Source organism: Cellulomonas sp. URHE0023, assembly GCF_000688475.1.
GTDB lineage: Bacteria > Actinomycetota > Actinomycetes > Actinomycetales > Cellulomonadaceae > Cellulomonas.
In genome coordinates, this window is sequence record NZ_JIAN01000005.1 from 683640 (window position 1) to 796874 (window position 113235).

Below are 113235 nucleotides of genomic sequence, written 5' to 3' on the forward strand. Positions count from 1 at the left end.
GCGCCGACGAAGAGCCCGACGTGCCCGGACGGGTCCGCGACGAGCACCTCGACGGGGTGCTGCTGGTCGGTCAGGCCCTGGTCGGTGGGGCGCTCCGGCGGGACACGCCAGTAGCCGGACTCGGTCTGCCACACGGGGCCGTCCGACACCTCGGCCTCCGGGTCGACCAGCGCAGCCGGGTCCGACGGCACCTCGACGAGGCGGATGGTCGACGTGTACGAGAGGTACGGGCCGCCGTCGTGATCGAAGACGATGTCCTGGGTGAAGGCGGCCTCGTCGATCCCCGGGTAGTCCACCACTCCCTCGCCGCGCCACGCGCCGACCAGCCAGGCCAGCGGGTACACCTCAGGGGCCATGCCCTCGGGGTCGGGCAGCACGAACGGCATCAGAGCCTCCTGGTCACGGTCCGACGCAGGACCGCGTCAGCTCTGGCCCTTGTAGAGCCGGTACACGACGAGCGTGGCGATCGAGCCGATCGCGAGCGTCGCCAGCACCAGCAGGCCGATGAAGACTCCCTCGAGCGCAGTCATGCACCGATCCTAACGAGCCCGCCCCCCTAACCTGTTCCGGTGAGCACCCCGACGCGCCCCCTCGTGATCAAGACCACGTCCGGCACCGAACGCCCCGAGGCCACCAACCAGGCCTTCACCGTCGCCGCGGCGGCCGTGGCTGCCGGCGCGACGGTCAGCCTCTGGCTCACGGGCGAGTCCGCGTGGCTCGCCCTGCCCGGCCGGGCCGACGACCTCGTGCTCGAGCACGCGACCCCCCTGGCCGAGCTGCTGGACCTCGTGCTCGCCGAGGGCACCGTGACGGTCTGCACGCAGTGCGCGGCCCGTCGCTCGATCGGCCTCGCCGACGTCCTGCCCGGCGTCCGGATCGCCGGCGCGGCGGTGTTCGTCGAGGAGTCGCTGGCACCGGACGCCCAGGCGCTCGTCTACTAGCCCGAGCCCGATCGGCGTCCAGGACGCCGCGACCCGGACGTCAGGCCGCTGCGCGGCCCGCGCGCAGCCGAAGTCCCAGCAGGTACATCTCGCAGCCGAGGCACAGGCCGAAGACCGCGTTGAGGAACGCGGCGACCAGGGCGAGCGCGGCGGCGACCGGGACGGCCGCACTGACCCCGACGAGGCCGAGGACCAGTCCGACGCCGGTGATGACCAGTCCGACGAGCTGCGCGAACGTGGGCGGGCGCGGGTCCTCGAGCTCGGTCGGCGGTGCAAGGCGGGGGCTCACGAAGCGGCGGAAGACCCAGCCCTGCCAGGTGTGGCCGACTCCGCGGAACGCGCCGACGGCGAAGCTGGCGACGACAACCGCGAGCAGCGCGGTGGCGGCGGCCGGCCAGGCACCGAGCAGCAGCACGGCGGCGAGCAGCACGAGGGTGATCGCCGCGCCGAACCGCGGGCCGCGGGGATCGATCCCGTCGGGACGAGAGCCGGACGGACCGGCAACGGGGGCCGACGCAGCGGTCGGTCCGGGGGCGGGCGAAGCGGGGGCGTGCTCGGACATCAGGACTCCAGCGGGACGCAGCGACGGGGGCCGGGGCCGGGGCCGTCTCCGCCTGCCGGCTGCCCTCGCGGGCTCGTCGTCAGGACGCAGCGACCCCGCCGGGACACGCCTCGAGGGCACTGAGCGCGTGCCGCCGGTCCGTCGCTCCGGACAGACGACCGACCACGACGCCACGGGCGTCGAGCAGGAGCGTCGTCGGGGTGCGCATGATCGAGAAGCGTCGCACGAGGTCGAGGTGCGCCACCACATCCATCTCGACGTGCGAGAGGTCGTCGTGCTCGGAGACGAGCTGGTGGAGCACCGCGGCGGTCCGCCTGCACGGCGTGCACACCTCGCTCGAGAACTGGACGAACGTGGCACGGGCGCCCAGCGGGCTCCCGAGCTCCGCGGCGGACAGCCGCGTGTCGTCGGCCTGCGTCGACGGGGCCCCCGCCACCAGCAACGGGTCCACCGCGGTGTACCGGCCGTTGCGAGCGCGCCACCACAGCCCGATGACGGTGGCGAGCAGCAGCACCGCGACCAGGACCAGCACGTCTCGCACGGTCAGCCCACCAGGACCCGGCCGACGACGTAGACCAGCGTTCCCGTGACCGTCACCGGAAGGGTGACGGCCGCGACGGACGGCCAGCGCCGTCGCAGGGACGGCAGCTCGTCGAAGAGAGCGTGCAGCGTGGTGACGAGCACTCCGACCGCCAGGCCGAGGACGAGCCCGGCCGCGATGTCGATGTCCGGCAGGATCGCCCCACCGAGCGCACCGGCGCCGGCAGCCGCCGCGCTCGTCACGAACGCGCCCACCCACGCCGCGAGGTGCAGTGCGACGACGGCGGAGCCGACCGCCAGCGCGAGCGCCCCGACGACGACCAGCGGCTTCCCGCCGGGCGTGTGCCCCGTCGCCACCCATCCGGCCGACGCGACCGCGACGAGCGTCCCCGTCACGGTGCCTGACACGGACTCGACGAGCCGTTCACGACCGTCGCGACGCACGAGCTCGTTGACGAACGAGAGCAGGATCGCGCCCGCGAACGCGAGCGGGAGGAACCTCAGGTACGGCTCCACCGTCGTGAGATGGACGACGGCCACCGCGCCGATCCCACCGACCGCGACCACGACCGTCGACCCCGCACGGAACGGCAGCCCGACCAGGGCGGGCCAGCCGAGTGCGAACGCCAGGGCGAGGAGTGCGGCCGCGACCGTCAGGGGGATCCCGCCGAGGTACCCGGCGACGGCTACGACGGCGGCGAGGACTGCGGTGACGACCGCGCGAGTTGCGAGCTGCACGCCTACCGACCTGCGTCCGGGGTCACCACGGGTGTTCGGGCGACGTCGACACGGTCGGATGGCTGGAGCACGCCGCCGATTGTCGCATCTCGCGCCCGTTTCCCCGGAGTTACCGACGCCGCACTCCCCCGCACACGCGGCCAGCCCGCGACCAACGGACGCAACGTGGCCGGAACACGCGATACCGTGTGCCCCACTCGCACGCAGGGAGGTAGGACGTGGCGGATCTGCTGCTGCTCACTCCAGCGTCCGGAGGTTCCGCCCAGGTCCTCCCGGCTCTCGGACTGCTGTCCCACCGTGTCCGCGTGCTGCCGGTCGAACCCTCGGCGCTCGTGGACGCGCCCGATGCCGACATCGTCGTGCTCGACGCGCGTCGCGACCTGGTCACCGCGCGCACCACGTGCCGGCTGCTGCGGGCCACCGGCCTGACGGTCCCGCTGATCCTCGTCCTGACGGAGGGCGGCCTCACGGTCGTGACCGCCGAGTGGGGCGCTGACGACATCATCCTGGAGACCGCCAACCCGGCCGAGGTGGAGACCCGTTTCCGTCTGGTCATGGAGCGGGCGGCGACCGCCGGGTACGACGACGCACCGCAGGAGATCTCCTCCGGTGAGCTCACGATCGACGCCGGCGGGTACACGGCCCGGCTGCGCGGCCGGCCGCTCGACCTCACCTACAAGGAGTTCGAGCTCCTCAAGTACCTGGTGCAGCACCCGGGACGCGTCTTCACGCGGGCTCAGCTGCTGCAGGAGGTCTGGGGCTACGACTACTACGGAGGCACGCGGACCGTCGACGTCCACGTCCGGCGCCTCCGGGCCAAGCTCGGCCCCGAGCACGAGCAGCTCATCGGCACGGTGCGTAACGTGGGCTACCGGTTCGACCCGCCGAAGGACCGCCGCGGCGCGGTCGACGGACGTACGGAGATTCCCGAGCCCGCCGACGCCTGACGGCGCACCTTCCAGAGGAGCACAGTGGCCAGCCGGTTGTTCTCGTCCCTGTCCCCCGGCTCCGAGACCAACCTCCGGGACACCCTGCGCTCGGAGCGCGTCGGGGGCGCGCTGCTCCTCCTGGGGACCGTCGTCGCCCTGGTCTGGGCCAACGTCTTCCCGGAGAGCTACACCGCGGTCTCCGAGGCCGTCGTCGGCCCCGCGGCGCTGCACCTGGACCTGTCGCTGGCCACGTGGGCGACCGACGGGCTGCTGGCGATCTTCTTCTTCGTCGTCGGCCTGGAGCTCAAGCGGGAGATCGTCGCCGGCGAGCTGCGTCACCTCCAGACCGCGATCGTGCCGGTCGTCGCGGCGGTCGGCGGCATGCTGGTCCCCGCCGGGGTCTACCTCCTCGTCAACCTGACCGCCGACGGCGGCGCACCCAAGGGCTGGGCAGTGCCGACGGCGACCGACATCGCCTTCGCGGTCTCCGTCCTCGCGATCGTCGGCCGCAGCCTGCCGAACGCCCTGCGCGCATTCCTCCTCACGCTCGCGGTGGTCGACGACCTCCTGGCGATCACCATCATCGGGGTGGTCTACACCGAGGACGTGTCGTTCCTGTGGCTGGGCGCCGGCGTGGCGGTCGTGGTGCTGTTCGCGGTCCTCATCCGGGTCGGGTGGGTCAGCGGGTTCCTGCTCGTCCCGCTCGGGCTGGTCGCCTGGGCGTGCGTGCACGCGTCCGGGGTCCACGCCACGATCGCCGGCGTCGCGCTCGGTCTCGTCGTGCCTGGGACCACCGCCTCGACGCAACGCGCACTGAAGCTTCCCGACGAACCCCAGCGGTCCCTGGCCGAGCGCTGGGAGCACGCGTGGCGACCACTGTCCGCCGGCGTGGCGGTGCCGGTCTTCGCCGTGTTCGCCGCCGGCGTCACGCTGACGCTCGGCTCGTTGACGAGCGCGTTCACCGACCCCGTCGCAATCGGGGTCGCGCTCGGTCTCGTGGTCGGAAAACCGGTCGGCATCCTGGGGGCGACCCTCCTGGTCGCACGCTTCACCCACGCGCGGCTCGCCCCCGGCCTGGGCTGGGGCGACGTCGCCGCTGTCGGCGTGCTCGGCGGCATCGGGTTCACGGTGTCGCTCCTGGTCGCGGAGCTCGCGTTCGGCGCGGGCACCGAGCACGAGGAGCACGCCATCGTCGCGATCATCGTGGCGTCCGCGGTCGCGGCTGTGCTCGGCGGAGTCGCGCTCGCCTACCGGGACAGGTACTACTCGCGCACCGCTCCGACGCCGACGAACGGGTAGGTTCGCACCGATGAGCACCGTCGACTCCGCCACGCTCCTCATCGACGGCCCTTGGCAGCACCGCTTCGTGGCCGCGAACGGAGCCCGGTTCCACGTAGCCCTCGCAGGTCCGGAGGACCGGGACGCGCCGCTGGTCGTGCTCCTTCACGCCGTGCCCGAGTTCTGGTGGGCGTGGCGGCACCAGCTGCCCGTCCTTGCCGACGCCGGGTACCGGGTCGCTGCGATGGACGTCCGGGGCACGGGCGGCTCGGACAAGCCGCCCGTGGGCTACGACGTCCCGACGCTCGCCTCCGACGTCGCCGGCGTCATCCAGTCCCTCGGCGCCTCGAACGCCGTCGTCGTCGGGAACGGGACCGGCGGTGAGATCGCGTGGGCCACGGCCGCCCTTCACCCGCGCCACACGCGCGCGGTGGCCGCTCTGGGAGCACCGCACCCCCTCGACACCCACGGCAGCCTGCGTGCCGCGATCCGCCCGGCCGCTGCGAAACAGCTCGCGTTCGTCCAGCTGCCCTCGTTCCCCGAGCGCGCACTCACCCAGGGAGACCTCGTCTCGCGCCTGCTGCACGAGTGGGGCGGGAGCCCCGGGTGGATCAGCGCCGAGGACGAGGCCGTGTACCGCGCGGCCGCGCAGGTGCCCTTCGCGGCGCACAGCCAGATGGAGCAGCTGCGCTGGATCGTGCGGTCCATGCCGCGCCTGGACGGTCGGCGCTACCACGCGGCGCTCCAGGCCATGCGCCCGCTGCCGGTGCTGCAGATCCACGGGGGCCGTGACGGCATCCGGCCCGCTTCTCACGCCGCTCTCTCGAGCCAGACGTCAGCGCTCGTCGGACCGGGGTACCGGTTCGAGCTGCTCTCCCAGGCGGGCCACTTCCTGCCTGAAGAGGCACCGGACCTGGTCACGGAGCTCCTCCTCGGCTGGCTGCGCGAGGTCGCGCCGGTCGGCTAGCGCCTGGGCACGGGCGCCGCCTTTGGCGGGGCTGCGCTGTGCCGCCCGGCGGGTCACCCCTTGAGCATCGCCGTCGCCTTGACCGGGTCGACCTCTCCCATCCCTGCCGACGGGCACGACGACGCGATCGGGCACGCGCCGCACGCGGGCCTCCGGGCGAAGCACGTACGGCGGCCGTGGAAGATCAGCCGGTGCGACGCCATGGTCCAGTCGGCCCGCGGCAGGAGGCGGTCGAGCACCTTCTCCACCACCAGCGGGTCGTCGCTCGTCGTGTAGCCGAGCCGCTGCGACAGCCGCATGACGTGCGTGTCCGTGGTGATCCCCGGGATCCCGAACGCGTTGCCGAGCACCACGTTCGCGGTCTTGCGACCCACACCCGGCAAGGTCACCAGGTCCTCGAGGCGCGCGGGCACGTCGCCACCGAACCGCTCGACGAGCGCTGCGGAGAGCCCCATGACCGACTTCGTCTTCGCCCGGAAGAAGCCGGTGGGCCGCAGGATCTCCTCGACCTCCTCGGGGTTCGCCGCCGCCAGAGCTGCCGCGTCCGGGAAGCGGGCGAACAGGACCGGCGTCGTCAGGTTCACGCGCACGTCGGTCGTCTGCGCCGAGAGCACGGTGGCGACGAGGAGCTCGAAGGGAGACGAGAAGTCCAGCTCGCAGTGCGCATCCGGGTAGCGCACCGCGAGCGCTCGGTCGATGCGCCGGGCGCGGCGGGTCCGCGCGAGCTCCGTCTCAGGTTCGATAGCACGTTCTGTCGAGGCCACCGACGCAGCGTACGACGCGGCACCCACACCGGCCGCCCGCCAGCCAGCGAGCGCCGATTCACCCGTGTGACCTGCAGCGTTGCTCCCTTGGAGTGATCTGTGGACGCGCTCCCGCCGTGGGGCTCAAGGTGCCGGGCGATCAGGCCGAAACCCGACATGAACCCCAAGGAGGACCACCTTAATGATCTCTGCCGGCGAGTACCGGGTGCGCGACCTGCGTCTCGACCGTCGCGTGCTGCGGGCGGAGCACGCCCGGGTCATGTGGTGGCGCCGGCTCGTGCGCGCCAGGCTCGATCTCGCTGTCGCGCAGGTGGCCCGACCCGACCCGCTCGGCGAGGAGATCGCGTTCCAGCTGCCTCCCCAGGTCGGCGTCGACGTTCCCCGTCCGGCCGCGCTCGCGGCGATGCTCGGGCCCGGCGCGGGCGCAGGCTCCCTCCGCATCGACGAGCTCCGGACGCTGGACGCCCAGCTCGCTCGCTACGGCGAAGGCGTCGAGGCGGCACTCGCCGAGGCGACCGAACGGCTGATCTCGCGACTCGCGCAGGAGCCCGGCGCGACACTGTCAGGCTTCGTGGAGCTCCCGAACCCCAGTTGAGCGCCGCGATGGGGCACACTGAGCGTGGATCAGGCCGCCCCCCGCGGCCACCTTCGTCTGCGTGTGGTCACGCACGACACAGCAAAAGAGGTGAGGTGTGACCGTGGAGGACGACATCGTGCTGGCGGCCCCGTTGTTCGCCGGTCTGGAACCGGAGGCGTCGGAGGCACTCGTCGCGACGATGAAGGCGATCGACATCGTCCGTGGGGATATCCTCTTCCACGAGGGCGAGCCCGGTGACCGGCTCTACGTGGTCCGCGAGGGCAAGATCAAGCTGGGTCGACGCTCCAACGACGGACGCGAGAACCTGCTGGCGGTGCTCGGTCCCGGCGAGATGTTCGGCGAGCTGTCGCTGTTCGACCCGGGCCCCCGCACTGCGACGGCGACCGTCGTCGCCGACGCCGTGGTCCTCGAGCTCGGGCACGGCGACCTCATCAGGTGGCTGCACGACAAGCCGACCGTCGCGCAGCACCTCCTGCAGGCGCTCGCCCGCCGGCTCCGCCGCACCAACGAGGCGCTCGCCGACCTGGTGTTCTCGGACGTCCCCGGCCGCGTCGCCAAGGCGCTCCTCGACCTGTCCACGCGCTTCGGTGAGAAGGTCGATGAGGGTATCCGCGTGGCGCACGACCTCACGCAGGAAGAGCTGGCACAGCTGGTCGGCGCCTCACGGGAGACGGTGAACAAGGCCCTGGCCGACTTCGCCGCACGTGGTTGGGTCCGTCGAGAGGGCCGCGCCGTGGTGCTGCTCGACGTGGACCGCCTGGAGCGCCGCGCCCGCTGAGCCACTGGCTCAGGCGGGCTCCAGCTCCACGACGATCTCGATCTCGACGGGCGAGTCCAGCGGGAGGACGGCCACACCCACGGCAGAGCGTGCATGGACGCCGGCCTCGCCGAGCACGTCGTGGAGCAGCCGGCTCGCCCCGTTGACCACGGCGGGCTGCCCGGTGAAGGACGGGTCGCTGGCGACGAAGCCGACCACCTTGACCACGCGGACGATCCGGTCGAGGGCGTCGACGCCGCCGCCCAGCACATCCGCGACCGCGGCGAGCGCGTTCAGCGCCGCCGTCTGCGCGTACCCGAACGCCTCGTCCGGACTGACCCCGGCGCCGACCTTCCCGGTCGCGGGCAGGGCGCCGGCGACGAACGGCAGCTGCCCCGCGGTGTACACGTAGTCACCGGAGCGGACGGCCGGCACGTACACGGCGACCGGCGCGGCGACCACCGGCAGCTCGAGGCCGAGCGCGGCGAGCTTCTCGGCGGCGCCCATCAGGACTGCACGGGCCGCTTCAGGTAGGCCACCAGGCCAGCGTCGGGTCCCTGGATCACCTGGACGAGCTCCCAGCCGTCAGCGCCCCACTGGTCGAGGATCGCCTTGGTGGCATGAATGATGAGCGGAATGGTTGCGTACTCCCACGTCGTGGCCATGCGCTCAACCCTAGTCGCGCGCAGACGCCACCAGACCAGGCTCAGCTCAGCAGGACGGGTTCGTTACCGACCAGCTCGACACGCCACGACCGCACCTCCGGCCGACGCCGCAGGAGCGCCCGGCGCTCGCGCTCCGTCATCCCGCCCCAGACGCCGAAGTCCATGCGGTTGTCCAGCGCGTCCGCGAGGCACGCCAGCCTGACCGGGCACCCGGTGCACACCGATCGCGCCTCACGTTGGGCGGCACCCTCGACGAAGAGCGCATCGGGAGCCAGCTTGCCCTTCGCGCACTCGGCGTGCGCGGTCCAGTGCCCGTCCTGCACAAGCGTGGTCACTCGACCTCCCCTGGCTGCGGGGCCACCTCGCGGCAACCGTGCCCCTGTCCTTGCCGGGAAACTAGCGGTTCGTGGACCGTTCTGGCGAGCCGCCACAAGGGTGTTTCGGCTGGTGGACGCCCGAACGCGCGTAGGAATGCGGCTCGCGCACCCGACGTGTCACCCGATCGTGTGACGCACAAACGGTGACATTTGACCCGGCGGCCCGGTCCCCCGCTGCTCGACAGGGCCCTGTCTGTCTACGGACGCCTGGTTTGTGTGTGGGTCCGGTGGAGGTCGCGTCGACTCCCGCGCATCAGGACGGGTCCGACAGGGCCGCCTACTACCCTGACGGCATGCCGAACCCTGCGCGCTCGCGCGGCCGTCAGGTCAACGCCCTGCAGGCGTTGGCCCTGTTGCTGTCCTTCGTACTCGTCGCAGGCGTCGGCGGCATCCTCGCCGCTGGGCTCGCGCTGCCCGGCGTCGCGCTCGCCAACGGTGCGACGGACGTGACGGCGCAAGCCTTCGACGGTCTGCCCACCGAGCTCGACCAGCCGGGCCTTCCCGAGAAGTCGACCATCCTGGCGGCCGACGGCACCCTGCTCGCCACGTTCTACGACCAGAACCGTGTCGTGGTTCCCCTCGCCGATATCTCGCCGATGCTCCAGCACGCCGTGATCGCGACCGAGGACAAGCGCTTCTACGAGCACGCAGGCGTCGACCCGGCCGGCATGCTGCGCGCATTCGTCCGGAACCAGACCTCGACCTCCGGTCAGCAGGGCGCGTCGACGCTGACGCAGCAGTACGTCAAGAACGTGCTGATCGAGGCCGCCCTGGCCAAGCCGGAGGGCCCCGAGCGGCAGGCGGCGCTCGAGGAGGCCAAGGGCGCCGAGGGGAGCGAAGGCATCGCACGCAAGCTGCGTGAGGCGAAGCTCGCCATCACCCTCGAGAAGAAGATGACCAAGGACGAGATCCTTGAGAAGTACCTGAACATCGCGCAGTTCGGGATCAAGGTCTACGGCGTCGAGTCGGCCGCCCAGTACTACTTCAGCAAGCCCGCGAAGGACCTCACCTACCTCGAGGCCGCGACCATCGCCGGTGTGACGCAGAGCCCGACCAAGTGGGACCCGGTGAAGAACCCGGAAGCGGCACAGACGCGTCGCAACACCGTCCTGCGTCTCATGCACGACCAGAAGTACATCAGCGACGCCGACTACACCACCGGGCTCGCGACGCCGCTCGCGGACACGATGCACCCGAAGGAGCTCGTGCAGGGCTGCGCCGTGGCCAGCACAGTGATCGCGGGATCGGGCTACTTCTGCGACTACGTCACCAAGGTGATCGTCAACGACCCCACCTTCGGTGCGACGAAGGAAGACCGGGCGCGCCTGCTCTACCGCGGCGGCCTGACGATCACGACGACGCTCGACCCCCGTCTCCAGACGTCTGCCGACAACGAGGTCAAGGCCGGTATCCCGGTCCAGGACCCGTCCGGGGTCGCCAGCTCCATCGTGACCGTGCAGCCGGGCACCGGGCAGATCGTCGCCATGGCCCAGAACCGGGACTACTCCGCCGTAGGAGACCCCGCACTGCGGACGGAGTCGGTCAACTTCAACACCGACTTCGCCTACGGGGCGTCGGGAGGCTTCGCGCCGGGCTCGACCTTCAAGCCGTTCACGCTGCTCGAGTGGCTCAAGCAGGGGCACAGCCTCTACGAGACCGTCAACGGGTCGGTGCGTCCCCTCAACGAGAACATGTTCACCACGTGCGGCGCCAAGGGCCCGAACGTCCCCTGGAAGCCCGGTAACGCCGAAGGCGGCGCAGGCGTGATGAAGGTGCTCGACGCGACCAAGAACTCGGTCAACCTCGCGTACCTCACGATGGGCATGCAGCTCGACGTCTGCAACATCATGCAGGGCGCCACGGACCTCGGCATGCACCTGGCCAAGCCGCGGGCGGACGGGACCATCACCCCGCAGGCGAACCCGTCGAACATCATCGGCACCGACTCGGTCGCTCCGCTGTCCATGGCTGCCGCATTCGCCGCGTTCGCGTCCGGCGGCGTGTACTGCACCCCGATCGCGATCCTGAGCGTGGTGAACGCGGACGGCCAGCCGCTCCCGGTTCCCAGCGCCGGCTGCCAGCAGCGGATCGAGCCGAGGTACGCGAACACCATCAACTTCGCGCTCAGCAACGTGTGGACCGGTACCGCCAAGACGGTCGGCGCGCCGTCGTTCCCCTCCGCCGGCAAGACGGGCACGACGAGCCACAACGAGGAGACCTGGTTCGTCGGGTACACGCCCCTGCTCGCGACGGCCGTGTGGGTCGGCTTCTCCGAGGCCATGACGCCGGTCCAGAACATGGTGATCAACGGCAAGTACGTCAAGAACGCGTACGGCTCGTCGATCGCCGCCCCCACGTGGAAGCGGTTCATGACCACCGCACTTGACGGCGCCGCGAACCCGGGCTTCGCGGAGCCCGACCAGAAGCTCGTCTTCGGGGAGAAGATCCCTGTGCCGTCGGTGGTCGGCCGGTCCGAGGCCGACGCGAAGAAGATCCTCGAGGACGCGGGCTTCAACACCACCACCGCACCCGACCAGGTGCCCTCGACGGTCCCCGGCGGCTCCGTCGCCGAGCAGAACCCGTCCGGCACGGCCACACGCGGCTCGGTCATCACCCTCACGCTGTCGAACGGGCAGCAGCCCCCGCCGCCGGACCCGAACGCGCCGCCGAACCCGGGGAACGGCAACGGGAACGGGAACGGGAACGGAAATGGCGGCGGCTTCGGCGGCGGACGCGGGGGCAACGGCTGATGCGGTCCGACGCCGGTCGGACAGCCGCACGTGCGGCCGGCGGTCTGGCAGCTGCAGGTGCAGCCGCGCTCGCCTACGCGGCGCTCGTCGAGGTGCGCTGGTACGCGCTGCGCGAGGTCACGGTGCCCGTGCTTCCGGCCGGGCAGGCTCCGCTGCGCATCCTGCACCTGTCGGACCTGCACCTGGTTCCCGGTCAACGGCGCAAGGTGGACTGGGTTCGTGACCTGGCCACGCTGCAGCCGCACCTCGTGGTCGACACCGGGGACAACTGGGCGCACCTGGACGCGATGCCGGACCTCCTGCACGCCCTGGAGCCGCACCTGGCCGTGCCGGGTGCGTTCGTGTTCGGTTCCAACGACTACGTCGCACCCTCGCCCAAGAACCCCGCGAGGTACCTCCTCCCCGACGCGCGCTCGAAGCCCAAGAACACCTCGTCGCTGCCCTGGCGCGAGCTCGCGTCGCGCTTCCGGTCTGCGGGCTGGGTCGACCTGACCAACCGGCGTGACGTGATCAAGGCCGACGGTCGCGTCCTGTCGCTCGTCGGGACCGACGACGCGCACCTGGACCGCGACCGGTACCCCGAAGCGGGAGACGCCGACGACGCGCGCACCGGCTCGACGCCCGTCGACCTGCACCTCGGCGTCACGCACGCGCCCTACCGTCGCGTGCTCGACGCGATGCACGCCGACGACGTCGACCTCGCGATCGCCGGGCACACGCACGGCGGCCAGCTGGCGCTTCCGCTGTGGGGCGCGCTGGTCACCAACTGCGATCTCGACACCGGACGGGCCAAGGGCCTGCACGGGTGGCCCGGCCCACGTCCGGACCGACCGGGCGGCGCGGGCTCCACGTGGATGCACGTCTCCGCCGGTCTGGGCACCTCGCCCTACGCGCCCGTGCGGTTCGCCTGCCGGCCCGAGGCGACGCTCCTCACCCTCGTCGCCGCCTGAGTCCCAACAGGTCGGGTGGCCCGCTCGCGCACCGTTCCACGCGCCGCGACCGACCCTCAGCGTGCGTCTCGCGTGCCGCGCCATGACGCCCGCCCAGGCGTTCGCTGCCGCCGCGGCTCTCGGTTTCGTCGTACCGGCACTCGTCGGCTATCCTTGCCAGGCTCCACGGGGTGTGGCGCAGCTTGGTAGCGCGCTTCGTTCGGGACGAAGAGGTCGTGGGTTCGAATCCCGCCACCCCGACACTGTGGAAAAAGGCCCCTGGCAGCGGAGACGCTGACAGGGGCCTTCTGCATGCGGGGCCGAACGCCTCGCACGCCTTCCGGGATCACCCCGGATCACACCGTGGGCCGGCCGGGTCCGCTCCAGGCGACACCCGGCCGGGCAGGATCAGCTCTGCGGCCCCAGGTAGGACGCATCTCCGTCGACGGTGCGGATGCGGATGCTGACGGGCGCGTTCGGGTCGGTCGGTGCGTCGATGGTCTGCCGACCGTCGTTCGTGCTGATCGTCAGTGCGACGGGCTGCCCGTTGCCGTAGACCGTCACGTCACCATCGGCCGCGCGGGCGTCGACGTCTCCCTGGACCGACGCGATCGTCGTGCGGCCGTCGCGGGTGTCCGTCGTGACGTCGCCCGTGGCGTCCGAGACCTCGATCCAGCCGTCCGAGGTGCGGGCGGTGACGTCACCGCGGACGTCGGTGATCGTGGCCCTGCCGTCGGCCGACCGCAGCGAGACGTCGCCGTCCACGTCAGAGATCGTCGTCGAGCCGTCGCTGGTGTGGACGGTGACCGGGCCGGTCAGGGACTTCGCCTCGACCGAGCCGTCCGACGCGCGGACGATCACCGCGGTGCCGTCGGGCACGGTGACGTTCAGGCCTGCCGCGCAGAACCCGGGACGCCACCAGTCGCACTCGTGCTTCACCACGAGACGGTCGCCGATCACGGAGGCCGTGTACCTGGCGTGCTTCGACGCGCTGCGCGACGTGCGCTCCACATCGATCCCGGCGCCACCTGTGGTCACCGTGATGTCGCCGTCGGCCACGAGCTCGACCACGGGGGCCGCGTCGTACGAGGCCGTGGCGATCACCGTCGCCGAGTCTGCGTACGTGAAGGCCAGGAGATCGACGAGGCTGTGCGCGCCCGCCGCGATCGAGAGCGCTCCGATGATCCCGCCGGCCCATAGCAGGGCGCGAGCACCGCCCGAGCGCTGCGGAGGAGCGGGCGGACGGTCGAGGGTCGTGGTCATGGTTGGTCTCCCGGTTCGTGCTCGAGCCAGCGCAGGACGGCCAGGACGCGACGGTGGTCGTCGGAGTCCTGGGCCAGGCCCAGCTTGGTGAGGATGGAGGTGACGTGCTTCTCGACGGCGGGCAGCCCGACCACGAGCCGCTCGGCGATGGCCCCGTTGGACCGGCCCTCCGCCATGAGGCCCAGCACGTCGCGCTCGCGGGGCGTGAGGGTCTCGAGGCCCGACCTGCGGGTGCGGGCCAGGATCTGGGCGACGACGTCCGGGTCGATGACGGTGCCGCCGGACGCGACGCGGCCGAGCGCGTCGAGGAACTCGTCGACATCGGCAACGCGGTCCTTCAGCACGTACCCGAGGCCGCGCACGTCCCCGGCGAAGAGCTCCTGGGCGTAGCGCTGCTCGACGTACTGCGAGAGCACCAGGATCGGCAGGCGCTTGTGCAGGCTACGCAGGTGGACCGCTGCACGCAGACCTTCGTCGGTGTGCGTCGGTGGCATGCGCACGTCCGTCACCAGGACGTCGGGCACCGGGTCGGCCGGACCGAGCGCAGCCACGAGCTGGTCGGCGGTGGTGTAGCCGGTGACCTCGTGGCCTTCCGCGACGAGCAACCGGGTCAGGCCGTCGAGCAGGAGGACGGAGTCCTCGGCGATCACGATGCGCACGGCACCTCCACGGTGAGTCGGGTGCCGGCGCCGGCCGGGCTGTCCAGGTCGAAGGTGCCGTCGAGCGCGGCGACGCGGCTGCGCAGCCCGTCCAGTCCGCTCCCCGGCGTGGGGGTGGCCCCGCCGCGTCCGTCGTCGGCGATGAGCAGACGCAGGTTCTGGGACGGCGTGATGGTCGCGCTGACCGAGACGGAGGTCGCGTGCGCGTACTTGGCGACGTTGGTCAGGGCCTCGGCGACCACGAAGTAGGCGGCCGCCTGCGCCGACGTGCTGGCGCGGTTCAGAGGACCCGGCACGTCGACCGTGACCGGGACCGGGCTGCGGGCGGCCAGCGCGGACAGTGCGGCGTCGAGACCGCGGTCGGTCAGGACCGCTGGGTGGATCCCCCGCACCAGGTCGCGCAGCTCGGCGAGAGTCTCCTTGACCTCGCGGTGCGCGTACTCCAGCGCCGCTGCGGCGTCGGGATCGCTGGACGCCCGGCGCTTGGCCGCCCCGAGCTCCACGCCGAGAGCCACGAGGCGCTGCTGCGCGCCGTCGTGCAGGTCGCGCTCGATGCGCCGGCGCTCCTCGTCGGCGGCGCCGACCGCGGCAGTGCGCGTCTGCGTCAGATGCACCGCCCGGCCCTCGGCCTCGTCGGCCCGGGCCCGCGCCTGGCGGGCTGCCTCGACGGCCTCCGCCTGCGGCGACGAGCCCAGCATCGACCGCGCCGAGCGGACCAGCGCCAGGGACGACGCCTGCACCCCGAGCGCGCCCAGCCAGGCAGCCACGATGGCGCCGGCGAGCAGGAGCGGCACGGGGACCGGCATGTTCACCGACCTGCCGTAGGCGATCCCGAAGGCCAGCAGGGCGAGCGCGCCCGAGAGGCCGACCGAGACGATCACGCTCGCGGTCGCCAGGATGATGCTGCCGACCAGCGAGTACGCCACGTGCGCCCACGAGCGGCTGTCGCCCAGAACCGCCATCCAGGCGGCCCACCAGCCTGGCTTCCGCGGCCGCTTGTACGTGGGGGCGTCGATGCTGACCCGCAGCTGCGCGTGCAGGCGGGCTCGCTCGAGGCGGGCGAACGGTCGGGCGGCCAGGAGCATCAGGACGAGGATCGGGATGCCGACGACGACGATCACGAGGGTGACGCCGAGAGACAGGAGGACGACGGCGACGGTCGCGGCGATCCCGACGACGAACGCGCCGACGACCGTCTGCGACACCCCGGCCCACGTGGCCCCTGCCACCGGAGCAGCGAGCAAGGGCTTCCATCCGGTGAAGGCCGGCGCCACGAGGCGCAGGTCGTCGGCGACCGGGACGCAGCTGCCCGCGCGGGCGTCCGTGGACTGATCTGAGGTCATGGCACAGACGCTAGGGCCCCGGCTCCGCTTCCAGACAGCCAGCCCACCCACCGACGTGTGGTGGGGACAGCCCTACCGCTTGGGCGGCACGGTCGCTCCCCTCACCTGCCGGTCGTAGACGGCGGCCGCCACCACGGCGCCCACGACGGCCACCGCCGCGGCGAGGAACAGCTGTTCGTCGTCGACGATCGGGATGAAGACCATGAGTGCCACGAGCGGCCCCACGACCAGCGGGAGCGTGAGCGTTCCCCACCACCCACCGTGCCGCAGGTAGATGATCCCGACGAGGAGACCAGCGGTGGACGACAGCACGAACGCCGCGGTGCAGGCGACGAGGAACGACGCCGTCGAGGCACCGTCGGACCCGACGGCCCAGGTCCAGCCGAACACATCGTAGACCGTGCGTTCCACGAGCATCACGAGCGCGAACGCCACCCCGTACCCCAGCGCGGTGCCGACCGCCGCGACCGTGGCCCCGCGCGACAGCGACCGACGCGTCAACCCGGACGCCACATGCGCCGGCAGGTAGCCGAGCGCCTGCCCGATGAAGACCGACAAGGGCAGCCAGCACAGGGCTTGCATGCCGTACTGCGCCACGCTCGCGTCGACCGTCTCCGCTGCGGCACCGTAGACCGCGACGCCGATCGCCACCAGGACGACGCCCACACCCCACACCCACCGCGCCAGGCGGAGCTGGGCTGTCAGGAACCAGCGCGCGGTCAGGACGACCGGTCCCCGTCGAACCGGTCCTGCGATCACCGTCGTACTCATCGCGCAGCCTCCGTCGCGGGGTCGGTCAGGTGGACGAACAGGTCCTGCAGAGGGACCGGGCCGAGCTCGAGCCCGGACTCTCGGGCGAGCCGTTCGTCGTCGGGGCGCGCACCGACGACCGTCGCCTGGGCGGTGCTCCCCAGCCGCTGGCGAGCGACGACGTCCCGGTCGGCGACGAACGCCTCGACGTCGGCCGACGCCCCCGTGACCGTCATGCCGCTCGCGCGCAGGGAGTCGGCGTCCGACTGCACCAGGACACTGCCGCGGTCCAGCACGAGCACGCGTTCCAGCAGCCGCTCGATCTCGTTGATCAGGTGGCTGGAGAGCACGATCGTGCGCGGGTGATCGAGCCAGTCCTGCAGCAGAACGTCGTAGAACGCGTACCGGGACGGTGCATCCATGCCGAGGTGCACCTCGTCGAGAAGCGTCAGCGGCGTGCGGCTCGCGATGCCGACGACCACGCCGAACGCCGACTTCTTGCCGCGCGACAGCTTGTAGGGCCGGGTCGTCGGGTCTAGCTCGAACATGTCGAGCAGCTTCTCCGCGAGGGTCGGGTCGTACGCGGGGCGCCGGTCGGCCACCATGCGAAGCGTCTCCGAGATCCGGCGCTCCGCGATGACGTCCCCGCTCTCGCGCACGAGGCCCGTGCCGCTCATCACCCGGGGGTTCTCCCAGGGCTCTTCGCCGTCGACCAGCACGGTGCCGCTCGTCTTGCGCAGGAACGCGGCCAGCACGGACAGCGCCGTCGTCTTCCCGGACCCGTTGCGCCCGAGCAGACCCGTGATGGCGCCGGGCTGGATGTCGAACGAGACGGCATCGAGCGCCGTCGTCGACCCGTAGCGGACCGTCAGGTCCCTGACCTGCACACCAAAGCCGCTCATCGCGGTCCCCCGTTCCTCAGGTGGTCGACGACGTCCTCGACCGGGATGCCGAGCACCTTCGCCTGGGCCACGACCGGGTCCACGACCTCCGCGAAGAACGCGGCCCGTGCCCGGGTGAGCAGCCGCTCGCGTGCGCCCGGTGCGACGAACATGCCGATGCCGCGGCGCTTGTAGAGCACGTCCTCGTCGACGAGCTCCGTGAAGGCCTTGGCCGCCGTCGCCGGGTTGATCCGGAACGTCGTGGCGTACTGCGTCGTGGACATGACCTGCTCCTCCGCCTCGAGAGCGCCCGACAGGACGTCCGCACGGATCTGGTCGGCGATCTGGACGTACAGCGGTGCCCGTCCGTCGAACACGTCGCATCGCCTCCTCGGTGGTTCATTGCCTAACCAACTAACCACAGAACCGCGACGTTGCCAAGCCCCCGAGACAGCAGAACGCCCGCGCTCATCCGAGCGCGGGCGTTCTGTCGCAGCTGCTAGACGGAGGTCAGTCGCTGGGCCGCCACGAGCTCGGCGATCTGGACCGCGTTGAGCGCAGCACCCTTGCGCAGGTTGTCGTTGCTGACGAACAGCGCCAGACCCCGCCCGTCCGGCACGCCCTGGTCCTGGCGGACCCGCCCGACGAACGACGGGTCCTTGCCGGCGGCGTGCAGAGGGGTCGGGACGTCGGTCACGACGACGCCGGGAGCGTCGGCGAGCAGCTCCAGTGCACGCTCAGGGCTCAGCGCACGCGCGAACTCCGCGTTGATCGACAGCGAGTGCCCGGTGAAGACCGGCACCCGGACGCACGTGCCCGACACCAGCAGCGACGGGATGTCGAGGATCTTGCGGGACTCGTGCCGCAGCTTCTGCTCCTCGTCGGTCTCGAACGACCCGTCGTCGACCAGCGACCCGGCCAGCGGGATGACGTCGAAGGCGATGGGCGCGACGTACTTCACCGGCTCGGGGAGCGTGACCGCAGACCCGTCGTGGACGAGCGCGAGCGTGTCCTGCGAGACCGCAGCACGGATCTGGCCGTCGAGCTCGTCGGCGCCCGCAAGGCCAGAACCGGAGACGGCCTGGTACGTCGAGACGACCAGCCGCGTCAGCCCGGCCTCGTCGTGCAGGACCTTGAGCACCGGCATCGCGGCCATGGTGGTGCAGTTCGGGTTGGCGATGATGCCCTTGACGGCGTCGGCGATCGCCCCAGGGTTCACCTCGGAGACGACGAGCGGGACCTCAGGGTCACGACGCCACGCCGACGAGTTGTCGATGACCAGCGCACCGGCCGCCGCGAACCGCGGCGCGTGCTCCTTGGACGCCCCGCCACCGGCCGAGAACAGGGCGACGTCGATCCCCGACAGGTCCTCGATGTTGATGTCCTCGACGACGACGTCCGTGCCGTTCCAGGGCAGCGTCGTGCCTGCGGACCGCGGCGAGGCGAAGTAGCGGATGGAGTCGACCGGGAAGTCGCGCTCCTCGAGCAGGCGACGCATGACGCCACCGACCTGGCCGGTAGCCCCGACCACAGCGATGTTCAGTCCCATGATGTCTAACGTCCCGTCCCGCCGTACACGACGGCCTCGTCCGACGCGGAGTCCAGATCGAACGCCGTGTGCACCGCTCGAACAGCCTCGTCCAGCGAGTCCGCCCGGGTGACCACGGAGATCCGGATCTCCGACGTCGAGATCATCTCGATGTTGATGCCCGCCTCCGAGAGCGCGGCGAAGAACCGTGCCGAGACCCCGGGGTGCGACTTCATGCCCGCGCCGACCAGCGAGAGCTTGCCAATCGTGTCGTCGTACTGCAGCGAGGCAAAGCCGATATCCGGCTGGTGCTCCGTCAGCGCAGCCGTCCCGGCGGCACCGTCGCTCGCCGGGAGCGTGAACGAGATGTCCGTCAGGCCGGTCGACGCGGCCGACACGTTCTGCACGATCATGTCGATGTTGACGCCCGCCCCGGCGACGACCTCGAAGATGCGGGCGGCCTTGCCCGGCACGTCCGGGACACCGACCACGGTGATCTTGGCCTCGCTGCGGTCGTGCGCGACGCCCGCGATGATCGGCTGCTCCACGGTCTCTCCTTCAGGGGCGGGCTCGTCCGTGACGAGCGTGCCGGTATGAGTACTGAACGACGAACGGACGTGGATCGGTACCCCGTACCGGCGCGCGTACTCGACACAGCGCAGCACGAGCACCTTGGCGCCGCTGGCAGCGAGGTCCAGCATCTCGTCGTAGGTGACCCGCTCGAGCTTGCGGGCGTTCGGGACGATCCGCGGGTCGGCGGTGAACACACCGTCGACGTCCGTGTAGATCTCGCAGACGTCTGCCTTCAGTGCCGCCGCGAGCGCGACGGCCGTCGTGTCCGAGCCACCGCGGCCGAGCGTGGTCACGTCGTTGGTCGAGGGGTTCACGCCCTGGAACCCCGCGACGATGGCCACGGAGCCCTGAGCGATCGTCTGCCGGATGCGGCTGGGCGTGACGTCGATGATGCGCGCCTTGCCGTAGGCCTCGTCGGTCAGCACACCCGCCTGCTGCCCGGTGAACGACTTGGCGTCGATGCCGAGGTTGTGGATCGCCATGGCCAGCAGCGACATCGAGATCCGCTCGCCCGCCGTCAGCAGGATGTCCATCTCACGCTGCGGCGGCATCGGCGTCACCTGCGTCGCGAGGTCGATGAGCTCGTCGGTCGTGTCCCCCATCGCGCTGACCACCACGACGACGTCGTGCCCGGCCCGCTTCGCCTCGGCGACCCTCTTGGCGACGCGCTTGATGCTCGCGGCGTCGGCGACGGACGAACCGCCGTACTTCTGCACGATCAGGGCCACAGGGAGCTCTTTCGCGGGCTCGGAACAGGACCGGGCGAGTGTACGGCGGTGCCCGTGCAGGACGGGGCGCGGTTTCAGATGCCGAGCGGACACGACCTCAGGTCGCGCGTCGACCCGCACGGAGTCCTGCGTGGGGCGTTCATGGCGGCGTCACGGCTGGAGGGCGTCGTACTCCGCCTCGGCGGCGACGTCGTCCTCCACGTCGAGGCGCAGGTGGGCGAGGATCGCCTGCAAGGTGCGCAGCACGCTCGAACCGCGCTCGCCCCAGTCCGACAGGTAGCTGAACTGCCACCACCACAGGGCCTCGAGCACGTGGTCGCTCTCGAAGTGGCGCAGCCCCTGGGCCAGGGCTCCCGCGATCGCCACCAGGTCCCCCGACACGCTCGAACGCCCGACGTCGACGCCCAGCAGCGGGTCGACGACCTCCACGTACTCGTCGATCCCGTCGAAGACGTTGGCCAGGTTGGCGCGCAGCGGCTCCACGTCGGGGTCGGGGCCTACGTCCGGTTCGAACCGTTCGAACGGCACCACGTCGGTGGTCGCACCCAGCCGGGCGCCGGAAGCCAGGACGTCCGACACCGCGAGCAGCAGGAGCGGGAGCGCGGCGTCCGGCGCGGCGCCCGACGCGACCTCCGTCACGGTGGTCAGGTAACGACGGGACTCCTCCGCCATCGCGACAGCGATGTCCCTCAGGTCGGCGTCCACGTTCGGGTGCGGTGCCATCGAGCCGTCCTCCTTACGCGCTGATCCGACGACGACCCTCGAACGCCCGACCGAGCGTCACCTCGTCGGCGTACTCGAGGTCACCACCCACCGGTAGACCGGACGCCAGACGGCTCACTGTGAGGCCCATGGGTACCAGCATGCGCGCCAGGTACGTCGCTGTCGCCTCGCCCTCGACATTGGGGTCGGTCGCGAGGATGACCTCGGTGACCGTCCCGTCCGCGAGCCGCGTCAGCAACGACTGGATCCGCAGGTCGTCCGGACCCACACCTGCGATCGGGTTGATGGCGCCGCCGAGCACGTGGTACCGGCCACGGAACTCACGCGTGCGCTCGATCGCGACGACGTCCTTCGGTTCCTCGACCACGCAGATGGTGGCCAGCGACCGGCGCGGGTCGCGGCAGACCCGGCACTGCGTCTCCTGCGCGACGTTGCCGCAGATCTCGCAGAACTGGACCCGGAGCTTGACCTCGGTGAGCGCGTCGGCGAGCCGTCGCACGTCCGCAGGGTCGGCCGCCAGGAGGTGGAACGCGATGCGCTGGGCGCTCTTGGGACCGACACCGGGCAACCGCCCGAGCTCGTCGATCAGATCCTGGACCGCACCCTCGTACACGCCCGTCAGCCTACGTGGTCGGGGCCGACGGACCGTCGGGCGCGCTGGCCTGGCGGGCGACGAGCTCGACCTCGAACCCGCTGTCGTCCTCCAGATACGCCGCGTAGTGCGCGGAGCCACCCGCGTAGGGATGCCGGTCCTCGAACAGCAGCGTCCAGCCGTGCTGCAGGGCCTCCGCGACGAGGGCATCGACGTCCCGCGGTGAGCCCGCGTGGAGCGCGAGGTGGTTCAGGCCCGGCCGCAGGCGGTCGTGACGGGTCGCGACGACATCCGGGCCCTGCTCGAGGACGATGTACGGGCCGTTCGCCCGCGACCAGCTCACTCCACCTGTCCAGCGGACCCGCTCCCGATATCCGAGCGCGGTGAGCAACCATCCCCACGACCGCTCCGCGACGGCAAGGTCGCCGACCCAGATCTCGAGGTGGTGCAGGTCCCCGACGCTCATGCGCGGGACGCGCCCTCGGGGACTCGGACGAGGTCCACTCCCGGAGCGGACGCGCCCTCGTCGGCCGTCACGACGTGCCGTCGTCCAGCTGCTCGTCGATGACCGTGCCGCCGAGCATCTGAGCGACCAGCGGTGCACCGATCAACGACGAGCCACTGATCTCGGGGTCGTCGGGCGACGGCTCGTCGGGTACACCCGGCACCGCGCGGGCGGCGGACTCGCGGGCTGCGGCCATGCCACGCTCCCTGGCCGAGCCTTGCGGTGCGACCGCAGCGAGGTCCGCCGGCGGCTCCGGCGCAGGAGCCGGCTCGCCGGGCTCGTCGTCCGGGGGCTCGGGGGCCGGCGGCTCGTCGTCCCACGAGGCGGCGGCCTCGGCCGGGGTGACTGCGCGCGGGTTCTCGCGGTCGTTGACCGGACGGGTCGGGGCTTCCTTGGCGACGGGGGCGGCTGCCGAAGCCTGCTCGGCCAGGATGCCCTCGACGCGCACGTCGAAGCCGAGCGTCTCGCGCACGGCGCGGGCGACGACGTCCGCGTGGGCGCCGTTGCGGAAGGTGGTGGCAAGCGCGGGGTTGTCGAACGCTATCCGCAGCGTCGTCGCGTCGAGGTCCGCGACCTGCGCGTTCCGGGGGTCGATGAGCGCCCACGTGACGCGTCGCAGGCCCTTGACGGTCTCCAGCACCTCGGGCCAGCGGCGACGGATCACCTCGGTCTCCGGGCCGACGCCCGTGGGCGCCGCAGCAGCGGGCTGAGGCGCCACGACCGGCTGGGGTCGAGCGGAAACGACCGGCTCGGGCCGGACGGGCTCCGGCGCGACGGGCTCGGTGACCGGCTCTGTCTCGCCGGCGGGTTCGGCCGGTCCGGCGGGTCGCGCCCCGGGGGTCGGATCAGCGACCGGTGCCGGCTCCGCAGCGGCGATACGCGGCTCGTCGACGGACATAGCGGCGGGTCCGGACGTCACGGGAGAGGCGGCGGGAGTCGACTCTGCGGGACGCACAGACGCCACGGGCGCAAGCGACGCAGCCTGGGCGGGGTGGGGAGTCGTCGCGTGGATGGGCGGAGCAACGGGCGGCGCTGCATCGACGGGCCGCGGGTCGCGCTCGGGAGCGGTCCGGGCCGCGGGCGTCGTCGCCACCGGCACGCGGACGCCGTCGGCGGGCAGCCCGCGCTCGAGCCGGTCCAGCCGGGCTCCGATCGACGAGCGGGTGTCCTCCGCGGCGGGCAGGAGCAGTCGCGCCATCAGCAGCTCGAGGTGCAGCCGCGGGGAGGTCGCACCGGTCATCTCCGTCAGCGCGGCGTTGGCCAGGTCCGCCGACCGGGAGAGCTCCGAGGCGCCGAGGTGGCCGGCCTGCAGGCGCATCCGGGTCAGCTGGTCGGACGGGACGTCACGCAGAGCGGCCTCGGCGGCGTCACCGGAGGCGGCGATCACGATGAGGTCGCGGAAGCGTTCGAGCACGTCCTCGACGAACCGGCGCGGCTCGTGACCGGTGGAGATGACCCGGTCGACGACGCGGAACGCGGACGCGCCGTCGCGGGCCGCGACGGCCTCCACCACGTCGTCCAGCAGCGAGGCCTGCGTGTACCCGAGCAGATCGGCGGCGCCCTCGTAGGCGAGCTCCGCGCCGCCGGAGCCGGCGATGAGCTGGTCGAGGACGGACAGGGTGTCGCGGACGGATCCCCCGCCCGCACGGACCACGAGCGGGAGCACGCCGGGCGCCACCTGGACGCCCTCGGAGTCGCACAGCTGCTGCAGGTACGGGACGAGCACGTCCGGCGGGACCAGGCGGAAGGGGTAGTGGTGCGTCCGGGAGCGGATGGTGCCGATGACCTTGTCCGGCTCGGTCGTCGCGAAGATGAACTTGATGTGCGGCGGGGGCTCCTCGACGATCTTGAGCAGCGCGTTGAAGCCCTGGTTCGAGACCATGTGGGCCTCGTCGAGGATGAACACCTTGTACCGGTCCCGCGCCGGAGCGAACGTGGCGCGCTCGCGCAGCTCACGGGCGTCGTCGACACCGCCGTGGCTCGCCGCGTCGATCTCGACGACGTCCAGGCTGCCCGGGCCGCCACGCGCGAGCTCGACGCACGACTCGCACACGTCGCACGGGGTGTCGGTCGGGTTCGCCTCGGTGTTCTGCGCGCAGTTGAGGATGCGAGCGAGGATGCGCGCCGACGTCGTCTTGCCACAGCCGCGCGGGCCGGAGAACAGGTACGCGTGGTTGACCTGACCGCTGCGCAGCGCCTGCCGCAGGGGCGCGGTGACGTGGTCCTGCCCGATGACCTCAGCGAAGTTCTCGGGCCGGTACCGCCGGTAAAGGGCTGTGCTCACGCCACGAACCCTAGACGCCCGCGCCGACACCGACGATCCGTTCGCGACCATCGCCCGATCGTGGTCGGTCCGCCTGCGCCGCGCTTCCCGTGCCGCCGGCCGGGCCGGAGGTCATCCGGGTCTCCCACCCGCCTCGGACACCGTGAGCAGGTCGCCCGGCTGGCAGTCGAGCGCCTCGCAGATGGCGGTGAGCGTGCTGTACCGGACCGCGCGCGCGTGGCCGTTCTTCAGGACGCTGAGGTTCGCCACGGTGACACCCGTCGCCTCCGCGAGCTGCACGAGCGTCATGTCGCGAGCGTCAAGGAGTGCACTCAGATGGCACTCGACGCGGTGTGGACGCCCGGGCTCGGCGCCGTCGCCCCGCCGGCTCACACCAGTCCTTCGGCCTCGGCACCGAGGGAGGCACCACGGCGGACCGAGAGCCCCAGGACGACAAGGAGCACGGCGATCAGGAGCGGCCACCAGGGCAGGGACCACCGGGGCTCGAACCACTCCGACCGCAGGCCATGAACCGGGTCGGCGATCATCCGCGCCGCGGCCAGCGCCGGGAGCCCGGCTGCAGCGACCCAGCCGATCGCGACGACCACGCCGACCCCGACCACCCGCCAGGCGTGCCCGACAGTCAGCCGCGCACCCGACACCAGCGCCCGGACGACGGGGACCAGGAGGAGCGCTGCGAGGCCAAGGACGATCCGCGCCACCCAGGGGGCGGCACCGGCGAACGCCGCCGTCGCCCGGTCCGCCTGCTCGACCAAGGCGACGATCCCGTGGTCGGTGCTCCATAGCGGGACGCCGCTGCCGGTCGTACCCCAGTCCCACGCGTCCTGCGGCAGCAGCGGCGTCACCTGCACGGGCACCTCGACGATCCACGTCCCGGTCCGGCTCGCGATGTCGTGCGCGGTCATGGCCGCCCACAGCAACGCGAGCAGGCCGCCGACGACGACCACCGCGACCGCGACCGCCGCCCACCGGCCCCGTCCGCGCGTCCTCGCTGGCTCGTAGGTCGTCGTCACCCGTGACCCATCTCGATAGTCGATACGTCCTCTCGACCGTATCGACTATCGAGATCGGGGCCGAGCCCGGTCGCCCGAATGGCTCAGTCCGCACGCACCACGGTGTCGGCGAGCACCGAGCGCAGCAGCGGGCGGGAGGTCTCGGTCGCGGCGAACACCAGAGCGCAGCCAGCCGCGAGGAACGCAGCCAGGAGCAGCAGACTGCTCGCGTCCCTGATCGCGATCGTCCCGAGCAGCGGCAGGAACATGATCAGCGCGGTCACGGCCGAACCCACGCCGACGAGGAGCAGGGGCACCAGGACCGAGCGCCGACGTACCGAGTCGAGCAGCTCGACAGGAGTGCCGGCCAGGTTCTGGAGCGCGATCTCCCGACGGTGGTCGAGCACCGACGACGCCTGGGCGATCCCCGCGGACGCAGCAGCGAGCAGGAACGCGACGACGAGCGTGACCAGCGCGCCCGTCACGAGGTCGTCCTGCAGGATCGCGCCCTGCGGGTCCTGCGATGCGTCCACATCCACGATCGACGGGATCACCACGAGCGCCCCGGCCACGAAACCGGCCAGGCCGAGCCCGCCGACCACACGCCACACGGCCCGGGGGTCGTCCAGGAGCCTGCGTGCCGCGAGCAGCCGGGCCGGGGTCTTCGCCCGGCGCAGCTGGACCTTGCCGACCACCCCCAGGACCCACGGGCCGACCACGTTGAGCATCGCGAACCCGACCGCGAGGCTCCCGATCAGAGCCGCGATAGCCGCCGCACCGAACACACCTCCGATGGCGCTCACGACCATGAACATCCCGATCCCGACGAGCGCGACGAGCAGCCGGACGAAGCCCATGCCCTTCGGGGAGGTCCTGCGGGCCACGCCGAGCGGTGAGATGGCGACCCGCCGCAACGAGAACGCCCCGGACAGCCCCGCGAGCGCCGGAACGGCGATCAGCGCGATCACGAGGCCCTGCCACCCGACCCACAGCTCGGACACGCTGAACGTGGTCCCCTGGAACGGCAGCAGCCCGACGAACGGCAGCAACGCCCCGTAGAGCACGATGCCGAGCACGGCACCCACGAACCCCTGCCAGGCGGTCTCGACGAGGGTCAGAGCCACCACCTCGCGGGTCGTCACGCCGAGAAGCCGAAGCGTGGCGAGCCGTGCGTCGCGGCGGGCCACCCCCAGGCGGGCGGCGCTGCCGCCAAGGGTCACCAGGGGCACGACGAGCAGGATCACCGCGAACCAGGCGAGGATCTCGTACAGGGACCGGATGTCGTCCTCGCCGGGCGCCAGCGGCGCGTCGGCCCGAGCCATGAACCCGAGAAGCCCGCCGACGACGCAGAGCGTCAGGCCCGTCGTGACGGCGAAGGCCGTGATGGCGAGGGACGTCGTGACGCGCGAGTCGCGGCCGCCGGCGCGCTGGAACCGGGGCGCAAGAGCGACGACGGGGTTCATCGGGACCTCACCGCCGTGCCGACGACCAGCCCGTCGCGGACCTCGATCCGCCGGTCGCACCAGTCGGCGACCTGCGCGTCGTGCGTCACGACGACGAGCGACGTCCCTGCAGCCTTCGTCGTCTCCACCAGGATCCGCATCACGTCGTGGCCCGTCGACTGGTCGAGCGCGCCCGTGGGCTCGTCGGCGAAGACCACGTCGGGGCCGGTGATCAGGGCCCGCGCGACGGCGACGCGCTGCGCCTGCCCGCCGGACAGCTCGCCCGGGCGCCGGCCCTCCATCCCGGCGAGCCCGAGCGAGCCGAGCCACTGTGCCGCGAGGGCCGTGGCGTCCTTGCGGGGTGTGCCCAGCAGCATGGCCGGCAACGCGACGTTCTCCACCGCGGGCAGCTCCGAGAGCAGCTGGCCGAACTGGAACACGAAGCCGTAGCTCGTGCGTCGCAGCAGCGACCGCTCGCGGTCCCCGAGCGAACCGACGTCCCGCCCGCGAAGCCTCACGGAGCCCCCGTCCGGCACGAGGATGCCTGCGAGGCAGTGCAGCAAGGTCGACTTGCCGGAGCCGGACGGACCCATGACGGCCAACGACTCGCCGTCCGCCAGGTCCACGTCGACGCCCGCGAGCGCGGTCGTGCTGCCGAAGGTCTTCACCAGTGCGCGGCCGGACAGCCGGGGTTCGAGGCTCATGTGTCCAGCGTCGTGGTCGGCAACCCGCTGGTCGTCGGTCCGGGGGCTCGTCCTCGGCCGTCGGGCGTGCGCCCACGGGTGGACGCGGGTCACCCTCAGGTTCCACACGCGGGCCGGGCCGCTGGCCGCTGGCGCTCTGTCCGGGCATGCAAGGACCCCCCGCACACCCGCCAGAGCTCACCTGCCCTTGCTGCCTTCCGGCCCTGGGGGAGTTCAGCGAGATGACGCCGCACGAGGGGTCGTCGAGAATTCTAGCCCAGCTCTAACCCAACCAGGACGCGTCCTCGATCACGTGCCGGAGGTAGCGCCGGGGGTCGTCCAGGAACCCGCGGTAGCGCTGCACGAGCTCGAGGTCGTCCCAGTCGCTGCGGCGCAGACCCCATTCGCCGACCTCGTAGATCGTCGCGCCGGGGATCGCGGCCAGCACCGGCGAGTGGGTCGACAGCAGCACCTGCGACGGCGTCGTGCGGACCAGCGTGGTCAGGTGCGACACGAGTGCGAGGCATCCCGTGAAGGACAGTGCGGACTCGGGCTCGTCGAGCAGGAACAGTCCCGGGTACGCCGGCCTCATGCGCTCCGTGACGAGCGAGAGGAACGACTCGCCGTGGGACATCTCGTGGAACACAGGCTCCGGGCGACTCCCCGGGTTGGCCTCCAGGTAGGAGTAGAAGGAGTGCATCGTCTCGGCGCGCAGGAAGAAGCCCCCGCGTGGGGCACCGATCTCGCGCTCCAGGCGTAGGTAACGCCACAGCTCGGACTCGGTCCGACGGGTCGAGTGCATGGAGCCTGTGGAGCCGCCCTCGGCCCCCATGCCGAACATCTGCGCGACGGCCTCGACCAGCGTGGACTTGCCGGCACCGTTGTCCCCGACGAGCACCGTGACCTGGTCGAGCGGCCAACCCTCGCGCAGCACCTGGGCCACCGCGGGCACCTGCGTGAACCAGACGTCACCGGGGACCGGGTCCTGATCTTGCACGCGGACCGCGCGAACGGGGAGGGGTCCGGGCGTCACGGCACCACCTCATCACGTCGTCGGCCCGTCGCGCGGCCGTCAGCGCACGACGACGTCCGCAAGGAGGGCGTCGATGGTCGCCAGATCGAACCGGGCCGCGCCGGGGAGCATGGCATTCGCGCACCCGACCGCGCTCACGAGCCGCAGCGCGTCGGCGAGCGGGCAACCCTCGTCGAGCGCGTGCACCAAGGCCCCGAGCGCGGAGTCGCCGCTACCGACGGGGAACTGTCCGATCACCCCCGGCAGCACCGCGTCGAGCGTCACGGTCCCGTCGGTTGCCCGCATGCCGGCGGTCCCGTCGGTGACCATGACGAGCCGGCCGGTCAGGGCGTGCAGGGCGCCGACGACGTCCGGTAGGGGTGTGCCGACCGGCCGACCGAGGGCCTCGCACGCCTCGGCACGGTTCACCTTGAGGAGGTCCAGGGGGCTGCTGCGACCCAGCAGGGCTCGCAGGACCGGCCCGTGGCTGTCGACCGCGACGCGGGCACCCGCACGGGCCGCGACGTCGACGACCTCGCGCAGCGCACCGGGGCCGAGGGACTCCGGGAACCCGCCGCTGACCAGGCACCAGCCGGGCCGGGTGGCCAACGACTCGGCCAGAACCGCCAGGAGCTCGTCGAACGCCGTGCGGGAGACCGGCGTGGCCTGCTCGTAGATCTCCGTCAGGCCACCTGTCGAGCGCGAGTGGATGCTGACGCAGGTCCGCGTGAGCTCCACGCCGTCGATCACCCGCAGGTCCACGCCGTCCGCGCGAGCAGCCTGCGCGACGACCGCGCCGGTTCCCCCACCGAGCACGGCGACCGCCGCGACGGAGGACCCGAGCAGCGCCGAGGCGCGCGCGGCGTTGAGCGCCTTGCCGCCGGCCACGCGGTGCACCGACAGCGGACGCTGGATCCCTGCGAGCTCGTCGACCTGGTAGGTCACGTCCAGGGCCGGGCTGACAGCGACTGCCGTGATCACCGCACGCCCATGTCCTCGAGGGTCGCCTGCCGGCCGCTGCCACCCGAGCCGAGGGTCGACAGCGAACCCGCGACCGCGGCCCACCGCAGACGTTCCCGCTCGTCGTCGATGCCGTGCGCCAGCGCCGCCAGGTAGCCGGCGTCGAAGCTGTCACCCGCGCCGGTGGTGTCCACGACCTCGACGGTGAGCCCCCGCGCGTGAACGGCAGGTCCGTCGGGGCCCACCGACCACCCGCCGTCGGCCCCGGCCTTCACGACGATCCGCGGACCCGACTGCGCCAGCGTGCGCGCGACGTCCCGGTCCGGCCCGGACACACCCGCGACCGCACCGAGTGCGCGGAGCTCTGAGAGGTTCGGAAGCAGGTAGTCGACGAACGGCAGCAGATCGAGCACCCCTTCCCACTTCTCGGCCGGGTCCCAGTTGGTGTCGAGGCTGACCGTGACTCCGGCCGCACGGACGTCGGCGAGCAGCGCCGGCAGCTCGGCGGCCAGCGCCGGCTGCAGGAAGTACGACGCGACGTGCAGGTGCCCCGCCCTGGTGGTGGCGAGTGCCGCCCGGACGGTGGCCGCGCGCAGGGTCGGGATCGTGCCGGGTACCGTGAGGATCGCGCGGTCGTCGACGGTCGAGAGGATGACCGACAGGCCCGTGGGGGTGGCGGCATCGACCTCCACCTGGTCGGTCCCGACGCCGGCCGCCAGCAGCGCGTCGAGCTGGAACCGCCCGAAGGCGTCGTCCCCGACCCGCGCCACCAGTGACGTCGGCACACCCAGACGTGCCAGCCCGCACGCCGCGATCGACGCACTTCCGCCGAGCACGAGCTCCCCCGAGTCGGCCAGCTGCTCGGCCTGCCCGAACCGCGGCACCACGTCTCCACGGAGCACCAGGTCGACGTTGGCGTCGCCCGCGACCAGGACCGTGCGCGCGCTCATCCCTTGAGCCCGGAGAAGGTCATCGTCGCGATGAACTGCCGCTGGGCGATGACGAAGAAGAGGATCAGGGGCAGCGTGGCGACGACGTTCCCCGCCATGAGGAGCGACCAGTCCGTACGGCGGTCACCCTGGAAGTTGGTGATGCCGAGCTGCAGCGTGAAGCTCGCGGGGTCGTTGATCGCGATCAGTGGCCACACCAGGTCGTTCCATGAGCCGAGCAGCGTGAAGATGGCCAGCGTGGCGAGCGCAGGCTTGGCCAGGGGCAGCACGATGCGCCCGAACACCTGCAACCGCGAGCACCCGTCGAGCACCGCCGCTTCCTCGAGCTCCGCCGGCAGCGACAGGAAGAACTGGCGCATGAGGAAGATCCCGAACGCCGACGCCAACCACGGCACGATCGCCGCGCCCAGGGTGTCGATGAGGCCGACCCGCGCGAACATCACGTACGTCGGGACCATGAGCAGCTGGGTCGGGATCATGATCGTCGCGACGACGGCGAAGAACCCGAACGTGCGCCCGGGGAACCTCAACCGCGCGAACCCGTAACCCGCCAGGGAGCACAGGACGAGGTGCGCGGTGACGCCCACCGCCGACACGATCGCGGTGTTGAGCAACCAGCGCAGGATGTCGGACTCGGCGAACAGCTTCTCGAAGCCGTCGAGCGTCAAGGTCGTCGGGAAGAGCCGCGGCGGGAACTTGTTGATCTCGGACGCCGGGGTGAGCGCCGTGAGGAACATCTGGATGAACGGCAGGGCGAACAGCAGCGCGATGGGCGCGAGCAGGACGTGCCACCACCAGTGCCGGCGACCACCGCGACGGGTGAGCCGGATGTCGTCCGGAGCGTCCGGGACCGGCGAGCGCGAGAGCATCTGGACGGCCATCAGAACGCCTCCACCTTCGCGCGACGGGAGTACAGGACGACCCCGCCGGTGATGACCAGGGTCACCGCGAACAGGCCGTAGGCGACGGCGGAGGCGTACCCGAACTCGAGGCTCTTGAACGCCGTCTGCCACAGGTAGTAGACGATCGTCTGCGTCGCGTCGAGCGGTCCGCCGCGGGTCGTCGTGTAGACGAGGTCGAAGAGCTGGATGGCCCCGATGACCTGCCAGACCGTGACGAACACGGTGACCGGCGCGAGCTGGGGGAACGTCACGTGCCAGAACGACTGCCACCGGTTGGCGCCGTCGATCCGGGCCGCCTCGAGGAGCTCGACGGGGATGTCCTGCAGGGCCGCGAGGTAGATGACCGTGGTGAACGCTGCCTGCCCCCACAACGACATCAGCGTGATCACGACCATCGCCTGCGACGGGTCCTCGAGCCAGCCCTGCTGCGGCAGGTGCAGTGCACGCAGGACCGTGTTGGCCAGCCCGAACTGCGGGTTGAACAGGTAGGTCGTGAGGATGCCGGTCGCGGCGGCGGACGCCACGAACGGCACGAATATCGCCGTGCGGTAGACGCCGATGAGGGGCAGGGTGCGGTTCAGCAGCAGGGCGAGCGCCATGCCCAGCAGCACGGAGGCCGGCACGAAGAGCACCGTGTAGAGGATCGTGTGGCCGACGGCGTCGCGCAGCGCGGCGTCCGTGACCATCGCCTGGTAGTTGCCGAGGCCCACCCACGTCGGCGTCGAGAAGCCGTCCCAGCTCTGCAACGACAGCCAGAACGCCCAGACCGCGGGGAAGATCGACAGACCGAGCACGATGAGCAGCGCGGGAGCGACGAACCCCCAGCCCTGGATACCGGCCCGGCGGCGCTCCTTGCGGCTGCCCGGGCGCGTCGCCGCGCGCGGTGCGTGCGCCTGCGGCAGCAGCGCGCTACGGCGCCGCACGCCGGCCGTCGTGCTCGCCATCATCACCCTCCGAGCGCGTCGGTCGCGGTCGCCGCCGCCTGCGTCAGCGCGTCGGCCGGTTCGCCCTGCCCCTGCAGGACCTCGGAGATCGCCGACCCGACCGCCTCCGAGAGCTGGACGTAGCCCTTGACGGTCGGCCGAGCGTGCTTGGAGTTGACCATGTTCGCTGCCATGACGTCGAGACCGGGCAGAGCCTCGACCTGCGCGAGGAACTCCGGCGACTGAACCTCCGACGTGCGCAGCGGCAGGTTGCCGTACGCGACGTTCCACCTGATGTCCTGCTCGGCCGACGTCAGCCACTTGGTCAGCTCGTACGACCAGTGCTCGCGGTTCGCGTCCTTGTGGTCGAACAGCACCCACAGGTCCGGGCCGGAGACGCTCTCGTGGTTGCCGTCCGTGCCGGGCAGGGGCACGACGCCGTACGACGTCTTGGCGGTCTGCAGGTCGTAGAGCGTCCACGGGCCCGAGGTGATCATCCCGATCCGGTCGCTGGCGAACAGCTGGGCGGCCTTGGTGTCGGTCTGGTCCAGGTAGATCGACTTGTCGTCGACCGCCATGTCACGCAGGAGCGTCAGCCCCTTGACGCCGGCGTCCGAGTCGAAGGTCGCCGTCTTCTGGTCCTCGGACAGGATCTCGCCACCGTTCTGCCACAGGTGCGGCCAGAACTGCCACGTCGTCTCCTCCGACCCGGACACCGAGTAGCCGTAGCCGTAGGTGTTCGTGCTCGGGTCGGTCAGCTTCTTCGCCGCCTCCCGGAAGTCGTCCCACGTCCAGTCGGCGGTCGGGTAGTCCACACCGGCCGCGTCGAAGACGGTCGTGTTGTAGATGAGCGTGAGGTTGTCGACGACGGCCGGGAACCCGATCGTCGAGCCGCCGCCGGGCTGGGCGGTCTGGCGAGCCGCCGCGGGGAACTCGTCCCACTTCACGTCGGGCTCGGCGACCTGGTCGGTGATGTCGAGGGTCCGCTTCGAGCCCTGCAGCTCGCTGGCCCAGGAGCCGTACGCGTAGGAGACGTCGGGGTAGGTACCTCCTGCGAAGCCCGCCGACAGCTTCTGCAGGAGCTCGTCGGTGGAGGGCGCACCCGAGGAGATGTCCACCTTCACGTTCGGGTGCAGCTTCTCGAAGTCCGCGGCCAGGCCCTCGAGGATCGTCTCGGCCTGGTCCGCCTGGCCGGTCCACCAGGTGATCGTCGTCTGTGCCTCCGGGTCGAACGTCGCCGCCCCCTGTGGACTACCACCGGAGCACGCTGCCACGGTCAGGGAGATGGCGGCGGTGGCCGCGGCGAGGGCGGCGAGTCGCATACGGGGCGAGCGCTGGGGGGACAACTCGATCTCCTCTGTTCGGTGGGCGCGGCGGTCAGGACAGGACGACGGAACGGGTCAGGTGGCGAGGAGTGTCCGGGCTGAGCCCTCGGCTCTCCGCGAGCTCGACGGCGAACCGCTGGGCCTGCACCAGCTGGACGAGGGGGTCGTCGTCGCTGGTCAGCACCCGTGCGCCTGTCGCCTCGATGTCGGCGACGAGTGACGGGTCTGCGGTGCCGAAGATCGTCACGAGCGTTCCCGGGTGGGCGACTGCGATCGGTCCGTGACGGTAGTCGAGAACCGGGTAGGACTCCGACCACGCCTGCGCGGCCTCGCGGACCTTGAGCGCCGCCTCCTGGGCGAGCCCGTGCGTCCAGCCGGTGCCGAGGTACACCACGTGGTCGATGCCGTCGACGGGCACGGGCAACGGGGCGTCGACAACCCGCGACCCGTCCGCGACCAGCCCCGGCAGGTCCTCTCCGAAGGTCGTCCTGGCGATCACCAGGACGGTCGTGGGGAACCGCGTCTGGACCACCGAGTCCTCGTCCGCGTAGTCGAGCAGCAGGAACTCGTCGACGCGCTGCGCCACGGGGCTGTCCGAGACACCCACGATCGCGGCCGTGCGGGTGCCCGGCTCGACGAGCTCGAGCGACGCGAGGACCTCGCTGGTGGTGCCCGACCGGCTGATCACGAGCACGCGGTCGTACCGTCGGCCGGGGCGCCACTCCGACGCGTACGCGGCGTCCGTGAGACCGAGGCCGGCCTGCTCACGCAGGACGGCGACCGACTCCGCGACGAACGCGCTGGTGCCGCAGCCGAGGACCAGGACGCTCTCGCCGGGCCGGCCGAAGATCTCTCCGGCGGTCGACGCGTCCCGGAGGGCGTGCGCCCACACGGATGGCTGGCTGGCGATCTCTCGCGCTGTGATGCTGCTGGTCACCGTGGTGCCTCTCGTCTCCGGCGCCGCACTTGACCGCGGCGCCGTGTGCGCAATACTGCGTACCGGAGTGATCGGTCCGCAATGAAACTGCGGCAAACGCTCACTCTGACTGAGCGCCGAAAGGATGACAACATGACCGACTGGACGGCTGCCGCCCACCTTTCCCTGGCGGACTGGCACCCCCGCAGCAGGCTCGCCGCACACCGCACCGACGTCGGCCGCAGTGCTGTCCCCTGCGTCGACGTCCACAACCACCTCGGTCGCTGGCTCACGCCCCCGGGCTGGACGGCACCCGACGTGCACGAGCTGCTCGAGCTCATGGACCGGCGCAACGTCGCGACGGTGGTCAACCTCGACGGGATGCACGGCGACGAGCTCGAGGCCAACCTCGACCGGTACGACCGCGCCCACCCCGACCGGTTCGTCACGTTCTGCCAGCTCGAGTGGTCACTGCTCGCCCAGCCTGACGGTGAGGCGCTGGTCGCTGAGCAGCTGCGGGACTGCGCCCGTCGGGGTGCACGCGGCGTGAAGGTCTGGAAGACCGTCGGGCTGACCGTCCGGGACGCCTCGGGCGAGCTCGTGCTCCCCGACGACGAGCGCGTCGTGCGCACGCTCGCGCTCGCCGGCACGCTCGGCCTGCCGGTGCTCATCCACGTGGCCGACCCGATCGCCTTCTTCGACCCGGTCGACGCGCACAACGAGCGGATCGACGAGCTGCAGGCCAACCCCGACTGGTGGTTCGGCGACCCGGACGTGCACCCGACGTTCGACCGCCTCCTGACCGCCCTCGAGACGCTGGTGCTCGCCACTCCTGGCACCACCTACATCGGCGCGCACGCGGGCTGCGTCGCGGAGGACCTGGACCGCGTGGAACGCCTCCTGCGGGCGGCACCGAACTGGCACATCGACATCGCCGGGCGCATGGCCGAGCTGGGTCGGCAACCGCGACGGACCCGCCGGCTGGTCGAGCAGTTCCCGGATCGCGTGCTGTTCGGCACCGACGCCTTTCCCCTGGACGACGACGCGCTGACCACGCACTTCCGCTTCCTCGAGACCGCCGACGAGGCGTTCGAGTACGCACCGGGCGAGGCCGTGCCTCCTCAGGGCCGCTGGACGGTCTCGGGCCTCCACCTGTCGGCGGCCACGCTCGAGGCCGTCTACGCCGGCAACGCCAAGCGCCTGCTCGGCCTCTGACGTCAGGCCGCGGCGACCGTCGCGCAGCTCGCGGCGACGACGTCTGCGACGGCCTCGCGCGCGGGCGCGAGGTAGCGTCGCGGGTCGGTCAGCCGGGCGTCGGCGGCGAGCGTGAGCCTGACCTGCGCGGTCAGTGCGGCGTTGAGCGCGGTGCCCACGTTGATCTTGCGGATGCCGGCCCGGACGGCGTCCTGGAGCACCGCCGGCGGTACGCCCGAGGAGCCGTGCAGCACGAGCGGGACGGGTACGACCGCGGCGAGCCGCCGGATGAGGTCGAGGTCCAGCCGGGCCGTCGCGCTGGTCATCGCGTGCGACGAGCCCACGGCGACCGCCAGCCCGTCGACCCCGGTCGCCGCGACGAACTCGACGGCCTGCGCGGGATCGGTGCGGACCCCGGGCGCGTGCGCCCCGTCCTTGCCGCCCACCTCACCGAGCTCGGCCTCCACCCACAGCAGAGCCGCGTGCGCCGAACGAGCCACCGCTGCCGTCGTCGCGATGTTGTCCTCGTAGCCCAGGTGAGCGGCGTCGACCATGAGCGACGTGACGCCGTACTGGGCTGCGGACGCGACTCCGTCGGACAGCAGTCCGGCGTCCTGGAGGTGGTCGAGGTGCAGCCCGACGGGGACCGCCGCCGCCTCCGCGAGCTCGTGGCACGCGGCGAGCAGCGGTCCCGCGCGGCCCTCGCGGTACCGGACGGCGTTCTCGCTGACCTGCAGCAGGCCGGCCGACCCGGCACGTTCGAGACCTGCGACGATGCCCTCCGCGTGCTCGAGCGTGATGACGTTGAAGCACAGGACGGCAGTGCCCCTGCGGACGGCGTCGTCGACCAGGTCCCGCGTGCGTGCGGAGGTCACAACCCCACCACTCGGGCGCGGAGCGGCTCCGGCAGCAGGTCACCGTGGGCGGCCACCAGCTCGTCGCACAGCTCCCAGATCTGGGCGGGTGTGAGCGTCGAGCTCGCGTTGCCGTCGACGAGCACCGCCTGGCGCACCAGGCGCGAGTCGCCGGTGCGCGCGGCCTCGACCGTGAGCTCGGCGACGGACAGGTACGTACGGTTGAGGGCGGCGCACTGCACAGGCAGGGCGCCCATGGGGATCGGCGTCACACCGGACGCGTCGACCAGGGCCGGGACCTCGACGGCCGCGCCGTGCGGGAGGTTGTCGATCAGGCCGTGGTTCGGGACGTTCACGTGGATCTCGCGCGGCGTACCGGTCAGCACCGAGTGGATGACCTGCGGTGCGTACTCCGAGGCACCGCCGTCCAGCGGCAGCGGCTCCCCCGCGTCGAGCAGCTTCTTGGCCTGCTCGAACTCCGCGACGTTCTCGCGGCTGATCCCGATGTACTGCAAGGGCTCGATGCGGAACCGCTCGACCTGCTCGTCCGAGCGCAGGAACCAGGACAGGTACTCCGAGGAGTGCTCGCTCGTCTCGGTCGGGTAGAACCCGATGCGCCGGAAGATCTCGACGCGCACACGGCGCTCGAGCTCGGGTTCGGCGGCGATGCGCGCGCGGAGGCGGGGGTAGAGGTCCTGTCCGTCGAGCGTCCACTCGCGCAGCCACGCCTGGTGGTTCACGCCGGCCGCGCGGTACCTGGTCTGCTCCACGTCCAGGCCCACCAGCGCGGCAAGGTCGTGCGCGGTCCAGTACACCGAGTGGCACAGCCCGAACGTCCGGATGTCCGGGGCGACCACCGAGGCCCACCAGACGTTCATGGCCATCGGGTTGGTGTAGTTGAGCAGCGGCGCGTCCGGGCACACCGCGCGCATGTCGTCGAGGATCGCCGTCAGCACCGGGAACGTGCGCAGCGCGCGGAACACGCCGCCGACGCCCGTGGTGTCGCCGATCGTCTGCCGCAACCCGTACCTGGCCGGGATCGACAGGTCCGTGATGGTCGCGTCGATGCCGCCGACCTGGATCATGTTGATGACGAACGCTGCGCCGTCGAGGGCCGAGCGCCGGTCGAGCGTCGCCGTGATCGTCGCCGGGTGGCCGAGCTGCTCGACCAACCGGCGCGCGGTGCCCTCGGCGACGGCGAGACGGTCCTGCGAGATGTCGTGGAGCGCGAGCTCGAGCTCGAGGTCTCCGTAGCGCAGCAGGTCGGCGACGAGCTGGCGGGTGAAGACGACGCTCCCGGCGCCCACGAACGCGATCTTGGCCATGACTGGATGATCGTCGGCGATGAGCGATCCGTGCAAGAATTCATGCGCCGACCACTCAAAGTGATCATTCCGGCTGAGCGAACTCGGAGGACGACCCGGATGCCCGACCCCCTGGACGTACCCCGCGCGACGTCGCGGAAACGGTCCGACCGCATGCTCGCCGTCCTCGCGATGCTCGACGGAGGCGAACCGGTCACTCTCGCCGACCTCACAGGCTCGCTGGGCGTCTCGCCGGCGACGATCCGCCGCGACCTCGCCGACCTCGAGGAGCAGAGCCTGCTGGTGCGGACGCACGGCGGCGCCCGCGCGTTCGCGAGCACCACGCGCGCCGAGGTGCCCGTCCGGCTGCGCGACTCGCAGTTCCGCGAGGCCAAACGGCGCATCGCGCGACGCGCGGCCGAGCTGATCCCGCACGGCCCTTACAGCGTGGCGATCAGCGGGGGCACGACGACCGCGGAGGTCGCCAAGGTCCTCGCCAGCCGCCCCGACCTCGCGATCGTGACGAATGCGCTGACCACCGCGATGGAGATCGCGTCGCGCCCGAACCTCAAGGTCATCATGACCGGTGGGGTCGTGCGCTCGAACTCGTTCGAGGCCGTCGGCGTGATCGCCGAGAACACGTTCAACGCCATCAACGTCAGCACGGCGATCCTGGGGACCGACGGCATCAGCGCCGCAGGCGGTGCGACGACCCACGACGAGACCGAGGCCCGGACCAACAACGCCATGGTGTGCCACGCGCAACGGGTGGTCGTGGTCGCCGACGGCTCGAAGGTCGGGCGCGTCACGCTGGCCAAGATGGCGGACCTGTCCCAGGTGCACGTCCTCGTCACCGACGCGTCGGCCGACCCGGATGAGCTCGCGCGCATCGTCGCGGCGGGTGTCGAGGTGCTCATCGTCGACGCCTGAGGGGTCGTGCCGGTGACGCGCGCGTGATTCGCTGGACTCCCGCGCGGACCGGAAGGTGGGCAGGCTGCCATGACCGTCTCAGACGTACCGGACGAGCCCCTGGACGACGCAGGGCCCTACGACTACGACCTCGTGGTCCTCGGCTCAGGACCCGGCGGCCAGAAGGCCGCGATCGCCGCCGCGAAGCTCGGGCGCAAGGTCGCGATCATCGAGCGCCGGCACATGATGGGTGGCGTCTCGGTCAACACCGGCACCATCCCCAGCAAGACCCTGCGCGAAGCCGTCATGTACCTGACCGGGATGGCGCAGCGCGAGGTCTACGGTGCGAGCTACCGCGTGAAGTCCGACATCACGATGGACGACCTGTTCGCCCGCACGCACCACGTGATCGGACGCGAGATCGAGGTCATCCGCGCACAGCTCCTGCGCAACCACGTCGACGTCCTCAACGGCACCGGCTCGTTCGTGGACGCGCACACCCTCGCGGTCACCGAGGGCGGCTCGGCGCACCCGAGGACGATCACAGGCCGGTTCGTCGTCATCGCGACCGGCAGCACGCCGCACCGGCCGGACACCGTGCAGTTCGACGAGCGCCGCGTCCTCGACTCGGACGGGGTCCTGGCTCTCGAGAACGTGCCCACCTCGATCGTCGTGGTCGGCGCCGGCATCATCGGCATCGAGTACGCCTCGATGTTCGCGGCGCTGGGCTCACGCGTCACCGTCGTGGACAAGCGACCCGCGATGCTCGAGATGTGCGACCCCGAGGTCGCGGAGTCGCTCAAGTTCCACCTGCGGGACCTGTCGGTGTCGTTCCGGTTCGGGGAGGAGGTGGCCGGCGTCGACAGCAACACGCACGGAACCGTGACCCGGCTCGTCTCGGGCAAACGGATCGCGGCCGACGCCGTCATGTACTCCGCCGGCAGGCAGGGGCAGACGGACGCGCTGGACCTGGAGAAGGCGGGGCTGACGGCCGACTCGCGCGGGCGCATCACGGTCGACGCGCAGTACCGCACGGCCGTCGCCCACATCTTTGCCGTGGGCGACGTCATCGGGTTCCCGGCGCTCGCAGCGACCTCCATGGACCAGGGGCGCCTGGCCGCGTACCACGCGTTCGGGGAGCCGGCCCGCGAGCTGCAGTCCGTACAGCCGATCGGCATCTACACGATCCCCGAGATCTCCTACTGCGGCCGCACCGAGGAGGAGCTCACGACATCGGCCGTCCCGTACGAGGTGGGGATCGCGCGCTACCGAGAGCTCGCGCGTGGGCAGATCGTCGGCGACTCGTACGGGATGCTCAAGCTGCTCGTGCACACCGAGACCCGCGAGCTGCTGGGCGTGCACATCTTCGGGACGCTTGCCACGGACCTCGTGCACATCGGCCAGGCGATCATGGCGTGCGGCGGGACCGTGGACTACCTCGTCGACACGGTCCTCAACTACCCGACCTTGTCGGAGGCGTACAAGGTGGCCGCCCTGGACGCCACGAACAAGATCCGCCAGGTGGCCCGCTTCAGCGAGTGACGGCCGACCCCCGATCCGCCGCGAAAGCACGTCATCCGACTTCAGAGCCGGTGCCCAGGTGCCGATGTCCACTTCACGATGACTACGACTCCTCAGGGCTGGTACCGCGACCCGGCGGATCAGGCTCGCGTGCGATGGTTCGACGGCCAGGCATGGACGGCGAACAGCCAGCCCGCGCCCTCACCCGGTTCCGCACCGCTGCCGCCGCCGACCGCCGACGGGGGTGCCGTCGCCCCGACGCGTGCCGCCGTCGCCGCGCAGAGCGCCCGCACGGAGTCGGCGCCCACCGCCCCTGAGGCGCCGGCCGCGATGGTCATCCCCGAGCTCGTGCCGGACGACCCGGACGAGGACGAGGACGACTACGGCTACGGCTACGAGGAGCCGGCGGCCGCACCGGTCCCCGAGCCCGTCGCGCAGCCGGTGGCCGCGCACCAGCCCGCAGCAGCCGCGCAGCAGTACGACGCATCAGCTCAGCAGCAGCCGTACGGGCAGCCCGGGGCCGCGCCGCAGTACGGCCAGGCGTACGCCGCCGCGCCGGCCGCGCCCGGAGTGCCGCACCAGTTCAGCCCCGCTCCGTCGCCGCAGCCCGTCCCTGCGCAGGCGACGGCCCCCGAGCCGCAGCAGTACGGCTCCCAGTACGCGCCCGCCCCAGTGGCGCAGCAGGAGCTTCCGCCGTACGCAGCGCAACCGCATCCGGCTGCGCCCTACTCCCCGGGCTCACCCCCGCTCGTCGGGGCCTTCGGCATCCCGCCGACACAGTTCGCGCAGCAACCGGCGCAGCTCGCGCAGCAGGCACCGGTCGGTGCCGGTTGGCCCGGCGCGGCACAGCCGTGGGAGCAGCCGGCCAAGAAGAAGAGCCCGGCCGTCATCATCCTGATCGTGCTGGCCTCCGTCGTCGCGGGACTCGTCATTCTGGGGATCCTCGCTGCCATCGCGATTCCGGTGTTCCTGAACCAGCGCGGGAAGGCGCAGGTCGCGGAGCTCGGTCTGGACGCCGTGACGTGTGGGCAGGTTGCCGACGACGCCGTGCGGTTCTCGTCGACTCCGGAGGCTCAGAGCCTGGTACCGCTCGTCGCCATGACCGGGGCGAGCCTGTCCGAGGACAACCGCAAGGCCGTGCGGGTGCCTAGCGCAGGTACGGACCCAGCATTCGTCATGAGCTGCGTGGGAACAGGCACGACGACCGACGGCACCACGGGACCCGTCACGGCCGTCCTCTTCGTCAACTCCAGCAGCCAGGTGCTCGTCTCCTACGTCTGGGACGAGTGACCGGACTACCGATGAACGACGCTGAAGCCGGCTGGTACCCCGACCCGAAGGACCCCTCCGGGGTGCGGTGGTTCGACGGCCGGTTCTGGACGGAGCACCACGGCCCGACGCCGACGTGGCAGACCCCGCCGAGCACACCTGAGCCGGCGAGCAGCCGGCCTCGCGTCCTGGTCGCCGCCGGGATCACCGCAGGCGTCTTGGTGCTCGGCCTGCTGGTCGCCGCCGCCGTCCCCGTGTACCGCGAGGAGCACCAGCGCGCGCGGCTCTCGGCGCTGGCCGCGACGACGTGCGACGACGTTGCCGACGAGGCTGTCTCGCTGGCGCTCACCGAGAAGCAGCTCGAGCCGCTCGAGGCCGTCACCAGCGCGGCGGTCGCGCGGGACGGTCGCGACGACGTCCAGATCCCCGACCCGGGTGCCGAGGCGTTCGTGATGAGCTGCTCCGGCATCGGCACGCGGCTCGACGGCTCCTCCGCGCCGTTGACGATCGACCTCTACATCGACCACGAGCACACGCACCTGCTCTGGTACACCTGGGACGTCTGAGCCCAGACGGACGAGCCGGTCTCGAGCGCCGCAGCGGACTCGTCCCGCTGGCGCCGGGTGCGGTCACCCGGGTTGTGTCGTGCTCTCGTACAGGCCGATCTGGTTGCCCTCCGAGTCCTCGAACGACGCCCACCAGCTGGTCGGGGAGATCTCTGCCTTCTCCTGGATCGTCCGGCCACCGAGCTCCTGTGCCCGCGCGAGCGTGTCGTCGATCGAGTCCACCTCGACGTAGCTGCGAGGCACCAGCAGGTTGCCCTCGCGGGGCCCGATCCCACCACCGCTGATGCCGTTCGGGGCCCTCCACATCGGATACCCCTCGAAGCCGGGCGACTCCGCGATGTCCCATCCGAACAGCTGCGAGTAGAACGCCGTAGCCCTCGCGATGTCGTCTGCCGGGATGTCGATGTGCGTGATGTCGCCGTGCGCCATGGCCTCGCTCCTCGCTCTCCTGGCGGGCCCTTCCGGGGTTGGCGGGCCCGGGAACCCGACAAGGCTAGGTCCGGGACGGCGGTCGATGACAGATCTCCTGACCCCGTCGATGGCCTTCCGCAAGCGCGATTCGGCGCACTCGCCGACCTCCGGTATCCTCAGTCGGCCGGGAGGATTCGCCTAGTGGCCTATGGCGCACGCTTGGAAAGCGTGTTGGGTGAAAGCCCTCGGGGGTTCGAATCCCCCATCCTCCGCCGGTTGAAGGGCCCGTCACCTGCTGGTGGCGGGCCCTTCGTCTTCCGCACGGCCGTTGCCCGTGTCGTAGCAGCGGAGGTCCGGAAAAGCTCCGTGATGGTCGAACGCTTTGCCGAGCAGATGCCGCGGCGCCTCCCAGACGGCGTTCTGATGACGTCCTCCCGTGCGGACTTTCACCCTTACGGGTGACCCCAATTCGGGCATAGTGGACATGAGAGCTCGAGCGGGGGGCCGTGACGGCGCGCTCTCTCGAGCGGGTCGGCACCGTCGGCTCGGGCAGCAGATGCTGCGTCGTGTCTGGGCAGGTCCGGGGGGATCTCCAGGTCGTGGCGCACATCGCCGACCCCTCATCCGAACCGCTTTGGAGGTCTCCGTGCGCGTCCCGGCCATCATTTCCTGTCTTGCGCTCGCGAGCGCAGCCGTCCTCGTCGCAGCTCCTGCGACCGCGGCACCGGTCCAGCCCACGTGCGGCTCGACGCTCACCGAGGACACGGCGCTCCAGGCCGACCTCACCTGCGCGGGCCCCGGCTTGATCCTCGGTATCGGGGTCGACCTCGACCTGAACGGCCACACGCTGCGCGGCACGGCCGGCGGCGTGGGCCTAGCCGTCCTGGGCCAGGGCACGGAGTCGATCACGAACGGCACCGTCACCGGGTGGGACACCGCGGTCCGCACGGTGGTCGTCTTCGAGGGCCCGGGGGTGGGTCCGCTCCTGGTGGACCGCGTGCGGTTCCGCAACAACGGCACGGGGATCGACGGGACAGGCGACGGAGGCGTCGGCGCCAAGGACATGACGATCTCGAACTCGACGTTCACCAACCACAGTCGGGTCGCGGTGAGCGCGGAGCTCATCAGGGTCGACGTCGACCACACGAACTTCTCCGACAACACCGTCGGCTACTGGGGCGACACCGGTTCGCTGGCAACCGTCACCGACTCCCGGTTCGTGCGCGACGCCCGGGCCGTCATCGTCACCGAGGCGAGTGCGACGATCGAGCGGTCCTCGTTCGTGGACAACCCGAAGGCTGTGGTCGGCGGCGGCGTGGTCAGCAGCATCGTGATCACGGACAGCCGGCTCGTCGGTTCTGACGTGGCGGTGAACGGGACCGGCGCGGTGTCGACCATCACGGGGTCGACTTTCGTGTCCAACTCGACCGCGGTGCAGGTCGGCCAGTTCGGGGGCACGATCAGCTCGAACACCTTCCGCGCGAACCAGACCACGGTCGCCCTCGCCGAGGAGCTGGGGACCGGTGTGGCCGTGCAGGACAACACGTTCCGCCTCAACGGTGATGGCCTCCACCTGGAGACCGCAGGTGCGCTCCTGAGCGTCGGCGGCAACAACGCCCGGAACAACACGGGCTGGGGCATCAACGTCCCGGGCGCCACCGACCTGGGCGGCAACACCGCGAAGCACAACGGGAACCAGCCGCAGTGTGTCGGGGTGGTCTGCTCCTGACACACCCACGGTGAGACCACCGGGCCCTCCGAAGGATCTCCGGCGATCGGGATCCTTCGGGGGGCTCGACCGTGAATTACGTACGGGCATCGTCTGGGTCGTCATCGGCTGCGGAGGACGCATGACCCTTCCAGGTCGACGTACGCTCGTTGACCGTGGCCACCTTCTCTTCCGTGACAAGACACAACGTCCTCCAGGCGATCGCCGAGTACGACGAGCGCGGCGGTGAGGAGTTCCTCGACCTGTACGGATTCGCGCCGTCGCGTGGCTACACGCTCGTGCACGAGGGCCGCAGCTACGACTCGAAGGCCGTCCTGGGTGTGGCTCACCGGTACGCCACAGGCAGGCTCGCGACGCCCGACGAGTTCCACGGCGGGATGCAGGGTGCCGTCTCGATCCTGCGCAAGCGGGGCTTCGAGGTGACGGAGCCCGCGGGCGCGACCCGCCCCACGCCCGTGCGGGCCACCCGGACGCGTACACCCGTCGCGCGCGCCACCCCGGTGCGAGAGGCCGAGCCGGCGACCTGCCCGACGTGCTTCATGACGTTGCCTGCAACCGGCATCTGCGACCAGTGCGGCTGACCTTTACGTCCCGAGCCACCGCATCGCGCCCCGCGCGGCCAGCACGCCCGTGCTGAACGACGCCTGCAGCAGGTAGCCGCCGGTGGGCGCCTCCCAGTCGAGCATCTCGCCCGCGACGAAGGTGCCCGGCAGCCGCCGCAGCATCAGCGAGTCATCGACCTCCGACCAGGCGATCCCACCCGCCGTCGAGATCGCCCGAGCGATCGGCATCGACCCGGTCACCCGCACCGGCACCGCCTTGACCAGCGCGGCCATGGCGGCAGGGTCGCTCGGCAGCGCGCCGCTCTCCCGCACCAGGGAGATCCCGACCGGGTCGAGTGCGATCGAGCGGCGCAGCCAGTTCGAGCCGGAGTCCTTGGGCCGGCGACGCTCCAATCGCTCGGTCAGCTGCGCACCCGACAGTGACGGTCGCAGGTCGACCTCGAGGTCGCAGTGGCCCTCGTCGTCGAGCGCCTCGCGGATCGCGGCGCCGAGCGCGTAGACCGGGCCGCCCTCCAGACCGGTCCGGGTCACCATCGCGTCACCGGTCACGCGATGTCCACGGACCGTCAGGCGCACGTGCTTGAGCGGCGAGCCCTCGAAGCGGTCCGCGAACGTCGCCGTCCACCCGACGCGCACCCCGACGTTCGCCGCTCTCAGAGGTGCCACCGCGACACCGCGGGCGGCGAACGGCTCGACCCACCCGCCGTCCGCACCGAGTCGCGGCCACGACGCCCCACCGAGCGCGAACACGGTGGCGTCGCTCTCCACCTCGACGCTCCGGCCGTCGGCCGCCGCGAACAGCAGCCCGCGGTCCGTCCACCCCGCCCAACGCTGCCGACGCTGGACGACGACCCCCAGCTCGCTCAGCCGAGCCAACCACGCGCGGACCAACGGGGTCGCCCTGAAGGACTGCGGGAACACGCGTCCGCTGGACCCGACGAACGTCGGCTCGCCCAGCCCGGCGCACCACTGGCGCAGGTCGTCCGGTCCGAACACGTCGAGCATCGGCGCGAGCCGGTCAGCCGATGTGCCGTACCGGGCCAGGAACGGCTCGCGGCCTTCGGAGTGCGTGATGTTCAGCCCGCCGTGCCCGGCCAGCAGGAACTTGCGGGCGGGGGACGGCATCCGGTCGTACAGCGTCACGGCCACGTCCGCGCGGGCGAGCACTTCCGCCGCCATCAGCCCGGCCGGCCCGCCACCGACCACGACCGCCGTGCTCATCGACCCGGCCGGCCGGCCTCGACGCTACGCATCGGCCGAACGTACCCGACGCCTGATGCACCCGGGCGCGACGTCAGCCGTGCGGACGGTGGCCTATCGCGATCACGTGCCGACGCTCGAACGGCACCGCGTCACCGGCGCGCAGGCCGTGCAGCTCGGCCGGGTCGCTGTTGAGCGTCCCGACGAGCTGGTCGCCCCCGCTCGTCACGGTCACCCACATGCGCTCCGCGATACCGGTGCTCGGCTCGAAGACGAGCTTCACCAGGTCACCCACCTGGACCGAGGCTTTCGCTTCCTCGCTCGGGACACGGAACGTCTCGGGCGCCAGGCGGTGCCGCTCGACACCGTCGGCCAGCGTCCACTGCGTACGTCGGCGGAACACGTCACACCCCCCGCTCGATCGGCAGCCGACCGGACGCGACGGCTCGCACCAACGAGGCGTGGTCGGCCTCGGTCTGCTCGGCGTACGCGAGGGCGAACCGCGCCATCGCGACGTCAAGCTTGTCGGAGCGGCCGACGTAGCCGGCGATCATCGATGCGCCGCTGGTCCGAGCGTGGCCCTTGGCCAGCAACCGGCCGACGATCGCCGCGTAGTCCGCGAGCGCCGCGGCGTCGATCGCGTCGAGCGCAACCGTCCCCTTCATGTTGCGGAACTGCCGCACGTAGAACTGGAGCCCACCAACCGTGGTCCACCCGAGCAACGGGTCGCTGACGGTCTGCAGCGCCTGCTGGTACTCGACGACGCGCTGCCCCTGGTGCGCGTGCCAGGCGCTGTCACCGTGCACGTGCTGGGCGAGCACGGACCGCCGGGCCTGCTTGAGCTGGAGGAAGACGACGTCGTCGGGGCTGGAGCCTTCCAGCAGGGCGATGTAGGCGCGCAGGCCGACCGATCCCACACCGACGACCTTGTTGGCGACGTCGACGAGCGTGTACCCGCCGAGTGCGCGGCGCCAGTGCGGTGCGAGCGTGGTCAGGTAGTCGTCCAGCCCCTGGGCCACGTCCGACGCCTCGACGTCCGACAGGCGCGTCAGGAGCGGGGGCTGCTCGACGATCCGGCGGGGGCCGTCCTGCGCCGCAGTCGTGAACTTCGGCAGCGCACGGTCGCTCGTGCGGGTGCGTGCACGCTTGACGGCCCGGTCGATCTCGGCGGCGAGCGTGCCGTTGGACGCCCGCTCGTGGATGCGGTCGACGTCCAGCCGCTCGAAGGAGCGGGCCAGCAGCGGCTGGTCGGCGAGGTGCCGGATCTCGTCGCGGTATGCCGCACTGCACGCGGCGGCCGCCGACTCGCACGCGTGCTCACCGGCACCGTTCTGCCGACCCGCCACCCAGATGCTCGCGACGAGGCGTCGCAGGTCCCACTCCCAGGCACCGGGGTGCGCCTCGTCGAAGTCGTTCAGGTCGATGACCAGGTCCCGCTCGGGCGATGCGTAGAACCCGAAGTTGCCCAGGTGCGCGTCACCGCAGACCACGGGCGTGATGCCGGTCGCAGGCAGGGCCGCCAGGTCGTTGGCCATGACGACCGCGGAGCCGCGGAGGAACCCGTACGGTGACGCAGCCATGCGCCCCACACGGATCGGGACCAGCCAGTCGAGGCGCCCTTGGTGGCTCTCCTCGATCTGGGCGACCGGGTCGCGGCTGGCAGCGGACCACTCGCCGAGCACCGAGCGGGGCACCGAGTCGCGCAGGGCGCGGCCCGTCGCGTACCGCTCTTCACGGGTCGCGGGCCTACGCCGCAACGACGCGTAGTCGCTGCTGTCCGCGCTGTGCAGGACAACGTGACCGCTCGCCGATGTCGCCATGCCTGCCTCCTCGACCCCGCGCAGCCGTCCTCGTCGCACGGTAACGCTCATCGCGTGGAGCGCGCGTGCCCGAGCACGTCGCGCACGGCCGAGCAGCGCATCGACCCGTCAGTGCGGGGCCGCAGCGGTGATCCGGTGTCGAAGGTCGGTGAGCCCGGTTCCCGGAAAGAGCTGCGCCGGGTAGATGACGAAGGCCCTCCCCTGACGGGTCTGAAGGAACACGAAGTCGGCCCGGACCGCCATCTGCCGGAACGCCGAGTAGTTCGTCGCCCCGGTCGACCCCGGGCCCTCGACCCACAGCGCCGTGGTTCCCAGCGCCGCCCGGTACGTCGTACCCACCGGAACCTGTGCCGTCGACGCGCGCAGAAGGCGGCGGTAGGCGTACGCGAAGGCACCGGCAACCCCCGCGACCATGACCGCCGCCCACACCGGTGCCATCTCATGGTTCGCGCGCGACGCCAGCGCCACCGTGACCACGACGACGAGCGCCATGCCGGCGAGACGCTCCGGGCGCAGAACGACCGTCCGGAAGAACGCCCGGGCCCGTCGCCGGACGAAGTCGCCGTCTGTCGTGTAGCTCGTCGTCGGCCCCTGCGGCGACGGCACGGCGGCCGACCCGACGGTGGTCGGCGACGTGATCGGGGTCGCCGCCTGGATGCGGGCCTGCAGCTCGTAGAGCGCGTGGTCGGGGAACACACCGCGGGGCAGGACGGACCAGCGCTTGGTGCTCCGGTCCCTGGTGAGCACCACGTGGCGTTCCACCCTCATCCCCGACAGGAGGCCGTACCGGAGCTCGACGTTGCCGGAGGGCGTCTCGGCGAGCAACGTGTCCGGGCCGAGGGCCACGCGGTACGTCGCACCGGCGGCCAGCACCGAGCGCACCCGGGCGTTCACGGCCACGTAGACCGCGACCGCGAGTGCCGCCAGGATCACCGGGCCGACGAAGTCCGCCTCGGGCGAGACGAGCGCGAGCGCCGTCAGCAGCAGGGATATCACCACGAGCGCGATAACCAGTGGCCGACGAAGCAAGATCCGGAGGTTCGCGTGGACGACGTGGCGCGGGTAGGCGCGGTCGGCGGTCCAGGAGTGCCAGACGAGCTGTTCCGAGACCGGTTGTTCCACGGCGCCGAGCGTAGGGGCGCGCATCGGCACGTGCGACGGCCTCCGCACGCGTTCAGCCGGATGCGCGAGACAAGGTGACGGCTCCATGCTGCTCCGGTGCGTGAACGGCCGGACCGCCGCTCACCCCGCCAGCGCCAGCACGGTATCGATGGTGTCGGCCTCGGCTGCATTCTTGTCGTCGCGGTAGCGCAGCACGCGCGCGAACCGCAGGGCGACCCCGCCGGGATACCGGGTCGAGCGCTGTAGCCCGTCGAACGCGATCTCGACCACCTGCTCGGGTCGGACGGTCACGACCCAGCCGTTGTCATCGGTCTTCAGCTCCGTGAACCGCTCCGTCTGCCACGCCAGCATCTCGTCGGTCATGCCCTTGAACGTCTTGCCCAGCATGACGAACCCGCCGGCGGGGTCGCGGGCGCCGAGGTGGATGTTGGACAGGAACCCGCGGCGACGCCCGGAACCCCACTCGACCGCCAGCACGACGAGGTCCAGGGTGTGCCGCGGCTTGACCTTGACCCACCCGGCTCCGCGCCGGCCCGCCTCGTACGGTGCGGTCGAGGACTTGACGACGACGCCCTCCTGCCCGGCGGCGACGACGGACGTGAACCGCTGCGCTGCCTCGTCCGACGACGATGTCACGAGCCGCTGCACCGCCCACGAACCGGCGACGGCGTCCAGCGCTGCCAGGCGCGTCAGCAGAGGGGCGTCGAGCAGGTCGGTGCCGTCCACGTGCAGGCAGTCGAAGAAGAACGGAGTCAGGACCACCTCGGTGGGCGCGGACGCGGACCGGGATGCTGTCTCCTGGAAGGGACGCGGACGGCCGTCCGGCCCGACCGCCAGCGCCTCGCCGTCGAGCACCAGCTCCTCTGCCGGCAGACTGCGCACGATCGCGACGATCTCGGGTACGCGCCCGGTGATGTCGTCGAGCGACCGCGTGAAGACGCCGACCTCGTCGCCACGCTTGTGCACCTGGATCCGGATCCCGTCGAGCTTGGTGTCGACGACCACCGGCGGCTCCAGCGCGGCGAACGCGTGTGCGACGTCGGGCGCCGACTGGGCGAGCATCGGCCGCACGGGCCGTCCGACGACCAGCCCGAACGCGGCGAGCGCATCGGCCGGGGACGACGCCGTGAGCGCCGCGATCGCCACAGGCTCGGTCGCGCCCGCGAACATGGCGGCCCGGCGCACTGCGTCGGCTGGTACCCCGGCGGCCTCCGCCACGGCGTCGAGCAGCAGCGCGTCCAGCGACCCCTGACGCAGCTCGCCGGTCACGAGTCCGCGCAGCATCGCCTGCTCCCGCTCGGTCGCGGCGGCGAAGAGGTCGTTCGCCAAGGTGCCACGCGCCGTTGCGGATCCCGGGCCGGAAAGCACAGCCATGGCCTCGAACGCGTCGTCGACCCCCTGGACGGTCAACGAGGCCTCGGCAGACGGTTCCGGCAGGCTGGCGAGCGACCGCCACCCCAGCCCGGTGCGTCGCTGCCGCAGCTCGCCACCCAGGTAGCGCGAGACCACCGGCACGTCGGAGGCCGGCGTCCGCCGGAGCAGGTCCGCAAGAAGCGCACGCTTGGCCAGCCGCGACCGGGTGGCGGACACTGCGGCGGACGTCGTGGCGAGCTCGACGAACAGCATCCCCGCATCCTGCCGCGGATCACCCACAGCTAGGACGAGGACGCCGCGCGAGCCGGGCCCGAAACCGCCCGCCACGCGCTCGGTGACGACCCGAAGTGGCGCTTGAACGCCCGGCTGAACGCCTCCTCCGACTCGTAGCCGGCCCGGTGGGCGACCGCGAGCACGGCCAGGTCCGTCGTCGACAGCAGGTCCTGCGCGACGTGCATCCGCCACTGGGTGAGGTACCGGATGGGCGAGCGCCCGAGCACCTCCCGGAAGCGCGTGTCGAGCTGGGAGCGGGACACCAGCGCCACCGCGGCCAGGTCGTCGACGGTCCACCTCTGCGCTGGTCGGGCGTGGATGGCCGCGAGGGCGGGAGCGAGCACGGGATCGCGCAGCGCGGCCGCCCAGCCGCGGTCGACCGCGGGTGCGGAGGCAAGGTGCAGCCGAAGGACCTCCACCAGCAGGAGCTCCGGAAGCCTCGTCGCCACGCCCGACGACCCTGCCGAGGTCTGGGTGAGCGCGTACTCGATGTTCGCGCGTACCCACTGCGCCCCGGCGCCCGGTGGTGGGGTCACGACGAACACCGCCGGGAGCGCCTGCAGCGCCGGGTCGAACAGCGGGTCGCGGCTGTGCAGGTAACCGCAGACGACGTCGGTCTGCGACCCGTCGACCCCGTGCCGCAGCACCGGCATGCTCGGCCACGGTGGTGGGGGCATGAAGGCCGCGATCGGCACGACCTCTGCGTCGGTCAGCCCGCCCATCTGGTGCTGGTCGCCGTACGGCAGGACGATCACGTCCCCCGCCCGCGCCCAGTGCCGGGGACCTCCGTCGACCGCCACCCAGCAGGTCCCGGCCGCGACGACGTGGAACAGGATGACGCGGTCGCTGCCCGGTCGCAGCAGGTTCGCGGTGACGGGTCCGGACATCGACTCGTACGTCCACGGCTCGCGGTACTCGGCCCGCAGGAACACGGCACCCTCGAGCCGGAGCAGCTCCAGCGAGGTGCGCAACGTGGTGTCCGGATCAGGTGCTCCGGGTACCTGGTCATGGTCTGCGGTGGTGCTCCGCACGAGGCTGATCGTGTCACACAACGATCGGAGCAAGGAGTACGAGATGGCACTGTTCATGGACGTCCACACCATCGACGGACCTGTCGGCATGGAGGACGTGGAGAAGGCTCACGCGGCAGACCTGCAGACACAGGGCCCGTACGACGTGCGCTACCTGAAGTACTGGGTCGACGAGGGTCAGGGCAAGATCTTCTGCCTCGTCGACGCCCCCGACGCCGAGTCGGCGGCGACCGTCCACCGCGAGGCGCACGGCCTCGTGGCCGACGAGATCTACCGGGTCGACGAGGGCGCCTGAGCCCAGCCGTCGGGCCTGTCGCACCTTGACGTCGATAGACCGGTCTGTCTACTGTCTCCTTGAAGTAGACAGACCGGTCTACTCATATCCACGTCGAGGCGACCATGACACAGACGGTCCAGCTCAGCGCGCCGGCCACCAAGGCGTCCGGCCTCTCCCGAGGCGCCGGCATCGCGGTGATCTCCGCGGTGTTCATCACGTTCCTGGCGGCATCGAGCGCGCCGACGCCCCTCTACGCGATCTACCAGGCCGAATGGGGTTTCTCAGCCGTCACCACGACGGTCGTCTTCGGCACCTACGCCGTCGCCGTGCTCCTGGCGCTGCTCACGCTCGGCAGGCTGTCCGACCACCTCGGCCGACGCCCGGTCGTGCTCGCCGCGATCGCGGTCCAGGTGATCGCGATGGTCCTGTTCGCCACGGCGGACGGCGTCCCCGCGCTGCTCGTCGCGCGCATCGTGCAGGGCCTGGCCACGGGCGCCGCGGTGGCGGCAGGCGGTGCGTGGATGCTGGACCTCGACCGCGCCAAGGGCACGCTCGCCAACGCGGGTGCGCCCGGCTTCGGTACCGCGTTCGGCGCGCTCATCGCCTCGGTCGTCGTCGCGACCCTCCCGTCTCCCAAGCACCTGATCTTCGTGGCGCTGATCGCGGCCCTCGCCACCCAGGCTGTCGCCGTCGCGCGCATCCCGGAGACCGCGCCGCGCGCACCCGGCGCCCTGGCCAGCACGCGCCCGCACGTCGCCCTCCCCCGCCACGTGCGGCGGTCCGCAGCCGTCGCACTGCCCGTCATGTTCGCGGTGTGGGCGCTGGCCGGGTTCTACGGGTCCCTCGGGCCCGCGGTCATCGGCACCCTCGTCGGCTCGACCTCCGTGGCGTTCGCGGGACTCGGGCTGTTCGTCCTCGCCACGGTCGGTGCGTCGTCGGTCCTGCTCCTGCGCAACCAGCCCGCCCGACGCGTCATGCTCCTCGGCATCCTCTCGCTGGTCGCCGGCGTCGCCGTGGTGCTCGTCGCTCTGCAGGCACAGTCGCCCGTGCTGTTCTTCGCCGGGACCGCCGTGGCCGGGATCGGGTTCGGGGCCGGCTTCCAGGGCGGGATACGGCTCGTCATCCCCCAGGCGCTGCCCGACGAGCGCGCCGGCGTCCTGTCGCTGCTGTACGTCGTGTCCTACCTCGGGCTCGGCGTCCCTGCCGTCCTGGCCGGGGTGCTCGTCGTGCACTCGGGAGACCTGCTCGCGACCGCGACGGACTACGGGTTCTTCGTCATCGGGCTCGCCCTCGTCGCGCTCGTCGGGCTTCTCCTGTCGCGGCGTACGCTGGACAGGTCTGTCTAGGAAGGTGGGGGGATCACGATGGTGACCGCGACCGCGCGGCAGCGGCTGCTCGAGGCCGCCGACGACCTGTTCTACCGGGTCGGGGTGCAGACCGTGGGCATCGACCGGGTCATCGAGCAGGCCGGGGTGGCCAAGGCGTCGCTGTACAACACCTTCGGCTCCAAGGAGGCCCTCGTCGAGGCGTACCTCGACGGGCGCCGCGAGAGGCTCACCGCCCAGATCATGCGGCACGTCTCGGCCCAGGAGGACCCTCGCGCCCGGATCCTGGCGGTCTTCGAGGCCCTCGCGGAGATCGTCCGCGAGCCGGGCTACCGGGGGTGCGCGTTCGCGCTGGCCTCCGCCGAGGCGCCGTCCGACGGACGCGTGATCCATGCCGCTGCCGGCTACCGCGCGTGGGTCCGCACCCTGCTCACGGACCTGACGTCCACCCTCGACGTCGCCGACCCCCAGCTCGTCGCGCGCCAGCTCCACCTGCTCTACGACGGCACCAGCCAGGCCGTCCGGATGGACCGGAACCTCGCCGCAGCCGACGAGGCTCGCGTGGTGGCGTCGCTCCTGCTCGACGCGTCCGTCGCCTGACCCGGTCAGTCCGCGAGCGCGTCGAACCCTCCGTCGACGTACAGCCAGCGCCCGTCCTCACGCACGAACCGGCTCGTCTCATGCAGCCGCCCACGCTTGCCGATCGCCGTGCCGTCGTCGACCCGGTAGTGCGCGACGAACTCGACGGTCCCGGACTCGTCCCACGGGCCACCCGCGTCCGTCGCGACGATGTCGAGGTGGCGCCAGATCATCTCCTCGTCCAGAAGGAGCTCGTCGGGCCGGGTGCTGGGGTGCCAGCTGGCGAGCAGGTAGTCCCGGTCGCGCGTCGCGAACCCGGTGTAGCGCGAGCGCATCAATGCCTCGGCGGTGGGTGCGCGGCCCCCGTCGAGCAGGTAGCGGCCGCAACAGTCGACGAACCTGTCACCCGAGCCGCACGGGCACCTGTCGTGCTCCGCATCCATCGTCAGCTCCTTGCACAGTGGGCTCCGGGGGCGCGAACCTCCAAGGTTCGCCACAGCGTCCTCCGCGCCCTGTTTCACGATCGAGACAGTGTGCACGTTCCGGTCAGGCACATATTGCCGTACGGTTGTGCCTGTAGTCGCAGTGAATCGCTTGTCAGAAAGCCGCGGGAGACCCGGCAGAACGTTCTCGAGGATCACCTCGGAGCAGGACGACGAACACCGCTACCACCGGTCCCAGCTTGCTGGGGTTGTCCATACCGCACGTGAGAGAAGAGAGCATCATGCCTGTTGGCACCGTGAAGTGGTTCAACGCCGAGAAGGGCTTCGGCTTCATTGCCCCCGAGGACGGCGGACCCGACGTCTTCGCGCACTACTCGGCCATTACGACGAGCGGCTACCGCACGCTCGAGGAGAACCAGAAGGTTCAGTTCGAGGTCACGCAGGGCCCGAAGGGCCCGCAGGCGTCGAACATCACGCCCGTCTGAGCTGAATAGCTCATAGCACGAGACCCCGGCCGACTAGTCGGCCGGGGTCTCGTCGCATCCTCGGCCAGTGCGCCCGACGATGTGGCTCGACACGCATGTCTGCGCACCACGCACGACGTAAGGACGGACCATATGAGCTCTTCGACAGCTCTCCCGACGCGGCCGCGAGACCGCGCCGTCAGTGATTTCACCGAGCTCACCCGGACCGTGCAGGCCGCCGGCCTGATGAAGCGCCGGCCCGCGCACTACGCCGTGCGCCTCTCGGCCGCAGTTCTGGCCGTCCTGGGCCTCGTCGCGACGATCATCCTGGTCGGTGACTCCTGGTGGCAGATTGCCGTGGCGGCCGCCGCCGGCATCATCCTCACCCAGATCGCGTTCCTGGGCCACGACGCAGCGCACCGGCAGATCTTCGCCGACGGACGCGCCAACAACTGGACCTCGCTCGTGCTCGCCGACCTGTTCGTCGGCTTGAGCCATGGCTGGTGGCAGCGCAAGCACACCCGCCACCACGCCAACCCGAACAAGGTCGACGTCGACCCCGACATCGACCTCAAGTTCCTCTCGTTCACGCCCGACCAGGCGGACGCCAAGACCGGTCGGTGGCAGGTCTGGTTCCTGAACCACCAGGGCTGGTTCTTCTTCCCGATGCTGTTCCTCGAGGGCGTCGCCCTGCACGTCTCGGCGATCCAGCGTCTGTCGCAGCGGGAGAAGCTGGACCACCGCGCCGCCGAGATCGTCATGATGACGATCCGGCTCGGCGGCGGGCTCGCGCTCGTGCTCCTGACCATGTCCTGGCCGATCGCGCTCGTCTTCCTGGCGGTCCAGATGGGCATCTTCGGGTTCTACATGGGTGCCTCGTTCGCCCCGAACCACAAGGGCATGCCCCTGATCCCCAAGGACTCGCGCCTCGACTTCCTGCGCCGCCAGGTGCTGACGAGCCGCAACATCGGTGGCGGCCGCTGGGTCGACGTGCTGATGGGTGGTCTCAACCACCAGGTCGAGCACCACCTGTTCCCGTCGATGCCGCGCCCCTCCCTGCGCCGCGCCAAGCCGATCGTGCAGGCGTACTGCAAGGAGCACAACATCCCGTACAAGCAGGTGTCGCTGACCCAGTCGTACGCGATCATCGTGAAGTACCTGAACACCGTGGGCGTCCACGACCGCGACCCGTTCAACTGCCCGATCACGGCCGTCTACCGCGCCTGACGCACCGCCCACCGAACGTCCCGAAGTCCCCGCCGCCCATGGGCCGCGGGGACTTCGTCGTGTCGGAGCAGCCGCACGTGGCCGCGCGTATCTCCCGGTCCCACACCGACTCCTTCCTGACGACGTCGCTCACGACGTCACGCACTGCGAGGGGGAAGACCATGGCACTGAGCGAGACCGCGATCAGCATCATCGGGCGGCACCACGCGGAGATCTTCGATCTGTACGGCAACCCGTTCGGCCCGTACGGCCACGTGCACGTGGCCGCCCACCAGCACGCCGCACTCAACCCGCAGCCTCTGCCGCCCGCCCTGCGGTCCGGCATCGCCGCCGCGTTCGAGCTCGTCGAGGTGGCCCGCTTCCAGCACCTCGTGCGCGGACAGGTGTCGATCGAGGTGTCGGACTACTGCGGCAACGAGGTGCACCCGCCGATCCCGGTCCCACCAGGCGGCGGACCGCAGCCCGACCCGTGGGCCGACTACCACCTCGGCCTCGCCTTTGCGCTCGAGCTCACGGCGCACGCCTGGGAGCACACCGAGCTCGCCGACAGCGTCGAGAAGGTCCACGCCGTCGCGCTCGAGGAGGCCACGAGGCGGTTCGCGCAGGGGTGATCGTGGACGACCGTCGCGCTGGTGCGGTCCGCTCCCCTTAGACTCCCCCAGTGATCTTCAAGGCGGTGGGCGAGGGCAGGCCCTACCCGGACCATGGGCTCACCACGGCCAAGCAGTGGGCTGAGGTGGCACCGCGCCAGGTCCGGCTCGACGAGCTGACCACGACCAAGCGCACGCTGGACCTTGATGCACTGCTCGCGGAGGACTCCACGTTCTACGGCGACATGTTCGCTCACGTGGTCCAGTACCGCGGCGTCATGTACCTCGAGGACGGCTTGCACCGTGCCGTGCGCGCCGCGCTGCACCAGCGGCCGGTCCTGCACGCGCGCGTCCTCGTGCTGCCGCGCGACGCGACCCCGGTGGCCCCGTGAGTGAGATCGAGCGCAACCGGCAGCTTCGTCGACGGCACATGCACGAGCGGCAGGCCGTGGTGTTCGGCGTGCTGCTCGCAGGCCTCGCACTCGTGGGGCTCGGCGCGGCGGCCGTCTACACCGGCAACCTCGACCTTCCCGGCCTGGATCGTGCGATCGCGCAGGCACCCTCACCCACCGAGATCGTGCAGCCGTACCCGTGCCCGCCGGCCGGCGCGCTGCCCGTGCCCTACGCAGCCGTCACGGTCAACGTGAACAACGCGACCACGCGAGTCGGCCTCGCCGGCGCGACCGCCGAGGCGCTCAAGCAGCGCGGGTTCACCATCGGCACCACGTCCACCGTCGACGGGTACGACGGCGTCGCGCGCATCTCGTTCGGCAAGAACGGGGTCGCCCAGGCCTACACGCTCCTGGCGCAGTTCGACGGCGCGACGATGCTGGCGCTCGGCGGCGAAGACCCCACCGTCAACGTCGCCCTCGGCGCGCAGTTCGTGGAGCTCAAGCCGCTCGACGCCGTCACGCTCGACCCCGCCGTGCCTCTCGTGGCGCCGGCGGGCTGCATGCCCTACGAAGAGTTCGCGTCCACGGCGCAGACGCCGGCTCCTGCGCCGGCAGGCTGACCTTCGGTTCGGCCTTCGACGCACAGGCTCGCGGACTAACGTGGCCGCATCTGACGGCCCCGCACGGGTCACGTCCTGGGAGGTCCCGCTGCGCTCGGTGATGCAGTCCAAGCCCGCCGTGTGGGTCGCGTTCGGCCTCGTGCACGGGTGGCTGGCGTTCGTCGGCCTGGTGATGATCCCTGCGCGGGCGTTCTGGGACCTCGAGCTCTACCGCTACTGGATGTGGCTCGGCCTGCACGAGGGCCAGTGGCCGGTGCTCACGGGCGACTGGGTGTACCCGGCCGGCGCCATCGTGCCGATGCTCGCGGCTGCACCGGGTGGTACCGGCGGCGGCTCGCAGTACGCGACCGTGTGGGCGCTCATGGTGACCGTGCTCGACGCCGTCGCCATCGCGTTCCTCCTGCGCGCGCCACGTCCTGACAGGCCCCGCAGCGGCGGGACGACGACCGGGGCGTGGTGGTGGCTGGCGTTCCTGCTCCTGCTCGGCCCGATCGCCATGGGGCGCCTCGACGGTGTCGTGGCACCGGTGGTCGTCGTCGCACTTGCGATCGCGCTCGACCACCCGCGCATCGCGTCATCGCTGCTCACCGCGGCTGCGTGGGTCAAGGTCGCCCCCGGCACGCTACTGCTGTCGATGTTCTTCGCCGTGCGGCGTCCGTGGCGCAGCGTCGTGGTCCCCGGCGCCCTCGTCTCGGCCGTCATCATCGGTGCCGTCGCGCTCGGCGGCGGACTCTCGCACGTCGCCTCGTTCCTCACCGAGCAGGACAAGCGCGGCGTCCAGATCGAGTCGCCCGGCGCGACGCCGTGGATCATCGCCGGGCTGTTCACGTCGTCCGTCCGACCGTTCCTGAACGAGCCGATCGTGACCTGGGAGATCGTCGGGCCGGGCACGCAGGCGGCCGCCGACGTCCTCGGCATCCTCCAGCCGGTGACCCTCGGGCTCGCCGTGCTGCTGCTCTGGTGGCGACGCGAACGGATCGGGGCGGCCCTGTGGTCGGGCGGACTGGCACGGACCGAGCTGCTCATCCGTGGCGCCATGCTCATCACGCTCGTCCTGCTCGTCTTCAACAAGGTGGGCTCACCGCAGTACATGACGTGGCTCGCGCCGCCGGTCGCCGTCGCGCTCGCCCTGCGCCTGCCCGGGTGGAAGGCCACGGCCTGGATCACCCTCGGCGTCGCAGGCGCGACTCAGCTGGTGTTCCCCTGGCAGTACAACGAGGTCATCCAGCAAGGCCCCGGCATCACGCTCGTGCTCGCGGCTCGGAACGTCGCGCTCGTCGCCCTCCTCGTGCACACGGTCGTGGTGCTCGTCCGGGCACCGCGGGAGGACCCGTCGCTCGAGGCCCCGGCCAGGTCGCTCGCTGCGGCCTAGAGCTGGCTGGCCACCTCGGAGGCCACGAAGGCCAGGTGGTCCAGGTCGTGCAGGTCCAGCACCTGCAGGTAGATGCGGCTGACACCGAGCTCACCGAACGAGCCGATCCGGTCGACGATCGCCGAGGGAGTGCCCGCGAAGCCGGTCGCGCGAAGCTCCTGGACGTCCCGCCCGATCGCCGCGGCCCGACGCTCCACCTCGGCGTCGTCGCGACCAGCGCACACCACGTTGGCGACGGACATCGTGAGGCTCTCGGGCGCCCGACCGGCGGCCTCGCACGCCGCGTGCAGGACCTTGACCCGCGCCTCGACCTCGTGCGGCGCCGGGAAGTTCAGGTTGAACTCGGAGGCGTACCTGGCGGCCAGCGCGGGGGTCTTCGTCGCGCCGCTGCCGCCGATGATCACCGGGATGGTGCCGACCGGCTTGGGCAACGCGGGCGAGTCGGTCAGGTCGTAGTGCTCACCGTGGAAGGTGTACGGGCCGGACGCCTTCCAGAGTCCCGTGATGACCTCGAGCTGCTCCGCGAAGAGGCCGAACCGCTTCTCCGGGAACGGGATCCCGTACGCGGCGTGCTCCCGCTCGAACCAGCCCGCCCCGAGACCGAGCTCGACACGGCCGCCCGACATCTGGTCGACCTGCGCGACCTGGATGGCCAGGATCCCCGGGTGCCGGAAGGTCGCCGACGAGACGAGCGTGCCGAGCTTGATCCGGCTCGTCTCGCGCGCAAGGCCCGCCAGGGTCGTCCAGGAGTCCGTGGGACCGGGCAGTCCGTCGCCCGCACCCATGCGCACGTAGTGGTCGGAGCGGAAGAAGGCGTCGAAGCCCAGCTCCTCGGTGGCTCTGGCGACGGCGAGCTGGTCGTCGTAGGAGGCGCCCTGCTGGGGCTCGATGAAGATGCGGAGATCCATGTGTCCAACCCTCACACATCAGCGCGCACCGTTCAGGTCCACGCACTGCCCGGACGTTCGCTCGCTCTGCAGGGGTGGGACGTGCGACGGTGGTTCTCGTGACCGCTCGCACCTCGGCCTTCGACCCGCTGGCAATCGCCGACTGGCGCCGCCGCGTCGCGCAGATGTACGCCGAGGTCCGCCGCATCGCCACCTCGGACCCGGAGACAGCCCACGGGGTGTGGGTCCAGCAGCGCGACGAGCTCTTCGCCACGCACCCCGCGTCGCCGCTCGACGCCGTGGGGTCGGCGGTGTTCGAGGGGCTGGACGTCGCCCGGTACGACGCGGCGTACCGGTTCGAGGCGGTCATCGAGCCCGCGGGCGAGCAGCGGATGGAGGTCGCGACCGCGACCGACGGTGTCGTCCCGTTCGAGCGCATCGGGACCGTGCAGCTCGGCACGCTCGGCTCGTTGGCCGTGTGGTCCCTCAAGACGTATGCGGGAGGTCTGTTCCTGCCGGTGCGAGACGCGCTGGCCGGCACGAGGACCTACGGCGGGGGGCGGTACGTGCTGGACACCGTCAAGGGCGCGGACCACGGCATGGTCGGCGACCGCCTCGTCGTCGACCTGAACTTCGCGTACAACCCGTCCTGCGCGTACAACCCCGCATGGACCTGCCCCCTGGCCACGCGCGCCAACACCCTGCCCGTCGAGGTCCCGGTGGGCGAGCTCGCGTTCGCTGCGGACCACCCCGAGACGTGACCGGGTCCGCGCTCACCTCCATGTGGGCGTGGGACAACCCGGTGCTCCCGGCACTCGACGCACGGGGTCGCGCCTACCAGCCGGCCTCCATGTCGTCGTTGGTCCGGTTCTGCGCGGCGCGCGAGCTCAGCCGGGTATTCATCGCCGCGCCCTGGGCGGCCGACGAGGGACCGGTCGGCTCGTGGTTCAGCGCCGCCTGCTCGGCACTGCGTGACACGTCCGTGCAGGTCCACCCGCTCGGCGGCGACCCCGGTTGGCTCGATCGTCCGTCCCTGGCCGTGACGTGGGCGCTCGCGGCCGCGCGGTCAGCGGGTCCCCCGCCTGACGGCTCGGACCTGATCGTGCAGCTCGACGTCGAGCCGTGGACCACACCGGCCTGGACGTCGGACCGGGCGCTCGTGCTCGACCGGTGGATCGCTGTCCTGTCCCTCGTGCGGGCATCGACGGCCATAGGCGTCGACGTGCCGTGGTGGCTGGCGCACGAGCCGTACCGCGACGGGACCGTCCTCGACGCGGTGCTGCCCCTCGCTACCCGGGTGGCCGTCGTCGCGTTCTCCGACCACGCCCGCGGCCCCTCGGGGATCGTGTCGCTGGCCGGACCCGCGGTCGCCGCAGCGTCAGCCACCGGCCTGCCGTTCACGGTCGGCGTGGAGACCGACACGGCCGACGTCGCAGGGGGCCCGCAGTACACCTTCTGCTCGGCCGGCCCGGCAGCACTCGAGGAGGAGGCCGCGTGGGTCCGAGACGCCTTCGGGAACCTCCCCGGGTACGAGGGTGTGACCGTCGAGCACCACCGCGCCTGGCGCCGGCTGCTCGCGCTGGATGAGACCGGCTGACGCGTCCCACGAGGTCAGGCCCTACTGCTGGCAGGTGGGGCACCAGTAGAGGTTGCGGCCGGCCATGGTCTCGACCACGACCGGAGTACCGCTGACCAGGCACGGCAGGCCGGTGCGGTGGTAGACCCAGGTGCGCAGCGTCGGGTCCGTGAGCGCGTTAATGCGGTCCGCGGGCGCGAGGTCCCGGGTGACGATCACGCCCGTGCGGATGCCCTCGGCCAGCAGCACCGCCCAGTCGTCCCAGAGCGCACCGGCGACGTCCGAGGGGACACGGCGCCCGGGCGTGTGCGGGTCGAGGCGTGCCCGGAACAGGAGCTCGGCGCGGTAGATGTTGCCGATGCCGGCGACGACCGCCTGGTCCATGAGCAGCTGCCCGACGGCCACCGAGCGCGAGGTCAGACGGTCGATCATGACGCCACGCGCGTCGCTCGTCGGGGCGGCAGGATCAGGACCGAGTCGAGCGACCGCCGTGGCGGCCTCGGACGGGTCGAGCACCTCGCACGCGGACGGTCCTCGCAGGTCGGCGACGGTGTCGGCGGAGGCGAGGCGGACCCTGACCTGACCGACGGGCTCGGGCGGGAAGGGCTGTGACGCGTCGGCTGCGGCGCCGACCTCACGCTCACCCTCGCCCATGCGGACCGCTCGGCGCAGGCGCGGGGCACCCATGCTGCCGCGTGCGACGTCACCGGCCGTCAGCGGCGTCAGACGACCGAAGAAGTCCCACGCGCCGTAGAGGCCGAGGTGCACGCGCAGGACGTCACCGGACTCGAACTCCAGGAACAGCTGCTTGCCGACGGCCCGTGAGGCCACGAGAACCTGGCCGTCGATGCGCCGGGCACCCGCGGCGAACCGCCCCTGAGGGGAGGTGACCGCGAGCCTGTGACCGACGAGGTCCAGGGCGAGCTGACGGGCGATGCGGTGGACGGTATGACCCTCAGGCACGCCCGAAGGCTAGGCCACCGTGAGCGGCTCTACCGAACCCGCACCGCCCGGGGCCCGTCAGGCGACTCGAAGACGCTCGGCCGCGGCTGCGGCAGCGGCGGCCGCCCCCGCGGCGACGGCAGCGCGGTTGTCGGCCTCGACCTGCTCGGCCAGCTGCTCCTGACGCAGCGCGGCCGCCTCCAGCACGTCGGTGATCTCGAGGCCCAGCAGCTCGTGCCGCTCGAGGAGCGCATCGCGCAGGGCCTCGACGAGGTGACGGTGCTTGGACAGCAGGCGACGCACCGTGCTGCGCGCGTCGTCGAGGACCCCTTCGAGCTGCTGGCGGGCGGCCCCGTCGTTCAGCACGGCGGAGACCAGGTCGTGCGGGGTCGCCGCGAACGAGATCAGTGAGCCCGTCATGCCCGCGGCACCGACCATCTGGGCCGCCGTCCGGGTCGCGGACGCGAGGTCGCTGGCGGGGCCCGTGCTCGTCTGCCCGAAGAACAGCTCCTCGGCAACCCAGCCACCCATGGCGATCTGCACGAGCGCCCGCAGGTCGTACTGCGAGTGCGTCCAGACCTCGTCGCAGTCGCTGTGCGCGAGGAGGCCCAGGGCGTCACCGCGTCGGATGATCGTCAGCACCTCGAGCGTGCGGTTGGGAGCGACCAGCCACGCGGTGACCGCGTGCCCCGCCTCGTGCGTGGCGATCAGCGCCTGCTCGGCGCGCGTGTAGGCGACGGGCTGCCCGATGCCGACCATCTCGGTGATCCGGGCGCGCTCGACGTCGGCGAAGGTCATCGTCAGCGACCCGCGCCGCAGGGCGTTGACGAGCGCCTCGTCGAGAAGGTGCTCGATCATCACGGGCGTCCAGCCGCTCGTCGCGGCAGCCAACCGGTCGCGCAGCGCGGCGTCCTCGAGCTCGACGTCGGTGGAGCGGCTGGCCAGGAAGTGGTCGACGAGCGCGCGTCGACCGCGCGCGTCCGGCGTGGAGAACGTGAGACGCCGGTCGAACCGGCCCGGCCGCAGCAGGGCGGGGTCGAGGTTGTCGGCGCGGTTGGTGGCGGCGATGAGCAGGATCGGCGCCTTGACGGGCTTGCGCTGCTTCATCTGCCGGTTCGCCGGCATGAGCAGGTTCGCCCGGGCGATGAACCAGTTGACGAGCTTGTCGCCGCCGGTCGGCTCGTCGAAGGACTGCATCTGCACGAGCAGCTCGTTGACCACACCGCCGGTGCCCTCGGAGACCACGGCGTTGGTCACGGTCCGCGGGCGGCGGACCAGGTCGAACGGGCTCCCGACGAACGCGGCAGAAGCCATGCCGCCTCGGGCCATGGCGATCGCGTCGATCTCCTCGATGAACCCGATGGCACCGCCCTCGGTGCGTGCGGCCTTGCGCAGCGCCTTGAAGTACGCGCGGATCTTCTTCGCCGTCGCGCCGTAGTACATCGACTGGAACGACGTCGCGGAGACGAAGAGGAACGGCACGCCCGCCTCGGCGGCCATGGCCTTCGCCGTCATCGTCTTGCCCGTGCCGGGCAGACCCTCGAAGAGCAGGCCGCGCCGCGGTGTTCCGCCCATCTGCTCGGCGAACTGCCGGTGCGTCTGGAACAGGTCGATCGAGCGGCGCACGTCCTCCAGGACGGGGTCGATGCCGATGACGTCGTCCAGGCCGACGTCCACCTGCTCGGGCCGGTAGGTGACGTGCGGTGATCTCGCCGTGCCCACCTGCGTGAGCAGCAGGATCGCGATCAGGGCGACGAAGAACAGCACCGGTGCGACGACCATCGGGTCGAGCGACGGCATCGCCGGCAGCATGCGACGACCCGTGAGCGCGCTGAAGACGATGTACGCCTCGAGCAGGACGACCGGGATGCCGACCCTGAAGACCCGCCGCCGTCGCACCTTCTCCCTGGAGACGGCGATGTCGTGCGCACCTTGGCGGATCGGGGAGACGATGGCTTCTGGCACGGGGATGCCCTTCCCTCGGCGCCTGGTGATCAGACGACGCTGCGTCGCGGGAGCTGCGATGACTCATCGTCAGGCGAACCGTACAAACGTGCAAGATCGGACATATCGGGCCACCCGAATGGTCCAACGCCGTCACCGCGACGGGTGCCGGAGCCTGCTCACCTGGAGCAGCAGGTAGTCGCGTTCCGCGGTGCTCGTGGTCCGGCGCGACGCCGCGAGCAGGTCGTCCGCGGCACCGACCGGATCGCCCGCGCGTTCCCGCAGGTGGCCGCGGACCGCGAGAAAACGGTGATGCGTTCCTAGCACCGGGTCGAGGGTGCCCAGCAGGGCGAGCCCCTCGGACGGCCCCCGCACCATGGCGAGCGCCACCGCGCGGTTGAGGGTCACCATCGGGTTGCCGGTCATCCGCTCCAGCAGGCCGTACAGCGCGAGAACCTGCGGCCAGTCGGTGTCGTCGGCCGTCGACGCCTCGTCGTGCACGGCGGCGATCGCGGCCTGCAGCTGGTACTCGCCCACAGCCTCGGTCGAGAGAGCCTCCTCGACGAGGCGCACACCCTCGGCGACCATCTCCGCGTCCCATGCGGAGCGGTCCTGCTCGGCGAGGGGCACGAGCTGCCCCTCCGGGCCTGTCCGCGACGGCCGGCGGGCATCGGTGAGCAGGATCAGCGCGAGGAGGCCGGTGACCTCCGGGTCGTCGGGGAGGCTCGTGCGCAGCGCGCGAGACAGCCGCTGGGCCTCGACGGCGAGGTCGGCGCGCGTCACCGCAGGACCGGACGTGCTCGCGTAGCCCTCGTTGAACATGAGGTAGAGCACGCGAAGCACAGCGCGGAGCCGCTCGGGGTACTCGGTCGCCGACGGCATCAGGAACGGCTCCTCGAGCTCGCGCAGGATCCGCCTGGAACGGCTGAGCCTCTGGGCCATCGTGGCCTCGGGGACGAGGAACGCGCGTGCGATCTCGGCCGTGCTCAGGCCGCCCACGGACCGCAGCGTGAGCGCGACCGCCGACGCGGGCGACAGCGCGGGGTGGCAGCAGCCGAACAGGAGCAGCAGGGAGTCGTCACCGTCCGGCGGGTCGACGACGGCCTCGGGTGACGCGACGAGCGCCTCGCGTCGCCGTCGAGACTCCTGCGACCGCCAGGCGTCCACGAGCCGACGCTGGCCGACGACGACGAGCCAGCCGTGAGGGTTGTCGGGCACGCCGTCCACCGGCCACTGCGTCGCGGCCGCCAGCAGCGCCTCCTGGAGGGCATCCTGCGCATCGGCGAGGTCCCCCGACCGTCGGACCAGCACGGCCAGCACCTGCGGCGCGAGCGTGCGCAGCAGGTCCTCGTCGAGCTCGACCTCACTCGGTGACGTCGGGGGCCTCCATGAGCGCGCGCACCTCGATCACCTGCTGGATCGGCACGCCGGCCGGCCCGGGCGCCGCAGACGCCTTCGCCGCGATCTCGACCGCCCGAGCCTCGCTCTCCACGTCGACCGTCCAGAAGCCGGCCAGGAACTCCTTGGACTCCGCGAAGGGGCCGTCCGTGATGACGGGCGGGAGCACGCCGTCACTGCGGACCAGCTTCGCCTGGTCGGGCCATGCGAGCCCACCGGCCCCGACGAGCTCGCCGCTGGCCACGAGCTCCGCATCGAGGTCGTGCTGGAACTGGATGTGACGCCGCAGGTCCTCCGGCTCCCAGGTGTCGATGGGCGGTACTCCCTCGACGTAGTACTTCATCATCAGCATGTACTTCACGGTGCGCTCCCAGTAGCTCGTCGCCGGTCTCGTCTGGCCCGGCTCTCACCGACTGGTCGGAGCCGCGCGCACTGTCTCGACATGCATCCTGTCGTGGATCTCCTGCCCAGGGCAGGGCCCGGCCGGTGGGAACGGGCAGCGCCGGAACCTGGACGCCGATGTCCGTCATTCGGGATTCTCCGGCGAAGCCCTTGCCGGTCGCCGACCCCTTGCTACACATCGCCCGTCACACATCCCGTGGACGAGAAGGAGCACACAGTGGTCAGCCAGTCCGAACCGTCCGTCGTCGCCCTCGTCGGCAACCCTCGTCCGGGATCCCGCACCCTCACGGCCGCGCAGCACGTCGCGTCACGTCTGGGCACGGAGGTCACGACGATCGACCTCGCGACGCTCGGGCACGAGCTGTTCACCGCCGAGCGCACGCAGCTCGACCCGGCGCTGCGCACCGTCGCCGCGGCCCGCCTGCTCGTCGTCGCGACACCCGTCTACAAGGCGTCGTACACCGGTCTCCTCAAGTCGTTCCTCGACCTGTACGGGCCGGACGGGCTGGCCGAGGTCGTCGCAGTCCCGCTCGTCATCTCGGGCAACCCCGCGCACGCCCTGGTCGGCGAGGTGCACCTGCGGCCCTTGCTGGTCGAGCTCGGCGCTACCGTGCCCACGCGCTCGCTCACGGTGACCGAGGCGGACCTTGCCGACCTGGACCCGGCCGTCGACCGCTGGCTGGAGCGCGCCGCGGCACCGCTCACGCACGCACTGTCCGCCGACCTGGTCGGAGCGGACCGATGACCGCCGAGATCCTTCGCGAGATCCAGGCCACCCTCGTGGAGCAGGACGAGCCGCAGCTGTCACCCGCGGCCTACAAGGAGGTCTTCCGCCGCCACCCCGCCGGCGTCGCCGTCGTCGCGTTCGTCGAGGACGGCCGGCCGGTCGGGTTCACGGCGACGTCGGTCATCTCGGTGTCCGCCGACCCACCGCTGCTCGCGTTCTCGCTCGCGTCGACGTCCTCGTCGTGGGCGCCCTTGTCCCGCGCCCGCACGCTCGCGATCAGCTTCCTCGCCTCCGGGCAGGACGACGTGTCGGCACGGTTCGCGACGAGCGGCATCGACCGGTTCGCCGCCGGCGGCTGGACCGCACTGGAGTCCGGGGAGCCCGTCATCGACGGCGCCGTGTCCTGGGTCCGCGGCCGGGTGGTCCAGCGCGCACCTGTCGGCGGGTCGTACCTCGTCTCCATCCGAGCGCTCGAGCACGGGATCGACGACCAGGCCCTGCCGCTCGTCTACCACGACCGGACCTACCACCGGATCGGCGACCACACGGCCGTCTGAGACCACCGGATCGGCGACCACACGGCCGTCTGAGCGGACCAGCACGACAGACCAAGACCCGCCGGAGCGACAGCTCGGCGGGTCTTGTCGTGCCTCCGGGCACACGAAAACCGCCGGTGTGCGAGCACCGGCGGGTCTTCGTGTGCGAGCGCCCTACGAGTGTGCGGCGCTCGCGCCCGCACCCACGAGCTCGCCCGCGCCGGCCAACCCCCACTCACGGGCGAGGAGCTCGTACGAGCGGGCGGTGTCGGCGGGGTCGTGCGTGATGGTGGTCAGGAGCAGCTCGTCGGCGCCCGTGGCCCGCACGAGAGCGTCGAGCCCCGCCGCGACCTGCGACGCGTCACCGACGAGCCGGGACACGATGCGGTCGCGGAGCAGTGCGCGCTCGTCGTCGGACCGCTGCTCCCAGGGGGTCGTGGTCCCGGGACGCGGGTACGGGATCGCGCGGGCGCCGGACCGGATCGACAGCACCCAGGCGGCAAAGGGGTCGGCCAGCTCGTGCGCCCGCTCGTCCGTCTCGGCGACGAGGACGTCGGCAGAGACGACGACGTACGGCTCGGTCAGGACGCCCGGTCGGAACGCGGCCCGGTAGGCGGCCACCGTCTCGAGCACGGTCGACGGGCTCACGTGGTAGTTCGCGGCGAGCGGCAGGCCCAGCTCGCCGGCGACGCGTGCACTCTCCCCCGCGCTCGATGCCAGGACCCAGAGGTCCAGGTCGGCGTCCTGCACGGCAGGACTGACGGCGTCGCGGCCGTCGTCCGAACGCGCGATCCCCTCGAGCAGGTCCAGGACGGTGCGGAGCTCGTCGGTGAATGCCGCGGGCGTCCGTGCAGCACCCAGGTAGCGCTGCTGCGCGACGAAGCGGGCGAGGAGGTCCGGGTCCCGGAAGGTGAACGGTGGGTTCGCCGGGACGAGCAGGCCGTCCACGACGCGGTCCTCGGTGGCGCCCGGCGCACGCTCGGGAACCACGGTGGCCGTGTCGTCACCACCCTTCGACGGCGGGGGGAAGGAGGCTCGCCCCAGGCCGAGGTCCACGCGCCCGGGATAGGCCGCCGCGATGGTTCCGAACTGCTCGGCCGCGACGACCGGGCTGGTGGAGCCGAGCAGTACCGCTGCCGAGCCGACACGCAGGGTCGAGGTCACGCCGGCGGCGAGCGCGGCGAGCACGCCAGGTGCTGACGATGCGACGCCCGGGGCCAGGTGGTGCTCGGCGAACCAGATCCGTCGGAAGCCGAGCCGCTCGACGAGCCGGGCCCGGCCCAGCGACGCCTGGAGCGCTTCGGCGCCGGTGCCGCCCTCCCAGACCGGGGCGAGGTCGAGCACGGACAGGGGGACGCGTGTCATCGGGACTCCTGGAGGACGAGACGGGACAGGTGGAAGGCGGGGTCGGAGGCGCGGACCGGGTCGTCGGCGGGCTCGTCCGCAAGGTCGGCCAGGACGCGGCCGATCGCGGGTCCGAACTTGAAGCCGTGACCGGAGAAGCCGGCGGCAACCACCAGCGGTCCACGACGGTCGAGGATGAAGTCGTGGTCCGGGGTCGTCGTGTAGGTGCACGAGATCGGGTGTGGCGTCCCGGGGTCGACACCGGGCATCCACTGCTCGGCGTACCGCTGCAGCAGGGCGAGCTGACCCGGTTCGGGGGTGAACGAGCGGTGGTCCGGGTCCGTCACCGGTCCGACGGCGTGGAACCCGACCTTGACGCCCTCGCCCGGGGTGAGCAGCCCGTACGTCCCGCTCGGGTACGGATGGGCGCCGAGGATCTGGTGCGTGAAGCTGGGCCACTGCGCAGGGTGCGTCAGGTCGAAGTGGGCGGGCTGCTCCTGCGTCACGACCAGGGGCACCGGCCGACCCAGCAGAGAGCCGGTCCACGCACCGACGGCCAGGACCACCCGCCTCACCTGGATCGGTCCGTCGGTGGTCTCGACGAGGACGCCGTCCGAGCCGGCGGTGAGGTTGAGCACCCGAACCCCATGGCGCACCTCTGCGCCCGACAGCAGGGCGGCGGACTGCAACGCCGTGACCGCGCGGTCGGCGTGCAGCCGACCGGCAGTGTGCGTCTCGTGCAGCACCGTTCCCTCGAACCGCAGACCGGACCAGCGCTCGGTGGCCTCGGCCGGCGTCAGGACCTCGTGCCGGATGCCTCGGGCCTCGAAGGCCGCACGCAGCGACGGGGCAGGCGCACCGTGGCTGACGCCGCCGGTGATGGTCAGAAGCTCCGATGCGGTCACGCGCTCGAGCTCCCGCCACAGCCCGAAGGCCTCGATGGTGAGATCCAGGTACTCGGCACGGTCGTACGTCTGCCGGTAGATGCGGGACGCGCCGTGCGACGCCCCCTGGACGTGACCGGGGGCGAAGCGCTCGAGCAGCACCACGGACCGGCCGCGGCGGGCCAGCTGCCAGGCGGCGGCCGAGCCCATGACGCCGCCGCCGATCACCAGGTGGTCGACGTTCTCCATGCGGGCTCCTCGAGTTGCAACAGACACGGTGGCCGACCGGGCGTCCCCCGACCCCGGCCGGCCACCGTCGAGCACCCGCGAGGGCGCTCGGTTCAGGGGTGGATCAGCTGGTCTTGGGCAGACCCGGGGGGTTCGTCTCGGACGTGTCGATCGCCTCGGCCTCGAGGCCCCAGCGCGCGAGGACCTGCTGGTAGGTGCCGTCCTCGAACGTGTGGTTGAGGGCCGCGGTCACAGCCTCGGCGAGGCCTGAGCCCTTGAGGGTCGCGACGGCGATCTGCGCGGTGTCGGGCCACCCGCCGTTGAGCGTGCCGACGACCTTGAACTGGTCGGGGCCTGTCGCGGCGCTGTACGCGAGGCTCGCGTTCGGGCCGACGTACGTGTCGAGCCGGCCGGACTGCACCGCGAGCAGCACGTCGGAGTAGTTCTCGTAGTACTCGGGCTCACCGTTCTTGATGGGCTCGAGACCGTTGTCGATGTTCTCCTGGTTCCAGGCCAGCAGGATCTTCTCCTGGTTGGTGCCGGAGCCCACGCCGACCGTCAGGCCCGCGATGTCCTTGGGCTCCTTGATCTGCTTGATGTCGCTGCCCGCGCTGGTGAGCCAGCCGAGCTGGTCGTTGCGGTACGAGGAGAAGTCGTAGAGCTCCTTGCGCTCCTCGGTCACCGTGACGTTGGAGATGACGGCGTCGACGTCACCCGACTGCAGGGCCAGCGGCCAGTCGGCCCACGCCTTGACCTCGATCTCGAGCTTGAGTCCCAGGGCGTCGGCGACGAGCGAGGCGATGTCGGGCTCGTTGCCGATCGGCGTCTTCTCGTCGTCGGCGAGGAAGCCGAGCGGCGGCAGGCCACCGGCCGTGGTCGAGACCTTGAGCACGCCGGACTCCTTGACGGCGGCCGGCAGCAGCGCGATCGCGGCGTCGTCCTTGGTGGAGTGGATGCGGTCCTGCTCGGGGCTGGTGTTGATCGTCAGACCGGCGGCAGCGCTCGCGGAGCCCGAGGGCTCGGAACCGGCGTCGTCGTCCGCGGTGGCCGACGCGCTGCACGCGGCGAGCGCCAGCAGGGGCACGAGGGCCAGTGCGCTCAGGAGCCGGGGACGCAGGGGTGTGGTCACGGAAGGTGTCTCTCTTTCGGTGGGCGTGCGCGAGCGCGCACGGGTGAGGGCGGAAATAGGTCAGAGGACCTTGTCGAGGAAGGCCTTGGTGCGGGCGTGCCGGGGGGCGTCGAGCACCTGGGCGGGCGGCCCCTGCTCGACGATCCGGCCGCCGTCCATGAACACGACCGACGTGGCGACCTCACGGGCGAAGCCGATCTCGTGCGTGACGACGACGAGCGTCGTTCCGGTCGCCGCGAGGTCACGGATGACGTCGAGCACCTCACCGACGAGCTCGGGGTCGAGAGCGGACGTCGGCTCGTCGAACAGCACGACCGCCGGCTTGACCGCGAGCGCCCGGGCGATCGCGACGCGCTGCTGCTGCCCGCCGGACAGCTGGCGAGGGTAGGCGTCGGCCTTGTCGGACAGCCCGACGCGTTCCAGCAGGGTGCGCGCCTCGGCCTCGACCTCGGCACGGGGGCGGCGTTGCGCCGAGATGGGTGCCTCGATCACGTTCTCGAACGCGGTGAGGTGCGGGAAGAGGTTGAAGTTCTGGAACACGAACCCGATGCGGGTCCGCTGCGCCAGCACGTCCTTCTCCTTGAGCTCCTGCAGCGCCCCGTCGGAGCGACGCTTGTACCCGATGAGGTCACCGTCCACGGAGATGAACCCGCGGTCCACCTTCTCCAGGTGGTTGATCACCCGCAGCAGGGTGGACTTGCCCGAACCCGACGGTCCCAGGATCACGGTGACCTCGCCGGGTCGGACCGTCAGGTCGATCCCGTCGAGCACCTCGAGCGTCCCGTAGGCCTTGTGCACGCCGCGCACCTCGACCAGGCCGGCGGCCATCAGATGCTCCGCTCGGGACGACCGGCGCGGACCAGCACGTTGGTGCGGACCTGGCGGCCGTAGCTCGGTGGCAGGTCCTTGGGCACCGGTCTGCCGGTGAACCGTGACCACGTGACACCCACACCCCAACGCGCCTTCTGGATCGGCGTGGGTGGGAGCTGGCGGAGCGCCCCCTTGGCGTAGTGCCGCTCCAGGTAGTACTGGACGACGGTCAGGACGGTGGTGACGACGAGGTACCAGATGCCGGCGACAAGCAGCAGCGGGACCACGCGCTGGTTGCGGCCGTAGATCACGCCGACGATGTAGAACAGCTCGCCGTACGCCAGCACGTAGACCACCGAGGTGCCCTTGACCAGGCCGATGATCTCGTTCACGGCCGTCGGGACGATCGTGCGCATGGCCTGCGGCAGGATGATGCGTCGCTGCTGACGACGCCGGGGCAGCCCCAGCGCAGCGGCTGCCTCGTGCTGGCCCTGGTCGACGCCGATGATGCCGGCCCGGATGATCTCCGAGGCGTAGGCCGCCTGCGAGAGCCCCAGCCCGAGTACCGCGGCACCGAACTTGTCGATGACGGACAACGTGTCGAGCTGGACGAACGACGGCCCGAAGGGCACCCCGAGCGAGAGCTGCGGGTACAGGTACGCAAGGTTGTACCAGAGCAGCAGCTGCAGGATGAGGGGCACCGAACGGAAGATCCAGATGTAGCCCCACGCGACGGACCGCAGCAGCGGTGACTTCGACAGGCGCATGAGCGCGAGCACGGTGCCGAGCCCGAACCCGACGACAGCGGCCGCCGCAGTGAGCCGCAGGGTGCCCCACAGCCCGTCGAGCACCGACGGCCAGGTCAGGTACTGCCAGACGATGCCCCACTCCCACTTGGAGTTGGTGAGCAGGGAGCTGACGACCATCGCGAGCAGGACGGCGACGATCGCGGTCGCGACCCAGCGGGCCGGATGGCGGGCACCGTAGACGCGGGGCTCGTCGTGCACGACGGGCGCGTCAGGCGTGACGAGGGTGGTGTCGTCCTTGTGCAGGAAGGCGGTGGACACGGGTCTCTCCGGGGTTCGAGGGGGCTCTACGACTGCGGGGCGGTGTGCCCCGGACAGAGCCACTTCTCGAACGCCAGCGGCCCGATCTCCTCGGGGGCGAGGGTCGAGTCGAACAGCGGTGTCCAACCAGTGGCCAGGTACAGCGCGGCCGCCTCCGGCTGCCGGGGCCCGGTGGTGAGGTAGAGCCGCTCGTAGCCGGCGGCGACCGCTCGGACCTCGAGCTCCGCAAGAACCTCACGGGCCAAGCCACGGCGGCGGTGCGCAGAGCTGGTCCAGATCCGCTTGTACTCGGCGGTCCGAACCGTCGGAAGGCCGTCCGCGTCACGCGTACCGGGCCGGCTCAGCCGATCCGCCGAGCCGAGCTCGGGTTCGGCCCGCAGCCGGAACGCGCCGCCGGCCACCGGGACGCCGTCCTCGAGGATGAGGATCAGGTCGCCGTCGGGCGCCCCGAACTGCTCGGCGGGGTAGCGCTCGAGCTCGGCACGCAGGTCGTCGGGCGTGAAGTGCTCGGCGTACCGGGTCAGGTACTCCACGGCGAGCTCGTCGAGCATCGGCTTCACGGTCGGGTGGCTCAGCGGGTACGAGCGCACGACCCGCACGTCGGTGGTCGTCATCTCAGGCCGTCGCGGCGTAGCGGTCGGCGGTGCTGGGCAGGCCGAGGGTGTCGCGGAACGTGTGCCCGGGGTACTCGGAGCGGAACGCGTCCGACGCCCGCAGGACCGGGAGCACGCCGTCGACGAGGGCGACGAGGTCGGTCTGCACCGATGCGGGCCGGATGGTGAACCCGTCCGCCGCCTCGGCGTCGAGCCACTCGGTCACGAGCTCGGCGAACCCCGACGCGGTACCGACGAACGCGAGCGAGCCCGTGTCCCAGCTGACTCCCTCCATGTCCGACAGCATGTCGAGGCGGGCCTGTGCACTGGCGCGGTCGGGGCCGACGATCAGGTAGACGTCGACCAGCACACGCACGTCGCGCGGGTCCCTGCCGGCGGCGGTAACGGCAGCCAGCACACGGGCCCTGGTCCGTGCCGCCTCGTCGGGAGTCGTCGCCCGGATGCGGACCACGTCGGCGACCCGTCCGGCCAGCTCGATCTCGATCGCCGTGGAGACACGGACGACGACGGGCGGACGGCCCTGCGGCGGGCGCGGGCTGCTCTTGGGCGCTCCGGCGGCGAAGTTGACGCCGTCGTGCGTCGTGAACCGGGGGCGCGCGACCGCCGTCGGGACGTGGCTGTCCCACAGGCGGGCCACGGTCCCGGCCGCCTTGACGGCTCCCGCGGCGGCGACCGCGGCGGCGGACGTGGACCGGGGACCCGCTGTCGGGACCTCGTCGAGCCGCGTCGTCCAGCCGACCTGCCAGCCGGCGCGGCCGGCACTGGCCTGGTCGATCGTCGCGATCGCGGTCGAGATGTGTGCGGGGTCGATGTGCGAGGTACCGACGGCCGCGACCAGACCGATGCCGTGGGTCCGGGGCGCCAGACGCGCCGCGACGATGGCGGCGTCGAGACGCGTCGTGCTGCCACCGGGGTGCAGCGCGAAGTCGTCGTCGAACACGACGAAGTCGAGCGCACCACGCTGGGCGACGGCGACGAGGTCCTCGAGCCGGCCTGCGTCGAAGAGTCGCTGGCCCTGGGAGCCGTGGGTGCGCCAGGCGGCGACGCGGGCGCCGGTGTCGGACAGGTCGACGCCGAGATGGGCATGGGGGGACACAGGGGTATCCGTTCGTCTGGTGCGAGAGGTGACGGCGCGCACTCGTGGGTGCGGCGAGGCTCGCCCCGTCAGGGGGCGTGCGAGGGTGCTGCTGGACGCTGTGGGGTCAGCGACAACAGGAACGCGTGAGCACGGCGTCGTCGCCTCTGCTCATGGAGCGGGGGGCCCCGAACGCGTTCATCTCTGTCCTCTCGTCCCGGCGGAGCCGGGGTTCGCGTGGTTGTCGTGTGCAGGCTCGACGCCCGCCACGACCAGGTCCTCATCCGGGGCACCCCACCGCGCGGAGGGTTGCCATCCAGCTAGCCGGAGCTTCGCGCTGGAAATCTTGACCTTATTGGTAGGGAATTTAGGCGAGGGTGTCTGCGACGTCAAACTGCTGGTCACATGGTGAGACTTGACGCCTCGGCGCGGTCGGTCGGGAACCGACGGACAGGCGTGGATCGATGCGATCGAGAGCCGCGTGGGCCATGATCGACGCAGGCGAAGGGGCATGCCTTCTCCAGGTGTGCGGCACGAGCGCGTCGCACCGATCGTGTGGCTCGTACCGACGCGAGGGCTGAGATGGCACTGGTACTGGTAGCGGACGACGACGAGGACATCCGTGACCTGGTCTCCTTCAAGCTGGAACAGCTCGGGGTCGACGTGGTCAGCGCGGCGGACGGCTCGGCCGCGCTCGCGGCGGTGCGGGAGCGGCGGCCGGACATCGCGGTCCTCGACATCTCGATGCCGGGCCTGTCCGGGATCGACGTCTGCCGGGCGATCCGAGCGGAGCCTGACCTGTCGGCCACACGAGTCATCCTGCTGACGGCCCGGGCCCAGGAGAGCGACGTCGAGGCAGGGTTCTCGGCCGGCGCGGACGACTACGTGACCAAGCCCTTCAGCCCGCGCGAGCTGGTCTCCCGCATACAGACGCTGCTCGCTCGCGCGCAGCCATGACCAACCGAGCCCGTCCGCGCAGCGTCGCCGGGATCCTGCGACGGGCCTTCACGGCCGTCATCGGCATCCTCTTCCTGGGCGGCACGGCCGCGGTGGTCGCGGCGCTGGTGGTGTACCGCGCCGGGGACGAGCAGCTCAAGCAGATCGTCGACGTCCGTACCGCCAACCTGGACGTGCGACGAGCCCTGACCGGTGCCGAGATCGCCATGGACAACTACGTGCTCACGGGCTCCTCCGACGACCTGGAACATGCGGCGGCCGCGGAGCTCGCATACGGGTTCGCCATCGAGGAGCTCCGGCATGTCTCCTTCCCTGAGGACCTCCCGTACGTCCGGGAGCTCGCCGATGCGGCCGACGCGTGGTGGCACCAGTCCCACCTCATCGCGAGGGCCGCGCCCGACACGCTCCCCACCGAGGTCTACGTCGAGTCGAACTCCCTCTACCGGGCTGCACTCGACGCGAGCGTCACCATCGACGAGCGGGTGACCGCGCGAAGCAGGGACGTCATCGCCGGCTTCGACACGCTCAACATCCAGCGGGTCGCATCGCTGGCCGCGCTCATCATCGTGGCCGCCCTGCTCACGGTCCTGATCGGCACCCGCACGTCCAAGCAGATCACGGTGCCGCTGGCGGCGATCGCCGGCGAGATCGACGCTCTGCGACGTGGGGACTTCGAGCCGCGGATCGACGTGCGGGGAATGCCGTTGGAGATCGCCCACCTGGCCGCCACGACGAACCTGCGCGCCGACGAGCTCGCACAGACCCGCGAGCTCGACGACGCGTTCCAGCACCTCAGCATCGAGCTGCGGCTCCCCGCGACCCCGGACGAGCTGCTCGAGCGCGCGGCCGCCGGTTTCGGACGGATCTTCACCCTGGCTGACGTCACCATCCTGGTCTACCCCGACGCAGACAACCCCGTGGCGCACGTCGTCAGCTGGGACCACGCCGGCCGGACCAGGCATGTGCGCGAGCAGGTCACCACCGACGCGTACCTGCCGCACCAGATGCCCGCTCACGACCCCGACGCGGTCGACCCGCAGCTCGGTGTCGCGCTCCTGCGAGCGCACGTGTCCGGCAAGAACCTCAGCATCCCGATCTCGGAGCGCTCGGCGCTCGTGGGCACGGTCATCCTCGTGGGCGGGGACCGAGGGGTGTGGCGGCCGTTCGAGGTCCAGTTCGCCGAGCGCCTGGCTGCTGACCTCGGACGAGCCCTGGGACGGGCCCGGCACTTCGAGCAGGAGCAGAAGCTGGTCAGCCAGCTGAAGGAGCTCGACGCCGCCAGGACGGAGTTCATCTCCACCGTCTCGCACGAGCTGCGAACACCGCTCACGAGCATCAAGGGATTCGCAGAGATCCTGGCCGACGAGGAGGCCGGGCCGATCACCCCGCGTCAGCGCAAGATGCTGGGGACCATCGAACGCAACGTGGTTCGGCTGCAGGGGATGATCGAGAACCTGCTCACCATGTCCCGGCTCGAGCTCGGCTCTGCGCAGACCGAGATGCGGCCCGTCGACCTCGGCAATGTCGTCGAGAGCACGAGGGCGACCTTCGAGCCCGCCGCCGCGAGCGCCGACGTGAACCTTGCGTACGAGGTGCGCGGCCCCGTGCGCATCAACGGCGACGAGCTCTCCCTGGACCGGGTCATCATCAACCTCGTCTCCAACGCCATCAAGTTCACTCCGCACGGCGGCGCGGTCACCGTCCTGCTCCACTCGACGGACGGCGAGGCGGTCCTCGTCGTCAAGGACACGGGGATCGGAATCCCGGCCGAGGACCAGGACAAGGTGTTCGGGCGGTTCTTCCGTGCCGGCAACGCACTGGACCGCGTGGTGGCGGGAACGGGCATCGGGCTGGCCATCGTCTCCACGATCGTCGAGCAGCACCTGGGCACCGTGTCGCTGACCTCCGAGGTCGGGCACGGGACGACAGTGACGGTGCGCCTGCCCCTCCTCGAGGATCGGGAGCTGTCGCGGCCACCGGCCGCCACGGACCGGCGATGACCCCGATCGACTTCCTGACCTGGATGATCATCGCGCTGGCTGGACTGATCGCGATGCTCAGCGTTGTCCTCGTCGTTGCTCGGCTACGCCGGAACCTGCGGGAGCGCCGTCAGGCAGAGCTCCGCAAGGAGCCCCGGCGACTTCTCCTCGAGCTGGTCGCCGATCCCGAGGACGAGGCGGTCACCCGGCTGCTCGCCGTGCCGGAGAAGGCCTGGCTGGCGCTGGAGCCGCTCGCCGTCGGGATGCTCGGCAAGGTGCGTGGCGAGGCGCGGGACTCCCTGGCGCGTGTGTTCGAGGAACGCGGAGTGGTCGAGACGGCACTGGCCGGCCTACGGCACCGCTCACCCGAGACGCGCGCCCGGGCCGCCCAGACGCTCGGCTACCTCGCACGGGCGGACACCGCGGAGCCCGTCTGCGGCCTGCTGGCCGATCCCGAGCCCTACGTCCGGGTCGTGGCTGCGCGCGCCCTCGGTGCACTGGGGAGTGCGGACGCCGCCGGCCCGCTGCTCGACTCGCTGGAGCACGACGTGCCCGCCCAGGTCGTCGCGGCAGCCCTAGGACGTCTGGGGTCCGACGCCCTGCCCGTGCTGCACACGGCGCTGGACGCACCACAGCCTCGGACGCGGGCTACCGCGGTCGAGGCGCTCGCGCTGATCCGCTCCACCGCCTCCGTGGAGCCGCTCTCGGCGGTCCTGGCTCACGACGACACGCTGGACGTCAGGACGTCGGCCGCGCTGGCGCTGGGACGGATCGGCCAGCGCGCAGTGGTCGCACCGCTGCTGCTGGCGACCGACGACGCGAACCCCGAGGCCCTGCGCGCAGCGGCTGCTCGGGCGATCGGGACGACCGGCGCGACCTCGGCGGCCGCCGCGTTGGCCGTCCTGGTCGACGACAGCGACCAGCGCGTCGCGCACGAAGCCGCCCAGGCGCTCCGGCGGATCGGACCGGCCGGGGTGCTCGCGCTCGAGCAGATCGTCGGTCCCATGAGCGACGACGGCAGGGCTCGGCAAGGCACCGGGCCGGCCCACGCGCGCGAAGCGCTGACACTCGCGCGGCTCGACCTGGACAGGCGATGACTGCCGTGGTCGACGTTGCATCATGGCTGCTCGAGCTTGCGAACCAGCTCATCCTCGTGTTCTTCGTCGCCGTCAACACGAGCTACCTGGTGCTGATCACCCTGGCCGCGGGCGAGTTCACCCGGCACATCCGCCGCACGCCCGTCGCAGGCGCCGAGGACCTGTTCCGCAGCCCACTGGCACCGTCCGTGTCGCTCGTCGTCCCCGCGTTCAACGAAGGACCCGTCATCGTGACGTCGGTCCAGGCCATGCTCGCCCTGCGGTACCCCCGCTTCGAGGTGCTCGTGGTCGACGACGGCTCCACGGACGACACGTTCGACGCACTCCGCGACGCATTCGACCTGGTGGAGATCCCGCACGTGCAGCCGACGGGGCTCGACTACCGAGGCGAGGTCCGTTCGGTGCACGTCGCTCGGAACGCCCCGGACGGGCTACGCGTGGTCCGCAAGACCAACGGCGGCAAGGCGGATGCGCTGAACGTCGGGATCGCGATGGCCGGTCAGGACCTCGTGTGCGTGGTCGACGCCGACTCGGTCCTCGACAACGACGCACTTCTCTCGCTCGTGAAGCCGTACGCCGACGACCCCACGCGCGTTGTCGCCGTCGGCGGCGTGGTGCGGATCGCCAACGGTTCACGCATCGAGGCGGGACGTGTGGTCGACGTCCGGATGCCACGCCAGTGGCTGGTCCAGATCCAGATCGTGGAGTACCTGCGCGCCTTCCTCACCGGCAGGACCGGGTGGTCGCGGCTGGGCAGCCTCGTGGTGATCTCCGGGGCCTGCGGACTCTTCCGGAGGGACGTCGTCCTGGAGATCGGCGGCATGGAGCTCGACACCGTCGGCGAGGACGCCGAGCTGGTGGTCCGGCTGCACCGCCGGCTGCGTGAGGCCGGACGCGAGTACCGGATCGTCTTCGCAGCCGAGCCGGTCGCCTGGACCGAGGCGCCCGACAGCATGCGCATCCTGGGCCGCCAACGGCGGCGCTGGCACCGGGGCCTCACCGAGATGCTCATGCGGCATCGACGGATGATCGGCAATCCCCGCTACGGGCGGCTCGGCATGATGGCGCTGCCCTACTACCTGCTGTTCGAGCTCGTCGCACCGTTCGTCGAGGTCGTCGCCGTCGTCCTCCTGCCGGTCAGCCTCCTGCTGGGCATCATCGACACGCAGTTCGCGCTGCGATTCCTGCTTGCCGCCTACGGCTACGGGATCCTGGTCACGCTGTGCGCGGTGGTCCTCGAGGAGGCGTCGTTCGCCCGCTACCGGCGGTGGACCGACCTGGGGCGCACGCTCCTCGCGGCGGTGCTGGAGAACTTCGGGTACCGCCAGGTCCTCGCCGCCTTCCAGGTCCAGGGCACCTGGCAGGCGCTGAGGGGCAAGCGCGGTGGCTGGGGAACGATGACCCGCGTCGGATACGACGCCACCACACGTCGACGCCGCCCCACCCGGACGGCCGCGCTGCTCGCGGCGTCGGCCACCGTCGTCGTGGCTGCGCTGGCCTTCGTCGTCGTGAATCCTCTGGCCTCGGGCGACGACGAGCCGGAGCCCGAGGCGACGATCGCGCTGCTCGGTGCGCAGGACCTGCCCGACGCTCCACCGGCGGGCTCGTCCTGGGCCCCGAACCCGGTCGCAGTCGGCGGCCTGCAGGTCAACGCCCAGGCCGGCGCGACGGGGTTCTTCCTCCACACCGTGGGGGCCGAGCGCACCTTCCTTCCCGGGGTCGACGTCGGCGCCTCCACGCCCGGCCACCAGCCCGGTGAGCTCACGCTCGACGCGTCCGACTACCAACGGTGGTTCGACCTGATGGGGCGGATGGGCATCCGTGTCATCCGCAACTACACGATCCACCCGCCGGCGTTCTACACCCAGCTCGCTGCACACAACCAGGCCTGGCCCGATCAACCGCTCTACCTCGTCCAAGGGGTCTACCTGCCGGACGAGCTTTCCTACGTGCGGTCCGGCAACCTCTACGACCCGGCCGCTACCGACGCCTTCGACGCCGAGCTGCGGGACGCCTCCGCAGCGGTGTCCGGCGACCTGGTGCGCGAGCCGTCTCCGGGCAGAGCGAGCGGCACCTGGACCACGGACGTCAGCCCGTGGCTGATCGGCTGGATCATCGGCGTCGAGTGGGACGGGACGGCCGTCAGTGCGAGCGACGCGCTGAACCACGACGCCCCCGCCGGAGGTGGTGAGTTCTTCGGGAGCACACCGGACGCGAGCCCGACGGAGCGGTGGCTGGCCGCACGCATGAACGGGCTCGCCGCCCAGGAGGTGGCGCGCGGCCGCAGCTCCCCGCTCGCGTTCGTCAACTGGCCGACGACCGACCCGTTGGCACACCCCACCGAACCGAACGTGCTCGAGGACCTCGTCGGGATCGACGCCGAGCACGTGCTCCCCACAGCAGCCTGGCCGGGCGGGACCTTCGCGAGCTACCACGCGTACCCGTACTACCCGGACTTCCTGCGACTCGACACGGGCAGCGCCGACCCGTACGCGGCGTACCTCGCCACGCTGCGCGACCACCACCGGCAGATGCCGGTCGTGGTGAGCGAGTTCGGCGTCCCGTCGTCGATCGGGAGCGCCCACAGCGCCGCGCTCGGCCGTTCCCAGGGCGACCACAGCGAGCAGGAGTCGATGGTGATGGACGCGGACATGCTTCGCCTGATCCGAGCGCAGGGCCTCGCCGGCGGCTTCGTGTTCTCCTGGACCGACGAGTGGTTCAAGGCGACCTGGAACACCGAGAACCACCAGCTTCCGCCCGGGCGACGCCCCTTCTGGCACGACCAGCTGACCAACGAGCAGTACTTCGGGATCATCGCCACCGACCCGCTCGGGCCGGCCGGCGGTCTGCCCACCGCCCTTCCGGTGGACGGCTCGGGGCCTGCCGACGGGGCGTGGTGGTGGGTCGACGAGAGCTACCTGCACCTGACGATCGGCCTGTCGTCGGACGACGCGCACCAGCTCACCGTCGGTCTGGACCCGCTGCCCGAGCTCACGGGCGAACCCCCGCCTGGCAGCCAAGACCGCCGTGCCGACACCGCGTTCACCCTGGACCCCGGCACCCAGGCCGGCCAGGCCTGGATCCGCCGGGAGCTCGACCCACTCCCCCTGGACTACGCCGTGCCGTCGGAGGCCCGTGACGCGAGCGTTCCCGGCTGGCTGCCGTACGAGCTCGTGATCAGCCGCGCACTGGAGGTGCCCGGCGTCGGCCCCCGACCGGTCGAGCTGTTCAACGCGGGCGCCCTCCGGTACGGCACGTTCGACCCCACCGACCCCGGCTTCGACAGCCGGGCGACCTGGCGCGTCGACGAGTCGGACCTGGAGCTGCGCATCCCCTGGGGACTTGCCGGCTTCAGCGATCCGTCCACCTCGCACGTGCTCGTACCCGACGGCACCACCCCGCAGTCGCAGACGAGCCCAGGGATCACCGTGGTGCTCTCCGCCGGAGGAGTGGACCAGACGCTCGGGACGATCCCGGCCCAGCAGTGGGACGACGTCCGGTACGCCGAGCGGTTGAAGGGGTCCTCGGATGCTCTTCGCCTTGCGTTCATGGAGACAGGAGGATGAGCCTCCCGACCTCTCGACGAGCGGCAGCGGCTCGACGCACCTAACCTTCCGGGCATGCGCCCGCTCCCCGTCCGCCGCCGCGCGCTCACGCGTGCAGCCGTGTTCGGGATCGCCTTCACCGTTCCGGTCGCCCTGCTCGCCTACCTGGTGCGCGCCCAGGTCACCGGCGTCCTGCGGCTCGACCACCAGGCGATCCTCGCCGCCACCGACGTCACCCGGGAGCACCCCGAGCTGCGGCACGCACTGCTCGTCTGGCAGGAGCTCTTCCAGGCACGGTGGCTCAACCTTGCGGCGACGCTGGTGTGCGTATGGGTCTGGCGCCGGCACGGCCTGACCACGCGCGCGCTCTGGGCCTTCCTCACGATCATGGCCGCCTGGGGGCTCCAGCTCGGCGCGAAAGGGCTGGTGCAGCGCACGCGCCCGGTGGTCGAGGACGCCGTCGCGCACGCCCCGGGATCGAGCTTCCCGTCCGGGCACGCGACCAACACCGCTGCCGTGGCCGTCACCGTGACCTTGCTGGTCTGGCCCTTGCTCGGCCCGCGTGGACGGATCGTCGTGCCGGTCGTCGCCACCACGTGCGTCCTGCTCACCGGACTCGACCGGGTCATGCTCGGCGTGCACTTTCCTTCCGACGTTGTCGCCGGGTTCGCACTCGGGACCGCCCTCGCGGGCGCGTCCTACCTGGGCTACAGCGGCTGGTCCGCAGTCACCGACGAGAGGCCCTGATGCACACCTTCCTGCACCGCTACGAGCTCGACTCGTCCGCCCCGACCGGTCGAGCGGCGCTCCGCGACATCGGCGTCCGGGTCCTCGCGCCCGCGGTCGCCCTGTGGGTGGTCGTCGTCGCTGTCGGCCTGCTCATCGTCGGGCCGCTGGACGATCTGCCGGGCGAGCAGGATGTGAACCGTTGGTTCGAGTCGATCCGGACACCCGCACTGAACTCGGTCACCGCGGTGCTCTCGGCGATCGGCACCACCGAGTTCATCATCGGCGCGTGCCTGCTGTTCGTCGCCCTGTTCTGGTGGCGGACGAAGCAGTGGTGGCTCGCGATCGTGCCGCCGCAGGCGATCGCGGTGCAGGCGATCGTCTTCATGACCGCGGCGCTCGTGGTCGGGCGCGAGCGTCCCGACGTCGAGCACCTGGACGACTCACCCCCGACGTCGGCGTACCCCAGCGGGCACACCGGCGCCTCGACCGCGTTCTACGTCACGCTCGCGATGGTGGCGCAACGGATCCGCAACCCGATCCTGCGCGCCGTCGTGACCGTCCTCTGCCTCCTCGTCCCTCTGGGCGTCGGCACCGCTCGCCTGTACCGCGGGATGCACCACCCCACCGACGTGCTCATGGGGTTCCTCAACGGGCTGGTGTGCGCGTTCCTGGCGTGGAACTACCTGCGACGGGACACCTCGGGGGGACGGGGAGGACCCGCTCAGGTCCCCTCGATCACCTCGACGGCACGCTGAGCGCTGTCGTGCTCGCGAGGTTGCTGCTCACCTGGTGCCAGTAGCCCCAGAACCCTGCGATGCAGACGCGCGAGTCGTCGCCTTCCTGAGGGCACGGACCCGCGACGCAGGACGGTTCGTCGGGGCCGTGGTGCTCGTCGTCGCTCGACGGCTCGCCGACGAGCGCCCCGAGCCACTCCATCGTCGCGTCACAGACGCTCAGCTCTCCGAGGGGCGCCGTGGTGCGCAGCGGGAAGTCGTAGAGGAACTGCACCGGGACGACCAGATCGGCGTCCTGCTCCACCGCGAGCTGGACCACACCACGTGGCGTCAGCTTCTCGCGCAGTCGGGCGGCCAGGTCGGGGAACCGGTCGAGCGCCTCGCTGAGGTCCTCCCAGACCGGCCGACCGGCTCGGGCGAGCGCAACCAGGTGGGTCGCCACGTACTGGGGATCCCCGAGCGCGGCCCAGTTCCACGAGTGCCACGTGACCGCACCCTGCACGTAGGGCTCGCGCGTGACCCACGTGACCTCGTCGATCGCGACCCGGACGGCATCGACGAAGGCGGACACCCGGTACGACGGGAGATACACCTGCGCGGCCTCGATGCCGTCCTCGTCCGCCAGCAGGAACGAGAAGCCCTGCATCCCGGCGCCGCCGCCACTGGCGCAGAGCGCGAGCGTGGCCGTGTCGAGCCCTGCGAGGGCCGCCGGAGCCGCGAGGTCCTCGACGAGCTGGAACGTCGTCTGGGCCGACGACTCCGTGTCGCCCTCACCGACGACGACGGTGACCTGCTCGACGTGGACGACGACCCCACGGACTGCCAGCACGCACCGCACCCGCCAGTCGCCCGGGTGGTCCGGTGCCTGGAGCGCGAAGTAGAGGCGGCGTGAGTCGCCGTTGCCGACCGGGCCACGGCCCGCGGGGCGCGTCACGGCGAACGGTCCGTCCGGCGAGATGCGCAGCTGGCCGGACGGCTGGCTCTCGAGCGGCTCGTCGCCGGACGCGTCAGGGAGCACGACGACGTCGATCAGCTCGCGAGGGGTCCGCTTCGGGAGCGAGAACCGAGGCAAGGGCGCGGGAGCGTCGTCGTCCGGCTGCTGCGGCCCCACACTGACGGAGAACCAGATGTGGCTCCCCGGCTCGACCCACGGCTGGTGCTCGGCCGGGCCCGTGGCGGCGAGGATGGCGACGTTGACGCGAGGACCCGCGGGCGGCTGGTACATCGGCAGGGCCGCGGCACGCCGTCGAGGACGAAGTCCGCGAAAGAGCGACAGTCGCTCGAGGATCGAGCGCTCAGATCCCGTTTCGGCGTGCGCGCTCTCCCACGCCTGACGGTCGTGAATGTCCCATTCGAGGGCTTCGGTGTTGGCCGTGAACTCCTTCAGATGCCAGAACGCGTCGCCGTCGAGAACTATCCCGAGAATCCTGTGAGCAGCGCGCACGACGTCGATACCCGCGTGCGTGGCCGGTCCGGCCAGTTCCGGGTCGCGGTACATCCGGCGGTCGAGCAGTCGCGCCACCGCAGACGCCACGTCGTCGGCCGAGGCCACACCGAGTGCCACGAGGAACGCATCGACCGATTCGCCGAAGATCCGCGCGTCCGAGGGGCCGTAGGGCTCATCTCGTTCCGGCCCGCGCAGCAGGACGTCGAGGCCGAGCTCCGGCCACGTCCCCCGCAGGGAGACGCGCAGGCTCCGCAGCGCCGTGACCCACTCGCGCTCGACGAGAGTCGACGGAAGCTCCATGTCCCAGGATTCGTCGAGGGCGCGGACGGCCGCGTCACGGAGCATCTCCAGAACATCGCGCTGAGCGACCACCCTGGGCTCCTTTCCTCGTCGACAGGCCCGGCGACATTACCCATCGGCACATGCGCTCGAACTCACGGCGACGGGCGAAATGATCGGGCAAACCATCGACGATCGGGCCGTACCAGCCCAGACTCAGCGGGTGAACTGCAGCACGCCCCGTGTCGTGGAACGACCGAACCCCGCGTGAGAGCCCGGATCGGGCTCTCACGCGGGGTTCGTCTCAACTCAGGTGCCGCTCGCATGACATCCGCCCGAGCGCTCACACCGCAAGCCGCTGACCTGCCCTCCGCGCCGGCCGACGGGACTGGTCCGGAGGGCCGACGTCAACTAGCGCGACACGTAGTCGAACCTGTAGACGGTCTTGTTGATGTCCCAGACGCCGGGCAGGACCTGCGGGACGACGCCGTAGCACGACCTCGTGATCCGGACGCCGCCGTGGAGCTCGTAGGAGCCCTGGATGCTCAGGCAGGTGGCCTTCGTGGCGTACGTGGGGCTGGTCGCGGCCGAGGCCGACGTGGCAAGCACCCCGCCCGTCGCCGTGACAGCGAGCGCGGCGACCGCAAAACCCCGTACCAGGTGCCGACGAACCGCTGGGGTGTGTGCCATGGGACTCTCCTTCTCGGCCTCGACGACCGACGAGTGATTCAAGCGACGGGGGATCGTAGCAACCGAGTTGCCCTGGTTTGGGGCGAACGGAGGGTCGCGCGGCCCGAAGATCGCCTGCAGTGCAGCAGGGGGCCACGGATCCAACCGCCGAGCTCGGCCGCCGCGATCTGAACCACACGATGGTCGCGCGTCTCCTCGTGCGCGGTGGTCGTACGACGGCGTCGCGGGGGCCGCTCGAGCAGCAGAACGAGATGCAGCGCCGGGCCTCGACCTGTGACTGGCCCGAGATTGGCCGCGTTGTCGGATAGCGACAACGTGCCGATTCTGATCGGTTTCAGGCCCTGGCGACGGCTGGCGGCTCCCCCCGATGAGATAGCACTGGCTATCTCCGCGAGGAGGCGGCGTGCGATCGACTTCTGGCAACCGGACTGTGGTGCCCGCTGGCGCCATGTGTGGACGCCTTCTCGCCAGCCCTTGCCGCGAGGCTGGATGCCCCTACGATCAGCGCGAAGCACCACGTCAGGCGGTTCTCGCGAGCGACGGCGTCCAGCGCCGCAAGGAGGCACGATGACCCCGGATCAGAGGGCGGCGGAGGTTCGAGCGTTCGAGGCGGCGGCGAAGCTGAAGCTTGGCACGTGGGAGAGCGTCGAGTCAGCTGCGATCCTTGCCCTCGCCTGCCCGTCGAATGGCGAGAGTCAGCGGCTGCTCGCGTCCGCCGGGACCGCGGCCGAAGGGTTGAAGGCCGGCAACTGGGAGAGTGTGCGCGCCTTGGCCTGGCTGGCGAAGGCGCGTCGCGAGTTGGGCTGAGACCCGAGGCAACTCCCTCTTCGTCGACGTCCCGGCGCGGGTGCGGCGGCCAAGCACGGAGCAACGGGAACGACGAAGGGCCCCAGATCCGCGTGATCATGCGGGTGGGGCCCTTCGGGTGGCGGTAGCGGTGGGATTTGAACCCACGGTGGACTTTCACCCACACACGCTTTCGAGGCGTGCTCCTTAGGCCGCTCGGACACGCTACCTCGGAGAGAACGGTACCCGGTGAAGTGCCCTACGTCCGAATCGGCCTCGCCCGTGGCCCCGAGTCGGGTCCGGGTGACCGCGCCCGGAGCCCGTCGTACCGTGGACCGATGAGCACGAGCGACGCCGTCCCGATGACCGCCGGGTCGCTGGCGGACGTGCTGGACGTGCTCTCGGGCCACCGGTTGGCGGTGCTGACGGGCGCGGGGGTGTCGACGGACTCCGGGATCCCCGACTACCGCGGGCCGGACTCGCCGCCGCGCACCCCGATGACGTTCCAGCAGTTCACCGGGGACGAGAGGTTCCGCCGGCACTACTGGGCGCGCAACCACGTCGGCTGGAGGCACGTGCACCGGACGATCCCGAACGCCGGGCACAGGGCTCTCGCGGCCCTGGAGCACCGCGGTGTCATCACCGGGCTGATCACGCAGAACGTGGACCTGCTGCACGAGGCGGCGGGCAGCCGGCACGTGATCGACCTGCACGGGCGCTACGACCGCGTCCGTTGCCTGTCCTGCGGAACGGTGATCTCCCGCGCCGAGCTCGCCACGCGGCTCGACCTGCTCAACCCCGGGTTCGCCGAGGCGGTCGCCGACATCGAGATCGCACCCGACGCCGACGCGGTCATCGAGCAGACGAGCCACTTCGTCGTCGCGGACTGTGCGGTGTGCGGCGGGATGCTGAAGCCGGACATCGTCTACTTCGGCGAGAACGTGCCACGGGAGCGCGTGGAACGCGCGTACGCGATGGTCGACGCCGGGGACGCGCTCCTGGTCGCGGGCTCGTCACTGACGGTCCAGTCGGGGCTGCGGTTCGTGCGGCACGCGGCTCAGACAGGCAAGCCGGTCGTCGTCGTGAACCGCGGAGCGACGCGGGGAGACAAGTACGCGACGGTGACGATCGACGCGGGCACGTCCGAAACGCTCACGGAGCTGTCTGAGGCGCTGCCGTCGGTCTAGCCGGCTCCAGCCTCACGATGACCGCCTTGGACACGGGCGTGTTGCTCCCGAGCGCGGTGCTCGCGAGGGAGACGAGCACGTTCGCCTCCGGGAAGTAGGCGGCGGCACACCCTCGCGACGTCGGGTAGGCGACGACGCGCTGGTTGCGCAGCCACCGGTCGGGCTCCCCCGGCCACTCGCTCGCGATGTCGACACGGTCACCGTCGGCCAGGCCCAGGTCGAGCAGGTCGTCCGGGTTCACGAGCACCACGTCGCGACCGCCCCGGATACCCCGGTACCGATCGTTGAGGCTGTACATCGTGGTGTTGAACTGGTCGTGCGAGCGGATCGTCTGCAGGATCAGCCGCCCGGGCGGGCACTCGACCGGCACGAGCTCGTTGACCGTGATCATGGCCTTGCCGGTGCTCGTCGCGAAGGTCCGCGAGTCGCGCGGCCCGTTGGGCAGGACGAACCCGCCGCGCCGGCGCACCTGCCTGTTGAAGTCTGCGAAGCCGGGCACGACGTGGGAGATCGACTCCCGGATCGTGTCGTAGTCGCGCTCGAAGCCGGCCCAGTCGATCGGGCCGTCGTCGCCGAGCACCGCCCGAGCGAGGCGCGTGACGATCGAGACCTCCGAGAGCAGGGTGTCCGAGACGGGCGCGACCGCACCGTGGGTCGCGTGCACGGCACAGACCGAGTCCTCGACGGAGAGGAACTGCGGACCGCTCGCCTGCAGGTCGACGTCCGTGCGCCCGAGGGTCGGCAGGATGAGCGCCTCGGCGCCGGTCACCACGTGGGACCGGTTCAGCTTCGTCGACACCTGCACGGTCAGCCCGGTCCCGCGCATCGCCGCCTCGGCCGCGGCGGTGTCCGAGATGGCTGCGACGAGGTTGCCGCCGAGCGCGAACCAGACCTTGATCTCGCCTCGCTGCATCGCCTCGATCGACTGCACGGAGTCCAGCCCGTGGCGGCGCGGCGGCTCGAACGAGAACTCGGCGGCGAGGGCGTCCAGGAAGGCCGCTGGTGGACGCTCCCAGATCCCCATCGTGCGGTCGCCCTGCACGTTGCTGTGGCCGCGGATCGGGGACGCGCCTGCACCGGGCTTGCCGATGTTCCCGCGCAGCAGCAGGAGGTTGACGATCTCCTTGATCGTGTCGACACCCTTGCGGTGCTGGGTGATACCCATCGCCCACGTGATGATCACGCGGTCCGCCGCCAGGTAGCGATCGGCCAGCTCGTCCATCTCCTCCACGGACAGGCCGGTCGCCCGAACGACCTCGTGCGCGTCGAGTGCTGCGAGGTGTGCGCGGAACTCGTCGAGACCGAGCGTGTGGCCGCTGAGGAAGCTGTGGTCCAGGACCGTGCCGGGTGCGCGGTCCTCGGCCTCGATGACCCGGCGTGAGATCCACTGCAGCAGCGCCATGTCCCCGCCGCTGCGGATCTGCAGGAACTGGTCGGCCAGCTCTGTTCCGCGTCCCACCAGCCCGCGCACCGTCTTCGGGTTCTTGAACCGTCGTAGGCCCGCCTCGGGCAGCGGGTTCACCGCGACGATCGCAGCGCCGTTGCGCTTGGCGTCCTCGAGCGCGCCGAGCATGCGCGGATGGTTGGTGCCGGGGTTCTGGCCCATGACGACGATCAGGTCGGCCTTCGCGAAGTCGTCGTAGGCGACCGTCGACTTGCCGATGCCGAGCGTCTCGAGCATCGCGGTGCCGGTGGACTCGTGGCACATGTTCGAGCAGTCGGGCAGGTTGTTGGTGCCGAACGCGCGCACGAACAGCTGGTAGACGAAGGCCGTCTCGTTCGCCGTTCGCCCACTCGTGTAGAACGCGGCCTGGTCAGGCGAGTCCAGAGCGCGGAGCTTGTCGGCGACGAGCCGCAGCGCCCGCTCCCAGGACACGGGCACGTAGTGGTCGGCGTCGGCGGCCTTGTAGACGGGTTCGGTGAGCCGCCCCTGCATGCCCAGCCAGTACTCGGACCTGTCGAGCAGGTCCGTGAGCGAGTGCTCCGCCCAGAACGACGTCGGCACGGTCGCCGGGGTGGCCTCCCAGGTGACCGCCCGCGCACCGTTCTCGCAGAACTCGGCCCGCTTGCGGTGGCCCGGGTCCGGCCACGCGCAGCTCATGCAGTCGAAGCCGTCCTTCTGGTTCACCCGGCTCAGGAGCCTCAGTGAGCGGCTGGGCCCCAGCTCCCCGACCGCGTACGACATCGCGCTGGTCACTCCCGGCAGCCCGGCTGCCCACGACTCGGGGGGCTGGACCGTCATCTCGTCGTAGGACGGATCCTCCACGGGTGGCTTGCGAGGCACTAGACCACCCGGTCCGGACGCGAGTAGACGACCATGGTCGACCCGCGCAGGAACCCGACGAGGGTCAGCCCGGACTCCTGCGCGAGCTCGGCGGCGAGCGACGACGGAGCGGACACGGCTGCCAGGACGGCGATTCCGGCCATGACGGCCTTCTGCACGAGCTCGAAGGACGCGCGTCCCGAGACCATGAGCACCGTCCGGCGCATTGGCAGGTCCGCGTTGGTCAGCGCCCAGCCGACCACCTTGTCGACCGCGTTGTGCCGGCCGACGTCCTCACGCAGCACGAGCAGCTCGCCGTCCTCGGAGAACAGGCCCGCCGCGTGCAGGCCGCCGGTCTTGTCGAACACGTCCTGGTGCGCGCGGAGCCGGTCCGGGAAGGTCGCGAGGAGGTCGGCAGGCACGAGGACGTCGTCGTCCGCGACCGACCAGCGCGAACGCGTGCGCACGGAGTCGATGCTCGCCTTCCCGCACAGCCCGCACGACGACGTCGTCCAGAAGTTCCGTTCGAGGCTCGGGTCGGGCGCGGCCACACCATGGCCGAGCGTCACGTCCAGCACGTTGTAGGTGTTCAGGCCCTCGTCGGTCGCTCCCGCGCAGTACCGCGCAGCGGCGAAGTCGTCGGCCGAACCGACCACGCCCTCGGACACCAGGAAGCCCGCCGCGAGCTCCACGTCGTGGCCCGGCGTCCGCATCGTCACCGCGAGGGGACGCCCCCCTACCCGGATCTCCAGCGGCTCCTCCGCCGCGAGCGTGTCCTCGACCTGACGTGTGCCGCGGCCGACGTCGATCCGCGTCACCCGTCGCCGCACCGCAATCCTCTGCACCACCCGATGCTAGGGCCGGCACGCCCGGCTGCGGCCGTTGCTAGGACCGATGCCCCTCGAAGAACTCGACGAGCAACGACGAGCACTCGTCGGCGCGTACACCCCCGACGACCTCGACCCGGTGGTTGAGCCGCCGGTCTCGCACCACGTCCCACTGCGAACCGCACGCACCCGCCTTGGGGTCCCAGGCGCCGAGCACCAGCCGTGGGACGCGCGCCAGGACGGTTGCTCCGGCGCACATCAGGCACGGCTCCAACGTCACGACGAGCGTGCAGTCGTCAAGACGCCAGCGCCCCAACGCCTGCGAGGCCGCGCGCAAGGCCCTGACCTCCGCATGGCCGGTAGCGTCCCCGTCCGCCTCGCGCGCGTTGTGGCCGCTGCCGACGACCTCGCCGGTCGGGCCGAGGACGACCGCGCCGACCGGGACGTCCGACGTGCGCAGCGCCAGACGAGCCTCGACCAGCGCGAGACCCATCGCAGCGTGATCGGCGGGGAGCGGCATGGGCACATCCTCCCAGGACACCCGACCCGTGCGGCCCGGTAGGTTGTGCGCATGCGCCTGCACGTCGCGGACCACCCGCTGGTCGCCCACAAGCTCACTGTCCTGCGTGACGTCCGCACGCCGTCGCCCACGTTCCGGCTCCTCGTCGACGAGCTGGTGACCCTGCTCGCCTACGAGGCGACCCGCGACGTGCACACCAAGCCGATCGACATCGTCACGCCGGTGGCGCCGACGACCGGCACCAAGCTGGCCGACCCGAAGCCCATCGTCGTGCCCATCCTGCGCGCCGGCCTCGGCATGCTCGACGGGATGACGCGCGTGCTGCCCACCGCCGAGGTCGGGTTCCTCGGGATGCAGCGCGACGAGCAGACGCTCGAGGCCATCACGTACGCGAACCGCCTGCCCGACGACCTCTCGGGCCGTCAGTGCTTCCTGCTCGACCCGATGCTGGCGACGGGCGGCACGCTGGTCGCCGCCATCGACTACCTGCTTCAGCGGGGCGCGCGCGACGTGACGGCCGTATGCCTGCTCGCGGCCCCGGAAGGGCTGGCCGTCGTCGAGAAGTTCGTCGGCGACAGGGCGGACGTGAAGGTCGTCGTCGCGGCCGTCGACGAGCGCCTGAACGAGAAGGCGTACATCGTCCCGGGTCTCGGCGACGCGGGCGACCGGCTGTACGGAATCGTCTGACGGCTCACCGTCGCCGGGGACTGAGTCGTCGGCGGGCGGGGATGCTCGGCGTCCACGCCCTGGGACGACGCAGAAAGACCTTCCCGAACCGAGCACCACGTGACACAGTCCCCCTCGTGATCCGCACGCGCGCCTGTTATCGGTCCTGACCCGCTCAGCGTCCGACAACCCCTGCACGCGCACCGGAGACCCCCATGGCACTACCCCGATCGACCCCCCGCACCATCGCGCCGAACGCCGGCGTCGTCCTGTACGTGAGCCTGCCCCAGCAGACGCCGCATGCGGTCGGCGCCCTTGCCGAGGCCGCCGAGGTCCTGCAGGAGTTCGCGCGCGAGCTGCTGCCTGGGGCGGACACGTACGCGGCACTCTCGCTCGCCCCTGCGGGCTCGGACGAGATCCATCGCCTGGGCGACCGGCTCACGCACCTGCGGCTCCTCGGGAGCGCAGAGGACGGCAGCTGACGGCACGCGCGTGCAGGGGGCTGCGAGCTGCCGTCCCACCGGTCGCCCGCTCGCAGCCCGGTGCCTACCGTGGGTCGTATGCGGATCGCGATCGCGGGCGGGCACGGTCAGGTGGCCCGACACCTCTCGCGCGCCCTGACCGCCCGGGGTGACGTGCCGCTCGCCCTGGTCCGCCAGCTCGGTCACGTCGACGACGTCATCGCCGACGGCGCAGAGCCGGTCGTCATGGACCTCGAGCGAGCGAACGCCCGGGACGTCGCGGAGGCCGTCGCAGGCGCCGACGCGGTCGTCTTCGCGGCAGGTGCCGGACCCGGCAGCGGCATCGCGCGCAAGGACTCCGTCGACCGGGCAGCAGCCGGTCTGCTCGCGGACGGGGCCGAGCAGGCAGGCGTCCGGCGCTACGTGCTCGTGTCCTCGATGGGCGCGGGGGCACCACCACCGCCCGGCACCGACGACGTCTTCGCCGCGTACCTGGTCGCCAAGCGCGCGGCGGAGCTCGACCTGCGGTCCCGCGACCTCGACTGGACCATCCTGCGGCCAGGCAGCCTCACCGACGCCCTTCCGACCGGCACCGTGACGCTCGCTCAACGCGTGACCCGAGGCAGCGTCCCCCGCGCGGACGTCGCGGCGGTGCTCGCGGCTCTGCTGCACGACCCACGGACGGCGGGGCGCGTGCTCGAGCTCGTCGGCGGGTCGGTGCCGGTCAGCGACGCGGTCGACGCGCTGACCGCGTAGTCAGTTCGCCACGGGTGGGGTGGTCTGCAGCGTGATCGCGCCGACGAGGTACTGGTCACCGGTCGTCGTCGCGCTCAAGGAGCTGACGTCGCAGGCGAGCGCCTGCGGTGCGAACGCCTTCGCGTCCGTGCCGAGCGAGTTCGCGGCGCGCCAACCGGTCGCGGTCGAGTCGAACGCATCCGTGGCGACGCCACCGCCGACGAACGCGGTCCCGTTCCACCGCTGCGGCACGAGGGCGTGCTGGCCGGCCGGCACGGTGCACGTGTCCCTCAGCACCAACGTGTCCCCCGACGCCGTGCGGTCGCCCTCCCACGCCACGACACCGATACGCGCGGTCGTGCCCGCCTCGGCGGCAAACTCGAACGGCGTCGGTGTCGCGGACGTACCGATCCACGACCCACCGTCGTAGACCGTCACCGACGCGTCGCTGCCGGGCTCGGAGTAGACGACGACCAGCGACCACCCTGCGTAGTAGGTCTTGTCGGGGTCCTTGCGGGTCGCGCTGACTGCGACGTCCGCGACGGACCACGTGCCCGCCCCTTGCTCGATCACCTGGGACGTCACGTCCGCGAACGACTGGTAGTAACGGCGCCCGGAGCCGTCGAACGGCTTCGAGAGCGTCGTGCCTACGACGTCGACGTAGGCCCCTGTCGGTCCTCGGAGCTTCGCCGTGTCGAACGCGCCGCTCCAGGTGTCGTAGGCGCCCGCGTTGCCGGACCAGTAGAGGCCTGCGAACGCGACCGAGCGACCCGGCGGGATCGCCAGCAGGCTCGAGGAGGACACCGGCACGCTGGCGCGGCGCTGCCCCGCCGCGGGCTTCGCGTCGTCGAGCGCGAGCATGTCGAACCCGTTGTTGTCTGCGGTCCCGTTCACCAGGGCGTTCGTGCAGGCCGCCAGCTTGGGGTCGCACGACAGCAGCGGGGCACCGATCTCGGTGACGCTCCAGCCGTGGTCGAACCGGACGCGCGGACCCAGCCCCCCGGACGACGTCGCCACCTGGCTGCGGGACTGAGCCCGGGCCGCACCGGTGGCGATCGCCTCGACCGCCACGGTGTCCTGGGCACTTCCGGCAACGGTGACGTTGACGAGACCCTGGACCACCGTCCCCGCGGTGACCGTCCCGAAGTCGCATACGACCCGCCGTGGCGAGGTCGGTACGCACTCGGGCGTCGACACTCCGCCGCCCTCGGCTGCGTACGGCAGACTCGATGGGAGGTCGAGCGTCACGACGAACGAGTCCGCGTCTGCGTCGGGCCCGACGGACGTCGTGAACCGGACGGTGCCGACGCCTCGCTCGAGCACCACGACGGGGTCCTTGTCCGCCAGCGAGAGAACAGGCGCTGTCGAGGTGATGGCGGTCCCGACCGGCGGGCCGGCGTCGGCGTCGTCCGCCTGCACCGTGGAGGTCAGTGTTCCGAGCGGTCCGACGAAGCCCGCCACCGGCGTCAGCGTGACCGGGAGCGCCAACGACCCACCGGGCTCGATCGACCCGCCCACGCAGCTCCACGTGGTTGCGCCGGGCTGCGAGCAGGCCCAGCCGTCGGCGGCGAGCGTGACGCCGGCCGGAGCGGCGAGGGTGACGCCGACGGATCCGGACGGCAGGTCGCCGCTGTTGGTCACCGTGAACGTCATGGGCGTGGTCCGCCCGAGCGCGACCGCCGCGGTCGCGTCTCCGGTGATGCCCAGGATCGCCGGCCGGACCACCGAGAAGGTCGCGACGCTCTCGTCGGGCGCCTGGCGTCCGGCCGGGGCGAGCAGGACCGTCAGGTCGCGAGAGGTCACCGACTCCGGAGCGCCGGCGGTCAGTGCGAGCGTCAGAGGGGCCGCTGCGTGACCGCCGAGGGTGCCGATGCGGCACGTCAGCGTGCCGCGCGCCCCCGCGGCAGAGTCAGCGGCGCCGTCGAAGGTGCAGGTCCAGGGGCTGTCGCCCGGCGCCAGACCACCGGTGACACCGCTCGGCAGCGCCACGGTGACCACTCCCGTGCCGGGTGTCACGGCGCTGCCTCCGACGTTGGCGACGTCCAGCGTGAGGGTCCGCGTGCGACCGCTCACCAGCTGCAGGGCGGGCACCGGGCGGAGGAGCGCCAGTCGGGCCGGCGAGGCTGCGACCATCAGCCTGATCGGTGGCGCGCGGTAGCTGATACCGGAGCCGGAGACCTCGAGCCCGACCGATCCGTCGGCCTGGTCGTACGTCTCGTCGACCGCCACCCGGAGCACGAGCGTCGAGGTGGTCCTGGCCGGGAGCGTGGCGAGGGTGCACTGCGCGCCCGGCTCCCCCTCGGCGCAGGCCCAGCCGTCACCTGCGGCAACCGACGCGAAACGCCCGGTGAGGCCCGTCAGCTCCTGGCTCGAGATGCCGTCCAGGGTGACGCCGGGCGGCAAGGTCACAGCCGCGACCAGGTTCGTGGCTGCGGCGTCGCCGGTGTTGCGCACGTCCACCGACAGCTCTTGACCGGAGAGCCCGGCCTCGAGGGCGAGGCCGTCCTCGGGAAGCTCGACCACGACGGCCGGCGCGGCGACCGGCGGTTCGACCGGAGGATCGACGGGCGGGTCGACCGGCGGGTCGACCCGGGGTTTGGCCGGCGGAGTCGGTACCGGCGTCGGGCTCGAGTCGTCCGCCGGTTCGTCCTCGGACAACGACTCCTCGCTCTCGTCGTCCGGCTCGTCGGCGATCGTGAGGTCGTCGGTCGGCTCGTCGGTCGCCTCGTCCTCAGGGAACTCGGTCGGGAGGTCCGTGGGCTGCACCGACGGCGCAACCCCCTTCGGCTCCGCGGACGCACTGCCGGACGGTGACGGAGTGGGTGACGACGACGTGTCGGCAAGCGGTGCCGCACCCTCCTCCGGCCCGTTGAGCAGGCTCACGATGCCGACCGTCGCGACTGCTGCGAGCGCCACGCCCCCGACCACCGCAGCCGCCGCGCCCAGGGGGATCGCGGCGATCAGCGCTGCCACTCCACCGGCCGCTGCGGCCCCGCCGACCGCACCAGCAGCCGCGGCCGCGGCCGCGCTGCCGCCCAGGACCCCGCCGCCCAGAGCGCCGCCGCCGAGCACCGCTGCGCCGCCGCCGCCGGCCGCAGCCGCAGCACCGACCCCGCCGGTCGCGACCCCCGTGCCGACCACCGCGATGCCGCCCGTCCCGGCAGCTCCACCGGCCGCGCTGCTGGCCGCCGCACCTGCCGCGAGACCGCCGCCGACCGGAAGGACGACGCCGAGCGCACCCAGTGCCGTCAGGCCGAGCACCAGTGGGGCGATGACGGCCCGCATCCCGTGGTTGACGTCACCGAGCTCGAGCACGAGGCCACGACAGACTCCGCAGTCCTCCAGGTGCGCCTCGACCTGCGCGGTCTCACGAGTGCCGAGCCCGTTGCGGACGTAAGAACCGAGCTTGCCGGCGACGGCTCGGCAGCCGTCGTCGAGCGGGTCCTGGAGGTGCTGCTGCAGGTACGCCTGCCTCAGGCCTTCGCGCGCACGGTAGGACAGTGCGGCGACGCCGTTCGCGGTCAGCCCGAGGATCGGCGCGATCTCGGCCGGGTTCAGGCCCTCGACCTCCGTGTGCCACAGCACGGCCTGCCATCGTTCGGGCAGCGAGTGGAACGCCCGGGCCACGACGCCACGCTCGAACCCGGCGAGCGCGGGGTCCTCCGCCGTCGCCGACATCGCCGTGCCCGCCTCGAGGACCGCGACGTCATCGGTCGGCTCGACGCGCCGCGCCTTGTCGCGTTGGACGCCCGCAACGCGACGGACGACGGTGAACAGGTACGCCCGGAAGGCGACCTCCGGCCCCTTGCCCCGCTGCAGGGCACCGAACACCGCGGCGAAGGAGTCGGCGACCACGTCGTCCGCGTCGGCCTCGGAGTTCGTGTACTGGCGTGCGACCACCCAGGCGGCGCCGGCGTGCCGTTCGTAGAGCGCACCGACGGCCGCCGCGTCACCGGTTCGAGCGGCAGCGATGAGCTCCGCATCCCCCGTGACGGTGTCGCCGAGCTGCGCGCTCACTGCCACGACGTGCTCCCGTCCGTACTGCGTCCGAGGGCACAGCCTGCCATATGCGTGGAATCCCACATAAGCAGGGAGAAATTGACCGGGTGAAAAGCAGCAAACCGGCGTCACGAGCAGGTCAAGGGCCGCTCTCATCCGGCGTGACGATGAACTCGGGACCGAACAACGCCCATCCGGCGCTCTCCGGTGACCCCCACGACGGGCTCGCCCTTGCCGTGCTGCCCGCCGCCCTGCGCGAGCGGTGGCGCGACGAGAGCGTCGGGTCCGTCTGGCTCCGGCCCTCGGACTGGTACCACCCCGCGGTCGACGCGATCGCTGCGGCCATCCTGTCGCCGATCGACACGGCGGTCGCCGCCGAGGAGCTCGGCCGCGCACGCGGCTACGACGGGGTCGGCATCGGCGAGACGATCGACGACCTCGGTGCCCTGTACCGCGCGCTCGGTGCGAGCGAACCCCCGGCGCACGTGATCCGCGCCCTCTGCGAAGGCTGGGCCGACGCCCAGGCCGGCGCGCTCGCCTTCGGCACGGCACTCGACCCGGAGTCCGGCCTGCCCACCCGCCAGTACCTCGCGATCCGGCTCGCAGAGACGTACCGCGACGCGGCGATCCCGACGCAGCGCGACCGGACCACCGGGGACGTCGGGCACCACCTGGTGCTCGTCGACGTCGCAGCCGGCGACATCGACCCCTTCACCCGGGCCGCGCGCTCGGCTGCGGTCGGTGCCGCGATGACGACCACGTACGGCGAGGGTCACCCGATGGCCACCCTCGGCGGGGGCGTCTTCGCGGTCCTGGCGCGTACCGACCAGCACACCCCTACGCCGCTGGAGGCCCTGCAGGCGGAGATCGACCGACGCTGCGGGCTGCTCGACCTCCGTGCGCTGACGCGCATGCCGGTTCGGGTGTGGGTGGAACCCCTGCCCGACACCCACGAGCAGGCACTGCGCACGCTCGAGCGCGTCGCGCGCTCCTGACGTCAGCACCTCGCTCGGGGGGGTTCACCGCTGCCACTGAAGCGAGGCGGCGCGCCAGGCGATCGACACGGCCGCCGGCGGGACGCCGAGTGGGTCACATCGCTGCGACAAGTGCCCGGAATGCGTCTAACGTCGATGCATGAATTCCGCCGGGCTGGTGCCGACCGACCCCTCTGAGAGCGCTGCGCACGGTGCGCCGCTCCCGGCGGTCGACGCCGACCTCGCTGCGGAACCCGGACACCTCGTCGCCACGGGCGCGGCAGTCGACGTGTTCGCGGTCGACGACTGGACCGTCCTGCGCCGCTACCGGTCGGGTCGCGACGCCTCGTCGGAGGTCGAGCTGCTTCGACGCGCCGCTGCGCACGGATTCCCCGCACCCACGGTGCTCGCCGCGAGCGGGCCCGACATCGTCATGGAGCGCCTGCACGGTCCGACGCTCCTGCAGGCCCTCGGCGCGGAAGAGGTCTCGCTGGCCGACGCCGCCGCGATCCTGAACGACCTGCACAGCCGCCTGCACGCGATACCCGCACCCGAGGGCTGGGCCGCCGGCAGTCCCGACGTGTGGCCGCGCGGCCGGACCGGACCGGTGATCGTGCACCTCGACATCCACCCGGCCAACGTGATCCTGTCGGAGTCGCGCGGCCCGGCACTGATCGACTGGTCGAACGCCCGGACCGGCACTGCCGAGCTCGACGTCGCACTGACTGCGTTGATCATCGCCGAGGTTGCCGCCGACGCGGGCGGCGTCTACTCGCAGGCCGCCCGTGCGCTGCTGGCGGCGTTCCTGCACGCGATAGACGTCGACCTGCTCGCGGTGCTCGACGACGCTGCCGACGTCCGCTCCGCGGATCCGTCGTTGATCCCCGGCGAGAAGGCGCTCGTCCCGGCGGCAGCGGAGCTGATCCGTGACCTGATCGCCGTGGCTACGCCCCACTGAGGCCCAGCCGGAACGGCACGACCACGCACGCCGTCCGCCCCTGACGGGCCGTGACTACGCCGGCGTGAAGGTGAGGCAGTCGGCTTCGTCGTGGCCCGCGCCGATCCGGATGGACGCAGCCGTGCACTCGAGCGAGGAGTTGTGGGTGCACTCCGAGCGCTGGCACGCACCGACGTGGGTGACCACCTTGTCGAGCCCACCCTTGACGCTGAGCGGGATGAACGTGGTGCACTGTGCGTCGCCCGAACCGCCACCGATGGTCACAGCGGCAGCGTGGCAGTGCGAGTGGTCGTTGTATGAGCAGCCGGCGACCGAGCACTCGGCGACAGCAGGCATGTCCATCAGGGTGCTCATGACGTCCTCCGTGGGGCTCCGGTCGGGTGTGCCTTCGACCGTAGCCCCGCTCCGCGCGCCTTGCCTAGCCAGGAAGGCCTGGCTAACCCGCAGGTCAGGCGGCGTTTTCGAGTGAGGCGGACCTCACCTCGAGCACCCCCGCAAGCGCCTCACCTGCGCGTTCGCTGGTTCGGTCACAAGCCCCGCGACGGGAACAGGACGCGGAGCGAGCGGGCGACGACGCCGAGCCTGCGGATCGCGAAGACCACGAGCCCCAGCCCCACGACCGGGAACAGCCACACCAACCAGAGCACCGCGCCGGCGCCCTGGACACGGGCGGCCCCGTCGCCCGGTGCGGACGTCGTGTAGATGACCGTCACCGACGAGCCGACGGCCGGGCAGCTGCTGCTCGAGAAGTGCGACCCAGCCCTGTACGTCGCGCCGCCGACGGAGAACTCGGCGACCGGGGAGCATGTTCTGCTCCCGTCGCTGTCCACCGCGACGTCCTGGGCGACGACGCTGGCCCGCGTCGTCGTCTCACCGGCGTGCGCGCTGTTGTCACTCGTGATCATGGTCGCGACGACCAGGCCGACGACCACGAAGAGGAGACCGAAGACCAGCTGGCCGACGGGGCCCGTCGACCGGCCGCGGGATCGGCGGTTGCCGAACCTGTCATCGGGTTCCGTGCCACCGTGGAACGGCCCGACGTTCCACGAGACGGACGTCCCGACATGGTCGTCATCGCGGCTGCCGGAGGACGAGACAGGGTTTCCGAACGCCGGGCGGCCATACGGCTGCAGGCCCGGACCGGTCGGGATGGGGGCGGGGAGCTGCGACTGCACGGCCTGCGACGCGACCGCCGCCAGGGCTCCGAAGATCCCGCCCTGCTGCTGGAGTGCGGCCAGCGCCTCGGAGGCCTTCTCGAGCTGTTCCGACGGGTCGGTGGGCAACGCAGGTCCGGTACGTTGCGCGGGGACGTCGGCCGGCGTCGTCGTCGGCGTCGGCCTCGTGAACGACGTCCAGCCGGCACCGTCCCACCAGCGCTGCATGCCGTCGCTGTCCGGACTGCTCATCCAGCCCGCCGCCGGTGGTGTACCCATCCGTTGCCCCCTCGATCACGCGCTCGACTGCCGGTTCCCTACCGGGGAATCGGCATACGTCGGCCACCGGTTGAGCAGGAACGCGCCATGGCGCCGGGATGCGTTCAGGCTCCATGGCCGTGAAGGACCTGGGACATGCCAGAACGGCCCTCCGGCGTGATCGCCGAAGGGCCGTTCTGTCGTGCAGTCCTACGCGTGGGTCACTTGGTGAGCGGGGCCAGCGTCGGGTCGTTCGCGTACACCTCGGCAGCGTTGTCCTTCGTCACGATGACCGGGGTCAGCAGGTACGAGGGGACAACCTTGACGCCGTTGTCGTACGACTCGGTGTCGTTGATCTCCGGCTTCTCGCCCTTCTGGTACGCCTTGATCGCGTCGATCGTGGCGGCAACCAGCTCGCGGGTGTCCTTGTAGATCGTCGAGTACTGCTCGCCAGCCATGATCGACTGGACCGACTCGACCTCGGAGTCCTGACCCGTGATGACCGGGGTGGGCAGGCCAGCCTGCTTGACCGAGGTCAGGACGCCGCGCGCCAGGGTGTCGTTCGGGGACAGCACACCGTGCAGCACGGTGCCGTCGCTGTAGTTCGCCGACAGGATGGTGTCGAAGCGCTTCTGGACGTTCTCAGCCTTCCAGCCAGCGGTCTGGACGGCGTCGAAGTCCGTCTGGCCCGAGACGACCGTGAGGGTCTTGTCGTCGATCTTCGGCTGCAGGACGCTCATGGCACCCTCGAAGAACGGCGTGGCGTTCGCGTCGTCAGCCGAGCCCGCGACGAGCTCGATGTTCCACGGACCGGCACCCTGGCGCTTGGCCAGGCCCTCGAGCAGAGCGGTGCCCTGCAGGACGCCGACCTGGTAGTTGTCGAACGCGATGTACTGGTCGACAGCGTCGGTGTTCTTGACGAGGCGGTCGTAGGCGATGACCGTCGCGCCGGCGTCCTTGGCAGCGCCGAGCTGCGTACCCAGCTGCGAGCCGTCGATGGCGCCGACGACGATGACCTTGGCGTCCTGCTCGACCATGGCCGAGATCTGGTTCTGCTGCTCCGGCACGCCGCTGTTGGCGAACTGGACGATCGGGCTGAAGCCAGCCTCCTTGAGGCCGTCGTTGAACAGCTGCTCGGCGAGCACCCAGTTCTCCGACGTCTTCTGCGGGAGCGCGACACCGATCGTGGAGTCGGCGGCGAAGCCTGCGGCGGCGGACTCGGTGCCCTCGGCCGTGGTGTCATCGCGGTCCGACGAGGAGCATCCGCTGAGCGTCAGGGCCCCGACGGCTCCCAGCGTGATGATTGCTGTGGCGAACTTCTTCATGGGTTCACTTTCTCTTGGGCACCCGTCCTTGGGTGCGTGTGTGATGCCGTTCTGGCGCGTCCGACCGCCACCGCGACGTCGACGGATCGACGCCCCAGCGTGCGAGCGGGTGGTGGGTTGGTGGTGCAGGTACTGCTAGCCGCGACCGGCCGTCTCGCCGGCCTCCACGGGGACCTCGGCGACCTCTTCCTGGCCCGCATCGGAGACCAGCTCCGCGGCGCGCCGATCCTTGCCCCTGAACAACAGGCCGAAGATGGACGGGCGACCCTGGACCTTGTTGTAGACGTCGAAGGCGACGGCGAGCAGCAGGACCAGGCCCTTGATCATCTGGGTCTGACCAGATCCGACGCCGTTGAGCGCGAGACCGTTGTTGAGGACCGCCATCACAAGACCACCGATGACCGATCCGATGACCGTTCCGACGCCGCCCGAGACGGCCGCGCCACCGATGAACACAGCGGCGATCGCGTCGAGCTCCCAGCCGACGCCGTCGCCCGGACCCGAGGCGGTGGAGCGTCCGATGAAGACGATGCCGGCGAGCGCGGCGAGGACCGACATGTTCATCATGACGAGGAAGTTGACGTGCTTGATGTTGACACCTGAGAGCGCCGCGGCGGAACGGTTGCCGCCGACCGCGTACACGTGCCGGCCGATGATCGTGCGGTTGGCGACGAACGTGTAGATGATCACCAGGACGAGCAGGATGCAGCCCGAGACCGGGAAGGACGTGCCGGGCTTGCCGGACCCGAACAGCCAGGTCAGGTACGCGATGACGACGGACAGCACGCCGGCACGCATGTAGACGGCGGCGGGCAGCATGCCCTCGAGGCCGAGCCTGCGCGTCTTGGCCACGCTGTGGAACGCCGACCAGATGACCAGGGCGATCGCGACCACGCCGAGGAGCAGCGTGGAGTTGTTCATGCCGGTGCTCGTGGGACCCCACTCGGGCAGGTAGCCGGCGCCGAGCTTCTGGATCTCCTCGGGCACGGGGATGGTGAGGCTGCTACCGATCTCCTGGTTCATGCCGCGGAAGATCAGCATGCCTGCGAGCGTGGCGATGAACCCTGGGATGCCGACGTAGGCCACCCACATGCCCTGCCACGAGCCGATCGCCACACCGACACCGAGGCCCAGCAGCACGCCGACCCACCAGGGGATGCCCCAGTCGCGGATCGAGAGCGCCACGATGATGCCCGTGACGGCCGCCACCGAACCGACCGACAGGTCGATATGCCCGGCGATGATGACCAGCACCATGCCGATCGCGAGGATCAGGATGTAGGAGTTCCCGTTGATGATGTTCTGCGCGTTGGTCGGCGTCAGGACCTTGCCACCGGTGGACCACTGGAAGTACGCCAGCAGGGCCACGAGGGCGATGACCATGCCGAACTGACGGATCCCGCCGCCGAGCAACTGCTTGAATGCGTCTTTCATTGTCTGTGTCTTCCCGTCCGTACTGGGTCAGCTGGCCTTGGCCGGCGAGCTGCCGGTCATGAGTCGCATCAGGGTCTCCTGCGTGGCGTCGGCGCGATCGACGACGCCGGTGATCGAGCCCTCGAAGATCGTGTAGACGCGATCGGCGAGCCCGAGGAGCTCGGGGAGCTCAGACGAGATGACGATGACGCCCTTGCCTTCGTCGGCCAGCCGCTGGATCAGTCCGTAGATCTCATACTTCGCGCCGACATCGATGCCGCGCGTCGGCTCGTCAAGGATGAGCAGGTCAGGGTCGGGGAACATCCACTTGCCGAGCAGCACCTTCTGCTGGTTGCCGCCGGAGAGCTTGGCGACGCCCTGCGTGACGCTCGGGGTCCGGATCTTCAGGGACTTGCGGTAGCCCTCCGCGGCGATGTGTCCGGCCGAGGGGTCGATCACCGAGCGCTTCGAGATCTTGTGCAGGCCCGCGGCGACGACCGTGTCCTCGATCGTGTCCAGCAGGTTCAGCCCGAGCGCCTTGCGGTCCTCGGGGACGTAGGCGATCCCGTGGTCGATCGCCTGCTGCACGGTGCCGAGGTGGACCTCTTTGCCGTTGATCTCGATGGTGCCGCGCAGGAACCGGCCGTAGGACCGGCCGAACAGCGAGCGCGCGAGCTCCGTGCGACCGGCGCCCATGATGCCGGCGAAGCCGACGATCTCGCCGCGCCGCACGAAGAACTCGGACTGCTTGCACACGAGGCGGCCCGGGATGAGCGGGTGCTCGACGGTCCAGTCCTTGACGTGGAAGAACGGCTCGCCGATCTTCGGGGTGTGGTCCGGGAAGCGGGACTCGAGCGAGCGGCCGACCATGCCCTGGATGATGCGGTCCTCGTCGACGCCGCCCTTGGCGACATCCAGCGTCTCGACGGACTTGCCGTCGCGGATGATGGTGATCGAGTCGGCGACCGCCTCGATCTCCTTCAGCTTGTGCGAGATCATGATCGACGTCATGCCCTTGGCGCGCAGGCCGCGCAGCAGGTCGAGCAGGTGCTCCGAGTCGTCCTCGTTGAGGGCGGCCGTCGGCTCGTCGAGGATCAGCAGGCGCACGTCCTTCGAGAGCGCCTTGGCGATCTCGACGAGCTGCTGCTTGCCGACACCGATGTTCTTGACGATCTCGTCCGGGGACTCCCGCAGACCCACGCGGGCCAGCAGCTCAGTGGCGCGCTTGCGCGCCTCCGACCAGTCGATGCCGAACCGGCCGCGCACCTCGTTGCCGAGGAAGATGTTCTCGGTGATCGAGAGCTCGGGGATGAGCGCCAGCTCCTGGTGGATGATGACGATCCCCGCGGCCTCGCTGGCGTTGATGTCCTTGAACTCGACGACGGAGCCCTGGTAGACGATGTCGCCGGAGTAGGTGCCGTGCGGGTAGACGCCCGAGAGCACCTTCATCAGGGTCGACTTGCCCGCACCGTTCTCGCCGCAGATCGCGTGGATCTCGCCGGCCTGAACGGTCATCGAGACCTCGTCCAGTGCACGGACCCCGGGGAACAGCTTGGTGATCGACTTCATCTCAAGGATGACCGGTCCCGATGCCATCTACCTACTCCTGACGCAGCGCTGCAATCGGTTAACCCATCGTTGGGCCTGAACAGACCGTAAGCAAGGGCCGGACTTGTCGTCAACTCCTGAACGCTTACATGTCCCATGTCGTCATCAGTTCGATGCACGAACGTGACCTTCTGCCATGACGCGGCGCAGTGCGAGGAGGCAGGCGCCGTGAACCTCCGCGTGATCGCCCAGGTCGGACATCACGAACCGCGTGTGTTTGGTGGCTGCCGGCAACGAGCGCTGCCGCGTCGACTGGACGAGCCCGTCGAACAAGGCCGCCCCCACCCGCGCGAGCGGTCCCCCGACCACGACGACGTCCGGGCTGAGCAGGTTGCAGATCGGTGCGACGGCCCGCCCGATCTGCGCGCCGGCGTTGTGCAGGAGACGCATCGCGGCGGGGTCACCGGCGGTGACGGCGGCGATCACGTCGTCCAGGTCGACGTGGTCGTCGGGACGGATCCGGGCGAAGTCAGCGACGATGTTGCGCGTGGAGGCGACCGTCTCGAGGCACCCGCGACTGCCGCACGTGCAGACCTCGCCGTCGTCGACCAGCTGGAAGTGGCCGATCTCGCCCGCGATGCCTGACGCGCTCTCGTAGAGCCGCCCGTCGAACGCCAGACCTGCGCCGATCCCGGTGCCGACCTTGACGAAGACCAGGCACCGCACGCCGGTGAACGGGCCCGCGCTGGCGTGGGCGATCGCGCCCAGATTGGCGTCATTCTCCAGCAGAACGGGCAGGTCGAGGGCACGGGACGTCGCCTCGGCCAGGTCGATCCCCGCCCATCCGGGAAGGACGCTCGCCTGAACGACCGACCCTGTGACGGGCGTGAGCGACGCCGGGAAGGCGACGCCGCACAGCACCACGTCGGACCGGTTGACGCCGTGCTCCGTGAGCAGCTCGTCGACCATGTGCCGGGCGATCGCGAGTGTCTCGGCCGGGACGTGGGCGGCGGGCAGCGCGGTGCTCCGCATCCCGAACGTCCGGCGCCCGGAGTCCATGCCCATCACCCGAAGGTGGGCCCGACCGACATCCACGCCGACGACCACCCGACCGTCCGGCACCAGTGCGATCTCGACCGCTCTGCGCCCGGCGCTGATGGTCGACCGGGCGGAGACGCGATGCTGCGCGGCGAGCTCGTGCACGATGCTGGAGATGGTCCCCGGGGACAGCCGTGTGCGACGCGCGAGCATCGCCTGCGTCTGCGGACCGTCGTTGCCGAGTGTCCCTACGACCAGTTCGATGTTCCGCACGCGCAGCGCTTTCTGCGACCCAGCGGAAGTGGAGGCGGCACCATCGCCGTCAAAGACCAAGGACATGCGGCATTGTCTACGCTGAGCCGGGGCTGGCGTCAACAGATGAACACAACATCGTACGCAGCATGCAGGAAGCGCACGCCCGTCTGGCCGAGCCGAGCGGCCCGGGTCGCGTCACTCCAGCGCGGTCACCTGGCCCGACGCGTCTCGCAGAGCTCGGGCGGGTGGCCGGACACCGAACGCGTACGCCCGCCGTCCCCACGGACGCACACTCGGCTCGCGCGGTCCGACAGGATCGACCACGACCTCAGATCGACGCAAAGACGTCGCTTCACGTCCCCCTTGGCCGTCCTGACCGGGCCCGTCACTGCGAACACCACGAGGGCCCACACCATCCAGGATGCAGGCCCTCGTCGGTCTAGACGGTCAGAAGTCCCAGTCGTCGTCTTCCGTGTTCACGGCCTTGCCGATGACGTAGGACGAGCCCGACCCGGAGAAGAAGTCGTGGTTCTCGTCGGCGTTCGGGGACAGCGCCGACAGGATCGCCGGGTTGACGTCCGTCTCGTCGCGCGGGAAGAGCGCCTCGTACCCGAGGTTCATGAGCGCCTTGTTCGCGTTGTAGCGCAGGAACTTCTTGACGTCCTCGGTCAGACCGACGCCGTCGTACAGGTCCTGCGTGTACTCGACCTCGTTGTCGTACAGCTCGAAGAGCAGCTCGAACGTGTAGTCCTTGAGCTCGGCGCGCTCCTCGGGCGAGAGCTTCTCGAGGCCCTTCTGGTACTTGTAGCCGATGTAGTACCCGTGCACCGCCTCGTCGCGGATGATGAGGCGGATCAGGTCGGCGGTGTTGGTGAGCTTGGCGCGGCTCGACCAGTACATGGGCAGGTAGAAGCCCGAGTAGAACAGGAACGACTCGAGCAGCGTGCTTGCCACCTTGCGCTTGAGGGGCGAGTCGCCGCGGTAGTACTCCATGACGATCTCGGCCTTGCGCTGCAGGTTCGGGTTCTCCTCCGACCAGCGGAACGCCTCGTCGATCTCCTTGGTGGAGCACAGCGTCGAGAAGATCGAGCTGTAGGACTTGGCGTGCACCGACTCCATGAACGCGATGTTGGTGTACACCGCCTCCTCGTGCGGAGTGATCGCATCGGGGATGAGCGAGACCGCGCCGACGGTGCCCTGGATGGTGTCGAGCAGCGTCAGGCCGGTGAAGACGCGCATGGTGAGCGTCTTCTCCTGCTCCGTCAGCGTGGCCCACGACTGGACGTCGTTGGACACCGGCACCTTCTCCGGCAGCCAGAAGTTGCCGACGAGACGGTCCCAGACGTCCGCGTCCTTGTCGTCGTCCAGCCGGTTCCAGTTGATCGCCGAGACGCGGCTGACGAGCTTGAGCTTCTCGCTCATCGGAGTGCTTCCTTCTGTTCGTTCTGGGAGGTCAGAGCATGCACGAGACGCAACCCTCCACTTCCGTGCCCTCCAGCGCGAGCTGGCGGAGGCGGATGTAGTAGATCGTCTTGATGCCCTTGCGCCAGGCGTAGATCTGCGCCTTGTTCAGGTCACGCGTGGTGGCCGTGTCCTTGAAGAACAGGGTCAGCGACAGGCCCTGGTCGACGTGCTGCGTGGCCTCGGCGTAGGTGTCGATGACCTTCTCGTAGCCGATCTCGTACGCGTCCTGGTAGTACTCCAGGTTGTCGTTCGTCATGAACGGCGCCGGGTAGTAGACGCGGCCGATCTTGCCTTCCTTGCGGATCTCGATCTTCGAGGCGATCGGGTGGATCGAGCTCGTCGAGTGGTTGATGTACGAGATCGAGCCGGTGGGCGGCACGGCCTGCAGGTTCTGGTTGTAGATGCCGTGCTCCTGCACCAGGGCCGACAGCGCCCTCCAGTCGTCCTGCGTCGGGATGTGCACGCCGGCCTCGGCGAACAGCTCCGCGATGCGGGCGGTCTTGGGCTTCCACTCCTTCTCGGTGTACTTCTCGAAGTACTCGCCGGTCGCGTACTTCGAGTCCGCGAAGCCTTCAAACGCAGCTCCGCGCTCCTGGGCGAGCAGGTTCGAGGCCCGGATCGCGTGGTACGCCACCGTGTAGAAGTAGATGTTGGTGAAGTCGAGGCCCTCGTCGGACCCGTAGAAGATCCGCTCGCGAGCCAGGTAGCCGTGCAGGTTCATCTGGCCGAGGCCGATCGCGTGGCCGCCGGCGTTCGCCTTCTTGATCGACGGCACCGACTCGATGCTCGTCTGGTCGGCGACGCCCGTCAGGGCACGGATGGCCGTCTCGACGGACTTGCCGAAGTCGGGCGAGTCCATCGACAGCGCGATGTTCATCGAGCCGAGGTTGCAGGAGATGTCCCGGCCGACCTCCTTGTAGGAGAGGTCCTCGTTGTACGTCGACGGCGTCGAGACCTGCAGGATCTCGGAGCACAGGTTCGAGTGCGTGATCTTCCCGGCGATCGGGTTGGCACGGTTGACCGTGTCCTCGAACATCACGTACGGGTAGCCGGACTCGAACTGCAGCTCGGCGAGCGTCTGGAAGAACTCGCGGGCGCTGATCTTCGACTTCTTGATCGCCGCGTTGTCGACCATCTCGTAGTACTTCTCGGTCACGTTGATGTCCGCGAACGGGACCCCGTACACGCGCTCGACGTCGTACGGCGAGAACAGGTACATCGGCTCGTTCTTCTTGGCCAGCTCGAACGTGATGTCCGGGATGACGACGCCCAGCGAGAGCGTCTTGATGCGGATCTTCTCGTCGGCGTTCTCACGCTTGGTGTCCAGGAACCGGAAGATGTCCGGGTGGTGCGCGTGCAGGTACACCGCGCCGGCGCCCTGACGCGCACCCAGCTGGTTGGCGTACGAGAACGAGTCTTCGAGGAGCTTCATCACGGGGATGACGCCCGAGCTCTGGTTCTCGATGTGCTTGATGGGCGCACCGTGCTCGCGGATGTTGGTGAGCAGCAGGGCCACGCCGCCGCCGCGCTTGGACAGCTGCAGGGCGGAGTTGATGCCGCGCGCGATGGACTCCATGTTGTCCTCGATGCGCAGCAGGAAGCAGGAGACGGGCTCGCCGCGCTGCGCCTTGCCGAGGTTGAGGAACGTCGGCGTGGCCGGCTGGAAGCGCCCGGACACGATCTCGTCGACGAGCGAGACGGCGAAGTCCTGGTTCCCCTCGGCGAGCGCGAGCGCGACCATGCAGACGCGGTCCTCGAAGCGCTCCAGGTAGCGCTTCCCGTCGAACGTCTTGAGCGTGTACGACGTGTAGTACTTGAACGCGCCCAGGAACGTCTGGAAGCGGAACTTCTTGGAGTACGCGTACTCGAAGAGGGTCTTGATGAAGGCGCGGTCGTACTGCTCGAGGACCGCAGGGTCGTAGTACTTGTTCTCGACGAGGTAGTCGAGCTTCTCGTTGAGGTCGTGGAAGAAGACCGTGTTCTGGTTGACGTGCTGCAGGAAGTACGCCCGAGCCGCCTCACGGTCCTTGTCGAACTGGATCTCCCCGTCCGCGCCGTACAGGTTCAGCATCGCGTTCAGGGAGTGGTAGTCCATGCCCGAGGTGTCTACGCGGGTATCTGCGACTGTCGTTGCCAAAATCTTCCCAATCCCTCACGGACGTGCGTGACGTCCTCTGCCGTTCCCATGAGCTCGAACCCGTACAGGTAGGGGACGTGGCACTTGGCCGCGATGATGTCCCCCGCTATGCAGTAGGCCTCGCCGAAGTTCGTGTTACCGGCCGCGATCACGCCACGGATCAGTGCACGGTTGTCCTCGTCGTTGAGGAACTTGATGACCTGCTTGGGTACTGCGCCACCCTCGTTGCCCCCGCCGTACGTCGGCAGGATGAGCACGTACGGCTCGGAGGCGTGCAGGAACGGGTCTGACGGCAGGAGCGGAATCCGCTCGGCCGACAGACCTAGCTTCTGCACGAACCGGTGGGTGTTGTCCGAGGCGGAGGAGAAGTAGATGAGGGAGCTCATCGGTCCATCCCCTCGCTCGGGTTCTTTCGAGGCATGCCCACCGGGCCGGCGCGGTACAGAGACCAGCGCCGGACCCGGGAGTGTGTCAGGCGACGGCGGTGGCCAGTCGCTCGGCGAGCGCCTTGATGCGGTCCGGGCGGTAGCCCGACCAGTGCTCGCCGTCCACGATCACGACGGGAGCCTGCAGGTGGCCGAGCGACATGACGTAGTCACGTGCGTCGGCGTCCTGGCTGATGTCCACCACGTCGTAGTCGGCCTCGAGCTTGTCGAGCGCACGATAGGTCGCCGTGCACTGCACGCAGGCCGGCTTGCTGTAGACCGTGATCGTCATCGTGGCTCCTGATTTCTCGCTGCTGCGCGCTCCCCGAGCCCGGCGGCGCACATGTCGTGATCGGCTTGGCAAGACACTACACCTAGTGGTCGGGGAAGCAATGGACCACTAGGGCTTGTAGTGACACGAGTGTCATTCTTCACCCTGTGGACAGAGTCCAGGTTACGGCAGACCACTGACAGGGCCGGCTCCGAGCCCCCGACCAGCGGGTTCGCACGGGCGTCCACAGCCGTCCACAGAACCCCATCGGACACCCACAGGGCGGTGCACACCGCTGTGCACACGCGGCGTGTCCGATTCGCCCTGGTACGCCCCGCAGGATGCCGCGGCAGCGACACGCCGGTAGGTCGGGTTGCCGGTGGGAAGGTGACTTCTGGGTACCGCGCGGGCCGCGACGTATCTGGCTAAGTGCGATCCGGCTCCTCGTCCTTGCAACCCGCCGAAGAAACCGCGGGACAGGGTCACGACCGGGACGCCCGGGCGCGACAACGACACAGGCGCACCGAACCGCTCGAACCGAGGGACATCACGTGGACCGCGACGCGTTCGACTCCGGCGACGACCTTGTCATCACGCCCGGTGGCCCTGCGCCCCGGAGCTCGACGCACCGGGTTCCCCCGGGTGGCGAGGTCCGGCAGGAGGCCGATGGGTCCTTCACGGTGGTCGGTCCGCCGGCCAGCCAGATGCCACAAGGGAGCTCGACCATGCCCGACAACCTCGTCCTCACGCCGGGCGGATACCGCGACCCGGCGCTGGTGCACCACGTCGCCCCGGACACGACCATCGACGCCAGCGAAGGTCGCCTGCGCCAGCTGAGCAGCGTCGGAGACGTCCTGGCGGACCACGGGCCCGCGCTCGTGCGTGCCGCCGGTCGGCCTCTGCAGCCGCTCAACATCCACGTCCCGGAGCCCGTCGAGGGGCTCGTGCCCGCGTTCGGGAGCGGGTGGATCACCTACGCGTCCTGGACCAACAGCACGGGCTCGCCCGTCACCCGGTTCGCGACGGACTGGCGTGTCCCGGCAGCACCGGCCACGTCGAACGGCCAGACGATCTTCCTCTTCAACGGGATCCAGAACTCGACGATGATCTACCAGCCCGTGCTGCAGTGGGGGCCTTCCGCTGCCGGCGGCGGTGCCTACTGGTCGGTCGCGAGCTGGTACGCCGACGGCCAGACGGGCCAGTCCTTCTTCACCACCCCGGTGCGCGTCAACGTCGGCGACCGCCTGACCGGGGTGATGACCCAGACCGGGACCTCGGGATCGCTGCACTCCTACAGCTGTGAGTTCGTCGGCATCGCGAACACGACCCTGGCCATCACGAACGTCCAGGAGCTCACCTGGTGCATCCAGACGCTCGAGGCCTACGCCGTGACCGCGGCGACGGACTACCCCGACACGTTCAGCACCCCGATGACGAGGATCGACCTCCGGACGGGCACCACCCACCCGGCGATCACCTGGACGGCCACCAACGCCGTCACCGACACCGGCCAGCACACCATCGTCGTCGACAACAGCTCGACGACGGGCGAGGTGGACATCTGCTACCGGACGAGCGCACTGACGAGCCCCCGGGTGCCCGGGCACGCCGAGGTCTCGGTGGTGGCTCGCAGTGCCGACCACCTCGACGTCTTCCTCACCGACGTCAACGGCGCGATCCTGTCCGCCGCCTGGCAGCCGGACTTCGCCGACTGGTGGCACGGCTGGTGGTGGATCAACGGTGGCCGCGCGGCCGCGGGCGCGCCGGTGCACGCCGTGTCGCGCAGCCGCGACAAGCTCGACATCTTCGTGATCGGCACCGACAACCGCGTCTACTCCGCGGCCTGGCAGCCTGAGTTCGCCGACGGCTGGCACGGCTGGTGGCAGCTCCTCGGTGGGGTCGCCGCACCGGGGGCGCACGTCACGGCCGTCTCCCGCAGCGCGGACCACCTGGACATCTTCGTGGTGGGCACCGACGGCGGCGTGTACACGGCCGCGTGGGAACCCGGCTTCGCGGACGGCTGGCACGGCTGGTGGCGCATCGGCAACGTCGTGGCACCGCAGGGCGCCGCCGTGCACGCCGTGTCCCGCAGCGCGAACAAGCTGGACATCTTCGTCACCGACGTGCACGGCAACGTGATGAGCGCCGCCTGGGAGCCGGGGTTCGCGGACGGCTGGCACGGCTGGTGGCACATCAACGGAGGACGAGCCGCGCCCGGTGCGGCGGTGACCGCGGTGGTGCGCAGCGCCGACCACCTCGACATCTTCGTGACCGGCACCGACGGCGGTGTGTACACGGCCGCCTGGCAGTCGGACTTCGCGGACGGCTGGCACGGCTGGTGGCGCATCGGCGGGGTCGTCGCACCCCAGGGCGCCCCCGTGCACGCGGTCTCG

111 protein-coding genes, 3 tRNA genes, 1 other RNA gene and 1 riboswitch (2 of these 116 running past the window's edge) are annotated in these 113235 nt (G+C 71.0%); of the genes, 44 read left to right on the forward strand and 71 right to left on the reverse strand.

The annotated features are described in order from the left end of the window. On the reverse strand, nt 1–386 hold the 5' portion of the coding sequence (locus tag N553_RS0103365; RefSeq protein ID WP_028045358.1) for an FABP family protein. Its footprint begins 208 nt before the window's first position; 386 of the gene's 594 nt are visible here — the first part of the coding sequence; it begins with the start codon at nt 384–386; its stop codon lies beyond the left edge, outside the window. A 183-nt stretch (nt 387–569) separates the two neighbouring features. Here N553_RS0103365 and N553_RS0103375 point away from each other — a divergent pair, with 183 nt between their 5' ends. Beyond that, complete coding sequence (locus N553_RS0103375) at nt 570–941, forward strand: DsrE family protein (protein WP_028045359.1); 372 nt, start codon at nt 570–572, stop codon at nt 939–941. 40 nt (nt 942–981) lie between these two features. On the opposite strand, the gene N553_RS20890 is transcribed toward N553_RS0103375, so the two are convergent. From N553_RS20890 to N553_RS0103390, 3 genes are all read right to left on the reverse strand, one after another. Then, nucleotides 982–1503 carry a DUF4395 domain-containing protein gene (locus N553_RS20890; RefSeq protein ID WP_051639792.1) on the reverse strand — a complete coding sequence of 174 codons (522 nt, stop codon included), beginning with the start codon at nt 1501–1503 and terminating at the stop codon, nt 982–984. Between the two features lie 79 nt (nt 1504–1582). Next, on the reverse strand, nt 1583–2035 hold the full coding sequence (locus tag N553_RS0103385; RefSeq protein WP_231505152.1) for a thioredoxin family protein: 453 nt from the start codon (nt 2033–2035) through the stop codon (nt 1583–1585). An 11-nt stretch (nt 2036–2046) separates the two neighbouring features. Then, on the reverse strand, nt 2047–2781 hold the full coding sequence (locus N553_RS0103390) for a hypothetical protein (protein WP_028045361.1): 735 nt from the start codon (nt 2779–2781) through the stop codon (nt 2047–2049). 218 nt (nt 2782–2999) lie between these two features. On the opposite strand from N553_RS0103390, the gene N553_RS0103395 reads away from it, so the two are divergent. From N553_RS0103395 to N553_RS0103405, 3 genes are read left to right on the forward strand one after another with little or no spacing between them, the layout of a single operon-like run. Next, nucleotides 3000–3728: a response regulator transcription factor gene (locus N553_RS0103395; RefSeq protein ID WP_028045362.1), complete on the forward strand. Its 729-nt coding sequence runs from the start codon at nt 3000–3002 to the stop codon at nt 3726–3728. A gap of 24 nt (nt 3729–3752) precedes the next feature. Beyond that, on the forward strand, nt 3753–5009 hold the full coding sequence (gene nhaA, locus N553_RS0103400; protein ID WP_028045363.1) for a Na+/H+ antiporter NhaA: 1257 nt from the start codon (nt 3753–3755) through the stop codon (nt 5007–5009). A 10-nt stretch (nt 5010–5019) separates the two neighbouring features. After that, nucleotides 5020–5955, forward strand: coding sequence for an alpha/beta fold hydrolase (locus N553_RS0103405; protein ID WP_028045364.1), 936 nt, complete (start codon nt 5020–5022; stop codon nt 5953–5955). A gap of 53 nt (nt 5956–6008) precedes the next feature. Here N553_RS0103405 and nth read toward each other — a convergent pair whose 3' ends face one another. Then, nucleotides 6009–6719 carry an endonuclease III gene (nth, locus tag N553_RS0103410; protein ID WP_028045365.1) on the reverse strand — a complete coding sequence of 237 codons (711 nt, stop codon included), beginning with the start codon at nt 6717–6719 and terminating at the stop codon, nt 6009–6011. A 181-nt stretch (nt 6720–6900) separates the two neighbouring features. On the opposite strand from nth, the gene N553_RS0103415 reads away from it, so the two are divergent. Further along, nucleotides 6901–7314, forward strand: a complete 414-nt coding sequence (locus tag N553_RS0103415) for a hypothetical protein (RefSeq protein ID WP_028045366.1) — start codon at nt 6901–6903, stop codon at nt 7312–7314. A 103-nt stretch (nt 7315–7417) separates the two neighbouring features. After that, nucleotides 7418–8095 carry a Crp/Fnr family transcriptional regulator gene (locus N553_RS0103420; RefSeq protein WP_028045367.1) on the forward strand — a complete coding sequence of 226 codons (678 nt, stop codon included), beginning with the start codon at nt 7418–7420 and terminating at the stop codon, nt 8093–8095. Nucleotides 8096–8104: 9 nt separating this feature from the next. Here the strand turns inward: N553_RS0103420 and N553_RS0103425 are convergent, their stop codons facing one another. From N553_RS0103425 to N553_RS0103435, 3 genes are read right to left on the reverse strand one after another with little or no spacing between them, the layout of a single operon-like run. After that, nucleotides 8105–8581, reverse strand: coding sequence for a RidA family protein (locus N553_RS0103425; RefSeq protein ID WP_028045368.1), 477 nt, complete (start codon nt 8579–8581; stop codon nt 8105–8107). After that, complete coding sequence (locus tag N553_RS24940; protein ID WP_156043678.1) at nt 8581–8739, reverse strand: DUF4177 domain-containing protein; 159 nt, start codon at nt 8737–8739, stop codon at nt 8581–8583. Before N553_RS24940 ends, N553_RS0103425 begins: the two co-directional genes overlap by 1 nt. Before the next feature lie 41 nt (nt 8740–8780). After that, nucleotides 8781–9074 carry a WhiB family transcriptional regulator gene (locus N553_RS0103435; RefSeq protein ID WP_028045369.1) on the reverse strand — a complete coding sequence of 98 codons (294 nt, stop codon included), beginning with the start codon at nt 9072–9074 and terminating at the stop codon, nt 8781–8783. Nucleotides 9075–9409: 335 nt separating this feature from the next. Here N553_RS0103435 and N553_RS0103440 point away from each other — a divergent pair, with 335 nt between their 5' ends. The 3 genes from N553_RS0103440 (at nt 9410) to N553_RS0103450 (ending at nt 13056) form a co-directional block, all read left to right on the forward strand. Beyond that, nucleotides 9410–11866, forward strand: a complete 2457-nt coding sequence (locus tag N553_RS0103440) for a transglycosylase domain-containing protein (RefSeq protein ID WP_028045370.1) — start codon at nt 9410–9412, stop codon at nt 11864–11866. After that, nucleotides 11866–12816: a metallophosphoesterase gene (locus N553_RS0103445; protein WP_028045371.1), complete on the forward strand. Its 951-nt coding sequence runs from the start codon at nt 11866–11868 to the stop codon at nt 12814–12816. Before N553_RS0103440 ends, N553_RS0103445 begins: the two co-directional genes overlap by 1 nt. Nucleotides 12817–12982: 166 nt before the next feature. Then, a tRNA-Pro gene (locus tag N553_RS0103450) sits at nt 12983–13056 on the forward strand. Between the two features lie 147 nt (nt 13057–13203). On the opposite strand, the gene N553_RS0103455 is transcribed toward N553_RS0103450, so the two are convergent. From N553_RS0103455 to N553_RS0103565, 24 genes are all read right to left on the reverse strand, one after another. Then, entirely contained in the window at nt 13204–14058 is an 855-nt protein-coding gene (locus tag N553_RS0103455) for a DUF4097 family beta strand repeat-containing protein (RefSeq protein ID WP_028045372.1), read from the reverse strand. After that, entirely contained in the window at nt 14055–14717 is a 663-nt protein-coding gene (locus N553_RS0103460; RefSeq protein WP_028045373.1) for a response regulator transcription factor, read from the reverse strand. Before N553_RS0103460 ends, N553_RS0103455 begins: the two co-directional genes overlap by 4 nt. Further along, on the reverse strand, nt 14705–16060 hold the full coding sequence (locus tag N553_RS0103465) for a sensor histidine kinase (RefSeq protein WP_028045374.1): 1356 nt from the start codon (nt 16058–16060) through the stop codon (nt 14705–14707). Before N553_RS0103465 ends, N553_RS0103460 begins: the two co-directional genes overlap by 13 nt. Nucleotides 16061–16132: 72 nt before the next feature. After that, nucleotides 16133–16831, reverse strand: a complete 699-nt coding sequence (locus N553_RS0103470) for a hypothetical protein (RefSeq protein WP_028045375.1) — start codon at nt 16829–16831, stop codon at nt 16133–16135. Next, complete coding sequence (locus tag N553_RS0103475) at nt 16828–17712, reverse strand: ATP-binding cassette domain-containing protein (RefSeq protein ID WP_028045376.1); 885 nt, start codon at nt 17710–17712, stop codon at nt 16828–16830. Before N553_RS0103475 ends, N553_RS0103470 begins: the two co-directional genes overlap by 4 nt. Further along, nucleotides 17709–18068, reverse strand: coding sequence for a GntR family transcriptional regulator (locus tag N553_RS0103480; protein ID WP_028045377.1), 360 nt, complete (start codon nt 18066–18068; stop codon nt 17709–17711). The genes N553_RS0103475 and N553_RS0103480 overlap by 4 nt, the downstream gene beginning before the upstream one ends. A gap of 122 nt (nt 18069–18190) precedes the next feature. Continuing rightward, nucleotides 18191–19240 (reverse strand): aspartate-semialdehyde dehydrogenase, encoded by a 1050-nt coding sequence (locus N553_RS0103485; protein ID WP_028045378.1) that lies wholly within the window; start codon nt 19238–19240, stop codon nt 18191–18193. Nucleotides 19241–19245: 5 nt separating this feature from the next. Further along, nucleotides 19246–20520 (reverse strand): aspartate kinase, encoded by a 1275-nt coding sequence (locus tag N553_RS0103490; protein WP_028045379.1) that lies wholly within the window; start codon nt 20518–20520, stop codon nt 19246–19248. Between the two features lie 150 nt (nt 20521–20670). Further along, entirely contained in the window at nt 20671–21243 is a 573-nt protein-coding gene (locus N553_RS0103495) for a DUF5063 domain-containing protein (RefSeq protein ID WP_028045380.1), read from the reverse strand. A gap of 13 nt (nt 21244–21256) precedes the next feature. Continuing rightward, a complete protein-coding gene (gene recR, locus N553_RS0103500; protein ID WP_028045381.1) occupies nt 21257–21856 on the reverse strand; it encodes a recombination mediator RecR in 600 nt (199 codons plus the stop codon). 10 nt (nt 21857–21866) lie between these two features. Continuing rightward, the gene (locus N553_RS20895) at nt 21867–22301 is read right to left on the reverse strand and encodes a VOC family protein (RefSeq protein ID WP_034620566.1); all 435 of its coding nucleotides are present in this window, start codon (nt 22299–22301) and stop codon (nt 21867–21869) included. A gap of 67 nt (nt 22302–22368) precedes the next feature. Next, nucleotides 22369–24624 carry a DNA polymerase III subunit gamma and tau gene (locus tag N553_RS0103510; protein WP_028045382.1) on the reverse strand — a complete coding sequence of 752 codons (2256 nt, stop codon included), beginning with the start codon at nt 24622–24624 and terminating at the stop codon, nt 22369–22371. A 111-nt stretch (nt 24625–24735) separates the two neighbouring features. Beyond that, on the reverse strand, nt 24736–25101 hold the full coding sequence (locus N553_RS25890; protein WP_369796664.1) for a helix-turn-helix domain-containing protein: 366 nt from the start codon (nt 25099–25101) through the stop codon (nt 24736–24738). Beyond that, nucleotides 24993–25637 carry a hypothetical protein gene (locus tag N553_RS25540; protein ID WP_028045384.1) on the reverse strand — a complete coding sequence of 215 codons (645 nt, stop codon included), beginning with the start codon at nt 25635–25637 and terminating at the stop codon, nt 24993–24995. Before N553_RS25540 ends, N553_RS25890 begins: the two co-directional genes overlap by 109 nt. 83 nt (nt 25638–25720) lie before the next feature. Beyond that, entirely contained in the window at nt 25721–27079 is a 1359-nt protein-coding gene (locus tag N553_RS0103525; RefSeq protein WP_028045385.1) for an FtsX-like permease family protein, read from the reverse strand. Continuing rightward, entirely contained in the window at nt 27076–27762 is a 687-nt protein-coding gene (locus N553_RS0103530; protein WP_028045386.1) for an ABC transporter ATP-binding protein, read from the reverse strand. The genes N553_RS0103525 and N553_RS0103530 overlap by 4 nt, the downstream gene beginning before the upstream one ends. Before the next feature lie 147 nt (nt 27763–27909). Further along, an RNA gene (ffs, locus tag N553_RS24605) (signal recognition particle sRNA small type) lies at nt 27910–28006 on the reverse strand. A gap of 18 nt (nt 28007–28024) precedes the next feature. Further along, nucleotides 28025–28774, reverse strand: a complete 750-nt coding sequence (locus tag N553_RS0103535) for an AAA family ATPase (protein ID WP_028045387.1) — start codon at nt 28772–28774, stop codon at nt 28025–28027. Nucleotides 28775–28813: 39 nt separating this feature from the next. Beyond that, nucleotides 28814–29734 carry a 1-phosphofructokinase family hexose kinase gene (locus tag N553_RS0103540; protein WP_028045388.1) on the reverse strand — a complete coding sequence of 307 codons (921 nt, stop codon included), beginning with the start codon at nt 29732–29734 and terminating at the stop codon, nt 28814–28816. Beyond that, nucleotides 29731–30663 (reverse strand): carbohydrate kinase family protein, encoded by a 933-nt coding sequence (locus N553_RS0103545; RefSeq protein WP_028045389.1) that lies wholly within the window; start codon nt 30661–30663, stop codon nt 29731–29733. The genes N553_RS0103540 and N553_RS0103545 overlap by 4 nt, the downstream gene beginning before the upstream one ends. Then, on the reverse strand, nt 30660–31544 hold the full coding sequence (locus tag N553_RS0103550) for a carbohydrate ABC transporter permease (RefSeq protein ID WP_081844335.1): 885 nt from the start codon (nt 31542–31544) through the stop codon (nt 30660–30662). Before N553_RS0103550 ends, N553_RS0103545 begins: the two co-directional genes overlap by 4 nt. Further along, nucleotides 31544–32509, reverse strand: coding sequence for a carbohydrate ABC transporter permease (locus N553_RS0103555; RefSeq protein ID WP_081844336.1), 966 nt, complete (start codon nt 32507–32509; stop codon nt 31544–31546). Before N553_RS0103555 ends, N553_RS0103550 begins: the two co-directional genes overlap by 1 nt. A 2-nt stretch (nt 32510–32511) precedes the next feature. Beyond that, nucleotides 32512–33834: an ABC transporter substrate-binding protein gene (locus tag N553_RS0103560; protein WP_028045392.1), complete on the reverse strand. Its 1323-nt coding sequence runs from the start codon at nt 33832–33834 to the stop codon at nt 32512–32514. A 31-nt stretch (nt 33835–33865) separates the two neighbouring features. After that, complete coding sequence (locus N553_RS0103565; RefSeq protein ID WP_028045393.1) at nt 33866–34750, reverse strand: SIS domain-containing protein; 885 nt, start codon at nt 34748–34750, stop codon at nt 33866–33868. A 132-nt stretch (nt 34751–34882) separates the two neighbouring features. Between N553_RS0103565 and N553_RS0103570 the strand changes: the two genes are divergently transcribed. Then, the gene (locus tag N553_RS0103570) at nt 34883–35944 is read left to right on the forward strand and encodes an amidohydrolase family protein (protein ID WP_028045394.1); all 1062 of its coding nucleotides are present in this window, start codon (nt 34883–34885) and stop codon (nt 35942–35944) included. A 2-nt stretch (nt 35945–35946) separates the two neighbouring features. Here the strand turns inward: N553_RS0103570 and N553_RS0103575 are convergent, their stop codons facing one another. Then, nucleotides 35947–36798 (reverse strand): class II fructose-bisphosphate aldolase, encoded by an 852-nt coding sequence (locus N553_RS0103575; protein ID WP_028045395.1) that lies wholly within the window; start codon nt 36796–36798, stop codon nt 35947–35949. After that, entirely contained in the window at nt 36795–38102 is a 1308-nt protein-coding gene (locus N553_RS0103580; protein WP_028045396.1) for an alpha-glucosidase/alpha-galactosidase, read from the reverse strand. Before N553_RS0103580 ends, N553_RS0103575 begins: the two co-directional genes overlap by 4 nt. 99 nt (nt 38103–38201) lie before the next feature. Between N553_RS0103580 and N553_RS0103585 the strand changes: the two genes are divergently transcribed. From N553_RS0103585 to N553_RS0103600, 4 genes are all read left to right on the forward strand, one after another. After that, nucleotides 38202–39011 carry a DeoR/GlpR family DNA-binding transcription regulator gene (locus N553_RS0103585; RefSeq protein WP_028045397.1) on the forward strand — a complete coding sequence of 270 codons (810 nt, stop codon included), beginning with the start codon at nt 38202–38204 and terminating at the stop codon, nt 39009–39011. 69 nt (nt 39012–39080) lie between these two features. Then, nucleotides 39081–40532 carry a Si-specific NAD(P)(+) transhydrogenase gene (gene sthA, locus N553_RS0103590; RefSeq protein WP_051639794.1) on the forward strand — a complete coding sequence of 484 codons (1452 nt, stop codon included), beginning with the start codon at nt 39081–39083 and terminating at the stop codon, nt 40530–40532. A gap of 78 nt (nt 40533–40610) precedes the next feature. Further along, nucleotides 40611–41801 (forward strand): DUF2510 domain-containing protein, encoded by a 1191-nt coding sequence (locus N553_RS0103595; protein WP_081844337.1) that lies wholly within the window; start codon nt 40611–40613, stop codon nt 41799–41801. A gap of 11 nt (nt 41802–41812) precedes the next feature. Continuing rightward, a complete protein-coding gene (locus N553_RS0103600; RefSeq protein ID WP_028045400.1) occupies nt 41813–42346 on the forward strand; it encodes a DUF2510 domain-containing protein in 534 nt (177 codons plus the stop codon). Between the two features lie 63 nt (nt 42347–42409). Here the strand turns inward: N553_RS0103600 and N553_RS0103605 are convergent, their stop codons facing one another. Further along, entirely contained in the window at nt 42410–42775 is a 366-nt protein-coding gene (locus tag N553_RS0103605; RefSeq protein ID WP_028045401.1) for a VOC family protein, read from the reverse strand. Between the two features lie 169 nt (nt 42776–42944). On the opposite strand from N553_RS0103605, the gene N553_RS0103610 reads away from it, so the two are divergent. From N553_RS0103610 to N553_RS0103620, 3 genes are all read left to right on the forward strand, one after another. Then, nucleotides 42945–43029 (forward strand) — tRNA-Ser (locus N553_RS0103610). A gap of 374 nt (nt 43030–43403) precedes the next feature. Further along, a complete protein-coding gene (locus N553_RS0103615; protein ID WP_156043680.1) occupies nt 43404–44486 on the forward strand; it encodes a right-handed parallel beta-helix repeat-containing protein in 1083 nt (360 codons plus the stop codon). Nucleotides 44487–44641: 155 nt separating this feature from the next. Further along, a complete protein-coding gene (locus N553_RS0103620) occupies nt 44642–45067 on the forward strand; it encodes a hypothetical protein (protein ID WP_028045403.1) in 426 nt (141 codons plus the stop codon). Between the two features lie 3 nt (nt 45068–45070). Here the strand turns inward: N553_RS0103620 and N553_RS0103625 are convergent, their stop codons facing one another. The 6 genes from N553_RS0103625 to N553_RS0103650 all read right to left on the reverse strand — a co-directional run bounded on the left by N553_RS0103625 (nt 45071) and on the right by N553_RS0103650 (nt 51869). Continuing rightward, on the reverse strand, nt 45071–46270 hold the full coding sequence (locus N553_RS0103625) for a TIGR03862 family flavoprotein (protein ID WP_028045404.1): 1200 nt from the start codon (nt 46268–46270) through the stop codon (nt 45071–45073). A gap of 73 nt (nt 46271–46343) precedes the next feature. Then, nucleotides 46344–46652: a DUF2314 domain-containing protein gene (locus N553_RS20900; protein WP_051639795.1), complete on the reverse strand. Its 309-nt coding sequence runs from the start codon at nt 46650–46652 to the stop codon at nt 46344–46346. A 1-nt stretch (nt 46653) separates the two neighbouring features. Further along, a complete protein-coding gene (locus tag N553_RS0103635; protein WP_028045405.1) occupies nt 46654–48069 on the reverse strand; it encodes a DUF2252 domain-containing protein in 1416 nt (471 codons plus the stop codon). Between the two features lie 108 nt (nt 48070–48177). Then, the gene (locus tag N553_RS0103640) at nt 48178–49191 is read right to left on the reverse strand and encodes a hypothetical protein (protein WP_034620573.1); all 1014 of its coding nucleotides are present in this window, start codon (nt 49189–49191) and stop codon (nt 48178–48180) included. 120 nt (nt 49192–49311) lie between these two features. Beyond that, nucleotides 49312–50817 (reverse strand): ATP-dependent DNA ligase, encoded by a 1506-nt coding sequence (locus tag N553_RS0103645; protein ID WP_028045407.1) that lies wholly within the window; start codon nt 50815–50817, stop codon nt 49312–49314. Nucleotides 50818–50846: 29 nt separating this feature from the next. Continuing rightward, entirely contained in the window at nt 50847–51869 is a 1023-nt protein-coding gene (locus N553_RS0103650) for an AraC family transcriptional regulator (protein ID WP_197029895.1), read from the reverse strand. Nucleotides 51870–51912: 43 nt separating this feature from the next. On the opposite strand from N553_RS0103650, the gene N553_RS0103655 reads away from it, so the two are divergent. The 3 genes from N553_RS0103655 to N553_RS0103665 all read left to right on the forward strand — a co-directional run bounded on the left by N553_RS0103655 (nt 51913) and on the right by N553_RS0103665 (nt 54071). After that, on the forward strand, nt 51913–52164 hold the full coding sequence (locus N553_RS0103655) for a DUF4242 domain-containing protein (protein WP_028045409.1): 252 nt from the start codon (nt 51913–51915) through the stop codon (nt 52162–52164). Between the two features lie 104 nt (nt 52165–52268). Then, a complete protein-coding gene (locus tag N553_RS0103660; RefSeq protein ID WP_051639796.1) occupies nt 52269–53492 on the forward strand; it encodes an MFS transporter in 1224 nt (407 codons plus the stop codon). 18 nt (nt 53493–53510) lie between these two features. Further along, on the forward strand, nt 53511–54071 hold the full coding sequence (locus N553_RS0103665) for a TetR/AcrR family transcriptional regulator (RefSeq protein WP_034620575.1): 561 nt from the start codon (nt 53511–53513) through the stop codon (nt 54069–54071). Between the two features lie 5 nt (nt 54072–54076). On the opposite strand, the gene N553_RS0103670 is transcribed toward N553_RS0103665, so the two are convergent. Next, entirely contained in the window at nt 54077–54493 is a 417-nt protein-coding gene (locus N553_RS0103670; protein ID WP_028045412.1) for a YchJ family protein, read from the reverse strand. Between the two features lie 281 nt (nt 54494–54774). Here N553_RS0103670 and N553_RS0103675 point away from each other — a divergent pair, with 281 nt between their 5' ends. The 6 genes from N553_RS0103675 (at nt 54775) to N553_RS0103700 (ending at nt 59158) form a co-directional block, all read left to right on the forward strand. Further along, entirely contained in the window at nt 54775–54978 is a 204-nt protein-coding gene (locus tag N553_RS0103675) for a cold-shock protein (RefSeq protein ID WP_028045413.1), read from the forward strand. Between the two features lie 132 nt (nt 54979–55110). After that, nucleotides 55111–56184: an acyl-CoA desaturase gene (locus tag N553_RS0103680; protein WP_028045414.1), complete on the forward strand. Its 1074-nt coding sequence runs from the start codon at nt 55111–55113 to the stop codon at nt 56182–56184. 161 nt (nt 56185–56345) lie between these two features. Further along, complete coding sequence (locus N553_RS0103685; RefSeq protein WP_156043681.1) at nt 56346–56795, forward strand: hypothetical protein; 450 nt, start codon at nt 56346–56348, stop codon at nt 56793–56795. Nucleotides 56796–56845: 50 nt separating this feature from the next. Further along, complete coding sequence (locus N553_RS0103690; protein WP_028045416.1) at nt 56846–57166, forward strand: type II toxin-antitoxin system VapB family antitoxin; 321 nt, start codon at nt 56846–56848, stop codon at nt 57164–57166. Then, nucleotides 57163–57786: a LytR C-terminal domain-containing protein gene (locus tag N553_RS0103695; protein ID WP_028045417.1), complete on the forward strand. Its 624-nt coding sequence runs from the start codon at nt 57163–57165 to the stop codon at nt 57784–57786. The genes N553_RS0103690 and N553_RS0103695 overlap by 4 nt, the downstream gene beginning before the upstream one ends. Before the next feature lie 40 nt (nt 57787–57826). Continuing rightward, nucleotides 57827–59158 (forward strand): glycosyltransferase 87 family protein, encoded by a 1332-nt coding sequence (locus N553_RS0103700; protein ID WP_231505153.1) that lies wholly within the window; start codon nt 57827–57829, stop codon nt 59156–59158. Here N553_RS0103700 and N553_RS0103705 read toward each other — a convergent pair. Beyond that, nucleotides 59155–60066, reverse strand: a complete 912-nt coding sequence (locus N553_RS0103705) for an LLM class F420-dependent oxidoreductase (RefSeq protein WP_028045419.1) — start codon at nt 60064–60066, stop codon at nt 59155–59157. The genes N553_RS0103700 and N553_RS0103705 overlap by 4 nt on opposite strands. A gap of 164 nt (nt 60067–60230) precedes the next feature. Between N553_RS0103705 and N553_RS0103710 the strand changes: the two genes are divergently transcribed. Further along, on the forward strand, nt 60231–60806 hold the full coding sequence (locus N553_RS0103710) for a DUF1684 domain-containing protein (protein WP_081844459.1): 576 nt from the start codon (nt 60231–60233) through the stop codon (nt 60804–60806). Further along, nucleotides 60803–61642, forward strand: a complete 840-nt coding sequence (locus N553_RS0103715) for a hypothetical protein (RefSeq protein WP_028045421.1) — start codon at nt 60803–60805, stop codon at nt 61640–61642. The genes N553_RS0103710 and N553_RS0103715 overlap by 4 nt, the downstream gene beginning before the upstream one ends. Nucleotides 61643–61663: 21 nt before the next feature. Here N553_RS0103715 and N553_RS0103720 read toward each other — a convergent pair whose 3' ends face one another. The 4 genes from N553_RS0103720 to N553_RS0103735 form a co-directional block, all read right to left on the reverse strand. Beyond that, nucleotides 61664–62584: an Fpg/Nei family DNA glycosylase gene (locus tag N553_RS0103720; protein ID WP_028045422.1), complete on the reverse strand. Its 921-nt coding sequence runs from the start codon at nt 62582–62584 to the stop codon at nt 61664–61666. 57 nt (nt 62585–62641) lie between these two features. Further along, entirely contained in the window at nt 62642–64528 is a 1887-nt protein-coding gene (locus N553_RS20905; RefSeq protein ID WP_051639797.1) for an AAA family ATPase, read from the reverse strand. A gap of 132 nt (nt 64529–64660) precedes the next feature. Then, the gene (locus tag N553_RS0103730; protein WP_028045423.1) at nt 64661–65851 is read right to left on the reverse strand and encodes an RNA polymerase sigma factor; all 1191 of its coding nucleotides are present in this window, start codon (nt 65849–65851) and stop codon (nt 64661–64663) included. A 19-nt stretch (nt 65852–65870) separates the two neighbouring features. Then, nucleotides 65871–66257 (reverse strand): YciI family protein, encoded by a 387-nt coding sequence (locus N553_RS0103735; RefSeq protein WP_034621033.1) that lies wholly within the window; start codon nt 66255–66257, stop codon nt 65871–65873. Nucleotides 66258–66524: 267 nt separating this feature from the next. Here N553_RS0103735 and N553_RS0103740 point away from each other — a divergent pair, with 267 nt between their 5' ends. Further along, nucleotides 66525–67052: an NADPH-dependent FMN reductase gene (locus tag N553_RS0103740; RefSeq protein WP_028045425.1), complete on the forward strand. Its 528-nt coding sequence runs from the start codon at nt 66525–66527 to the stop codon at nt 67050–67052. After that, nucleotides 67049–67591, forward strand: coding sequence for a flavin reductase family protein (locus N553_RS0103745; protein ID WP_028045426.1), 543 nt, complete (start codon nt 67049–67051; stop codon nt 67589–67591). Before N553_RS0103740 ends, N553_RS0103745 begins: the two co-directional genes overlap by 4 nt. Nucleotides 67592–67744: 153 nt before the next feature. Here the strand turns inward: N553_RS0103745 and N553_RS20910 are convergent, their stop codons facing one another. The 7 genes from N553_RS20910 to N553_RS0103780 all read right to left on the reverse strand — a co-directional run bounded on the left by N553_RS20910 (nt 67745) and on the right by N553_RS0103780 (nt 74742). Then, nucleotides 67745–68935, reverse strand: coding sequence for an LLM class flavin-dependent oxidoreductase (locus N553_RS20910; protein ID WP_051639798.1), 1191 nt, complete (start codon nt 68933–68935; stop codon nt 67745–67747). Continuing rightward, a complete protein-coding gene (locus N553_RS0103755) occupies nt 68932–70047 on the reverse strand; it encodes an FAD-dependent oxidoreductase (protein ID WP_028045427.1) in 1116 nt (371 codons plus the stop codon). Before N553_RS0103755 ends, N553_RS20910 begins: the two co-directional genes overlap by 4 nt. A gap of 103 nt (nt 70048–70150) precedes the next feature. After that, nucleotides 70151–71155, reverse strand: coding sequence for an ABC transporter substrate-binding protein (locus N553_RS0103760; protein WP_034620580.1), 1005 nt, complete (start codon nt 71153–71155; stop codon nt 70151–70153). Between the two features lie 60 nt (nt 71156–71215). Then, a complete protein-coding gene (locus N553_RS0103765) occupies nt 71216–71983 on the reverse strand; it encodes an amino acid ABC transporter ATP-binding protein (protein ID WP_028045429.1) in 768 nt (255 codons plus the stop codon). After that, nucleotides 71983–73032 carry an amino acid ABC transporter permease gene (locus N553_RS20915; protein WP_156043682.1) on the reverse strand — a complete coding sequence of 350 codons (1050 nt, stop codon included), beginning with the start codon at nt 73030–73032 and terminating at the stop codon, nt 71983–71985. Before N553_RS20915 ends, N553_RS0103765 begins: the two co-directional genes overlap by 1 nt. Nucleotides 73033–73058: 26 nt before the next feature. Next, entirely contained in the window at nt 73059–73646 is a 588-nt protein-coding gene (locus N553_RS0103775; RefSeq protein WP_028045430.1) for a GNAT family N-acetyltransferase, read from the reverse strand. A 1-nt stretch (nt 73647) separates the two neighbouring features. After that, nucleotides 73648–74742 carry an LLM class flavin-dependent oxidoreductase gene (locus N553_RS0103780; protein ID WP_028045431.1) on the reverse strand — a complete coding sequence of 365 codons (1095 nt, stop codon included), beginning with the start codon at nt 74740–74742 and terminating at the stop codon, nt 73648–73650. A gap of 211 nt (nt 74743–74953) precedes the next feature. Beyond that, nucleotides 74954–75073, reverse strand: a riboswitch (SAM riboswitch). 230 nt (nt 75074–75303) lie between these two features. Between N553_RS0103780 and N553_RS0103785 the strand changes: the two genes are divergently transcribed. From N553_RS0103785 to N553_RS0103815, 6 genes are read left to right on the forward strand one after another with little or no spacing between them, the layout of a single operon-like run. Next, nucleotides 75304–75678, forward strand: a complete 375-nt coding sequence (locus N553_RS0103785) for a response regulator transcription factor (RefSeq protein ID WP_028045432.1) — start codon at nt 75304–75306, stop codon at nt 75676–75678. Beyond that, nucleotides 75675–77678 (forward strand): ATP-binding protein, encoded by a 2004-nt coding sequence (locus tag N553_RS24070; RefSeq protein WP_051639800.1) that lies wholly within the window; start codon nt 75675–75677, stop codon nt 77676–77678. The genes N553_RS0103785 and N553_RS24070 overlap by 4 nt, the downstream gene beginning before the upstream one ends. Continuing rightward, complete coding sequence (locus N553_RS24075) at nt 77675–78754, forward strand: HEAT repeat domain-containing protein (RefSeq protein ID WP_028045433.1); 1080 nt, start codon at nt 77675–77677, stop codon at nt 78752–78754. The genes N553_RS24070 and N553_RS24075 overlap by 4 nt, the downstream gene beginning before the upstream one ends. Further along, nucleotides 78751–82320, forward strand: coding sequence for a glycosyltransferase family 2 protein (locus N553_RS25285; RefSeq protein WP_197029897.1), 3570 nt, complete (start codon nt 78751–78753; stop codon nt 82318–82320). The genes N553_RS24075 and N553_RS25285 overlap by 4 nt, the downstream gene beginning before the upstream one ends. A 54-nt stretch (nt 82321–82374) precedes the next feature. Continuing rightward, nucleotides 82375–83046 carry a phosphatase PAP2 family protein gene (locus N553_RS0103810; protein WP_028045434.1) on the forward strand — a complete coding sequence of 224 codons (672 nt, stop codon included), beginning with the start codon at nt 82375–82377 and terminating at the stop codon, nt 83044–83046. Further along, nucleotides 83046–83783 (forward strand): phosphatase PAP2 family protein, encoded by a 738-nt coding sequence (locus N553_RS0103815; RefSeq protein ID WP_051639801.1) that lies wholly within the window; start codon nt 83046–83048, stop codon nt 83781–83783. Before N553_RS0103810 ends, N553_RS0103815 begins: the two co-directional genes overlap by 1 nt. Here N553_RS0103815 and N553_RS24080 read toward each other — a convergent pair. Then, nucleotides 83764–85581, reverse strand: a complete 1818-nt coding sequence (locus N553_RS24080; RefSeq protein ID WP_051639802.1) for a hypothetical protein — start codon at nt 85579–85581, stop codon at nt 83764–83766. The two genes, N553_RS0103815 and N553_RS24080, sit on opposite strands and share 20 nt — an antisense overlap. Before the next feature lie 318 nt (nt 85582–85899). Beyond that, nucleotides 85900–86178, reverse strand: coding sequence for a hypothetical protein (locus N553_RS0103825; RefSeq protein ID WP_028045436.1), 279 nt, complete (start codon nt 86176–86178; stop codon nt 85900–85902). Between the two features lie 567 nt (nt 86179–86745). Between N553_RS0103825 and N553_RS0103835 the strand changes: the two genes are divergently transcribed. Next, nucleotides 86746–86985 carry a hypothetical protein gene (locus N553_RS0103835; RefSeq protein WP_028045438.1) on the forward strand — a complete coding sequence of 80 codons (240 nt, stop codon included), beginning with the start codon at nt 86746–86748 and terminating at the stop codon, nt 86983–86985. A 119-nt stretch (nt 86986–87104) separates the two neighbouring features. On the opposite strand, the gene N553_RS0103840 is transcribed toward N553_RS0103835, so the two are convergent. Further along, nucleotides 87105–87194 (reverse strand) — tRNA-Ser (locus N553_RS0103840). Between the two features lie 108 nt (nt 87195–87302). Here N553_RS0103840 and N553_RS0103845 point away from each other — a divergent pair. After that, nucleotides 87303–88151 (forward strand): NAD-dependent protein deacetylase, encoded by an 849-nt coding sequence (locus N553_RS0103845; RefSeq protein WP_051639999.1) that lies wholly within the window; start codon nt 87303–87305, stop codon nt 88149–88151. Here N553_RS0103845 and N553_RS0103850 read toward each other — a convergent pair. Genes N553_RS0103850 through N553_RS0103860 form a run of 3 tightly spaced genes read right to left on the reverse strand, consistent with a single transcriptional unit; the run spans nt 88117 to nt 91761 of the window. Continuing rightward, the gene (locus tag N553_RS0103850; protein WP_051640000.1) at nt 88117–90393 is read right to left on the reverse strand and encodes an FdhF/YdeP family oxidoreductase; all 2277 of its coding nucleotides are present in this window, start codon (nt 90391–90393) and stop codon (nt 88117–88119) included. The genes N553_RS0103845 and N553_RS0103850 overlap by 35 nt on opposite strands. A gap of 41 nt (nt 90394–90434) precedes the next feature. Then, nucleotides 90435–91259, reverse strand: a complete 825-nt coding sequence (gene fdhD, locus N553_RS0103855; RefSeq protein ID WP_028045441.1) for a formate dehydrogenase accessory sulfurtransferase FdhD — start codon at nt 91257–91259, stop codon at nt 90435–90437. Between the two features lie 40 nt (nt 91260–91299). Then, the gene (locus N553_RS0103860; protein WP_028045442.1) at nt 91300–91761 is read right to left on the reverse strand and encodes a nucleoside deaminase; all 462 of its coding nucleotides are present in this window, start codon (nt 91759–91761) and stop codon (nt 91300–91302) included. Nucleotides 91762–91812: 51 nt separating this feature from the next. Here N553_RS0103860 and upp point away from each other — a divergent pair, with 51 nt between their 5' ends. From upp to N553_RS0103875, 3 genes are all read left to right on the forward strand, one after another. Next, a complete protein-coding gene (upp, locus tag N553_RS0103865) occupies nt 91813–92448 on the forward strand; it encodes a uracil phosphoribosyltransferase (protein ID WP_028045443.1) in 636 nt (211 codons plus the stop codon). A gap of 194 nt (nt 92449–92642) precedes the next feature. Beyond that, nucleotides 92643–92909 (forward strand): hypothetical protein, encoded by a 267-nt coding sequence (locus tag N553_RS0103870; RefSeq protein ID WP_028045444.1) that lies wholly within the window; start codon nt 92643–92645, stop codon nt 92907–92909. Between the two features lie 78 nt (nt 92910–92987). Then, nucleotides 92988–93644 carry an NAD(P)H-binding protein gene (locus N553_RS0103875; RefSeq protein WP_028045445.1) on the forward strand — a complete coding sequence of 219 codons (657 nt, stop codon included), beginning with the start codon at nt 92988–92990 and terminating at the stop codon, nt 93642–93644. On the opposite strand, the gene N553_RS24085 is transcribed toward N553_RS0103875, so the two are convergent. Continuing rightward, nucleotides 93645–97646 (reverse strand): sigma-70 family RNA polymerase sigma factor, encoded by a 4002-nt coding sequence (locus N553_RS24085; protein ID WP_197029899.1) that lies wholly within the window; start codon nt 97644–97646, stop codon nt 93645–93647. A 143-nt stretch (nt 97647–97789) separates the two neighbouring features. Here N553_RS24085 and N553_RS0103885 point away from each other — a divergent pair, with 143 nt between their 5' ends. Further along, complete coding sequence (locus tag N553_RS0103885; RefSeq protein ID WP_231505154.1) at nt 97790–98617, forward strand: hypothetical protein; 828 nt, start codon at nt 97790–97792, stop codon at nt 98615–98617. A gap of 139 nt (nt 98618–98756) precedes the next feature. Continuing rightward, nucleotides 98757–99554: a phosphotransferase gene (locus N553_RS0103890; RefSeq protein ID WP_028045447.1), complete on the forward strand. Its 798-nt coding sequence runs from the start codon at nt 98757–98759 to the stop codon at nt 99552–99554. A 54-nt stretch (nt 99555–99608) separates the two neighbouring features. Here the strand turns inward: N553_RS0103890 and N553_RS0103895 are convergent, their stop codons facing one another. The 10 genes from N553_RS0103895 to nrdH all read right to left on the reverse strand — a co-directional run bounded on the left by N553_RS0103895 (nt 99609) and on the right by nrdH (nt 110863). Next, on the reverse strand, nt 99609–99908 hold the full coding sequence (locus N553_RS0103895; RefSeq protein WP_028045448.1) for a DUF1540 domain-containing protein: 300 nt from the start codon (nt 99906–99908) through the stop codon (nt 99609–99611). A 173-nt stretch (nt 99909–100081) separates the two neighbouring features. Then, on the reverse strand, nt 100082–100987 hold the full coding sequence (locus N553_RS0103900) for a DUF3592 domain-containing protein (RefSeq protein WP_081844341.1): 906 nt from the start codon (nt 100985–100987) through the stop codon (nt 100082–100084). Between the two features lie 200 nt (nt 100988–101187). Continuing rightward, entirely contained in the window at nt 101188–102291 is a 1104-nt protein-coding gene (locus tag N553_RS0103905) for a sugar-binding protein (protein WP_028045450.1), read from the reverse strand. A gap of 135 nt (nt 102292–102426) precedes the next feature. After that, a complete protein-coding gene (locus tag N553_RS20950) occupies nt 102427–103725 on the reverse strand; it encodes a sugar ABC transporter permease (RefSeq protein ID WP_081844342.1) in 1299 nt (432 codons plus the stop codon). 27 nt (nt 103726–103752) lie between these two features. Then, nucleotides 103753–105300, reverse strand: coding sequence for a multiple monosaccharide ABC transporter ATP-binding protein (gene mmsA, locus N553_RS0103915; RefSeq protein ID WP_028045451.1), 1548 nt, complete (start codon nt 105298–105300; stop codon nt 103753–103755). A 117-nt stretch (nt 105301–105417) separates the two neighbouring features. Continuing rightward, nucleotides 105418–106563, reverse strand: coding sequence for an ROK family transcriptional regulator (locus N553_RS0103920; RefSeq protein ID WP_051639804.1), 1146 nt, complete (start codon nt 106561–106563; stop codon nt 105418–105420). 429 nt (nt 106564–106992) lie between these two features. Beyond that, a complete protein-coding gene (gene nrdF / locus N553_RS0103925; RefSeq protein ID WP_028045453.1) occupies nt 106993–107967 on the reverse strand; it encodes a class 1b ribonucleoside-diphosphate reductase subunit beta in 975 nt (324 codons plus the stop codon). A 31-nt stretch (nt 107968–107998) separates the two neighbouring features. Continuing rightward, a complete protein-coding gene (gene nrdE, locus N553_RS0103930) occupies nt 107999–110104 on the reverse strand; it encodes a class 1b ribonucleoside-diphosphate reductase subunit alpha (RefSeq protein WP_231505155.1) in 2106 nt (701 codons plus the stop codon). An 11-nt stretch (nt 110105–110115) separates the two neighbouring features. Beyond that, complete coding sequence (gene nrdI, locus N553_RS0103935; RefSeq protein ID WP_028045455.1) at nt 110116–110532, reverse strand: class Ib ribonucleoside-diphosphate reductase assembly flavoprotein NrdI; 417 nt, start codon at nt 110530–110532, stop codon at nt 110116–110118. Between the two features lie 85 nt (nt 110533–110617). Beyond that, on the reverse strand, nt 110618–110863 hold the full coding sequence (gene nrdH / locus N553_RS0103940) for a glutaredoxin-like protein NrdH (protein WP_028045456.1): 246 nt from the start codon (nt 110861–110863) through the stop codon (nt 110618–110620). Between the two features lie 530 nt (nt 110864–111393). On the opposite strand from nrdH, the gene N553_RS0103945 reads away from it, so the two are divergent. Then, on the forward strand, nt 111394–113235 hold the 5' portion of the coding sequence (locus N553_RS0103945; RefSeq protein WP_028045457.1) for a hypothetical protein. The gene runs 270 nt beyond the window's last position; the window shows 1842 of its 2112 coding nt (coding positions 1–1842); its start codon is at nt 111394–111396; its stop codon lies off the right edge, out of view.

Bases quoted from the DNA above. Each gene is read 5' to 3' on its own strand.
- N553_RS0103705 (WP_028045419.1), bottom strand. From the start codon at position 60,066: ATGGATCTCCGCATCTTCATCGAGCCCCAGCAGGGCGCCTCCTACGAC.
- N553_RS0103825 (WP_028045436.1), bottom strand. From the start codon at position 86,178: ATGGCACACACCCCAGCGGTTCGTCGGCACCTGGTACGGGGTTTTGCG.
- N553_RS0103545 (WP_028045389.1), bottom strand. From the start codon at position 30,663: ATGAGCGCGCGCACGGTCCTGGTCGCGGGCGACGCCAACGTCGACCTG.
- N553_RS24075 (WP_028045433.1), top strand. From the start codon at position 77,675: ATGACCCCGATCGACTTCCTGACCTGGATGATCATCGCGCTGGCTGGA.
- N553_RS0103860 (WP_028045442.1), bottom strand. From the start codon at position 91,761: ATGCCGCTCCCCGCCGATCACGCTGCGATGGGTCTCGCGCTGGTCGAG.
- nrdF (WP_028045453.1), bottom strand. From the start codon at position 107,967: ATGAGCGAGAAGCTCAAGCTCGTCAGCCGCGTCTCGGCGATCAACTGG.
- N553_RS0103465 (WP_028045374.1), bottom strand. From the start codon at position 16,060: ATGACCTCAGATCAGTCCACGGACGCCCGCGCGGGCAGCTGCGTCCCG.
- N553_RS0103755 (WP_028045427.1), bottom strand. From the start codon at position 70,047: ATGGAGAACGTCGACCACCTGGTGATCGGCGGCGGCGTCATGGGCTCG.
- N553_RS0103585 (WP_028045397.1), top strand. From the start codon at position 38,202: ATGCCCGACCCCCTGGACGTACCCCGCGCGACGTCGCGGAAACGGTCC.
- nrdE (WP_231505155.1), bottom strand. From the start codon at position 110,104: ATGGACTACCACTCCCTGAACGCGATGCTGAACCTGTACGGCGCGGAC.
- N553_RS0103600 (WP_028045400.1), top strand. From the start codon at position 41,813: ATGAACGACGCTGAAGCCGGCTGGTACCCCGACCCGAAGGACCCCTCC.
- N553_RS0103485 (WP_028045378.1), bottom strand. From the start codon at position 19,240: ATGGGACTGAACATCGCTGTGGTCGGGGCTACCGGCCAGGTCGGTGGC.
- N553_RS0103580 (WP_028045396.1), bottom strand. From the start codon at position 38,102: ATGGCCAAGATCGCGTTCGTGGGCGCCGGGAGCGTCGTCTTCACCCGC.
- N553_RS25285 (WP_197029897.1), top strand. From the start codon at position 78,751: ATGACTGCCGTGGTCGACGTTGCATCATGGCTGCTCGAGCTTGCGAAC.
- N553_RS0103605 (WP_028045401.1), bottom strand. From the start codon at position 42,775: ATGGCGCACGGCGACATCACGCACATCGACATCCCGGCAGACGACATC.
- N553_RS0103655 (WP_028045409.1), top strand. From the start codon at position 51,913: ATGGCACTGTTCATGGACGTCCACACCATCGACGGACCTGTCGGCATG.
- N553_RS0103530 (WP_028045386.1), bottom strand. From the start codon at position 27,762: ATGAGCCTCGAACCCCGGCTGTCCGGCCGCGCACTGGTGAAGACCTTC.
- N553_RS0103875 (WP_028045445.1), top strand. From the start codon at position 92,988: ATGCGGATCGCGATCGCGGGCGGGCACGGTCAGGTGGCCCGACACCTC.
- N553_RS20890 (WP_051639792.1), bottom strand. From the start codon at position 1,503: ATGTCCGAGCACGCCCCCGCTTCGCCCGCCCCCGGACCGACCGCTGCG.
- N553_RS0103525 (WP_028045385.1), bottom strand. From the start codon at position 27,079: ATGAACCCCGTCGTCGCTCTTGCGCCCCGGTTCCAGCGCGCCGGCGGC.
- N553_RS0103550 (WP_081844335.1), bottom strand. From the start codon at position 31,544: ATGGCCGTCCAGATGCTCTCGCGCTCGCCGGTCCCGGACGCTCCGGAC.
- N553_RS0103660 (WP_051639796.1), top strand. From the start codon at position 52,269: ATGACACAGACGGTCCAGCTCAGCGCGCCGGCCACCAAGGCGTCCGGC.
- nrdI (WP_028045455.1), bottom strand. From the start codon at position 110,532: ATGAGCTCCCTCATCTACTTCTCCTCCGCCTCGGACAACACCCACCGG.
- N553_RS0103810 (WP_028045434.1), top strand. From the start codon at position 82,375: ATGCGCCCGCTCCCCGTCCGCCGCCGCGCGCTCACGCGTGCAGCCGTG.
- N553_RS0103425 (WP_028045368.1), bottom strand. From the start codon at position 8,581: ATGGGCGCCGCCGAGAAGCTCGCCGCGCTCGGCCTCGAGCTGCCGGTG.
- N553_RS0103470 (WP_028045375.1), bottom strand. From the start codon at position 16,831: ATGAGTACGACGGTGATCGCAGGACCGGTTCGACGGGGACCGGTCGTC.
- N553_RS0103900 (WP_081844341.1), bottom strand. From the start codon at position 100,987: ATGGGTACACCACCGGCGGCGGGCTGGATGAGCAGTCCGGACAGCGAC.
- N553_RS0103675 (WP_028045413.1), top strand. From the start codon at position 54,775: ATGCCTGTTGGCACCGTGAAGTGGTTCAACGCCGAGAAGGGCTTCGGC.
- N553_RS0103890 (WP_028045447.1), top strand. From the start codon at position 98,757: ATGAATTCCGCCGGGCTGGTGCCGACCGACCCCTCTGAGAGCGCTGCG.
- N553_RS0103850 (WP_051640000.1), bottom strand. From the start codon at position 90,393: ATGACGGTCCAGCCCCCCGAGTCGTGGGCAGCCGGGCTGCCGGGAGTG.
- N553_RS0103670 (WP_028045412.1), bottom strand. From the start codon at position 54,493: ATGGATGCGGAGCACGACAGGTGCCCGTGCGGCTCGGGTGACAGGTTC.
- N553_RS0103570 (WP_028045394.1), top strand. From the start codon at position 34,883: ATGACCGACTGGACGGCTGCCGCCCACCTTTCCCTGGCGGACTGGCAC.
- nrdH (WP_028045456.1), bottom strand. From the start codon at position 110,863: ATGACGATCACGGTCTACAGCAAGCCGGCCTGCGTGCAGTGCACGGCG.
- N553_RS0103625 (WP_028045404.1), bottom strand. From the start codon at position 46,270: ATGAGCACGGCGGTCGTGGTCGGTGGCGGGCCGGCCGGGCTGATGGCG.
- N553_RS0103905 (WP_028045450.1), bottom strand. From the start codon at position 102,291: ATGAAGAAGTTCGCCACAGCAATCATCACGCTGGGAGCCGTCGGGGCC.
- N553_RS0103885 (WP_231505154.1), top strand. From the start codon at position 97,790: ATGAACTCGGGACCGAACAACGCCCATCCGGCGCTCTCCGGTGACCCC.
- N553_RS0103745 (WP_028045426.1), top strand. From the start codon at position 67,049: ATGACCGCCGAGATCCTTCGCGAGATCCAGGCCACCCTCGTGGAGCAG.
- N553_RS0103665 (WP_034620575.1), top strand. From the start codon at position 53,511: ATGGTGACCGCGACCGCGCGGCAGCGGCTGCTCGAGGCCGCCGACGAC.
- N553_RS0103775 (WP_028045430.1), bottom strand. From the start codon at position 73,646: ATGACGACCACCGACGTGCGGGTCGTGCGCTCGTACCCGCTGAGCCAC.
- N553_RS0103870 (WP_028045444.1), top strand. From the start codon at position 92,643: ATGGCACTACCCCGATCGACCCCCCGCACCATCGCGCCGAACGCCGGC.
- N553_RS24940 (WP_156043678.1), bottom strand. From the start codon at position 8,739: ATGGCCACGACGTGGGAGTACGCAACCATTCCGCTCATCATTCATGCC.
- N553_RS0103555 (WP_081844336.1), bottom strand. From the start codon at position 32,509: ATGGCGAGCACGACGGCCGGCGTGCGGCGCCGTAGCGCGCTGCTGCCG.
- N553_RS0103815 (WP_051639801.1), top strand. From the start codon at position 83,046: ATGCACACCTTCCTGCACCGCTACGAGCTCGACTCGTCCGCCCCGACC.
- N553_RS20950 (WP_081844342.1), bottom strand. From the start codon at position 103,725: ATGAAAGACGCATTCAAGCAGTTGCTCGGCGGCGGGATCCGTCAGTTC.
- N553_RS0103735 (WP_034621033.1), bottom strand. From the start codon at position 66,257: ATGCTGATGATGAAGTACTACGTCGAGGGAGTACCGCCCATCGACACC.
- N553_RS0103895 (WP_028045448.1), bottom strand. From the start codon at position 99,908: ATGAGCACCCTGATGGACATGCCTGCTGTCGCCGAGTGCTCGGTCGCC.
- N553_RS0103475 (WP_028045376.1), bottom strand. From the start codon at position 17,712: ATGAGCGGCTTTGGTGTGCAGGTCAGGGACCTGACGGTCCGCTACGGG.
- N553_RS0103765 (WP_028045429.1), bottom strand. From the start codon at position 71,983: ATGGCCGCCGGCCTGGTCGAGGTGCGCGGCGTGCACAAGGCCTACGGG.
- N553_RS0103415 (WP_028045366.1), top strand. From the start codon at position 6,901: ATGATCTCTGCCGGCGAGTACCGGGTGCGCGACCTGCGTCTCGACCGT.
- upp (WP_028045443.1), top strand. From the start codon at position 91,813: ATGCGCCTGCACGTCGCGGACCACCCGCTGGTCGCCCACAAGCTCACT.
- N553_RS0103495 (WP_028045380.1), bottom strand. From the start codon at position 21,243: ATGGCACCGCACCCGAACGTGGACGCCGACCTGAGGGACATCGCTGTC.
- N553_RS0103685 (WP_156043681.1), top strand. From the start codon at position 56,346: ATGGCACTGAGCGAGACCGCGATCAGCATCATCGGGCGGCACCACGCG.
- N553_RS0103405 (WP_028045364.1), top strand. From the start codon at position 5,020: ATGAGCACCGTCGACTCCGCCACGCTCCTCATCGACGGCCCTTGGCAG.
- mmsA (WP_028045451.1), bottom strand. From the start codon at position 105,300: ATGGCATCGGGACCGGTCATCCTTGAGATGAAGTCGATCACCAAGCTG.
- N553_RS0103835 (WP_028045438.1), top strand. From the start codon at position 86,746: ATGACCCCGGATCAGAGGGCGGCGGAGGTTCGAGCGTTCGAGGCGGCG.
- N553_RS24070 (WP_051639800.1), top strand. From the start codon at position 75,675: ATGACCAACCGAGCCCGTCCGCGCAGCGTCGCCGGGATCCTGCGACGG.
- N553_RS0103595 (WP_081844337.1), top strand. From the start codon at position 40,611: ATGACTACGACTCCTCAGGGCTGGTACCGCGACCCGGCGGATCAGGCT.
- N553_RS0103455 (WP_028045372.1), bottom strand. From the start codon at position 14,058: ATGACCACGACCCTCGACCGTCCGCCCGCTCCTCCGCAGCGCTCGGGC.
- N553_RS0103845 (WP_051639999.1), top strand. From the start codon at position 87,303: ATGAGCACGAGCGACGCCGTCCCGATGACCGCCGGGTCGCTGGCGGAC.
- N553_RS0103445 (WP_028045371.1), top strand. From the start codon at position 11,866: ATGCGGTCCGACGCCGGTCGGACAGCCGCACGTGCGGCCGGCGGTCTG.
- N553_RS20895 (WP_034620566.1), bottom strand. From the start codon at position 22,301: ATGAGCGTCGGGGACCTGCACCACCTCGAGATCTGGGTCGGCGACCTT.
- sthA (WP_051639794.1), top strand. From the start codon at position 39,081: ATGACCGTCTCAGACGTACCGGACGAGCCCCTGGACGACGCAGGGCCC.
- N553_RS0103785 (WP_028045432.1), top strand. From the start codon at position 75,304: ATGGCACTGGTACTGGTAGCGGACGACGACGAGGACATCCGTGACCTG.
- N553_RS20910 (WP_051639798.1), bottom strand. From the start codon at position 68,935: ATGACACGCGTCCCCCTGTCCGTGCTCGACCTCGCCCCGGTCTGGGAG.
- N553_RS0103440 (WP_028045370.1), top strand. From the start codon at position 9,410: ATGCCGAACCCTGCGCGCTCGCGCGGCCGTCAGGTCAACGCCCTGCAG.
- N553_RS0103680 (WP_028045414.1), top strand. From the start codon at position 55,111: ATGAGCTCTTCGACAGCTCTCCCGACGCGGCCGCGAGACCGCGCCGTC.
- N553_RS0103645 (WP_028045407.1), bottom strand. From the start codon at position 50,817: ATGCTGTTCGTCGAGCTCGCCACGACGTCCGCCGCAGTGTCCGCCACC.
- N553_RS0103635 (WP_028045405.1), bottom strand. From the start codon at position 48,069: ATGGCGACATCGGCGAGCGGTCACGTTGTCCTGCACAGCGCGGACAGC.
- N553_RS0103710 (WP_081844459.1), top strand. From the start codon at position 60,231: ATGTACGCCGAGGTCCGCCGCATCGCCACCTCGGACCCGGAGACAGCC.